General features: G+C 38.0%; 110 protein-coding genes (2 of these 110 running past the window's edge). 95 read left to right on the top strand and 15 right to left on the bottom strand.

Annotated elements, in window-relative coordinates; all coding sequences use genetic code 11:
- Together rpoB and rpoC are read left to right on the top strand one after the other, a co-directional pair.
- Positions 1-559: the 3' portion of a DNA-directed RNA polymerase subunit beta gene (gene rpoB / locus KJS36_RS01595; RefSeq protein WP_213533646.1), read on the top strand. 3,026 nt of this gene lie to the left of the window's left edge; the window shows 559 of its 3,585 coding nt (coding positions 3,027-3,585); its start codon lies beyond the left edge, outside the window; the stop codon is at positions 557-559.
- A 127-nt stretch (positions 560-686) separates the two neighbouring features.
- The gene (gene rpoC, locus KJS36_RS01590; protein ID WP_213533644.1) at positions 687-4,328 is read left to right on the top strand and encodes a DNA-directed RNA polymerase subunit beta'; all 3,642 of its coding nucleotides are present in this window, start codon (positions 687-689) and stop codon (positions 4,326-4,328) included.
- A 123-nt stretch (positions 4,329-4,451) separates the two neighbouring features.
- Here the strand turns inward: rpoC and KJS36_RS01585 are convergent, their stop codons facing one another.
- Complete coding sequence (locus KJS36_RS01585; RefSeq protein ID WP_213533642.1) at positions 4,452-5,372, bottom strand: diacylglycerol/lipid kinase family protein; 921 nt, start codon at positions 5,370-5,372, stop codon at positions 4,452-4,454.
- A 260-nt stretch (positions 5,373-5,632) separates the two neighbouring features.
- Here KJS36_RS01585 and KJS36_RS01580 point away from each other — a divergent pair, with 260 nt between their 5' ends.
- From KJS36_RS01580 to KJS36_RS01420, 33 genes are all read left to right on the top strand, one after another.
- Positions 5,633-6,319 carry an amino acid ABC transporter permease gene (locus KJS36_RS01580; RefSeq protein WP_213533640.1) on the top strand — a complete coding sequence of 229 codons (687 nt, stop codon included), beginning with the start codon at positions 5,633-5,635 and terminating at the stop codon, positions 6,317-6,319.
- Positions 6,316-7,050 carry an amino acid ABC transporter ATP-binding protein gene (locus KJS36_RS01575; RefSeq protein ID WP_213533638.1) on the top strand — a complete coding sequence of 245 codons (735 nt, stop codon included), beginning with the start codon at positions 6,316-6,318 and terminating at the stop codon, positions 7,048-7,050. The genes KJS36_RS01580 and KJS36_RS01575 overlap by 4 nt, the downstream gene beginning before the upstream one ends.
- Before the next feature lie 94 nt (positions 7,051-7,144).
- Positions 7,145-7,855, top strand: a complete 711-nt coding sequence (locus tag KJS36_RS01570) for an adaptor protein MecA (protein ID WP_213533636.1) — start codon at positions 7,145-7,147, stop codon at positions 7,853-7,855.
- A gap of 2 nt (positions 7,856-7,857) precedes the next feature.
- Positions 7,858-9,237 carry a glycosyltransferase family 4 protein gene (locus KJS36_RS01565; RefSeq protein WP_213533634.1) on the top strand — a complete coding sequence of 460 codons (1,380 nt, stop codon included), beginning with the start codon at positions 7,858-7,860 and terminating at the stop codon, positions 9,235-9,237.
- 200 nt (positions 9,238-9,437) lie between these two features.
- Complete coding sequence (gene sufC, locus KJS36_RS01560) at positions 9,438-10,220, top strand: Fe-S cluster assembly ATPase SufC (RefSeq protein WP_213533632.1); 783 nt, start codon at positions 9,438-9,440, stop codon at positions 10,218-10,220.
- A 4-nt stretch (positions 10,221-10,224) separates the two neighbouring features.
- Positions 10,225-11,484: a Fe-S cluster assembly protein SufD gene (sufD, locus tag KJS36_RS01555; RefSeq protein WP_213533630.1), complete on the top strand. Its 1,260-nt coding sequence runs from the start codon at positions 10,225-10,227 to the stop codon at positions 11,482-11,484.
- Positions 11,485-12,714, top strand: coding sequence for a cysteine desulfurase (locus tag KJS36_RS01550; protein WP_280520326.1), 1,230 nt, complete (start codon positions 11,485-11,487; stop codon positions 12,712-12,714).
- Between the two features lie 53 nt (positions 12,715-12,767).
- Positions 12,768-13,496, top strand: coding sequence for an SDR family oxidoreductase (locus KJS36_RS01545; protein ID WP_213533628.1), 729 nt, complete (start codon positions 12,768-12,770; stop codon positions 13,494-13,496).
- A 12-nt stretch (positions 13,497-13,508) separates the two neighbouring features.
- Positions 13,509-13,886 carry an FMN-binding protein gene (locus tag KJS36_RS01540; protein ID WP_213533626.1) on the top strand — a complete coding sequence of 126 codons (378 nt, stop codon included), beginning with the start codon at positions 13,509-13,511 and terminating at the stop codon, positions 13,884-13,886.
- Entirely contained in the window at positions 13,886-14,347 is a 462-nt protein-coding gene (sufU, locus tag KJS36_RS01535) for a Fe-S cluster assembly sulfur transfer protein SufU (RefSeq protein WP_213533624.1), read from the top strand. Before KJS36_RS01540 ends, sufU begins: the two co-directional genes overlap by 1 nt.
- The gene (locus tag KJS36_RS01530) at positions 14,344-14,952 is read left to right on the top strand and encodes a cadmium resistance transporter (protein WP_213533622.1); all 609 of its coding nucleotides are present in this window, start codon (positions 14,344-14,346) and stop codon (positions 14,950-14,952) included. The genes sufU and KJS36_RS01530 overlap by 4 nt, the downstream gene beginning before the upstream one ends.
- A 23-nt stretch (positions 14,953-14,975) precedes the next feature.
- Entirely contained in the window at positions 14,976-16,391 is a 1,416-nt protein-coding gene (gene sufB / locus KJS36_RS01525; RefSeq protein ID WP_213533620.1) for a Fe-S cluster assembly protein SufB, read from the top strand.
- A 356-nt stretch (positions 16,392-16,747) separates the two neighbouring features.
- Positions 16,748-17,911 carry an SLC13 family permease gene (locus KJS36_RS01520; RefSeq protein WP_213533618.1) on the top strand — a complete coding sequence of 388 codons (1,164 nt, stop codon included), beginning with the start codon at positions 16,748-16,750 and terminating at the stop codon, positions 17,909-17,911.
- Positions 17,912-17,926: 15 nt separating this feature from the next.
- Positions 17,927-18,487: a GNAT family N-acetyltransferase gene (locus tag KJS36_RS01515; RefSeq protein ID WP_213533616.1), complete on the top strand. Its 561-nt coding sequence runs from the start codon at positions 17,927-17,929 to the stop codon at positions 18,485-18,487.
- Between the two features lie 144 nt (positions 18,488-18,631).
- Positions 18,632-18,829, top strand: a complete 198-nt coding sequence (locus KJS36_RS01510; RefSeq protein ID WP_213533614.1) for a helix-turn-helix transcriptional regulator — start codon at positions 18,632-18,634, stop codon at positions 18,827-18,829.
- Positions 18,830-18,832: 3 nt separating this feature from the next.
- Complete coding sequence (locus tag KJS36_RS01505; protein WP_213533612.1) at positions 18,833-19,372, top strand: hypothetical protein; 540 nt, start codon at positions 18,833-18,835, stop codon at positions 19,370-19,372.
- A gap of 58 nt (positions 19,373-19,430) precedes the next feature.
- The gene (locus KJS36_RS01500; RefSeq protein ID WP_213533610.1) at positions 19,431-20,351 is read left to right on the top strand and encodes an ABC transporter ATP-binding protein; all 921 of its coding nucleotides are present in this window, start codon (positions 19,431-19,433) and stop codon (positions 20,349-20,351) included.
- Positions 20,344-21,678, top strand: a complete 1,335-nt coding sequence (locus tag KJS36_RS01495) for an ABC transporter permease (RefSeq protein WP_213533608.1) — start codon at positions 20,344-20,346, stop codon at positions 21,676-21,678. Before KJS36_RS01500 ends, KJS36_RS01495 begins: the two co-directional genes overlap by 8 nt.
- 45 nt (positions 21,679-21,723) lie before the next feature.
- Entirely contained in the window at positions 21,724-22,398 is a 675-nt protein-coding gene (locus KJS36_RS01490; protein ID WP_213533605.1) for a ComEA family DNA-binding protein, read from the top strand.
- Positions 22,325-24,601: a DNA internalization-related competence protein ComEC/Rec2 gene (locus KJS36_RS01485; protein WP_373306156.1), complete on the top strand. Its 2,277-nt coding sequence runs from the start codon at positions 22,325-22,327 to the stop codon at positions 24,599-24,601. The genes KJS36_RS01490 and KJS36_RS01485 overlap by 74 nt, the downstream gene beginning before the upstream one ends.
- Before the next feature lie 39 nt (positions 24,602-24,640).
- Entirely contained in the window at positions 24,641-25,417 is a 777-nt protein-coding gene (locus KJS36_RS01480; RefSeq protein WP_213533603.1) for an alpha/beta hydrolase, read from the top strand.
- Positions 25,418-25,629: 212 nt separating this feature from the next.
- Complete coding sequence (locus KJS36_RS01475; RefSeq protein ID WP_213533601.1) at positions 25,630-25,845, top strand: F0F1 ATP synthase subunit C; 216 nt, start codon at positions 25,630-25,632, stop codon at positions 25,843-25,845.
- Between the two features lie 49 nt (positions 25,846-25,894).
- The gene (atpB, locus tag KJS36_RS01470) at positions 25,895-26,608 is read left to right on the top strand and encodes a F0F1 ATP synthase subunit A (RefSeq protein ID WP_213533598.1); all 714 of its coding nucleotides are present in this window, start codon (positions 25,895-25,897) and stop codon (positions 26,606-26,608) included.
- A gap of 11 nt (positions 26,609-26,619) precedes the next feature.
- The gene (atpF, locus tag KJS36_RS01465; protein ID WP_213533596.1) at positions 26,620-27,126 is read left to right on the top strand and encodes a F0F1 ATP synthase subunit B; all 507 of its coding nucleotides are present in this window, start codon (positions 26,620-26,622) and stop codon (positions 27,124-27,126) included.
- A 1-nt stretch (position 27,127) separates the two neighbouring features.
- Entirely contained in the window at positions 27,128-27,655 is a 528-nt protein-coding gene (locus KJS36_RS01460; RefSeq protein WP_213533594.1) for a F0F1 ATP synthase subunit delta, read from the top strand.
- A 56-nt stretch (positions 27,656-27,711) separates the two neighbouring features.
- Positions 27,712-29,220, top strand: coding sequence for a F0F1 ATP synthase subunit alpha (gene atpA, locus KJS36_RS01455; protein WP_213533592.1), 1,509 nt, complete (start codon positions 27,712-27,714; stop codon positions 29,218-29,220).
- Positions 29,221-29,234: 14 nt separating this feature from the next.
- Positions 29,235-30,104 (top strand): F0F1 ATP synthase subunit gamma, encoded by an 870-nt coding sequence (locus KJS36_RS01450; protein ID WP_213533590.1) that lies wholly within the window; start codon positions 29,235-29,237, stop codon positions 30,102-30,104.
- 51 nt (positions 30,105-30,155) lie between these two features.
- Entirely contained in the window at positions 30,156-31,562 is a 1,407-nt protein-coding gene (gene atpD / locus KJS36_RS01445; protein WP_213533588.1) for a F0F1 ATP synthase subunit beta, read from the top strand.
- 15 nt (positions 31,563-31,577) lie between these two features.
- Positions 31,578-32,012 (top strand): F0F1 ATP synthase subunit epsilon, encoded by a 435-nt coding sequence (locus KJS36_RS01440; RefSeq protein WP_213533586.1) that lies wholly within the window; start codon positions 31,578-31,580, stop codon positions 32,010-32,012.
- A gap of 169 nt (positions 32,013-32,181) precedes the next feature.
- On the top strand, positions 32,182-32,871 hold the full coding sequence (locus tag KJS36_RS01435) for a hypothetical protein (RefSeq protein ID WP_213533581.1): 690 nt from the start codon (positions 32,182-32,184) through the stop codon (positions 32,869-32,871).
- A gap of 24 nt (positions 32,872-32,895) precedes the next feature.
- Positions 32,896-33,819, top strand: coding sequence for a glycosyltransferase family 2 protein (locus tag KJS36_RS01430; protein ID WP_213533579.1), 924 nt, complete (start codon positions 32,896-32,898; stop codon positions 33,817-33,819).
- A gap of 236 nt (positions 33,820-34,055) precedes the next feature.
- Positions 34,056-36,392, top strand: coding sequence for an L-type lectin family protein (locus KJS36_RS01425; RefSeq protein ID WP_213533577.1), 2,337 nt, complete (start codon positions 34,056-34,058; stop codon positions 36,390-36,392).
- A 140-nt stretch (positions 36,393-36,532) separates the two neighbouring features.
- Positions 36,533-37,447: a lactate/malate family dehydrogenase gene (locus KJS36_RS01420; protein ID WP_213533576.1), complete on the top strand. Its 915-nt coding sequence runs from the start codon at positions 36,533-36,535 to the stop codon at positions 37,445-37,447.
- Between the two features lie 30 nt (positions 37,448-37,477).
- Here KJS36_RS01420 and KJS36_RS01415 read toward each other — a convergent pair whose 3' ends face one another.
- The gene (locus tag KJS36_RS01415) at positions 37,478-38,215 is read right to left on the bottom strand and encodes an amino acid ABC transporter ATP-binding protein (RefSeq protein WP_213533575.1); all 738 of its coding nucleotides are present in this window, start codon (positions 38,213-38,215) and stop codon (positions 37,478-37,480) included.
- A 1-nt stretch (position 38,216) separates the two neighbouring features.
- Entirely contained in the window at positions 38,217-40,391 is a 2,175-nt protein-coding gene (locus KJS36_RS01410; protein WP_213533574.1) for an ABC transporter substrate-binding protein/permease, read from the bottom strand.
- Between the two features lie 260 nt (positions 40,392-40,651).
- On the opposite strand from KJS36_RS01410, the gene KJS36_RS01405 reads away from it, so the two are divergent.
- The 25 genes from KJS36_RS01405 (at position 40,652) to KJS36_RS01290 (ending at position 62,369) form a co-directional block, all read left to right on the top strand.
- Positions 40,652-41,308, top strand: coding sequence for a VTT domain-containing protein (locus tag KJS36_RS01405; RefSeq protein WP_213533573.1), 657 nt, complete (start codon positions 40,652-40,654; stop codon positions 41,306-41,308).
- 97 nt (positions 41,309-41,405) lie between these two features.
- Positions 41,406-42,266: a shikimate dehydrogenase gene (locus KJS36_RS01400; RefSeq protein ID WP_213533572.1), complete on the top strand. Its 861-nt coding sequence runs from the start codon at positions 41,406-41,408 to the stop codon at positions 42,264-42,266.
- A gap of 29 nt (positions 42,267-42,295) precedes the next feature.
- Positions 42,296-43,363, top strand: coding sequence for a 3-dehydroquinate synthase (aroB, locus tag KJS36_RS01395; protein ID WP_213533571.1), 1,068 nt, complete (start codon positions 42,296-42,298; stop codon positions 43,361-43,363).
- Positions 43,360-43,644 (top strand): hypothetical protein, encoded by a 285-nt coding sequence (locus KJS36_RS01390; RefSeq protein ID WP_213533569.1) that lies wholly within the window; start codon positions 43,360-43,362, stop codon positions 43,642-43,644. Before aroB ends, KJS36_RS01390 begins: the two co-directional genes overlap by 4 nt.
- Positions 43,644-44,030, top strand: coding sequence for a DUF1697 domain-containing protein (locus KJS36_RS01385; RefSeq protein WP_244842526.1), 387 nt, complete (start codon positions 43,644-43,646; stop codon positions 44,028-44,030). Before KJS36_RS01390 ends, KJS36_RS01385 begins: the two co-directional genes overlap by 1 nt.
- 239 nt (positions 44,031-44,269) lie before the next feature.
- Positions 44,270-45,205: a DMT family transporter gene (locus KJS36_RS01380; RefSeq protein WP_213533567.1), complete on the top strand. Its 936-nt coding sequence runs from the start codon at positions 44,270-44,272 to the stop codon at positions 45,203-45,205.
- 11 nt (positions 45,206-45,216) lie between these two features.
- Positions 45,217-45,387 (top strand): hypothetical protein, encoded by a 171-nt coding sequence (locus KJS36_RS01375; RefSeq protein ID WP_213533565.1) that lies wholly within the window; start codon positions 45,217-45,219, stop codon positions 45,385-45,387.
- A 7-nt stretch (positions 45,388-45,394) separates the two neighbouring features.
- Positions 45,395-45,991 (top strand): DUF1054 family protein, encoded by a 597-nt coding sequence (locus tag KJS36_RS01370; RefSeq protein ID WP_213533563.1) that lies wholly within the window; start codon positions 45,395-45,397, stop codon positions 45,989-45,991.
- A gap of 8 nt (positions 45,992-45,999) precedes the next feature.
- Entirely contained in the window at positions 46,000-47,166 is a 1,167-nt protein-coding gene (aroC, locus tag KJS36_RS01365; protein ID WP_213533561.1) for a chorismate synthase, read from the top strand.
- Between the two features lies 1 nt (position 47,167).
- Positions 47,168-47,419, top strand: a complete 252-nt coding sequence (locus KJS36_RS01360) for a hypothetical protein (RefSeq protein ID WP_213533559.1) — start codon at positions 47,168-47,170, stop codon at positions 47,417-47,419.
- Positions 47,416-47,820 carry a NusG domain II-containing protein gene (locus KJS36_RS01355; protein ID WP_213533557.1) on the top strand — a complete coding sequence of 135 codons (405 nt, stop codon included), beginning with the start codon at positions 47,416-47,418 and terminating at the stop codon, positions 47,818-47,820. Before KJS36_RS01360 ends, KJS36_RS01355 begins: the two co-directional genes overlap by 4 nt.
- Positions 47,821-47,948: 128 nt before the next feature.
- Entirely contained in the window at positions 47,949-48,296 is a 348-nt protein-coding gene (locus KJS36_RS01350) for a YxeA family protein (RefSeq protein ID WP_213533555.1), read from the top strand.
- A 12-nt stretch (positions 48,297-48,308) separates the two neighbouring features.
- Positions 48,309-48,437, top strand: coding sequence for a hypothetical protein (locus KJS36_RS10870; protein WP_280520325.1), 129 nt, complete (start codon positions 48,309-48,311; stop codon positions 48,435-48,437).
- A 1-nt stretch (position 48,438) separates the two neighbouring features.
- On the top strand, positions 48,439-49,206 hold the full coding sequence (locus KJS36_RS01345) for an ABC transporter ATP-binding protein (protein WP_213533553.1): 768 nt from the start codon (positions 48,439-48,441) through the stop codon (positions 49,204-49,206).
- Entirely contained in the window at positions 49,199-51,172 is a 1,974-nt protein-coding gene (locus KJS36_RS01340) for an FtsX-like permease family protein (protein WP_213533550.1), read from the top strand. Before KJS36_RS01345 ends, KJS36_RS01340 begins: the two co-directional genes overlap by 8 nt.
- A gap of 87 nt (positions 51,173-51,259) precedes the next feature.
- On the top strand, positions 51,260-51,919 hold the full coding sequence (locus KJS36_RS01335; RefSeq protein ID WP_213533548.1) for a response regulator transcription factor: 660 nt from the start codon (positions 51,260-51,262) through the stop codon (positions 51,917-51,919).
- Entirely contained in the window at positions 51,906-52,793 is an 888-nt protein-coding gene (locus KJS36_RS01330; protein WP_213533546.1) for a sensor histidine kinase, read from the top strand. Before KJS36_RS01335 ends, KJS36_RS01330 begins: the two co-directional genes overlap by 14 nt.
- A 16-nt stretch (positions 52,794-52,809) precedes the next feature.
- Positions 52,810-53,916: a prephenate dehydrogenase gene (locus tag KJS36_RS01325; protein WP_213533544.1), complete on the top strand. Its 1,107-nt coding sequence runs from the start codon at positions 52,810-52,812 to the stop codon at positions 53,914-53,916.
- Entirely contained in the window at positions 53,909-54,469 is a 561-nt protein-coding gene (locus KJS36_RS01320) for a GNAT family N-acetyltransferase (protein ID WP_213533542.1), read from the top strand. The genes KJS36_RS01325 and KJS36_RS01320 overlap by 8 nt, the downstream gene beginning before the upstream one ends.
- Position 54,470: 1 nt before the next feature.
- The gene (aroA, locus tag KJS36_RS01315) at positions 54,471-55,754 is read left to right on the top strand and encodes a 3-phosphoshikimate 1-carboxyvinyltransferase (protein WP_213533540.1); all 1,284 of its coding nucleotides are present in this window, start codon (positions 54,471-54,473) and stop codon (positions 55,752-55,754) included.
- Positions 55,751-56,248, top strand: a complete 498-nt coding sequence (locus KJS36_RS01310; protein WP_213533538.1) for a shikimate kinase — start codon at positions 55,751-55,753, stop codon at positions 56,246-56,248. Before aroA ends, KJS36_RS01310 begins: the two co-directional genes overlap by 4 nt.
- Positions 56,245-57,066: a prephenate dehydratase gene (pheA, locus tag KJS36_RS01305; protein WP_213533536.1), complete on the top strand. Its 822-nt coding sequence runs from the start codon at positions 56,245-56,247 to the stop codon at positions 57,064-57,066. The genes KJS36_RS01310 and pheA overlap by 4 nt, the downstream gene beginning before the upstream one ends.
- Positions 57,067-57,071: 5 nt before the next feature.
- Entirely contained in the window at positions 57,072-57,677 is a 606-nt protein-coding gene (locus KJS36_RS01300; RefSeq protein WP_213533533.1) for a histidine phosphatase family protein, read from the top strand.
- A complete protein-coding gene (gene recD2, locus KJS36_RS01295; protein ID WP_213534025.1) occupies positions 57,670-60,114 on the top strand; it encodes an SF1B family DNA helicase RecD2 in 2,445 nt (814 codons plus the stop codon). The genes KJS36_RS01300 and recD2 overlap by 8 nt, the downstream gene beginning before the upstream one ends.
- A gap of 158 nt (positions 60,115-60,272) precedes the next feature.
- Positions 60,273-62,369 (top strand): glucosaminidase domain-containing protein, encoded by a 2,097-nt coding sequence (locus KJS36_RS01290; protein WP_213533532.1) that lies wholly within the window; start codon positions 60,273-60,275, stop codon positions 62,367-62,369.
- A 158-nt stretch (positions 62,370-62,527) separates the two neighbouring features.
- Here KJS36_RS01290 and rpsT read toward each other — a convergent pair whose 3' ends face one another.
- On the bottom strand, positions 62,528-62,761 hold the full coding sequence (gene rpsT, locus KJS36_RS01285) for a 30S ribosomal protein S20 (protein WP_213533530.1): 234 nt from the start codon (positions 62,759-62,761) through the stop codon (positions 62,528-62,530).
- Between the two features lie 145 nt (positions 62,762-62,906).
- Between rpsT and KJS36_RS01280 the strand changes: the two genes are divergently transcribed.
- Together KJS36_RS01280 and KJS36_RS01275 are read left to right on the top strand one after the other, a co-directional pair.
- A complete protein-coding gene (locus KJS36_RS01280; protein WP_213533528.1) occupies positions 62,907-63,416 on the top strand; it encodes an HD domain-containing protein in 510 nt (169 codons plus the stop codon).
- A 190-nt stretch (positions 63,417-63,606) separates the two neighbouring features.
- Complete coding sequence (locus tag KJS36_RS01275) at positions 63,607-64,317, top strand: Bax inhibitor-1/YccA family protein (protein ID WP_213533526.1); 711 nt, start codon at positions 63,607-63,609, stop codon at positions 64,315-64,317.
- 205 nt (positions 64,318-64,522) lie between these two features.
- Here the strand turns inward: KJS36_RS01275 and KJS36_RS01270 are convergent, their stop codons facing one another.
- A complete protein-coding gene (locus tag KJS36_RS01270; RefSeq protein WP_213533524.1) occupies positions 64,523-65,338 on the bottom strand; it encodes an HAD family hydrolase in 816 nt (271 codons plus the stop codon).
- A gap of 289 nt (positions 65,339-65,627) precedes the next feature.
- Between KJS36_RS01270 and KJS36_RS01265 the strand changes: the two genes are divergently transcribed.
- From KJS36_RS01265 to phoU, 17 genes are all read left to right on the top strand, one after another.
- Complete coding sequence (locus tag KJS36_RS01265) at positions 65,628-67,112, top strand: NCS2 family permease (protein ID WP_213533522.1); 1,485 nt, start codon at positions 65,628-65,630, stop codon at positions 67,110-67,112.
- Positions 67,113-67,194: 82 nt separating this feature from the next.
- On the top strand, positions 67,195-68,223 hold the full coding sequence (locus tag KJS36_RS01260; RefSeq protein WP_213533520.1) for a hypothetical protein: 1,029 nt from the start codon (positions 67,195-67,197) through the stop codon (positions 68,221-68,223).
- Between the two features lie 71 nt (positions 68,224-68,294).
- Positions 68,295-69,401 (top strand): YdcF family protein, encoded by a 1,107-nt coding sequence (locus KJS36_RS01255; protein ID WP_213533518.1) that lies wholly within the window; start codon positions 68,295-68,297, stop codon positions 69,399-69,401.
- A gap of 56 nt (positions 69,402-69,457) precedes the next feature.
- Positions 69,458-70,435, top strand: a complete 978-nt coding sequence (locus tag KJS36_RS01250; protein WP_213533516.1) for a competence protein CoiA — start codon at positions 69,458-69,460, stop codon at positions 70,433-70,435.
- Between the two features lie 16 nt (positions 70,436-70,451).
- Positions 70,452-72,290 (top strand): oligoendopeptidase F, encoded by a 1,839-nt coding sequence (pepF, locus tag KJS36_RS01245; protein ID WP_213533513.1) that lies wholly within the window; start codon positions 70,452-70,454, stop codon positions 72,288-72,290.
- Positions 72,291-72,327: 37 nt separating this feature from the next.
- Entirely contained in the window at positions 72,328-73,002 is a 675-nt protein-coding gene (locus KJS36_RS01240) for an O-methyltransferase (RefSeq protein WP_244842569.1), read from the top strand.
- A gap of 170 nt (positions 73,003-73,172) precedes the next feature.
- A complete protein-coding gene (locus KJS36_RS01235; RefSeq protein WP_213533509.1) occupies positions 73,173-74,081 on the top strand; it encodes a peptidylprolyl isomerase PrsA in 909 nt (302 codons plus the stop codon).
- Between the two features lie 231 nt (positions 74,082-74,312).
- Positions 74,313-76,934: an alanine--tRNA ligase gene (gene alaS, locus KJS36_RS01230; protein WP_213533507.1), complete on the top strand. Its 2,622-nt coding sequence runs from the start codon at positions 74,313-74,315 to the stop codon at positions 76,932-76,934.
- Positions 76,935-77,089: 155 nt separating this feature from the next.
- Positions 77,090-77,743, top strand: a complete 654-nt coding sequence (locus KJS36_RS01225) for a hypothetical protein (RefSeq protein ID WP_213533505.1) — start codon at positions 77,090-77,092, stop codon at positions 77,741-77,743.
- A gap of 35 nt (positions 77,744-77,778) precedes the next feature.
- Positions 77,779-78,246 (top strand): SsrA-binding protein SmpB, encoded by a 468-nt coding sequence (smpB, locus tag KJS36_RS01220; protein ID WP_213533503.1) that lies wholly within the window; start codon positions 77,779-77,781, stop codon positions 78,244-78,246.
- A gap of 232 nt (positions 78,247-78,478) precedes the next feature.
- Positions 78,479-79,372 (top strand): phosphate ABC transporter substrate-binding protein, encoded by an 894-nt coding sequence (locus KJS36_RS01215; protein ID WP_213533501.1) that lies wholly within the window; start codon positions 78,479-78,481, stop codon positions 79,370-79,372.
- Between the two features lie 354 nt (positions 79,373-79,726).
- A complete protein-coding gene (locus KJS36_RS01210) occupies positions 79,727-80,578 on the top strand; it encodes a phosphate ABC transporter substrate-binding protein PstS family protein (protein ID WP_213533499.1) in 852 nt (283 codons plus the stop codon).
- Between the two features lie 176 nt (positions 80,579-80,754).
- Positions 80,755-81,678, top strand: a complete 924-nt coding sequence (pstC, locus tag KJS36_RS01205; RefSeq protein ID WP_213533497.1) for a phosphate ABC transporter permease subunit PstC — start codon at positions 80,755-80,757, stop codon at positions 81,676-81,678.
- A complete protein-coding gene (gene pstA, locus KJS36_RS01200; RefSeq protein WP_213533495.1) occupies positions 81,678-82,577 on the top strand; it encodes a phosphate ABC transporter permease PstA in 900 nt (299 codons plus the stop codon). The genes pstC and pstA overlap by 1 nt, the downstream gene beginning before the upstream one ends.
- A gap of 23 nt (positions 82,578-82,600) precedes the next feature.
- The gene (gene pstB, locus KJS36_RS01195) at positions 82,601-83,407 is read left to right on the top strand and encodes a phosphate ABC transporter ATP-binding protein PstB (protein WP_213533493.1); all 807 of its coding nucleotides are present in this window, start codon (positions 82,601-82,603) and stop codon (positions 83,405-83,407) included.
- 18 nt (positions 83,408-83,425) lie between these two features.
- Positions 83,426-84,187 carry a phosphate ABC transporter ATP-binding protein PstB gene (pstB, locus tag KJS36_RS01190; RefSeq protein ID WP_213533491.1) on the top strand — a complete coding sequence of 254 codons (762 nt, stop codon included), beginning with the start codon at positions 83,426-83,428 and terminating at the stop codon, positions 84,185-84,187.
- A 59-nt stretch (positions 84,188-84,246) separates the two neighbouring features.
- On the top strand, positions 84,247-84,900 hold the full coding sequence (gene phoU, locus KJS36_RS01185; protein WP_213533489.1) for a phosphate signaling complex protein PhoU: 654 nt from the start codon (positions 84,247-84,249) through the stop codon (positions 84,898-84,900).
- Positions 84,901-84,952: 52 nt separating this feature from the next.
- On the opposite strand, the gene serS is transcribed toward phoU, so the two are convergent.
- Positions 84,953-86,224 (bottom strand): serine--tRNA ligase, encoded by a 1,272-nt coding sequence (serS, locus tag KJS36_RS01180; protein WP_213533486.1) that lies wholly within the window; start codon positions 86,222-86,224, stop codon positions 84,953-84,955.
- Positions 86,225-86,602: 378 nt separating this feature from the next.
- Here serS and KJS36_RS01175 point away from each other — a divergent pair, with 378 nt between their 5' ends.
- A complete protein-coding gene (locus tag KJS36_RS01175) occupies positions 86,603-87,259 on the top strand; it encodes a YitT family protein (RefSeq protein WP_213533484.1) in 657 nt (218 codons plus the stop codon).
- A 115-nt stretch (positions 87,260-87,374) separates the two neighbouring features.
- Here KJS36_RS01175 and KJS36_RS01170 read toward each other — a convergent pair whose 3' ends face one another.
- Entirely contained in the window at positions 87,375-87,734 is a 360-nt protein-coding gene (locus KJS36_RS01170; protein WP_213533482.1) for a DUF956 family protein, read from the bottom strand.
- A 111-nt stretch (positions 87,735-87,845) separates the two neighbouring features.
- On the opposite strand from KJS36_RS01170, the gene KJS36_RS01165 reads away from it, so the two are divergent.
- A complete protein-coding gene (locus KJS36_RS01165) occupies positions 87,846-88,502 on the top strand; it encodes a YitT family protein (RefSeq protein ID WP_213533480.1) in 657 nt (218 codons plus the stop codon).
- Between the two features lie 54 nt (positions 88,503-88,556).
- On the opposite strand, the gene KJS36_RS01160 is transcribed toward KJS36_RS01165, so the two are convergent.
- The 5 genes from KJS36_RS01160 to KJS36_RS01140 form a co-directional block, all read right to left on the bottom strand.
- Positions 88,557-88,934 carry a DUF956 family protein gene (locus tag KJS36_RS01160; protein ID WP_213533478.1) on the bottom strand — a complete coding sequence of 126 codons (378 nt, stop codon included), beginning with the start codon at positions 88,932-88,934 and terminating at the stop codon, positions 88,557-88,559.
- A gap of 103 nt (positions 88,935-89,037) precedes the next feature.
- Positions 89,038-90,099 carry a PTS system mannose/fructose/sorbose family transporter subunit IID gene (locus tag KJS36_RS01155; RefSeq protein ID WP_213533476.1) on the bottom strand — a complete coding sequence of 354 codons (1,062 nt, stop codon included), beginning with the start codon at positions 90,097-90,099 and terminating at the stop codon, positions 89,038-89,040.
- Positions 90,100-90,118: 19 nt separating this feature from the next.
- Complete coding sequence (locus KJS36_RS01150) at positions 90,119-90,937, bottom strand: mannose/fructose/sorbose family PTS transporter subunit IIC (protein WP_213533474.1); 819 nt, start codon at positions 90,935-90,937, stop codon at positions 90,119-90,121.
- Positions 90,938-90,954: 17 nt separating this feature from the next.
- Entirely contained in the window at positions 90,955-91,944 is a 990-nt protein-coding gene (locus tag KJS36_RS01145) for a PTS sugar transporter subunit IIB (protein ID WP_213533472.1), read from the bottom strand.
- 366 nt (positions 91,945-92,310) lie between these two features.
- Complete coding sequence (locus tag KJS36_RS01140; RefSeq protein WP_213533469.1) at positions 92,311-92,532, bottom strand: ferredoxin; 222 nt, start codon at positions 92,530-92,532, stop codon at positions 92,311-92,313.
- 46 nt (positions 92,533-92,578) lie between these two features.
- On the opposite strand from KJS36_RS01140, the gene KJS36_RS01135 reads away from it, so the two are divergent.
- The 3 genes from KJS36_RS01135 to KJS36_RS01125 all read left to right on the top strand — a co-directional run bounded on the left by KJS36_RS01135 (position 92,579) and on the right by KJS36_RS01125 (position 95,333).
- Positions 92,579-93,076: an SAG1386/EF1546 family surface-associated protein gene (locus KJS36_RS01135; protein ID WP_213533467.1), complete on the top strand. Its 498-nt coding sequence runs from the start codon at positions 92,579-92,581 to the stop codon at positions 93,074-93,076.
- Positions 93,077-93,208: 132 nt separating this feature from the next.
- Complete coding sequence (gene cmk / locus KJS36_RS01130) at positions 93,209-93,883, top strand: (d)CMP kinase (RefSeq protein ID WP_213533465.1); 675 nt, start codon at positions 93,209-93,211, stop codon at positions 93,881-93,883.
- Positions 93,884-93,959: 76 nt separating this feature from the next.
- A complete protein-coding gene (locus KJS36_RS01125) occupies positions 93,960-95,333 on the top strand; it encodes an LCP family protein (RefSeq protein ID WP_213533463.1) in 1,374 nt (457 codons plus the stop codon).
- 76 nt (positions 95,334-95,409) lie between these two features.
- On the opposite strand, the gene KJS36_RS01120 is transcribed toward KJS36_RS01125, so the two are convergent.
- The 3 genes from KJS36_RS01120 to KJS36_RS01110 form a co-directional block, all read right to left on the bottom strand.
- The gene (locus tag KJS36_RS01120) at positions 95,410-96,276 is read right to left on the bottom strand and encodes a sugar ABC transporter permease (protein WP_213533460.1); all 867 of its coding nucleotides are present in this window, start codon (positions 96,274-96,276) and stop codon (positions 95,410-95,412) included.
- A gap of 5 nt (positions 96,277-96,281) precedes the next feature.
- Positions 96,282-97,685, bottom strand: a complete 1,404-nt coding sequence (locus tag KJS36_RS01115) for a carbohydrate ABC transporter permease (RefSeq protein WP_213533458.1) — start codon at positions 97,683-97,685, stop codon at positions 96,282-96,284.
- Between the two features lie 70 nt (positions 97,686-97,755).
- On the bottom strand, positions 97,756-98,970 hold the full coding sequence (locus tag KJS36_RS01110; protein WP_213533457.1) for an extracellular solute-binding protein: 1,215 nt from the start codon (positions 98,968-98,970) through the stop codon (positions 97,756-97,758).
- Positions 98,971-99,338: 368 nt separating this feature from the next.
- Between KJS36_RS01110 and KJS36_RS01105 the strand changes: the two genes are divergently transcribed.
- The 11 genes from KJS36_RS01105 to KJS36_RS01055 all read left to right on the top strand — a co-directional run.
- Entirely contained in the window at positions 99,339-101,093 is a 1,755-nt protein-coding gene (locus KJS36_RS01105; protein WP_213533455.1) for a glycoside hydrolase family 13 protein, read from the top strand.
- A 28-nt stretch (positions 101,094-101,121) separates the two neighbouring features.
- On the top strand, positions 101,122-102,717 hold the full coding sequence (locus KJS36_RS01100) for a glycoside hydrolase family 13 protein (protein ID WP_213533453.1): 1,596 nt from the start codon (positions 101,122-101,124) through the stop codon (positions 102,715-102,717).
- Complete coding sequence (locus tag KJS36_RS01095; protein ID WP_213533451.1) at positions 102,717-102,986, top strand: DUF1294 domain-containing protein; 270 nt, start codon at positions 102,717-102,719, stop codon at positions 102,984-102,986. Before KJS36_RS01100 ends, KJS36_RS01095 begins: the two co-directional genes overlap by 1 nt.
- Before the next feature lie 66 nt (positions 102,987-103,052).
- On the top strand, positions 103,053-104,402 hold the full coding sequence (locus KJS36_RS01090; RefSeq protein WP_213533449.1) for an MATE family efflux transporter: 1,350 nt from the start codon (positions 103,053-103,055) through the stop codon (positions 104,400-104,402).
- A gap of 53 nt (positions 104,403-104,455) precedes the next feature.
- A complete protein-coding gene (locus tag KJS36_RS01085; protein WP_213533447.1) occupies positions 104,456-106,042 on the top strand; it encodes an alpha-amylase family glycosyl hydrolase in 1,587 nt (528 codons plus the stop codon).
- Between the two features lie 7 nt (positions 106,043-106,049).
- Positions 106,050-107,666, top strand: coding sequence for an alpha-glucosidase (locus KJS36_RS01080; protein ID WP_213533444.1), 1,617 nt, complete (start codon positions 106,050-106,052; stop codon positions 107,664-107,666).
- Between the two features lie 126 nt (positions 107,667-107,792).
- The gene (locus KJS36_RS01075; protein WP_280520324.1) at positions 107,793-110,054 is read left to right on the top strand and encodes a glycoside hydrolase family 65 protein; all 2,262 of its coding nucleotides are present in this window, start codon (positions 107,793-107,795) and stop codon (positions 110,052-110,054) included.
- 169 nt (positions 110,055-110,223) lie between these two features.
- Positions 110,224-111,198: a LacI family DNA-binding transcriptional regulator gene (locus KJS36_RS01070; RefSeq protein ID WP_213533442.1), complete on the top strand. Its 975-nt coding sequence runs from the start codon at positions 110,224-110,226 to the stop codon at positions 111,196-111,198.
- A gap of 221 nt (positions 111,199-111,419) precedes the next feature.
- On the top strand, positions 111,420-112,088 hold the full coding sequence (locus tag KJS36_RS01065; RefSeq protein ID WP_213533440.1) for a response regulator transcription factor: 669 nt from the start codon (positions 111,420-111,422) through the stop codon (positions 112,086-112,088).
- Between the two features lie 62 nt (positions 112,089-112,150).
- A complete protein-coding gene (locus tag KJS36_RS01060; RefSeq protein WP_213533438.1) occupies positions 112,151-113,521 on the top strand; it encodes a sensor histidine kinase in 1,371 nt (456 codons plus the stop codon).
- Positions 113,522-113,667: 146 nt separating this feature from the next.
- Positions 113,668-115,343, top strand: the 5' portion of a protein-coding gene (locus KJS36_RS01055; protein ID WP_213533436.1) for a 1-deoxy-D-xylulose-5-phosphate synthase. 70 nt of this gene lie beyond the right edge of the window; 1,676 of the gene's 1,746 nt are visible here — the first part of the coding sequence; its start codon is at positions 113,668-113,670; its stop codon lies beyond the right edge, outside the window.

Here is a 115,343-nt window from a genome sequence, read left to right as displayed (position 1 = left end):
GAAAACAGTTCTTTATGACGGACGTACTGGAGAACCATTTGATAATCGTATTTCAGTCGGTGTCATGTACATGATTAAACTTCACCACATGGTTGATGATAAACTTCATGCCCGTTCAGTTGGTCCTTACTCACTTGTTACGCAACAGCCTCTTGGTGGTAAAGCACAGTTCGGTGGACAACGTTTTGGAGAAATGGAAGTTTGGGCACTTGAAGCCTATGGCGCCTCAAATGTCCTTCAAGAAATCTTGACTTACAAATCAGATGATGTTATTGGACGTACACGTGCTTATGAAGCTATCGTTAAGGGCGAACGCATTCCACGTCCAGGTCTTCCTGAATCATTCCGAGTTTTGGTTAAAGAATTGCAATCTCTCGGACTTGATATGAAAGTTCTTGATGGTGATAGCAATGTTCTTGACCTACGTGAACTTGACGATGATATTGAAGTGCGTCAACAAGAACCAGAAATTACCCCAGAAATCCTTGAAGCACAAGAAGCTGTAGTTGCCGAAGCTGAAACTGAAGAAGAAACTTTGATTGAAGTGGAAAAAGATTAAAAAATAATCGTCACGCAACTCAATAAAATTAGAATTTCGTAAAAGTATTATTTGTATCTGCAAAGTAGTGCAGACATTGAAAATATTATATATCAAAAATAATACTCTATAAGAAGTGGAGAAAAAATTGGTCGATGTAAATAAATTTGAGAGTATGCGAATTGGTATCGCATCTCCACAAAAAATTCGTTACTGGTCATTTGGTGAAGTCAAAAAACCAGAAACAATCAACTACCGTACACAAAAACCAGAGCGTGAAGGACTTTTTGATGAGCGTATTTTTGGTCCACAAAAAGACTGGGAATGTGCCTGTGGTAAATTAAAAGGTGTTTTCTACAAAAATCAAGTGTGTGAACTTTGTGGAGTTCAAGTAACAACCGCAAAATCACGTCGTGAACGCATGGGACATATCGAACTTGCTGCACCAACATCACATATCTGGTATTTCAAAGGCATTCCTTCTCGTATGGGACTTGCGCTTGATATGAGCCCACGTTCTCTTGAAGAAATCATTTACTTTGCAAGTTATGTCGTCATTGACCCTAAAGAAACGTCTCTTGAAAAGAAACAACTCTTGACTGAACGTGAATATCGTGAACAACTTTTGAAAAATGGTTTTGGTTCATTTGTAGCAAAAATGGGAGCAGAAGCCATCCAAGATTTGCTTAAAAATGTTGATATTCCTAAAGAGCTTGCTGAACTTAAAGAAGAATTGAAAAATGTTTCAGGTCAACGCCGTGTAAAAATCATTCGTCGTTTGGACGTTTTGTCAGCTTTCCAAAAATCTGGCAATAAGTTGGAATGGATGGTATTAAATGTTTTGCCAGTTATTCCACCAGATTTACGTCCAATGGTACAGCTTGATGGAGGACGTTTTGCAACATCTGACTTGAATGATTTGTATCGCCGTGTTATCAACCGTAACAACCGTTTGAAACGTTTGATGGAGCTCAATGCTCCAAATATCATTGTACAAAATGAAAAACGTATGCTTCAAGAAGCTGTTGATACGTTGATTGATAATGGTCGTCGTGGTCGTCCAATCACTGGTGCTGGTAACCGCCCATTGAAATCTCTTTCACATATGTTGAAAGGGAAACAAGGACGTTTCCGTCAAAACTTACTCGGAAAACGTGTTGACTATTCTGGACGTTCCGTTATCGCTGTTGGTCCAACGCTTAAGATGTATCAATGTGGTATTCCACGTGAGATGGCAATCGAATTGTTCAAACCATTTGTAATGGCACAACTTGTCAAAAAAGATTTGGCTGCCAATGTACGTGCTGCAAAACGTAAAGTAGAACGTCAGGATTCTGATGTTTGGGACGTTCTTGAAGAAGTGGTGAAAGAACATCCAGTACTTCTTAATCGCGCACCTACGCTTCACCGTTTGGGAATCCAAGCTTTTGAACCTGTTTTGATTGACGGGAAAGCAATGCGTTTGCATCCACTTGCTTGTGAAGCCTATAATGCTGACTTTGATGGTGACCAAATGGCTATTCACTTGCCATTGTCTGAAGAAGCACAAGCTGAAGCACGTTTATTGATGCTTGCTGCTGAACACATCTTGAATCCTAAAGATGGTAAACCAGTCGTTACTCCATCACAAGATATGGTCTTGGGTAACTACTACATCACAATGGAACAAGAAGGGCGTGAAGGCGAAGGAATGATTTTCTCAAGTCCTGAGGAAGTTGAAATCGCACGAACAAATGGTATTGTACATTTGCACACACGTATCGGTATCATCGCAAGTTCATTGGATCGTCCTTGGACAGATTTCCAAAAAGATAAGATTTTGATTACGACTGTTGGTAAAGTGAAGTTCAATGAAATCATTCCTAATGGTATGCCTTTCATCAATGAACCTACGGAAGCCAACTTGACAACACAAACAGATGACCGGTTCTTTATGGCACAGGGACTTGATATTCAAGATTTCTTGAAAGAATTGCCTACAGTATTGCCATTCAAGAAGAAATATCTTGGAAATATCATCGCTGAAGTCTTCAAACGTTATCGCACGACTGCTACATCTGTTTTCCTTGATGAATTGAAAGATTTGGGTTATCATCAATCAACACTTGCTGGTTTGACAGTTGGTATTGCTGATATTCCTGTCGTAGATAAGAAACCTGAAATCATCGCTGCTGCACATGATAAAGTGGCACAAATCACAAAACAATTCCGTCGTGGATTGATTACTGATGATGAACGTTACAATCACGTCTGTGATGTTTGGCGTGATGCTAAGGAACAGTTGGAACATCATTTGATTGACGAACAAGATATTTCAAATCCTATTGTCATGATGATGGACTCTGGTGCCCGTGGTAATATCTCAAACTTCTCACAACTTTCTGGTATGCGTGGATTGATGGCTGCTCCTAATGGTAAAACAATGGAACTTCCCGTTATTTCAAACTTCCGTGAAGGTCTGACTGTTTTGGAAATGTTCTTCTCAACTCACGGTGCGCGTAAAGGTATGACGGATACGGCGCTTAAGACTGCCGAGTCTGGTTACTTGACACGTCGTTTGGTTGATGTGGCGCAAGATGTGATTATCCGTGAAGAAGACTGTGGGACTGACCGTGGTTTACTTGTGCGTGAAATTGCTGATGGACGTGAAATGATTGAACCATTGTATGAACGTTTGGTTGGTCGTTACACGAAGAAATCTGTTGTAAATCCTGAGACTGGTGAAGTGATTATTGGTAGCAATGAATTGATTTCAGAAGATATTGCACGTCAAATCGTTAATGCTGATGTTAAAGAAGTAACAATCCGTTCTATCTTTACTTGTAAAACTCCTCATGGTGTATGTAAACATTGTTATGGTATGGATATGGCAACTGGTGGTACAGTTGAAGTCGGTGAAGCTGTTGGTATTATTGCCGCACAAGCCATTGGTGAACCTGGTACTCAGTTGACAATGCGTAACTTCCACACGGGTGGTGTGGCTACAAGTACAGATATCACACAAGGTCTTCCTCGTGTTCAGGAAATCTTTGAAGCCCGTAATCCTAAAGGGGAAGCGGTCATTACAGAGGTGACTGGTACAGTTGATTCTATTGTTGAAGATGCTGCCACTCGTACAAAAGAAGTAACAATCAAAGGTAAAACAGATACACGCAGTTATGTTGTGCCTATGTCTGGACAAATGCTGGTTGAACAAGGCGAATTTATTCACCGAGGAACACCGTTGATTAGCGGTTCTATTGAACCTAAACACTTGCTTCAAGTACGTGATGCTTTGTCTGTTGAAACTTACTTGCTTGCGGAAGTTCAAAAAACTTACCGTGGTCAAGGTGTGGAAATCGGTGACAAGCACATCGAGGTTATGGTACGTCAAATGCTTCGGAAAGTGCGTGTGATGGACAATGGCGATGCGGATGTTTTGCCAGGTACATTGATGGATATTGCTGACTTTGAAGAATTGAATTTGGAACTTTTGCTTACTGGTAAAAATCCTGCAACGGCACGTCCAGTGCTTATGGGAATTACCAAGGCATCACTTGAAACGAATTCATTCTTGTCCGCGGCTTCTTTCCAAGAAACAACACGTGTTCTTACGGATGCTGCTATTCGCGGTAAAGAAGACCACTTGCTTGGTTTGAAGGAAAATGTCATTATCGGTAAGATTATTCCTGCTGGTACTGGTATGTTCCGTTATCGTAATCTTGAACCTTTGTCAGACTTGACAAATGCTCCAGAGCTTCCTAAACCAACACCAGCTGCTGAGACAGTTGCTGTTACAGATAAAAAATAACAATATAAAAAATCCTGTCAGTTTTGACAGGATTTTTTTGATAAAAATAATTTTGACAGTTTTGTAAAAATTATTTTGTGTTCAATTTTTTTGACAGAACTGTCAAAAAGTTTATTTGTGAAATTAGTAGATAATTGTCCGTTTTTCTGTGCTGAGATTAAGAGTTTCTGTTGCGCGGATTTCGTGAGTTTCTCCGTCAATTTGAATAGGTTGATTATCGCTTGTTGTAATACTAAAATTTTCTGAAATATGATGAATAAAATTGGGGTTATCCAGATGTGTTGCGTTCAGTACTTTTGGAATGAGCGGGAAAATCTTAGCCAATGGAATTCGGTCAAACTCAACTAAATGAATGTTAGCATCAAGATTTGACGCATCAGGTGCAATTCTGATACCTCCACCAAAGTAAGGATGTTTGGTAAATGTCATCAAAAATGCCCTGTCAAATAAATCATTATTTTTGACAGAACTGTCAAAAAAATTAACATCAGCGCGGAAGGATTTTTTCGTGAATAAAACGTGCAAAGCAGTCAAAAGATAAGATAAACTACCAAGTTTGAGCCTGTTGAGGAACTTTTTCATTCCTCCTTCATTGGTTGCCTTGACAATCGCCGCGTCCAATCCAATTCCAATATTGTTGAGCGCATAACCGTTGAGATGTTGAGATTGATATTTGATAATGAAAATATCATGAGAGTTTCCTTTTTGCAAAGCAACAAAAGCCTGAATAGGGTCTGTGCTGAGCGACAAGCTCCTTGCAAAATCATTCCCAGAACCAGCAGGAATATAAGAAAATGGCATCTCCGCAGGCAAAGCATCAATAGAAAGTGACAAAGTTCCATCACCACCAATGATGATTAAATGGTCTATTTCCTCTTTTTGCTCACATATTTTTTTAATGAGTTCAGCTTCCTGCCCGATTTTTTCAGTGGCAAAAAGGCGATAGTCAACGCGCTCTGTTTCAAGATAAGGAAGCAGTTTTTCAAGAACACGTGCACCTTTATGCGCTCCTGAGTTTGGATTGGCAAGAATGAAATAAGTCATGACTCCATTTTATCAAAAAAATGACAAAGAAGAGCAATCAAGACATCAAAAGATGTCATAAAGAAGCACATCTTGAATTTTTATGCGAAATAGGTTATAATTATTCTGTTATAAACTGAGTAAGACTGTTTAATTTTAAATATTTTTTTGCGCAAGCAAGAACATATATTTGCAGAACATCTCCTAATTTGAAAGAAATTAGAGTTGAATGAATAGAATTTATAGATTATAATAGTTAAAAACAAAGAAAAGAGAAAAAGATGAGTTGGGATTTTTTACCTAAATATTTGGCTTACTTCAATGATGGAATGATTATCACGCTGATTATATCTGTGTTTGTTGTATTACTTGGAACTGTTCTAGGGATTTTGATTGCACTGGGCAAAATGTCAAAAATTGCGCCATTGCGTTGGTTGTTGAATGCTTATATCGAAATTTTCCGTGATACACCTATGTTGATTCAAATCACGATTGGTTATCTCCTTCTTGGCGGGAGTAACTGGCCGATTTTGCACATTGGAATTTTATCTGAAGATTTGGGACGTTTAATTCCCGGAATTATTGTGATTTCACTCAATTCTGGTGCGTATATGGCAGAAATCGTACGTGCAGGTATTGAAGCAGTACCAGCTGGACAACGTGAAGCCTCTTATTCACTAGGAATTCGCCCAGGACAAACAATGATGAACGTTATTTTACCACAAGCAATTCGCAATATCTTACCTGCCGTTGGTAATGAATTTATCACGATTGTCAAAGATAGTTCACTCCTTTATACGATTGGGATTATGGAACTTTTCAATGGCGCACAGACGGTTTCAACAATGACTTATCAGACTTTGTCACCATTCCTCTTTGCTGCTGTTTATTATTTCGTTGTCTGCTTCATTCTCAGCCGACTTCTGGCATTTTATGAAAAGAAACTTGGAAAGGGATATGCAAAATGAGCGATTATTTGATTGAAACAAAAAATTTACATAAATATTTTGGAAAAAATGAAGTCCTAAAAGGTTTGGATATTCAAGTCAAAAAAGGTGAAGTTGTCGTCATGATTGGCCCATCAGGCTCAGGAAAATCAACCTTCTTGCGCACGATGAATTTACTCGAAAAACCAACAAAAGGTGAAGTTTATTTTGAAGGAACGAATATCGCAGATAAATCTGTTGATGTGTTCAAACACCGTGAAAAAATGGGCATGGTTTTCCAACAGTTCAATCTTTTCCCGAACATGACTGTTCTTGATAATCTGACATTGGCACCTGTAAAAACAGGAAAAATGAATAAAGAAGAAGCGACAGTTAAAGCAAAAGAACTGCTTGAACGTGTCGGAATGGCTGAAAAAGCGGATGCTTATCCTCAAAGCCTTTCAGGTGGACAGCAACAACGTGTTGCAATCGCGCGTGCTTTGACGATGACACCAGATGTGATGCTCTTTGATGAACCAACATCAGCACTTGACCCTGAAATGGTTGGTGAAGTTCTCGCAGTTATGCAAGAGTTGGCAAAAGAAGGCATGACGATGGTCGTTGTCACACACGAAATGGGCTTTGCTAAAGAAGTTGCAGATAAAGTTCTCTTCATGGCAGATGGTGTCATTGTAGAAGAAGGTACGCCAACAGAAGTCTTTGATTCTCCAAAAGAGAAGCGTACACAGGACTTTTTAGCGAAAGTATTGTAAAAGCAAAAAACAGCATTCGTGCTGTTTTTCTTATGGACTGTGGTATAATATGAGTAAGGAAAAAAATACTTACATGGCATAGAAAAGAGAAATCATGAAATTAGAAGATGTGAATGACAATACAATAAAAATCAGTTTGACTTTTGAAGATTTGACAGAACATGATGTCAAAATTTCAGATTTTTTTAGCAATCAAGAAGTGATTGAACAACTTTTTTATGAGTTGGTGGATGAGTTGGGACTTGAAGAACGTTTTAATAATACGGGATTATTGACTTTTCAGGTACAACCATTTTCAAAAGGAATTCATTTGATTGTGAGTGAAGAAACGGCTGAAGGTTTGGATTTCGATGAAAATGGTATTCCAGAAGATCCTGAGGAATTTGAAAAGTTGATGACAGGTTTTTATGATAAACTCAATGAAATTGGGGAAAATATGGCAGCTGAGCGTGGAATGAAAGATTTCAAACCGGGACTTGGATTGCCAGGGAAAAAGTCAAGAAAGAAAGAGCCAGAACCTGATTATGTAAATTATTCTATACATTATGATGATATTTCTTTGGCACTGCTGGCAGTTAAAAATATCCAGTTTGACGATGAAGCTTCTGAATTTTATCGTTATGAGGGAGAGTTCTATATTGTTGTATTGGATAATCAGAAAAAACGTGGGAAAATGCACGTTGAAAGTACGCGCGCACGTATGATGGAATACGGCGAAGAAACAAAATTGAGTCGTGAGTTTTTGCAAGAACATGGAGAATGTTTGATTGCAACGAGAGCTTTAGACGTTCTTAGAAAAATTTAATTATGGTTGATACAATAAAAGAAATTCCTTTTGCCTTAAAGTTTTTGATTGTTATTATCATTACTTTTGGCATTTCTTTGGTTTTTACGCCGATTATGACTTTTGTATCACGTCTTATTGGGGCAGTAGATAAGCCAAATGAGCGACGGATAAACACAAAACCTATGCCTTCAGCAGGAGGATTTGCTATTTTCTTATCTTTTGCTATAGCAAGTTTGTTTATTTTGCCTAAAATCGTTCATCCTGCCTTGCCTTATCTTGGTCAGGAAAATCCAGTAGCACCGCATTTACAAGTGCATCCAGGACAAGCTCCAAAATTGCAAAGCTATTTTAGTTATGCCCTTCCTTTTGTCATTGCTGGCGGAATTGTTGTTCTGACTGGGCTGATTGATGATATCAAGGAAATTTCTCCGAAGATGAAAATGCTTGGCTTGACGATTGCAGCAAGTTTTGTTTGGTTTTTTACTCATGCACGATTTGATAATTTAAAAGTGCCATTTGGTGGACCTTTGCTGACTTTTCCTGCTTGGCTTTCCTTTATTTTTACCGTTTTTTGGATTTTGGCGATTACGAATGCTATCAATCTGATTGATGGATTAGATGGCTTGGCGAGTGGAGTTTCGGTAATTTCGCTGTTGACAATGGGCGTTGTTTCTTATTTCTTTTTACCAAGTCCAAACGTTTTTTTGCCGATTATGATTTTTACGATTGTTGCGGCGATTATGGGATTTTTCCCTTACAATTATCATCCAGCGATTATTTATTTGGGTGATACTGGCGCATTATTTTTAGGCTTTATGATTTCAGTTTCGTCACTTCAAGGCTTGAAAAATGCTACAGCAGTCGCAGTTTTGACGCCATTGTTGATACTTGGTGTTCCTTTGACTGATACGATTATGGCAATGGTGAGGCGCAAGCTCAATCGTCAGAAAATTTCAGTGGCAGATAAGCGACATTTACATCATCGTTTGATGGCGCTAGGATTTACGCATCGTGGTGCGGTGCTTGTGATTTACGGAATTGCGGGGATTTTTGCCTTTATTTCACTGATTTTACAAGTTTCTTCACGGCTTGGTGGTATTTTGCTGATAATTGCTTGTTTATTTGGCTTGGAGATTTTCATTGAGTTGGTCGGAATTTTGGGAGAAAATCGTCAGCCAATGCTGAATGCTCTGCGCTTTATTGGAAATTCTTCTTATCGTTCAAAAGTGGTAAATAAAAGAAATCAAGAAGAAAATGAACAAGAAAATTTTGATGAAACAAAAAATTTCACTGATTTTGACGAATTAGAAGACACATTAAAATTTGACAAAACTGTCAAAAATGTTGAAGAAGAACCAAAAGTAAAATTAAGTCGGCGCGAGCGAGACAATAAATCATGAAAACAGACTTGAAATTGACCATTTCGTCTGTTTTTTGTTAAAATAGAGATAATAGAAAAATGTCAAAAGTAATTGACACTTTTTATAAATTTAACTGGACATTTTCAAGCTTTGATAAGCTAAACTTTTTTGACAGTTCTGTCAAAAAAGTTTTTACAGAAAATGGATTGAAAAATAACCAGTAATCAAAAGGAGCAGCAATGTCAACATTAGAAATCAAAGATTTGCACGTCGGCGTGGACGAAAATGGTGTTCACACAGAAATTCTCAAAGGTGTCAATTTGACACTCAATACAAATGAAATTCATGCCATCATGGGACCAAATGGAAATGGGAAATCAACTTTATCAGCTGCTATCATGGGAAATCCACATTATCATGTGACAAGTGGGACGATCACATTTGACGGCGAAAATGTCGTGGAAATGGGAGTTGACGAACGTGCGCGTCTTGGACTTTTCCTTGCAATGCAATATCCAAGCGAAATCCCAGGAATTACAAACGCAGAATTTATGCGCGCAGCCATCAACGCAAAACGCGATGAAGACCATAAAATTTCAGTCATGGATTTCTTGAAAAAACTCGACAAAAACATGGAACTTCTCAACATGAAAGAAGAAATGGCAGAACGTTATCTCAACGAAGGCTTTTCTGGTGGCGAGAAGAAACGTAATGAAATCCTGCAACTGCTCATGCTTGAACCAACTTTTGCCATTCTTGACGAAATTGACTCAGGACTTGATATTGATGCCCTCAAAGTTGTCGCAAAAGGTGTGAATTCAATGCGTGGAGATAAATTTGGCGCACTAATTATCACGCACTATCAACGTCTTCTTGACTATATCACGCCAGATGTCGTCCATATTATGATGGACGGGCGTGTTGTCATGACTGGTGGCGCTGAGCTTGCTCAACGTCTGGAAAATGAAGGTTATGTGAAGATTGCCAACGAACTTGGCATAGATTATCACGAAGAGGCGTAAATTTATGAAAAAAGAAGAAATTATCGCATTTTCGCAAGGGCATGCAGAACCTGCTTGGCTGACAGAACTCCGTGCCAAAGCTTTTGAAGTTTTGACAGAACTGTCATTGCCACATATTGAGCGGGTCAATTTTGAGCGCTGGCATTTGGACGAAGTGAAAGTGGCAGAAAGTTCAGCCGAGGGAAATGTTCCTACATTTACAGAATTGCCAAATTATCCCCTGCTCGTACAAGTTGGTTCAAACACAGTTTTGGAGCAAATCTCACCAGAACTTGCTGACAAAGGTGTCATTTTTACAGATTTTGCCACAGCACTGACAGAAATTCCAGAAATTATTGAAAAAAATTTTGACAGACTTGTCAAATTTGATGAAAACAGTTTGACAGCCGCAAATGTTGCGACATTCAACTCTGGCGCTGTTTTATATGTTCCTGACAATGTTGAAATCAATGAACCCGTCGAATCTATTTTTTATCAAGACTCAGAAAGTTCCGTTCCATTCAACAAACATCTCCTGATTATCGTCGGGAAAAATGCCAAGCTCAATTACCTCGAACGTCTCCAAACAACAGGTGCAGGCAAAGAAAAAATCAAAGCAAATTATATTGTTGAAGTCATCGCAGATAGCGGCGCACAAGTTAAATTCTCAGCTCTTGATGAACTTGGTGTCAATGTGACAGGCTTCATCAGCCGTCGCAGCCTGATTGGCGATAATGCAACGGTGGATTGGTCAATCGGTGTCATGAATGACGGTGATATCATTGCTGATTTTGACAGCGAGTTGCGTGGACAAGCTAGTCATTCCAACATCAAAGCCGTCGGTATTTCTACTGGCAAGCAAACACAAGGTGTCAATACACGTGTCACAAACTACGGCAAAAATTCCATCGGACACATTTTGCAAAATGGTGTCATTCTTGATAGTGGAACACTAACTTTAAACGGTATCGGACACATTATTCATGGGGCAAGCGGCGCAGATGCACAACAATCTTCACGCGTTCTCATGCTTTCAGATAGCGCACGTGGCGATGCCAACCCAATTCTCCTGATTGATGAAAATGACGTCACAGCAGGACACGCAGCATCTATCGGACAGATTGACCCAGAAGATTTGTATTATTTGCAAAGTCGTGGACTTGACGAAGACACAGCAAAACGCTTAGTTATTCGCGGTTTCCTCGGAGCAGTTGTCACCGAAATCCCTGTAAAATCTGTTCGTGATGAATTTATTACAACGATTGAAAGAAAGCTGGGAATGTAAATGATTGATGCCGAAAAAATCCGTCAAGATTTCCCAGTTTTAGAGCAAATCGTCAATGATGAACCACTCGTTTATCTGGATAATGCAGCTACGACACAAAAACCCAAAGCAGTACTTGAAGCTCTGCAGCATTATTATGAAACAGACAATGCCAACGTTCATCGAGGTGTACACACACTTGCAGAACGCGCCACAGCAGATTTTGAAGCCGCTCGTGAAAAAGTTCGCGCCTTTATCAATGCTAAATCAACAAAAGAAATCCTTTTTACACGAGGAACAACAACAAGTCTCAACTGGGTCGCACAGTTTGCCCGTCAAATCTTACAACCAAATGATGAAATCGTGATTTCCATTATGGAACACCACAGCAACCTCGTTCCTTGGCAACAAGCAGCACAAGCAACAGGAGCTACACTAAAATTCGTTTATCTTACAGAAAATGGCGAACTTGACATGAATGACCTCCGAGCAAAAATTACCGACAAAACAAAGTTTGTCAGTATCACACAAGTTTCAAATGTCTTAGGTACAATCAATCCCGTCAAAGAAATCGGACAAATTGCCCATGAACATGGCGCTTACATGGTCGTTGATGGAGCACAATCCACACCACATATGGCGATTGACGTCGAAGATATGAATGCAGACTTTTTCGCTTTTTCGGGACATAAAATGCTTGGCCCAACAGGAATTGGTGTGCTTTACGGTAAAGAAGAACTTCTCAACACATTTGAACCTATTGAGTTTGGTGGTGAGATGATTGACTTTGTTTACGAAGACCATAGCACTTGGACTGAACTTCCTTGGAAATTTGAAGCAGGTACACCAAATATAGCAGGTGCGATTGCTCTTGGTGCTGCGATTGATTATATCAATACGATTGGCATTTCAGAAATCCATGCACACGAACAAGAACTACTTAACTATGTCGTTCCTAAACTTCGTGCGATTGATGGCTTGACTATCTATGGTCCTACAGATAATAGTAAACGTGGTGGTGTGATTTCTTTCAATCTTGCAGGACTTCATCCACATGATGTAGCAACAGCCCTTGATATGGAAGGTGTAGCTGTGCGGGCAGGACATCATTGCGCACAACCACTCATCAATAAATTAAATACAGAAGTCGGAGCAACAGCGCGTGCAAGTTTTTATATTTATAATACAAAAGCCGATTGCGACAAACTTGTTGATGCACTTCTTAAAACAAAAGAATTTTTCAATGTATAAACAAGAAAAAACCATCCTGTTTGGCAGATAAAAATAGAAAAAAGGGACTAAAATTGGTAGTAAAAAATAAAGTTGTTATTATCACAGGTGCATCATCTGGTATTGGAGAAGCAACAGCACGGATACTAGCTGAAAAAGGAGCAAAAGTCGTTCTTGCAGCACGTAGAGAAGAAAAACTCCAAGCATTATCAAAAGAACTCGGCGATAATGTCATTTATAAAGTAACAGATGTCACAAAAATGGAAGATTTAGAAGCTTTAGCTAATTTTACGTTAGCACAATTTGGTAAGATTGACGTTCTTGTCAATTCCGCAGGTTTATCCCCTTTTTCTAATCTAATAGATAAACACGTTTCCGAATGGGATGCAATGATTGATATCAATCTCAAAGGAACACTTTATGGGATTGGCGCCGTTTTACCTCATCTTGTTGCACAACAGTCAGGACAAATTATCAATTTATCATCTATTGCAGGACACGTAGCTCATTCAGGAAGTGCAGTTTATTCAGCGACTAAGTTTGCTGTTCGCGCACTTTCAGATAGTCTGCGTGAGGAGATGGACAAGGCACATACAAAAGTGCGTGTCACCGTGATTTCACCAGGTTGGACAGACACACCAATCACCCAGTCAATTACTGATGAAAAATACAAAGCAAGTACACAAAAAGCAATGGTAAATAGTGGAATGCCAGTTGAACGCGTTGCAAACACGATTGTAGAGGCAATCAATCTCCCAGAAGACAGTGAATGGAATGAGGTTATTCTTAAGTCAAAAAACTAAGGAGGAGAAAAGATGTTATCCCATAAATTTTTAGAAGCCTTAGAATACGAAGGAGCAGTTTCTTTGACATCGTGGGGAGAAATGACAGATCCTCATGTCACAGGAACATGGATTTCTCGCTTGTACGTTACGGAAGACGAACGGGTACTTGCACCAGCTATAGGAATGTACATGCTGGAAAATGACATCGCTTTGAATGATAAAGTTCTGATGCTCATTGGTGTCCGTGAAGTTGAAGGACATAATGGTTATCATGGCATCGGTTTTAAACTCACCTCAAAAGCAACATTGATTAGCACAGGAAAGGAATTTGATATGATGAAAGAAAAATATCCTACCTTACGTAAAGTTTTAGTGCTAACCCCAATAGATTTGGAGCAATTATTATAATGGCACTTTCAAAACTTGATAATCTTTACCGTGCAGTCATTCTCGACCATTCGGCAAGTCCGCGTCACGCAGGCGAATTAACAGCTGGTTGTGTGATTGATATGAACAATCCAACTTGTGGTGATGTGATTCGCTTAACGATTGATTTTAAGGACGATATTATATCTGATATCGCCTTTGGCGGACATGGTTGCACGATTTCTACGGCATCCGCCTCAATGATGACTGAAATTGTTTTAGGAAAAACAAAAGAAGAAGCACTCGCTCTTGCAGAGATTTTTTCCGAGATGGTCACAGGAGAAGAAAATCCAAAACAAGAAGAACTTGGCGATGCTCAATTTCTAGCGGGCGTTTCCAAATTTCCACAGCGCGTGAAATGTTCAACTTTGGCATGGAATGCACTTAAAAAAGCAATTCAGACAGGTGGAAATGCAGAAGTTCAAGAAAGACATGACGCGTGATTTCGATTATTATTCAATCTAGCGCCCTATACTGGGCAATGTCACTGGACTTGCTCTTATTGCTTGTTGTACTTTACGGACGTTATGAAAAACAAAATCTAGCGGTTCAATTTGGACAAATAATGGGTTCTGCGCTTTTATTAGTTGTCAGTTTGCTTCTTGCTTTTGTGTTTCGCTTCATTCCAGCTGAGTGGTTGCTTGGTTTTCTTGGATTTATCCCACTTGCTCTAGGTATAAAACTTTTATTTGTGGGCGAAGATGATGATGAAGCAGAACTTGAGAAACGTCTTGAGAAACGAAAAAATAAAAGTATTTTTATGACAGCACTTTTTGTCGCATTTTCTAGTTGTGGTGCAGATAATATCGCTCTTTATACAAGCTACTTTGCACCAATGAAGCTGGGACATACTGTGATTGCAACACTAACATTTCTCGTCAATATAGTTGTTTTGGGAGAAATTAGTCGCTATATTGTGCGATTACCTCATCTTTCTGATAAACTTGAAAAATATAATCGTTGGCTTGTTCCCGTGATTTATATCGGAATCGGAATTATGATTTTGATTGAATCAGGAACATTGTCGCATTTAACAACGTTCATTTGATAATAACGAAAGGATTTATAAAAATGACAGAAAATAACAGTACACAAGAGGTTGTTGCAGACCTCGAAGAATATAAATTTGGTTTTCATGATAATGCAGAACTTGCTTACAGCACAGGTTTAGGATTGACAGAAGAAGTTGTACGTCAGATTTCTGCAGAAAAAAATGAACCAGAATGGATGCTTGATTTCCGCTTGAAATCCTATGAAGCGTTCAAAAAACTTGATTTACCAAAATGGGGACCAGATTTGTCTGGGATTGATTTTAATGATATCGTTTATTATCAAAAACCATCTGCGAAAGCCGCACGTTCTTGGGATGATGTCCCCGATGAAATCAAAGAAACTTTTGAAAAAATCGGAATTCCTGAAGCAGAACGCTCATATCTGGCTGGCGCTTCAGCACAATATGAATCAGAAGTTGTCTATCACAACATGAAAGATGAATTTGAAAAACTGGGAATTGTCTTCACAGATACAGACACAGCACTGCGTGAATATCCAGAACTTTTCAAGAAATATTTTGCAAAATTAGTTCCACCAACAGATAATAAGTTGGCAGCACTAAATTCTGCCGTTTGGTCAGGTGGTTCATTTGTCTATGTACCAAAAGGTGTCAAAGTTGATATTCCTGTGCAGGCTTATTTCCGGATTAACAATGAAAAATCTGGGCAGTTTGAGCGGACATTGATTATTGTGGAAGAAGGAGCCAGTGTTCAGTATGTCGAAGGCTGTACAGCACCAACTTATAGTGCCAGCTCACTCCATGCTGCCGTTGTTGAGATTTTCGTTGAAGAAGGTGGTTATATGCGTTATTCAACAATCCAAAACTGGTCAGACAATGTCTATAATCTTGTCACAAAACGTGCCAAAGCAGAAGCTAACGCAACTGTCGAATGGGTCGATGGCAATCTTGGCTCAGCCGTTTCGATGAAATATCCAGCTGTTTATCTGGACGGTCCAGGTGCGCGTGGTACGATGCTGTCGATTGCCTTTGCTGGTAAGGGACAAATCCAAGATACAGGTGCAAAAATGATTCACAATGCGCCAAATACTTCAAGCTCAATCATCTCGAAGTCAATCTCTAAAGGTGGTGGCGCGGTCAATTATCGTGGACAAGTGCGTTTCAATCCAAAATCGAAAAAATCCGCCAGCCATATCGAGTGTGATACAATTATCATGGATAATATTTCTAAGTCAGATACCGTACCATTCAATGAAATTCATAATTCACAAGTCGCTCTGGAACATGAAGCAAAAGTTTCCAAGATTTCTGAAGAACAACTTTACTATCTAATGAGCCGTGGATTGACTGAAAAAGAAGCAACAGACATGATTGTTATGGGCTTCATTGAACCATTTACTAAAGAACTACCAATGGAATATGCCGTTGAGCTAAATCGTTTGATTTCTTACTCAATGGAAGGTTCTATCGGGTAAATAAAAAGAATGTTGCTATAATTAGATTTATAGTGCATTTTTTTATTTTTGGAATAAAAAGGGGCATGAAAGAGGCATAAGTTGAAAACGATTTTTATTCATGGATAAAAAATCCTACTATTTGGTGGGATTTTTAATATTTTTTGACAAATAATAAGTGCTAAAAGGTAGCTCTAGTAAAGTTTTTAGGAGAAAGAAAACAAAAAAATCTATTTTTATTTTCTTGTTCTTTCATAATTTCGCAAAGGGTGTTATAATAGTCAGAGTGACATTTATAAGTTTTTATAGCGGTTATGAGAAAGTTTAATTGTTGTGTTGTTCACTTCACAACTTTTCATAATCTTCAAGGAGAATTCATGGAACAGCCATTACCAGAGCAACCAAAACAAGGGATGCTTGGCACTATTTGGAACTGGTTTAAAGAAGATAAAGTATTTCTTGTTTCTTTTATTTTAGCTGTTATTTTCATTATTTTTGGAAATGCACATTTTACAACAAAGTTCTTTGATTATAAGGTGATTGTTACAGTTTTTGCGCTGATGCTTGTGGTTGCAGGCTTCCGTGATACTGGACTTTTGCGACATTTTGGTCAGACATTGGTCAATCGTTCTAAAAATACGCGTCAACTTGTTCGTTTTACGACGATGTTGAGCTTCATTTCGTCCATATTTTTTACAAATGATGTTGCGATTTTGACGATGTTGCCTCTTTATCTGATTTTGACGAAAAATATAAAAAATAGACGAAGTGTTTATTTAGGTGCTTCATTTATATTGCCTGCGGTACATTTAGGTTCGGGACTTTTGCCTTCTGGTAATCCTCACAACCTTTATCTTTACTCTTTCTTCAAAATTCCGACATTTGATTTTTTGAAGGGAACAGGATTGATGTTTATCGCCGGTTTTATTATGCTTAATTTGGCTTGTTTCTTTATCGCGAAAGACCCGATTGAGATTGATACACATGTCAATCATTTCCGTCATCGTCATACTTTTGTCTATGTTATTTTGATGATTTTAATGATTGCGGCTGTGTTGCACGGGGATAAAATTTTGCTTTACATTGCGGCGGCTATCGTTGCTGTGACAGTGTTCTTTTATCAGCGGAAGTTGTTTAAACAGGTAGATTATCATTTGCTGCTGACTTTTGTTTGCTTTTTCATTATCGTCGGAAATATTTCTACAATTACGGTGCTTACGAACTTCCTGCGTCCATTTTTCCAGTCTGTTTCTGGATCTTTTTTGGGGACAATCATTGTCAGTCAGGGAATTTCTAACATTCCTGCATCTGTGTTGATTGCACCATTTACAACGCACGGTTTGGCTGTTGTTTTGGGAGCGGACGTTGGTGGTATTGGGACGATTATGGCTTCTATGGCAACGTTGATTTTCTATAAAGTAATGACTTTGCAGGCATTTGCTGAGCGTAAGGGATTTGTGAGATATTTCATGATTACAAATACGATTTTTGTGATTGCTCTGGCGGTTATTGGATTGCTTGTCTTGCATTTTATTTCTTGATAGGAGAGATTTCTGATGGAATTTAGACTTGCCAATGTGGGGGACGCAGCAGCTGTACTTGCGATTTATCGTCCTTATGTTGAAAAAACGGCGATTACTTTTGAGTATGATGTGCCAACAGTTGCAGATTTTGCTGAACGCATTGAAAAGATTAGCGCTGATTTTCCATATATTGTTGCACTTGAAAATGGAAAAATCTTGGCTTATGCTTATGCCAGTCGCTATCGAGAACGTAAAGCTTACGATTGGGTTGTTGAGCTGTCAATCTACGTAGATGAGACTTGTCAGCATAAGGGAATTGGTCGTATTCTTTATCAAAAACTTTTGACAGCTTTGTCAAAATTAAATTATCAGAGAGCTTATGCCTGCATTACCTATCCAAATGAGCAAAGTGTCAAATTTCATACAGCTTTGGGATTTCACTGGATTGGTGTATTTGAAAAATCTGGTTACAAGTTTGACAACTGGTACGGGATTAGCTGGATGGATATTGCCTTGCAAAAAACAGATGAAGTCCAAGCTATTCGCTCTGTCAAAGAGCTGACAGCAGACGAAATTTCACAACTATTAAACTAAAAAATTTTTGACAGTTCTGTCAAAAATTTTTTTATCCCAAAAATAAAAATTGACAAAACTGTCAAAAAATAAGTATATTATATTTGACATAAAGAATAGAATATCATATAATATGACTATAAAATTTGTCATGAAGGAGAAGAATTGAACAAAAACTTAAAACTCAAATCTGCTCGTGTGGCAAAAGGCATGACACAAAATGATTTAGCCAAAGCAGTTGGTGTGACCAGACAAACGATTGTCGCAGTTGAGTCAGGCAGTTACAATCCGACCATCAATTTGTGCATTGACATTTGCAAAATCTTGGGTACGACATTAAATGATTTGTTTTGGGAGGAATAAAAAATGAAAAATTTATCAGATTTTGATGTAGGAATTCTTATCGGCGTTTTCGCTGCTGTCCTACTGTTGCTTGTGATGTTGCTCGTCGGTTGGCGGAAAAATCGGGAGAAAACGAAATACGATGAGCGTCAGAAAATTATTCGCGGCTCAGTTGCACAGCACACACTGATTTTTGGCGCGGCGTTGATGGCTGTGGCTGGCGCTTTGAGCGAGATTTTTGACTATCATTGGACAAGTGTCGCCACGCAAAATATTTTGATTTTGTTGCTCACCTTTACTTATTGGATTATTGAGTTGAGCATTCGTGGCGCTTATTTTGAGCAAAATTTCAGCAAAAAAAGGCTGCGCACTTTACGCATTCTTGCGCTCGTTTATGGGATTTTTACACTTGGAAATCTCGTAAAAATGCTCAGAGGAAATTTCCCATTACTAACGAATGGACAGCTCACATCGAACGGCATGATATTCATTATCTATCTCTGGTTTGCCATCGTTTTCCTCTTCGTTCTCTGGAAATGGCACACAGAACAAAAAAATCAATAGGTTATACTATTGAGAGAAGACTTGCAAGTCTTCTCACTCTTAAAGGCAAGGAGACAAAATGACCCTAAAAATAGAAAATGTCACCAAAAATTTTGGTGAAAAAATTGCCGTTGAAAATCTTTCAATGCAAGTGTCAGCTGGCGAAGTGATGGGATTGATTGGGCAAAATGGTGCAGGAAAAACTACAACATTTCGGATGATTTTAGATTTTATCGCACCAGATAGTGGAAATATCACTTGGGATGATGCAGCGATTGGCCAAAAAATGAAGCAAAAAATCGGCTTTCTTCCTGAAGAACGCGGTCTCTACCAAAAAATGACAGTAGAAGACCAAATTCTCTATTTCGCAGAACTTCATGGTATGAAAAGAAATGATGCCCGTGTCAAACTCATCAACTGGATGAAACGTCTTGAAGTCGTTGGGAAAATGACAGATAAAGTTCAATCACTTTCCAAAGGAAATGCTCAAAAAGTGCAGTTTATCGCAACTCTTATTCACGAACCCAGCTTTCTAATCTTAGACGAGCCATTTACAGGACTTGACCCAGTCAATACTGAACTCTTGCGTGATGAGATTAAACATTTCCGTGATAATGGCGCTGCTATCGTCTTTTCCAATCACAATATGAGTGATGTCGAACTTCTTTCTGACCATCTCACGATGTTAAAAAATGGAAAAACGATTCTCCAAGGAAAAACGCAAGCAATTCGCGAAAGCTTTGGCCGAACGCGCGTATATTTAGAGTCGGAACTCGCAGATGAAGAACTTTCGATGATAGATGGTGTGATTTCCGTTGCTCAACAAGGCTCGGGACGCATTTTACAACTCAAAGATGCCGAAGTAGGACGTCAAATTTTCCAAAAAGTAAGTCAAGATGGCTATGTACAAGCTTTTGTACAATCTCCTCCGACCTTAGATGAAATTTTTAGAAATGAAGTTCGAGACAATACGTCAAGTCAGGAGAAGCCACATGAGTAATTTCAATCAACTTTGGCTCGTTGCCAAAAATGCCTACCGCAATCGTCTTAAATCCTTTAGTTTTTGGGCGCTGGTTATTGGACCACTAATGATTCCAATCATTGGAATTGCCGTGACATTTCTGACTGGAGTCAATCAAACACCAAAACTCGCTGTCGTTAACCAATCTACGATTGTCCAAGTCCTCAAAACAAATAAAAGTCTTAATGCGACTGTGACAAGTGTTGATACACATTCAAAAGCTGAAACAAAGTTAAAAAATGGAGATATTGATGGTTTTCTAACAGTGAATAAAACAGGACATTATACTCTGACGACCTCTAGCAAGTCCTCAAATGCTCTCACAGCCAGCAGTCTTGTTTCTGCTTTGACCACATATCAGATTGCTATAAAGTCTCGTGAGATGAACCTGAATAGCGCTCAAGTCACAGCACTTTTGACACCAGCACAAGTAAGCTCAGTCACAAAAAATGCTCAGGGCCAAACACAAGATGAACGCTCAACGGGTGCAAACACTGCAATAACGATGTTCTCCGTGATTTTCATTTTCCTATTTTTAACACTTTATGTAGGTGTGATTAGCCAGGAAATTGCCAATGAAAAATCCAATCGTATCATGGAAATTTTGCTTTCGACAACAAATAGTCGAGTGCAATATTATGGGAAAATTGTCGGTGTACTTTTACTCGCACTCACACAACTGGCGATTTATATTGTCGGCGGCGTTGGACTTTATCTTGCTTTCAAGGATAATAGTGCCGTCAAGTCCGTCCTAGGAATGGTACATGGTGTAAATGCAGCCTTTCTTGTCTATGTTGCTGTGACAGCTCTGGTAGCAATATTCAGCTATTTGATTCTTGCCTCGATTGTAGCAAGTTTGGTAAATGAACAAGCGCAGGCACAACAGGCAACTCTGCCAGTGACCTATCTCGCTTTAATTGGTTATATTGGCGGAATTGCTCTTGGAATCAATCCAGCTAATCTCTTTTTACAAGGTCTGTCTTTTGTCCCTTTCATCTCACCGACAATGATGACAGGACGTTTAGCTTCTCAAACTGTTGGTTGGGGAGAAGCACTTTTGGCGCTTGGCTTGCAGCTTGTTGCAATGGGACTTGTGGCACATTTTGGCGAACGCATTTACGAGCGAAATGTCCTTTCTTATAGCTCAGAGAAAATTATTAGACAGCTTTTCAACAATATTCGAGGAAAAGATACAGTAGTAAAACAAAAAAATATCAATCAACGATTAGGCAAGAAAAACCGCTTGATTATCATAGTTGTGATTATTGTGTTAGTTTTACTTTATCACTTATTCTTCAAAAAATAAGAAAAATTCCAGTGACAAACTGGGATTTTTTTCGTACATAAAAGTATGGAAGAAATTATTGAATTTATCAAAAATAATATTAAAATTATCATCTTGTCAGCAGTTGCTTTAGTTGCTGGTGCCGTTTTTTATTTTGTCAGTCATGGACAACAGCCCGTAAATACTGTTGATAGTAGCGCATTAATTTCTGACAGTTCTGTCAAAACTGAAAAAACATCTGTCAAAATTGATGAGAGTCAAAATTCACAAGAAATGGAAGTTGACCTGAAAGGAGCAGTCAAAAATCCCGCTGTTTATAAAGTTTCCAGTGATATGCGCGTAGATGACCTTATAAAAATGGCAGGGGGAATGTTGCCCTCAGCAGACCCCAAAACAGTCAATCTCGCAGCAAAATTGACAGACCAAGAAGTGGTCTATGTGGCAACAACAGGGGAAAATGCACCAAGTGTTACCGCATCTACAACAAGTACAGCAAGTCCAACAGATGCTAATTCAGCAAATGATTTGACAACCTCGTCAGAAAGTCCCAAAGTCAATATCAATACAGCGGATTTGACAGAACTTCAAACATTAAGTGGTATTGGAGCAAAAAAAGCACAAGATATCATTGATTATCGCACACAAAATGGACCATTTGCATCTGTAGATGATTTACAAAATGTTGGTGGATTTGGCGACAAAACGATTGCAAAGATTAAGGATAGCATCACACTTGATTAAAAAACTATCATTTTCTCCTATTTTTCTAGTTTATTTATCAACTTTACTTTATTTCTGTATTTTTCACTTTTCATGGTTGTTACTCATTCTTTTTATATTTTCCTTTGTCCTGACAGTCCATAGAAAATATTATCTGATAATTCCTCTTTTAGCTATTTTAGCAGGTATTTTTTTCAGCATTCAAAATTCAGAAAAGAATACTGCGATGAATCAACCAGAGAGTGTTACACAGCTTACGATTATCCCTGATACAATTTCTGTCAATGGAGATTTACTCAGTTTCCAAGGAACATTTTCAGGAAAAAAATTTCAAACCTACTATACTATAAAAACTCAACAGGAACAAAGCTACTTTCAACATCTTACAAAAAAATGCCAGATATCATTTACAGGAAAAGTAACATTACCAGAAAATCAACGTAATTTTAATGGTTTTAATGACCAAAAATACCTAGCCACACAAAATATCTATCGGCAAATCACTATTGAGAGCATTCAGAAAATCCAAACAAACAATACGGTTACACCACAGTCACTTCGTCGTCAAGCGATTGTTTTCTCTCAACAACATTTTCCTCATCCTATGTCAAATTATATGACAGGACTTCTTTTTGGCTATCTTGATAAAAATTTTGAGCAAATGGGAGATATTTACAGCTCACTTGGAATTATTCACCTTTTTGCTCTTTCAGGTGCACAAGTAAATTTTTTTATAGATTGGTTCAGAAAAATATTATTAAGATTAGGTTTACGTCAAGATTATGTAAAACTCCTACAACTACCATTTTCTATTTTTTATGCTTTTATGACTGGAATGTCCATTTCAGTTATTCGAGCGCTTCTGCAAAAAAATCTTCCAGCTCGAGGACTTACTAACTTTTCTCTAACATTTTTCTTATTATTCATCGTTAATTCTAATTTTCTTCTAACTATTGGTGGACAACTTACAATGCTCTATGCTTTTATCATTAGCATGATTTCAGGAAAATTAAAAAAACTTCCTAAGTTAAAAATGCTTTTAGCCGAATCCACGATTATCTCACTTGGGGTTCTCCCGCTTCTCATTTTTGATTTCCATATCTTTCAACCACTTTCAATTCTTCTAACATTTGCCTTTAGTTTTCTATTTGACACCATTTTACTTCCGCTCCTTTTGCTCAGTTTCATTCTTGCGCATCTAAATATTATTATCCCTGCCAATACTCTATTTCATTTACTAGAAAATCTCGTCAAGTCTGTAGATTCCCTTGTACATTATCCTCCTGTTTTTGGAACTCCAAATCAAATAGAATTCATACTACTATTTGTTCTCATTGGATTGTTTATTGATTATATCTATCATAAAAAAATACGTATTTTCCTATTTTTAAGCCTTATCATTTTATTCATAGTGTGTAAAAATCCACTGCAAGCAAGTATCACCGCAGTAGATGTCGGACAAGGAGATAGTATTTTCCTTCAAGACAGCTTTAATAAACAAACAATCTTGATTGATACAGGCGGACGAGTGAGTTTTGGAAGTAATCAACCTTGGCAGCAGTCTCAAACATCTGCAAATGCTGATAAAACTCTCATTCCTTATCTCAAATCCGAAGGTGTTAGCACGATTAACCATCTTATTCTCACTCATACAGATGATGACCACGTTGGTGATTTTGTTGAACTTGCTAGTAAAATTAAAATTCAAGAAGTAGATGTCAGTTCAGGAGAGCTTACTTGTCCTGATTTTATAGATAAGCTTCAGAAAGCTAAAGTTCCTTATCACATTATTAAAGTTGGCGATAAATTTCCAATCTTTCATAGTCAACTACAGATTTTGTCTAGTGGCTATACAAAAAAAGGCGATAATAATGATAGCATAGTAACTTATGGTAATTTCTACGGTCAAAGGTTTCTTTTTACAGGCGATTTAGAGCAAGACGGAGAAAAAGAACTTTTAAAAAATTATCCAACTCTCAAAGTAGATGTTTTAAAAGCAGGACATCATGGAAGTAAAACAAGTTCAAATCCTACATTTATCAAGAAAATACAGCCAAAACTTACTTTGATATCTGTTGGGAAAAATAACCGTTATGGTCATCCAAATCAGGAAACACTTAATACCTTTAAAAAGTATCACGTAGCTTCTCTGAGAACTGACCAGCATGGTGCTATCAAACTCACAATGAAAAACAAGCAATGGCATATCTCCACCGTAAAATGATATAATAAAAACGTCAAAAACATATCAAAAGGAGATAAGATGGCGGTTATAAACTTAGAATATTATAGCGAAGTTCTCGCTATGAATCGAAATGTAAAAATTATTTATCCAGAAGCATCAAAAGTTGAGAATTTCACAGAAAAAGAAATTCCTGTCCTTTATTTATTGCACGGAATGACTGGCAATGAAAATTCATGGCTTCAACGCTCAGGAATTGAACGTCTTATTCGTCACACTAATCTTGCTATTGTCATGCCTTCAACAGATTTAGGGTTTTATGTCAATACAACTTACGGTATGAACTATTTTGATGCAATCGCTCTTGAACTTCCTAAAGTCATCCATAATTTTTTCCCAAATCTTTCAACAAAACGCGAAAAAAACTTTATCGCAGGACTTTCAATGGGCGGTTATGGAGCTTTTCGTCTTGCCCTTGGCACAGACAAATTTAGCTATGCAGCCAGTTTATCAGGTGTTTTAACATTCAATGGCTTAGAAAGCCGTTTTGATGAAAATGCAGCGTATTGGCAAGGAATTTTTGGCAGCATTGAGCAATTCAAAAACTCAGACAATGAAATTTTAGCATTAGCAGAAAGAAAAACAGAATATTGTCCAAAACTCTACGCATGGTGCGGGAAACAAGATGCTCTTTTTGCGGGCAATGAATTTGCAGCAGCAGAATTAAAAAAATTAAACTATGATTTGACTTACGAAACTTCAGATGGTATTCATGAATGGTACTACTGGACAAAAAAGATTGAACAAGTTTTGGAATGGTTACCAATTAATTATGTAAAAGAAGAACGCAAAATTTAACGTTCTTTTTTACTAAACAACATCAAAAAAATACAGAAAAAAAGTGGAAACTTAATCAAAACATAATGGCTTCGCTTACATCTCGAAATATAAAAATTTTTATGAAAATTAATGAAAATACACCTTAAAATTTTGACAAAGTTAATTGATAAGGCTATAATTTTAGAGTAATAATAAATTGTGGCAATCCACATATAGAAAGAGGTCTTTACATGACAATTACACTTCATGCCTTACAAGCACTTGCAATCGGTTTTGCAGCTGCTGGTGCCGCTATTGGTGATGGTCTCGTCGTTTCAAGCTTTATCCAATCTGTAGCCCGTCAACCAGAAATGGAAAGCAAACTTAGAACAAATATGTTCCTTGGTATTGCCTTTGCCGAAGGTACATTCTTCATCGCTCTCGCTATGACTTTCCTTTTTAGCTAATCTAAAGGGAAATCACATTTTAAATTAGAGATAGAAAGGAAGAAGAAATATGGAATCATCATGGACCTTTAATATTGGACCAATTGCCTTTGATGGGACTGTCACTACAATGACACTTCTTACCATGGTAATCGTATTCGGTCTTGTATTTTGGGCGAGTCGCAAAATGCAACTCAAACCTACTGGCAAACAAAATGTTCTGGAGTGGGTCGTTGATTTCGTCAATGGTATCGGTAAAGACAATCTCGGTGCTCATGATGCACCGCGCTTCACCCTTATGAACTTCACCCTATTTTCTTTCCTTCTAATTGCAAATATCTTAGGTTTAGTGACCGACTGGCACAACACTTCAGATATTAGCTTCTGGAAATCTCCTACAGCGAATCCAACGATTGACTTGACACTTTCTCTTTTGATTATCCTTCTCGCAAATGTTTTGGGTGTTCAAAAATTTGGTTTCAAAAAATATCTGACCGTCGCTTTCTGGAAAGCTCCAAAAGCAATGCTTCCAATGAATATTCTTGATGAATTCATCAATACTTTGTCTCTTGGTCTTCGTCTTTACGGTAATATTTTTGCCGGTGAAGTAATGTTAAATCTCATTGCTTCAATGTCGCAGTCTAACGCATTGTTTTATCCCGTATCCATTATTCTTGGTGTCGCGTGGATTGGATTTTCAATATTCATTTCATCACTTCAGGCTTATGTATTTGTTCTTTTAACAAACTTGTATATTAGTCATAAAATATTAGAAGAAGAATAGGAGTAGAAATTATGTTGACATTATTAGATGCTACTCCCAAGAACACCGTTCTCGGAAACGTTATTGTTGCGAGTCTCGCATTTATCATTCTGCTCATTTTAATCCGCGTTTTCTTGTGGAAATCAATTACTGGCATTTTTGAAGCACGTGCTAAAAAGATTTCAGATGATATTGATGCAGCAGAGGAATCAAATAAGCAAGCTGCTGAACTTGTTAAGCAAAGAGAAACAGAACTTGCAGGTTCAAAAAGTGAAGCAGCAGGTATCATTCAAACAGCAAACGATACAGCCAATCAGAATCGGGCTAAAATTGTCTCTACTGCCAATGAAGAAGTTGCTAACGTGAAAAAACGTGCTAAAGAAGAAATTGAACAAGAACGCAAAGAAGCGCTCAATTCAGTTAAAGGTGAAGTTGCAGATATTTCTGTTAAAATCGCCGAAAAATTGATTGGTCAGTCTCTTGATGCTAATGCACAATCAGAACTAATTGACTCTTATCTCGCTAAGTTAGGAGAATAAGATGGCAAAAGTAAATTCACAAAAATACAGCAAAGCTTTACTAGAAGTTGCACAAGAACAATCAAAACTTGAAGAAATTCTTGCAGAAGTCGCACAAGTTGCAGAGTTATTTGAAAGTCAAAACCTTACAAAATTTTTCTCAGATGATGTTTATTCAGCTGATATAAAATCTCAAGTTGTTGATACTTTAAATAATTCAGCTTCAGATTTGATGCGCAATTTCTTAAATACAGTACGTCTTAATGGAAGATTAGCTGATTTATATGAAATTTTGCAAGAAGTAAAAAATACAGCAGATGATATGTTCAAAATTGCTGATGTTGAAGTTATTTCAAGTGTTGCTCTTACGGAAAATCAAATCCAAAAATTTGAGCAACTTACTAAAGCAAAATTTGATTTAAACGAAGTAAAAGTGATAAATACTGTTGATGAAAAAATTCTTGGAGGCTTTATTATTAGCTCTCGCGGAAAAATTATTGACAGTTCAATCAAAACACAATTAGCGAAAATCGCAAATGAAATTCTCTAAAAAAGAGAAATGCAAAAGAATAATTTTGCAAACTAATCTAAGAAAGGAGCAAATTTTTGGCAATCAATGCAAATGAAATCAGCTCACTGATTAAACAACAAATTGAAAATTTTACACCAGATTTTGAAGTTGCAGAAACTGGTGTTGTCACTTATGTCGGTGACGGTATCGCACGTGCCTATGGCCTTGAAAATGCGATGAGCGGCGAGCTTGTTGAATTCTCAAACGGCGTACTTGGTATGGCGCAAAACTTGGATGCAACAGACGTTGGTATCATCGTACTTGGTGATTTTCTTTCTATCCGTGAAGGAGATACGGTAAAACGTACTGGAAAGATTATGGAAATCCAAGTTGGTGAAGAACTTATCGGACGTGTCGTTAATCCACTTGGACAACCTGTTGATGGACTCGGAGAAATCAATACAGGAAAAACACGTCCAGTCGAAGCAAAAGCTCCCGGTGTTATGCAACGTAAATCTGTCTTTGAACCCCTCCAAACAGGTCTCAAAGCCATTGACGCCCTTGTTCCAATTGGACGTGGACAACGTGAATTAATTATTGGAGACCGTCAAACAGGTAAAACATCTGTTGCTATTGACGCTATTTTGAACCAAAAAGGACAGGATATGATTTGTATCTATGTTGCTATTGGTCAAAAAGAATCTACTGTACGTACACAAGTTGAAACACTTCGTCAATATGGCGCTTTGGATTATACTATTGTCGTTACAGCATCTGCTTCACAACCTTCACCACTTCTTTATATCGCTCCTTATGCTGGTGCAGCAATGGGTGAAGAATTTATGTACAATGGAAAACACGTTCTCGTTGTTTACGATGACTTGTCAAAACAAGCCGTTGCTTACCGTGAACTTTCCCTTTTGCTCCGTCGTCCACCAGGTCGTGAAGCATATCCAGGTGACGTTTTCTACCTTCATTCACGTCTTTTGGAACGTGCTGCGAAACTTTCTGATGAACTTGGTGGTGGTTCAATGACTGCCCTTCCATTTATCGAAACACAAGCAGGAGACATCTCAGCGTATATCGCAACAAACGTTATCTCAATCACTGATGGACAAATTTTCCTTGAAAATGATTTATTCTATTCAGGTGTTCGCCCTGCCATTGATGCTGGTTCATCAGTATCGCGTGTTGGTGGTGCTGCTCAAATCAAAGCCATGAAGAAAGTTGCTGGGACTTTGCGTCTTGACCTTGCGTCATTCCGTGAACTTGAAGCCTTTACTCAATTTGGTTCAGATTTGGATGCTGCAACTCAAGCGAAATTAAATCGTGGACGTCGTACAGTTGAAGTATTGAAACAACCGCTACACAAACCATTAGCTGTTGAAAAACAAGTTTTGATTCTTTATGCTTTGACACATGGTTTCCTTGATGATGTGCCAGTTGATGATATCCTTGACTTTGAAGGTAAAATGTTTGACTTCTTTGATGCAAATAACGCAGATTTACTTAACGTTATTACTGAAACAAAAGATTTGCCTGATACAGACAAGCTTGACGAAGCAATCAAAGCATTTAAAAATACAACGAATTATACGAAATAAGGGAGGCTTGAACTATGCCAGCTTCACTTAATGAAATTAAAACTAAAATTGCTTCAACAGCTAAAACTAGCCAAATTACAGGCGCGATGCAAATGGTTTCTGCAGCAAAACTGCAAAAATCAGAAAATCATGCTAAGAAATTTCAAATATACGCATCTAAGGTGCGTCAAGTAACATTTGACCTTGTTTCGCATGATAACGGACCATCAAAAAATCCGATGATGTTGAAACGCCCAGTAAAAAAAGTTGGTTATTTGGTAATTACATCAGACCGTGGACTTGTAGGTGGATATAATTCTAATATCTTGAAGTCTGTTATGGCTGAATTGATGAAACAAAAAAATGATGAAGCTTTTTCTGTCATGGCTTTAGGTGGTATGGGAGCAGATTTCTTTAAATCACGAAATATTAAAGTTTCTTATGAACTTCGAGGACTTTCTGATACACCGTCATTTGAAGAAGTACGCACAATTGTTTCTGAGGCTGTTAAACTGTACCAAGATGAAGAATTTGATGAATTGTACGTTTGCTACAATCACCATGTCAATTCATTGACTAGTCAGGTTCGGATGGAAAAAATGCTTCCAATCTCTTTTGATGAAAATCAAACAACAGAACATTCTTTGGAAACATTTGAACTTGAACCAGACCGTGATACAATTTTGGATCAATTATTACCACAATATGCTGAAAGCATGATTTATGGCTCCATTGTTGATGCAAAAACGGCAGAACACGCTGCTGGTATGGCAGCAATGCGTACAGCTACTGACAATGCGAAGACAGTTATTAGCGATTTAACAATTCAGTATAACCGCGCACGTCAGGCTGCAATTACACAAGAAATTACCGAAATTGTTGCTGGTGCATCAGCATTAGAATAATTAAAAAAATTCGATTATTAATGTAAAAAAATAAACAAAGGAGGAAAAACATTGAGTTCTGGTAAAATTACTCAGGTTATCGGTCCAGTCGTTGATGTGGAATTTGGTACAGATGCTAAATTACCTGAGATTAACAACGCGCTTGTCGTTTACAAAGACGTTGACGGCGTAAAAACAAAAATTGTTTTGGAAGTTGCTCTCGAACTTGGAGATGGTGCAGTACGTACAATCGCCATGGAGTCAACCGACGGACTTACTCGTGGACTCGAAGTCCTCGATACTGGAAAAGCTATTAGTGTTCCAGTTGGTAAAGAAACACTTGGACGAGTGTTTAATGTACTTGGGGATCCAATCGAAGGAGAAGATTTCCCAGAAGATTTCCCACGTTCACCTATTCATAAGCAAGCTCCAACTTTTGATGAATTGTCAACAGCAAATGAGATTCTTGTTACAGGTATTAAAGTCATTGACTTGCTTGCGCCTTATCTTAAAGGTGGGAAAGTTGGACTTTTCGGTGGTGCCGGAGTTGGTAAAACTGTCCTGATTCAAGAATTGATTCACAATATTGCTCAAGAACATGGTGGTATTTCTGTATTTACCGGTGTTGGAGAACGTACTCGTGAAGGAAATGACCTTTACTTTGAAATGAAAGAGTCAGGCGTTATCGAAAAGACTGCTATGGTCTTTGGTCAAATGAACGAACCACCTGGAGCACGGATGCGTGTGGCTCTTACTGGTTTGACCATCGCCGAATATTTCCGTGATGTTCAAGGTCAAGACGTATTGCTTTTCATCGATAACATCTTCCGTTTCACACAAGCCGGTTCAGAAGTTTCTGCCCTTTTGGGACGGATGCCTTCTGCCGTTGGTTACCAACCAACACTTGCGACTGAAATGGGGCAATTACAAGAACGGATTACTTCTACTAAGAAGGGTTCTGTTACCTCTATTCAAGCGATTTATGTCCCTGCCGATGACTATACTGACCCAGCGCCAGCCACAGCCTTCGCTCACTTGGACGCAACAACTAACTTGGAACGTCGTTTGACACAAATGGGTATCTATCCAGCCGTTGACCCACTTGCTTCATCATCACGTGCCCTTACACCTGAAATTGTTGGGGAAGAACACTATGAGGTCGCAATGGAAGTTCAACGTGTCCTTCAACGTTATAAAGAATTGCAAGATATCATTGCCATTCTTGGTATGGATGAATTGTCAGATGATGAAAAGGTTCTTGTTGGACGTGCTCGTCGTATTCAGTTCTTCCTTTCACAGAATTTCAATGTCGCAGAAACATTTACAGGAGTTCCAGGTTCATACGTACCAGTTGATAAGACTGTTGCAGACTTCAAGGCAATCCTTGATGGTAAATATGATTCACTTCCAGAAGATGCTTTCCGTGGCGTTGGTCCTATTGAAGACGTTATCGAAAAAGCCAAAACAATGGGCTACTAATCGGAGGTCAAATGAATGGCTGAAGAATTAACAGAAATGACAGTTCAAGTCATCACTCCAAATGGTGTGGTTTATGACCATCATGGAACGTTTGTTCTTGCACATACAACAGGTGGAGATATGGGGATTTTGCCCCATATGATTTCAACTATTGCTGGTCTTGAGATTGATGAACTTAAAGTTCGACGTCCCGAAGATAAAAATGAGCAAGTGGACTATATCGCTGTAAATGGTGGTATTGTTGAAGTCAATCGTAATCTAGTAACGATTGTTGCGGATTCGGCTGAACGAGAACGTGATATTGATGTTTCACGAGCTGAACGTGCGAAGATGCGGGCAGAACGTGAAATTGAAGAAGCAAAAGTAGCACATAAAACAGATGATGTACGGCGTGCAGAAATTTCCCTACACCGTGCATTAAACCGTTTGAATGTCTCAAAACATCAATAGAAATACCTTTTAAGGTATTTTTTTATGTAAAAAATACATAGATGAAAAAGGGAATATGATTTAAAAAAGTAAAGAGTAAGAATGTGGAAAGAATTGATAAAAAGCTCAAAATGTGTTAAACTGAACAAATATAGTGTATTTGTATAAAAACTTTAGGAAAGGAGAAAAAATGGTCGTTGATTACTGTATTGAGCTATTCAGTGTTTTAAAAAAACTTGAACAATCAATTTTACAAATTGACAATTTGAAAAAAACTTTTGAACATAAAATTGAACGTCGAATATATTATCAATCTGTTCTTGTAGCGACGGTCATTTCTCTCTGTGCTATGTTTTGGGGATTGAGCAAATATTCTAAAATTTTGGGGAATAGTGTGGTACAAGTAAGTGAACTTGAATCTTTTATGCGGATGTTTGCTATTACTTTTGTGACCTGGTGTTTAGGTGCTCTTTTAACAACGGGCTTAAATTCTCTTTGGAAAAAGGATTATTTACCTGGTGGTAAAAGAATGATTTCAAAATTTCTTATGCCTAAATTTAAAAAAGAGCAAAAAAATATTGCTCAAAAAGCAGAAGAATATTTGCAAAATGAAATGTTTATAAATTCAAAAATTCCTGCAAAATATTTGAATACAGAAACTCTTTCCTACATTATTAAGGTATTGCAAAATCATGAAGTGGATTCAATAGAAGCAGCAATAAATTTGATTGAGCTTGAGGCACGAGATGATAAGGTTCGAGAGTTACTTATTCCAAAAGAAAATTTAATTGTCCGTGTGAAAAAAGCTATGTGTGAAGATTTGCAGATTCCTAAAATAAAAAAACAAATAATTGGCACGAATAGAAAAGGTTTTCTGTGAATATTGATTTAGAAGGTTGGATAGATGAGCAGTCTTTCAGTAATTGTTCCCTGTTATAATGAGGAAGTAGCACTTCCTATATTTTTTGAAAGAATTGAGAAAATTCGTTTGGAATTTCCTCTTGAATTTGAGTATATTTTTGTTAATGATGGTTCAACAGATGGAACCTTGGACACTTTACGTTCTTTATGTGATGAAAATACTTTCGTTCATTATCTTTCTTTTTCACGTAACTTTGGTAAGGAAGCAGCAATATTAGCAGGTTTGCAAACGGCAAGTGGAGATTACGTGACTTTGATGGATGCAGATTTACAAGACCCACCTGAGTTATTACTGGAAATGTACGAGAAAATTCAGGAAAAGGATATAGATTGTGTAGCAGCGCAACGTGTGAGTCGTTCGGGGGAAGCTCTACTGATTTCTGTCGGCTCACGTCTTTTTTATAAATTGATAAATAAGATGAGTAAAACGGAAATAATTGATGGTGTTCGGGATTTTCGTTTAATGACACGGCAGGTAGTAGATGCCATTTTACAGCTTTCAGAATATAATCGCTTTTCAAAGGGATTATTTAGTTGGGTAGGTTTTAATACGCAATATATAAGCTATGAAAATCAACAGCGAGTGGCTGGGAAGACAAAATGGAATTTTTGGGAGAAAGTAGCTTATGCTTTTGATGGTTTTGTTAATTTTTCAGAAGCTCCTCTTGAGATTGCAACTTACACAGGTTTAACAACTGTTTTTCTTACAATCATTGGGATAATTGCTTTGATTATTCGTCAGCTGTTTTTCCATCATTCAGTAAGTGGTTGGACATCTATGATTGTTGTTCTTCTTTTTTGTTTTGGCTTTACACTTTTGATGTTGGGAATTATTGGAAAATATATCAGTAATATCTTCTTAGAAAGTAAGAAGCGTCCAGTATATATCGTTAAAGAACAAAAGTAAGCTTTTTATAACAGAAGCATAAAAAAATTTGCTATTATAATATTTATACTATCAATAAAAAAACTAAAAAATGATAATGAGTGTTGATGAGATATAAAGGATATGCTGTAACAAAATCTTTTCTCTTGTAATGTATAAGTAATGATGTTAGAATAGTACTAGGGAATTTTAAAGCTAGAAAGTGTGAATAAATGAACTCGAGAGATACTCGAAAAAGATATAGAAAATACGAAAGAATGATAGCTGGGTTGCTTTTTGCAACAGCTCTTTTCGGTGTTTCTACATCTTCTAGTATCTCTCTTTTGCAAAGTTCTGACAGTAACTATCTTGCTTTTGCAGATACAGCAAATAATTTACAGAATCAACAGCTTTCTTTTGGACAAACAATAAATATCGGTGGTCATTTATACCCTGCTCAGTTTTATCAAGATAATACGATGTGGACGAATGTTGGAGCGACGGTAACATCTAGTTCATCAGCTTTTGCTATAAATTTGGTGACTAATCAACCCAATAGTGCTGGATATTCTTTCTTCCGTGAACCTGTTGATATGACACAAGCTGTCCATCTTTCAGGGGAGTTTTCTCTTAAATCTTACAGAGAAACTAATCCTTTGGCAGCAGGAGATGCACTTGGATTTATTTTTACCCCAGCATCTATGAATGAAGTTTCAACTAATTTAGTTAATGCAGTTAGTAATCAATTAGGAATTGGTGGTTTATCTGATTCAATTTTTGCAGGACGAGATTTATATAATAATCCTGGCTGTGACAGTGATAATATTGGTTTGCCTACTACAGTTTCAAATAATGTTGTTATTAGACAAACAAATTCAACGGGTGCATTGATTAATAGTGGTTATGCTGTTGCTGAAGCTGCAGATAGTCCGGATAATTCAAATGTAATAACTGATCAAATGGGAGTTGATTGGCAACCTCAGGAGATAAATTCTGATGAAAATACTGTTACAGGACAACTTAACTATACAATAACTACTGTAAACGGCAAAACAACAAATATATCCCAAAATGTTACAGTTCCTTGCTCAATGTTGCTTGGTATTGTTGGAGCAACAGGAAATTATTATGGAACGCTTAGTTATGCAAGTCAGGGTGGTTCGTTTTCTGCAAGTAAAATAACAAAAAATGTTCAAGTAAATTATATCAATCAGCAGACGCAACAAGAAATTGGAGAGACATCAACAATTTTAGCAAATGTTGGAGATCAAATTTCGATAAATGATTCTCAAAGTTCAAGTAGTGATAACAGCTCTTCTTATGATTTTATTGCTCCTAGTGTTGCTGGCTACAATGTCCAAGCAGTAAAATCAGTTATTGTCAGTGATGATAATGCCTCAAATGTTATTGATGTGTACTATAATCCAATTCCAAAGGGGACAGCTGTCTTTCATTTTGCTTGGCTCAATACTAATACCAATGCTGAGCTTCCAAAAACAATCATTGAAAGTGGACTGCAAGGAAGTTTGATTGCAAAACCAAACTTTGATTTATTAGCAGGTTATGATATTGCAAAGGTTGTAAATGCAAATGGTGCTGAGTTTAATAATCTTGATGATGCTCTAGCAAGTTCTCCAAATTTCAGTGATGGGCAGCAGAATTTTACAATTTACTTAGCGGCTTTACCAGCAAAAGTAAAGTTTGATTATCAATATGCTGCGGGGACACATAATACTTCAACTCAACTTCCAAATATTGCTGAAGTAAAGGGATTAGTAGGAGATAAGATTTCTCTGCCATATTTACCCAAATTGCCAGTAGGATATTCGGTATCTGGAGTTGTTGGACCAGACGGTAAGGATTATCCAGATTTGAAGTCTGCTTTGCTTGCCTATCCTAATTTTTCAGTGGCTCCTCTTGATTTTCATTTACTTGTTTCAGCGCTTCCTACGCAGCTTTCACTTAATATAACTAATGTTGACGGAAGTGTGATAACAAAAACGGATAAAGGTTTGTACGATGATGATTATAGTGCAACTGTTCTGCCAACTGAGACAGATAAGGAACACAATATTTATAATGCAGTTGTCACGATGACCTATACGGATTTTGATGGGAAAACACAAGTTGTAACGTCAGGTAGTGATAAACAGTTGGCGGCAAATATAAAAAAGAATACTATAGCAGGAATTTATAAGTCTGAAAAAATAAATATAAGTGTTCATTATGAAAAAGTAGTTGCTTCTCATTTGAGTAAACAGGAAAAAGTTTCAGTAGATGGTGCTAAAGTAAAGCAAAGTGCGGTGGTAACTGAAGCACAAAAAGTTCCAGATAAAGTTAATAAAGCAGAAACTGATAAAAAGCCAGTAGAAAAGTCAGTAAAAGAAGTAGCGACTGATAATAAAAGTCCCCAAGTGAGTAAAGAACAAGTAGGGATGAATAAAGTAGCAGGACATCAAAGTAGAAACTTGTCTAAGACTTTGAAGCAGTTTTCAGAGCGGGCGCATACTTTGCGTGTACGTCTGGCGGGTGCTGGAGGAGTAGTTATTGGAACGGCTTCGTCGCTTGCGATTGTTGAATTTATAAAAAGAATGCTCATGTTTCTAAAAAAATAAAGAATTTTTATCACAAAAAGCTCAGTAATTTGGGCTTTTTTGTGATAAAATCAAATAAGAGATTAGTATGGGAAAATTTAGAGTGATTGATAATAAATTTCTTTAAATAGTCTATACAAAAAATAAATGGAGGATGTGTAATGAGGAAAATTGCTATTATTGGTGTAGGACACGTGGGAGCTACAGTAGCTCTTGATATTGTACAGGGGGGATATGCAGATGAACTTGTATTGATTGATAAAAATCCTGCTGTTGCTAAGGCTGAGATGTGGGATTTACAAGATTCTTTGAGCTTGCAAGCTTTTCATACAAAAATTATTGCAGGAGATTATTCAGATCTGGAGGACGCAGATGTTGTTCTTTCTACATTGGGGCATATTGAGCTTATTAAGCCTGCTGGGGACCGTTTTACTGAGTTACGGGCAAATATTCCTGAAATCCAAGAAGTGGCTGAGAAGCTTAATCTGTCCAAATTTAATGGTATTCTAATTGCGACGACAAATCCTAATGATGTTATTGTGGATATGTATGCTCGCTTGCTTCATTTGCCTAAAAAACATATTATTGGGACAGGAACTTATCTGGATACGGCACGTTTGAAGAGACAAGTAGCAGATTGTTTGGGGCTTGATCCCAGGACTGTCGAGGGGTATGTTCTAGGTGAACATGGTAATTCTCAATTTGCTGCTTGGTCAACGGTACGAATAGCTGGACGTCCATTTACTGAAATTGCAAAGGAACGAGGAATTGAGCTAGAAGTAATTGAAGAAAATGCGCGCCAAGGTGGTTTTGCTGTTTTTGATACGAAACGTTATACGAATGTCGCTATTGCTGCAGCGACAGTTGGATTGATGAACCTTGTTTTATCTGATGCTAAGAATATCGCTATCTGCTCGCATTATGATGAAAAGTTTGATTCTTATATTTCTACACCTGCTTTAATCGGGAAAGATGGTGTAGAGGAAATAATTGATTTGCCTTTGACTGAAATAGAAAAAGAGAAATTGCAAGCGTCAGCAGATGAGATACAAGATAAAATCAAAAAATTTGGGTAAATAAAAAAACACCAGGTGGTGTTTTTTTATTTATGCGTTAAGAACTTTAGAAAGAAAATCTTGTAAACGTGGATGTTTTGGATGGTCAAATAATTCTTCTGGTGTTCCATCTTCGAGAATAACACCACCATCGGTAAAGATGACACGGTTCGCTACTTTACGAGCAAATCCCATCTCGTGAGTGACAATCAACATTGTCATTCCTTCTTCGGCAAGTTTTTGCATAACTTCCAGTACATCTCCCACCATTTCGGGGTCAAGTGCAGAAGTGGGTTCGTCAAAGAGCATAACGTCTGGGCGCATAGCTAATGCACGAGCGATGGCAACACGTTGTTTTTGACCTCCAGATAAGGTTTCAGGCATTGCATCTTTAAAATCTGTTAAACCAACTTGAGAGAGTAAATCAAGGGCGCGTTCTTTTGCCTCAGCTTTAGTCATTACTTTCAGTTCAGTTGGTGCATACATAATGTTATCAATGACACTCATGTTTGGAAATAGGTTAAACTGCTGAAAAACCATTCCAACATTTTGACGAACAATATTGATATTTGTATTTTTATCAGTGAGATTATAACCGTCAACAATAATGTCGCCTTCGGTTGCTTCTTCAAGACCGTTTAAGGTTCTGAGGAAGGTTGATTTTCCAGAACCTGAAGGTCCGATAATACAGACACAATCTCCCTTTTCAAACTTGACAGAAATCCCTTTAAGAACTTCATTTTTTCCGTAATATTTGTGCAAATCTTGCACTTCGATTTGTGTTGCCATATTATTTTAACTTCCTTTCCACATAACGTCCTAGCCACATTAGACTAAGGAGAATAATGATATAAATCAAACCAATCAATCCATAAACTGTGAAACCTTGGAAATTTCTTGCTACGATAATTTGGCCGACTTGGAACATTTCAACGAGCCCAATAGTCGCAACTAATGTTGTATCTTTTACCGTGATGACAAATTGGTTAATCAAACTTGGGATTGTTATTTTAATGACTTGAGGGATGATAACCTTTCTCATTGTTTTTGTATAAGGAACTCCAAGTGAACGAGAGGCTTCCATTTGCCCGATTGGAACAGCTTGTACACCGCCACGAATAGTTTCAGAAATATAAGCTGATTCATTGAGCGTTAAGGCAATGACACCTGCTAGGAACTCGTTTAATGGATGTTGCTGACCAGTAATTATCTGTAAAAGATTAGGGATACCATAAAAGAGGAAGAAGATGAGGACAAGAAGTGGAATTGAACGATTTAGATCAATATAAACACGAGCGATACCACGGAAAATTTTGTTTGGTGATACGGACATAAGACCAAAAAGTATGCCGACGACTAAAGCTAGAACAAATCCAACAAGTGCTAGAAGGAGTGTAATTTTTAAACCACTAAGAATTTGTTGCCAATTATTGACGATAATTCCCAAAAATGAATTTTCATTGATTGTTTTCTTTGAAGTTTTTTCTTCTGAAGTTGCAAGATATTTTCCAATGATTTTATCATATTGTCCGTCAGATTTGAGTTTCGCTAATCCGTAGTTAAACATTTGAATCAGCTCAGGATTACTTCCTTTTTTAACGGCAAATCCATAACTTCCTTCGGGAATTGATTTCAGAGGAATTTTAAATTTTTGTCCTTGTTTGATGGCATACTGGATGACAGGTTCGTCGTCCATCACCGCATTGATAGAACCTGTTTTTAAAGCTGAATACATTGATGTAGCATCGGAGAATGTTTTGACAGAATAGCCATATTTGCTCTTGTTTTGGATAAGATAGTCATAGCTTGCTGTTCCATTTTTTGCACCGACGACTTTACCAGATAAATCAGACCATTTGCTGATATCGGAGGTAGCTTTGTTTACAGCAACGGTGATGTTTGAATTGTAGTAAGAGTTTGAGAAAGTAAATGTTTTTTTACGTTCATCGGTAATAGACATTCCAGACATCATACCATCTGCTTGTCCAGAAGATAAACCATTTAGAGCAGCTGCAAATCCAACGAAATTAAAGTGAATTTTAAATCCTTGTTCTTTGGCAATAGCGTTGAGCAAATCGACGTCAATCCCTGTAAATTGCTTGTTGCTATTTTGAAATTCAAATGGTGCAAAAGAATTATCGGAATAAATCTGATAAACAGCTTTTTTAGGTTTCGCTTTGGCATTGAGATTGGTAGATGTAGCTGTATTTGAAGAAGAAGTGTATTTATCAATTATTTTTTGATAATCACCGTTTTCTTTCATTTTAGTATATGTTTTGTTGAATTCGTTGATTAATTTTGAATGAGTACCTTTAACAACGGCAAATCCATATCCTCCAGGTTCAACAATCTTAGGGAGGTTCGTGGCAAGGTCTTGACCTTGGGCGATAGCATAGGCAATAACAGGTACATCATCCATAGCTCCAGCAATATTACCTGCAGAGAGTGCAGAATACATGTGAGTACCGTCAGCATATGTTTTGATTGTATAACCATATTTTGATTGGTTAGCTTGTAACCATGCTTGTGCTGCGGTACCATTTTTTGCACCTACAGTTTTACCTTTGAGTTTTGCATAGGAGGTAATTTTGTGTTCTTTGGTTGTTGCAATCGTCAAGGCTGAAGTGTAGTAAGGATCTGAAAAATCAAATACTTTTTTACGTTCGTCTGTGATAGACATACCTGCGATGACACCATCTACTTGTCCAGCTTTGAGCTGATTGACAGCTGTGTCAAATCCAGGGAAAGTTAAGTCAAGTTTCCAGTGATTTTCTTTGGCAACTTCTTTTATGATGTCAACATCAATCCCTACCCATTTTTTATTGGAATCTTGAAATTCAAACGGTGCATATGCGTTATCACTAGCAATTTTTACAGTAGTAGTTGCGCTTGCATGTGTTGTTATAAAGAAAAGCCCAATGAAAAGGGTTAAAAGTGTGGTTAGTGTTAGAAAAAACTTTTTCATTTCTTCCTCCTCGTAGTAAAAGTGTATTGAAAATATTATATCATAAAGATAAAATTTGTTCAATAACTCGTGTGATAAAATCTTACATCACTAATTGTGACAAAATTTTATATATTTCTATTAAATTATACCATATTTTTTCTTTTTTGGGGAGAGGGATAAATGATGTTGATTAGAGAATTTTATATATGGTTGTCAAATGATGAGATTTGTTGTAGAATATTAGGAGCTACAATCGTGGCAATGTAAAGGAATTATTTATGTTTATTAGTCTTTCTATTTTTGGTTTTTTTAATGATTGGATTTCGCATTTTTTGAGTGTTCCAGGCGCGCATATCTGGGTTTATGTGTTGCTTGGTGCGGTTATTTTCATTGAGACAGGTTTGGTTATTTTTCCGTTTTTACCTGGGGATTCGATTTTATTTTTTGTGGGTTCGATGGCGGCTCTTTATCCTGGGAAACTGTCTTTGTGGTTGCTGATTGTTGTGATGGGTGCGATTGCTTTCTTTGCTAATCTAGTGAATTATGAAATTGGACGGAAGTTTGGTGATGTTATTCCAAAGCATCGACTGTTATCGCGGTTTTTAAAACAGGAATATTTGGATGAGGCGCATCAATTTTTCAAAAAATGGGGTTCGTGGGCGATTTTCCTTGGACGTTTTATGCCGATTATCCGTACGATTGTGCCATTTACAGCTGGTGCTGGAAAAATGCCACATAAGAAATTTGTGTTTTTCAATTTATTGGGCGGTTTTTCTTGGGTAACATTGGCGCTTGGCGCTGGTTATCTATTTGGGCAGGTTCCATTTATTAAGAAAAATTTTGAGTTGGTAATGATTGCGATTGTTATTGTGTCTCTTTTACCTGCGGTTATTGGTTTTGTACGGCGCTACTTTAAGGGGCGCAAAACTGTTTAAAATAAGTTATAATAGTATTTACAATAGTGAATACTATTTTTATATGAAAGAATTTTTTTGAAATGTAGTGCTAGGATTTAGTTATGAGGTTGAAAATATGAAAATTGATGGTTATACACGAATGGCGGCTGTTGTGGCAAAACCTATTAAACATAGTTTGTCACCTTTTATTCATAATCGTGCTTTTGAGCTGACGGGGATAAATGGTGTGTATTTGGCTTGGGAAATTGATGAGGAAGATTTTGGACAGATAATTTCCAATGTTAGAAAACTTAACATGTATGGTTTGAATATTTCGATGCCTTATAAACGTTTGGCTTTAGATTATGTGGATTATTTGACGGATGAAGCGCGGTTAATCGGGGCTGTAAATACGGTGGTTAATTTTGATGGAAAATTGATTGGACATAATACAGACGGAATTGGTTTGTTTAAGAGTTTGGAGCGTTTTGGATTTTCTGCGAAAAATAAGGAAATAACAGTACTTGGTGGAGGTGGAGCTGCGATTGCGGTGCTTGCACAGGCTTGTTTGCTCGGTGTTGAGAAAGTGAATGTGTTTGCGCGTCATTCGGCTTCATTTGAACCTTTGAAACAGCGTTTAGCAGAGTTAGCAGAGGCAACGGGAGTTAAAATTGAACTTTGTGATTTGGGAGATTTTGCTGATTTGCAAGAGAAAGTTAATCGCTCAAACTTGCTGGTAAATGGGACTCCTGTGGGAATGGAAGAGGCAAATTTGCCACTTTCTTCTGAAATAAAATTACCTGAGAAGATTTTGGTGGTGGATTTGATTTATAAAGTGCTTGAAACGTCATTTTTGAAATGGGCTAAGGCGCAGGGAGCTGTGACGGCGAATGGTGTTGGAATGCTGTTGTATCAAGCTGCTGAGAGTTTTGAAATGTGGACGGGACAAAAAATGCCAGTTGATGTGCTTGAGAAAGAATTGGCTGAGAAGTTATAAGTTAGAATTTTTTAGAAAGTGAGAATAAAATGAAATTAAATGTAAATTTGCCAGAACATCCTTATGATATTGTCATTGAACGTGGGGCGCTTGCAAAGATTGGAAGCTGGACAGCTAGTTTGTGGAAAACGCAGAAGATTGTTGTGATTTCGGACAATCACGTCAATGATTTATATGGAAAAAAAGTTTTGACAGAACTGTCAAAAGCTGGTTTTGAAGTGTTTATCTTTGAATTTCCTGAAGGTGAAGCATCAAAAGTTCTGGCAACAGCTGAAAAAGCTTGGAATTTCTGTGCGGAAGTTGGATTGACACGTTCTGATGGCATTGTGGCGCTCGGTGGTGGAGTAACTGGTGATTTGGCTGGTTTTGTGGCGAGTACTTATATGCGTGGGATTCATTTTTTGCAAATTCCAACGAGTCTGACGGCGCAGGTGGATAGTTCGGTTGGCGGTAAGACAGGAATTAATAGTATTGTTGCTAAAAATATGATTGGAACATTTACGCAGCCTGATGGAGTGCTGATTGACCCTGATGTGCTGGATACGCTGGATACACGTTGTTTGCGTGAGGGAATTGGCGAGGTCATCAAATGTGGATTGATCGCTGATAAAAAGCTCTGGGACACGCTTGGTGAGATGAAAGATGAACAGGATTTGCTGGAAAATTATGCAGAATATGTGATTCATGCGTCTTGTGATGTGAAGCGTAAAGTGGTTGTTGATGATGAATTAGATAATGGTGTGCGTTTATATTTGAATTTTGGTCATACGATTGGTCACGCGGTTGAGACGACGGCGGGCTATGGGAAAGTGATGCACGGTGAGGCTGTGGCGATTGGAATGGTGCAAATTTCCAAGGGTGCTGAGGCGCGAGGATTGATGCCAGCAGGAATTACGAAGCAAATTCGGGAAATGGTGCTTAAATTTGGGCTGCCGGATAGCTATGAACCTTGGGATGAAGATGTGCTGTTTCAAGCGTTGACACATGATAAAAAGGCGCGTGGTAGCTTGATTAAAACGGTACTTGTTCCTGAAATTGGTCAGGCGATGATTAATCCAATTAGTTTTGATGAAATGAGAGAATATCTTAAAAAATGAGAGAATTATTAGCATGGTATAAATATCCAGAGGCTGAAGGAAAGAGTTACTGTCAGCAAGAACTGCTAGATGAGCAACTTTTAATTGAATTGTTTGGTTATTGTAAAGATGCTCAAGCTTATATTTCAGCGGAAGGTTGGGTGTTCTTAATTGAACATTATGGCTATGAAAAATTGTTTGAGTTGAATAAAATGAGTGCTTGGATTGCTTCGGAAACATTGGATGATTATAAAAATAATGTGAATTATTATTCATTTTTAGGGAAAGAAAATATCAGATAATGAGAGTTTGTACGTTTTTACGTGGTGTCAATGTTGGCGGAATTAAGCTGAAAATGGCTGATTTGAAGGCTGATTTTGAAAGTGCTGGATTTACAGATATTGTTACAGTGCTTGCTACGGGGAATATTATTTTTTCATCGGATTTGGATAAAATGGAGATTTTTCAGAGATTGAGCGAGATTTTGCCTGTGGCGTTTTTTCTAAAAACAGATGTGGAAATTCGGCAGATGATGCTGGCTAATCCTTTTGATAATGAACGTGATAAGCACAATTATGTTTTTATTTCTGATGAAAATTTTGCTGAATTTATTTTTGACAGCTTTGTCAAAATAAAACATGATTTGACAGAACGTGCTGCACTTGTACAAGGGAATTTTTATTGGTAGGTGGCGATTGGCTCTACTGTGAAAACGGAATTTGGCAAGGTGCTTGGTCAGGCGAGATATAGAGAAAAATTTACCAGTCGAAATTTGAATACGATTGAGAAAATTATTAAAAAATTATGAGTTTTATTGTTAAAAAATTTTTGACAGTTTTAGGTGGACATGTTAGCCTATCCGTAAGCGAGAAAACTCGCAACGGCTTGGCCATGTCAAAAAAATTGAAATGAGAAAGGAAAGGAAAAATGCTGATTTATCTTGTTTTTGCAGTGGTGGCAGGCTTTTTACTTGCCAATCAAAATCCAATCAATGCAGATTTGCGTAAAATTGTTGGCTCTCCTTTTCTTGCTTCCGCTCTTTCTAATTTTGTTGGTTCGATTTTCCTTGGAATTATCACGATTATCGTCTCGCATACGCTTTTTCCGAGTTGGACTTTTATCACGGGAGAACCAGTTTGGGTATGGCTTGGTGGCTTACTGGGCGGGATTTATCTGACGAGTAATGTGTTGCTTTTTCCGCGACTGGGCGCTGTACAGACAGTTATTTTGCCAATTTTAGGGCAAATTCTCATGGGAATTGTCATTGACAGTTTTGGCTGGTTTGGTGCTTTGCAAATTTCGCTGAGTACGTTCCGTTTTATCGGTATTTTGATTACGCTTGTTGGTGTGCTTATCGCTGTCGTCTTGCCCAGTTTGTCAGGAAAATCTCAGGCGAAAAGCTCTTCAAACGAGACGAAAAATTTGCTTGTTTGGCGAGTGTGGGCGGTCATAGTTGGCGGACTTTCGGCAATTCAGCAGGCAATTAATGGACATTTAGGAACATTGCTTCACAATCCATCACAAGCATCATTTGTCTCATTTTTCCTCGGATTTTTGGCAATTTTCTTGGTTGCTTTGATTGTTGACAGACGTTTGCCAAAATTTTCAGAGTTGAAAAAGGCGAAAGTTTGGAATGGGTTTGGTGGTATTTTAGGCGCTTTGTTTGTGCTTACAACCGTTCTTGCAGTGCCACAGATTGGTGCTGGATTGACGATTATGATGGCGCTGATTGGGCAAATTGTCGGTTCAATGTTGGTACAACAATTTGGTTGGTGGCGCTCTCTACGCTATAATATTCAGCGTTTCCAAGTGATTGGTGTTTTGGTAATGTTGCTCGGTATTGTTTTTATTAAATTTTTATGAGAGGAAAATAAATGAGAGAAGAAAAATTAGAAAATCAAGCATTGCAAATTGCGATTGCGCAACTGAAAATTATTCAAGAAGAGGCAAAAGGCGAAAAGGCTGGAACACTTGCAATGACAGCCTTGGACAAGATTTACACTCTGTTTGAAAATGCAGATGATATGAGTTATGATTGTGAGTGAGCAAAAAATGTTTGATAAAAAATCATTTGAAATCTTTGATATTGAGGGCTTAGAACCAAGAATGATAGCCATTCGCTCAGAAATTCAGCCGATTTTTCAGGAAATTGGTGAGAAATTTTTGACAGAACTGTCAAAAATATTTCCGTCAGAAAATTTTTATTTACATATTGCCCAGCACCGCAGAAGGACAGCTTATGCGCCAGACAGCACCTGGTGCGCGATTTCCACACAAAAGCGCGGTTACAAAATGGAAGCTTGCTTCACACTCGGCATCTGGAAAAATCACGTTTTTCTGTATCTGTCCATCATTGACCAGCCAAAAAGACAGCAAAACTATGCGGAAATCTTGTCAGAAAATTTGACAGACTTGTCAAAAAAATTTGTCCTCTCAAAAGACCACACAAAGCCTGATTTTACTGATTTGACAGAACTGTCAAAAAATATTCAACGTCTGAAAACTGTCAAAAAATCAGAATTTCAAATTGGAAAAGTTTGGACAGCTGAACAATTCAACAGAAGACAAGATGAGAAAATTCTATCAGAAATGTTAGAAACGATTCAGCAACTCAGCCCAATTTATGATAAACTAATGAAAGAAGAATGAGGAAAATTATGAGATATTTTACAGCAGGAGAATCACACGGACCACGCTTAACAGCAATTATAGAAGGCTTGCCAGCGGGCTTGCCATTGACAGCAGAAGATATCAATATCGAACTCAAACGTCGCCAAGGAGGTTACGGTCGTGGCGGACGCATGAAAATTGAATCTGACCAAGTCGAAATTACAAGTGGGGTGCGTCACGGCAAAACGATTGGCAGCCCAGTCACGCTCAACGTTGAAAATCGCGATTTCAAAAATTGGACACAAATCATGGCAGCAGCAGATGTTGAGGATAAGATAAAAATGCAACGCAAACTCACAAAACCGCGTCCAGGACACGCTGATTTGGTCGGCGGACAGAAATACGAATTTGAAGATTTGCGCAATGTCCTCGAACGTTCATCCGCTCGTGAAACGACGATGCGCGTAGCTGTCGGCGCAGTCGCAAAGAAATTATTACACGAATTAGACATCGAAATTGCCAACCACATCGTCAATTTTGGTGGAAAATCTTTGACAGTTCTGTCAAATTTATCTGTCGCCCAAATCAAAGCCACAGCAGGAAAAAATGACCTGTCAGTCGTTGATGAAAGCAATGCAGATGAGATTCGCAGCTACATTGACGAGATAAAAAAAGCAGGCGACACAATCGGCGGTATCGTTGAAGTCCGTGCAGAAAATATTCCCGCAGGATTGGGGAGTTACGTCCAATACGACCGCAAATTAGATGCAAAAATCGCAGCTAGCGTCGTTTCTATCAATGCGTTCAAAGGTGTAGAATTCGGAATTGGTTTTGAAGCCGGTAAGCAAAAAGGCTCAGAAGTCATGGACGGCATCGTTTGGAGCGAAGAAGCAGGCTACACGCGGACTTCCGATAATCTTGGTGGCTTTGAGGGAGGAATGACAAATGGTGAACAGGTCATTGTCCGTGGCGTAATGAAGCCAATTCCAACCCTTTACAAACCGCTCATGTCCGTAGATACTGAAACGCACGAGCCTTACAAAGCCAGTGTTGAACGCTCAGATCCGACCGCCCTTCCCGCGGCGGGTGTTGTTATGGAAAATGTTGTAGCAACCGTCCTCGCCCAAGAAATATGTGAAAAATTCTCTAGCGACAGCTTCCAAGAACTTCAAAAATCCGTCGCTGATTATCGTAAACGCCTAAAGGAATATTAAAATGCCAGAACTCACAAAAAATCAAGTCAAAGTAACCGTCCAAAAGCGTGATATATTCATCTTTGATGATATTAATCAAGCCAATCAATTTATCGACAGTCAAACAGAGCTGTTCCACGACAATATCATCATCGCAGCACCAAAAGAAACGCACGAAGACTACATCGAAATGTCCGCTATTTTCTATAATCCGCGTGAACCCAAGCCACAAGGACAAGAAGTTTTACTTTTAGACGTCCAAATGCCAAAATGAAAATTGTCACATTACTCAAAAAGTTAAAAATTAAACCACTTGACATCATTGTTTTGCTCGCACTTTGTCTCCTATCTTTTACCCCGATTTTTTTCCTAGCAAAACCAGCTCAAGCAGGCACACAAGCTGTTTTAAAGCATGATGGAAAAGTTGTCAAAACCTTTAATCTCTCAAAAAATACAGTTTATACCTACGACAATAAGGGAAAAATCTGCAGAATCCAAGTTGCCCACAAAAAAATAAGAATTATTTACGCCAACTGTTTCGACAATATTTGTCGCAAAACAAGTTGGACAAATTCGCCCAACAAAATCATCGTCTGCCTACCACATAAAAATGTGATTAGCGTTTTACCCACAGCAAAACACCGCAAAGACAACACTGTTGATTATACAGCCTAAATTAAAAAGACTCAACCGAGTCTTTTTTTGTAGAAAAAAATGAAACCTTACAAAAATGTAAGGTTGGACAAGCGAATTTCCTGTTAAAATAGAACCATAAAGAAAAAACAACAAAAAAGGAGAACAAAATGAAAAAATTAGCAACAATTATCGTTGTTTTAGCTCTCATCGTAGGAGCAGGATTTGCCTGGTATAAAGTCAGTTATGGCGGCGAAACTTACTACGTAAAAATCACGGAAAATGGCAAAAAAGTAATGAAAAAAGACGACACAGGAAAAAGTTGGGTATTTTACGATTATAGCCAAAAAGCTTTTAATAAAAATGGCAAAGAAAAAGCACTTGATTTCAGTGCAGACCATAACTTGCGCCAACAAGCCTATCTAAAAGTTACCGACAACAAAACTAAAGGCGTGACAAACTGGGAAGAAGTCAAACAAAATCAAGTACCAACTAAAGCTCTCACAAAACTTAATTAAGGAGATTCAAAAATGACACTATTACAACTCAACATTGCCCTTGCAAGCATCACAGTAGTCCTTGTTTCACTTCTTGGCGCTTGCCTTCTTTATAGCTTTCGTACTGTAAAATCAAAAATCAAACAAAATAAGGAGCAATAATATGTTACTCGAAGTGAAACATCTCAAAAAAATATTTAAAACACGCTTTTCAAAAGAAAAAACAACAGCACTTGTTGACATAGATTTCTCAGTAGAAAATGGAGAATATATCGCAATTATGGGCGAATCAGGCTCAGGAAAAACTACCTTACTCAATATTCTCTCAACATTAGAAAAACCAACAAGCGGACAAGTTTTACTCAATAATCAAGATATCACCGCAATCAAAGACAAAGAAATATCAACCTTTCGTCGTGAACATCTCGGATTTGTTTTCCAAGATTTCAATCTCCTAGATACACTTTCTGTCCGCGATAATATTTATCTACCTCTCGTTCTTTCAAAAGAAAATATCAAAATCATGAAAGAAAGATTAGAAGTTTTAGCTCCCAAACTTAGAATAGAAGAATTACTAGATAAACAACCCTTTGAACTTTCTGGAGGACAAAAACAGCGTGTTGCCGTAGCTCGTGCCTTGATTAGTCAACCCGACTTAGTTCTCGCCGATGAACCAACAGCAGCCCTAGATTTCAAAAATTCTGAAAATCTCTTAACACTTTTTGAAGAAATCAATCAAACAGGACAAACAATTATCATGGTGACTCACTCAAGCTTAGCGGCCAGTCACGCAAAACGTGTATTATTCATCAAAGATGGTGTTCTTTACCATCAACTATACCGAGGAGAAAAATCATCAACTGATTTTGCCAAAGAAATTACACTTTCTATGACATCCTTTCTTTCCTCAACGGAGGTAGTAAATGCTTAGTTTCAAGTTAGCCGTCCGCAATCTAAAAAAAGGTGCAAAAAGTTTCTTTCCCTTTTTTCTAGCCAGTGTGACAATGTTTGTTCTCACTTTTGTGACAGCTTCTATTGGCTTCTCACCTTCTATTCATAAGCTTCGTGGTGGTGATGCAGTTGCACAATTGATGGGATTTGCTCTCGTTATCATGATTATCTTTTCGACGTTGATTTTAGTTTATTCTTACCGTTTTCTTCAATTACAACGTTCGCGTGAGTTTGGACTTTATGACATTCTAGGATTTGGTAAAGGAAGTATCATGCTCGTTGCATTTTTCGAGTTAGTATTAAGCTATATTATTACTGTTCTAGCAGGAACAATCATTGGTATTGCCTTTTCAAAATTTATGTTCCTGATTTATGTCAATCTCATCAACGGCAATTATTTCAATCTACAAATTAATCCAACAGCGATAGCTTTACTGGCATTTATTTTCTTGATTTTCTTTATTCTCTTATTGATTATTGGAAGTTTTATCATCTGGAAATCTTCCAGCCTTGACCTCTTGAAAGAAGCAAGTAAAGGAGAAAAAGAACCAAAAAGTAACATCATCCTTGCCCTCATTGCAGTTATCTTACTTGTTGCAGGTTACTACATTGCGCTCTCAGTTACCAATCCTATCAGCGCTGTTTCCAAGTTTTTTATCGCTGTTCTTCTCGTTATAGTAGGTACTTACCTTTTTTATATCAGTTTCACAGTTTGGTATCTCAGATGGAAAAAGAAACGTCCGAGTTATTATAAGCCAAACAATTTTATCACGACAAGTTCAATGCTCTACCGTATGAAAGCAAATGCAGTAGGACTTGGAAATATCACCATTCTTTTATCAATGGCGGTTGTCACAATCGTTGTGACCTTAGGCATTTTCTTTGGTATCCATCAAGTTGTTTCTGAACAATTTCCAAGAGAAGCACTTGTTAATTCACAAGTAACAACAAAACAAATGAGCCGTGAAGCTGTGAGCGAGAGTATCAATAAAACAGCACAGAAAACAAATACAAAAATTTCTGATTTAACCACGATAAGCATGGTTTCAAATATCATGGATAACCAAAAATTAGAAAATCATCAGCTCAAAATATATCGAGAAGAAAATTCAAGAAATCTCATCTCAGTTGCGATGACCACAGCAGCTGATTTAAAAAATCTGGGAAATCATGATAAAGCACTCAGTCGCTTAACAGATAATCAAATACTCATCAAAGATTATCAAGGCAATACTGAAAAAGCACAAAGTTTAGATTGGTATGGAGAAAAATTTGATGTTCTAGGACATTTACAACAGATTACAGGACTGCCAAAAGTTTCCAGCTTCACATCAACTTCCCTCCTTATTTTTGCCAATGATAAAGCAATGCAAGAAGCGATAGATAGCTACAATAATTATTATCATCATGTTGAACCTACAGTAACGACAAATGCTTATGCTCTCGCTTTATTTGATATCGCACCACAACAAGCAAATAAATTTGGCAAAACATTAACTGCACAGAATAAAAATCTCAGTATGGAAAATCGAACAGCCAGTCAAGAAGATGCGCGTGCAGGAGTAGGAGGATTTGTCTTTATTGGATTTGTTCTTGGTATGAGTTTCATACTTGGAGCAGCTCTGATTATTTACTACAAACAGCTATCAGAAGGTGCGCAAGACAAACGTTCCTTCAAAATCTTGCAAGAAGTTGGATTATCCAAAGAAGAAGTAGCAAAGACAATCAAATCGCAAGTACGTATGATTTTCTTCTTACCAATTACCGTCACAATCATTCACTTTGGCTTTGCTTATATCATGGTGAGTAAAATTATCGAAGTTTTCGAGATTAGCGATAGTACTATCGCGCAAGTCAGTATTCTCACGATTATCCTCATTGCGGTTATTTACTACCTTATTTATAAGTTGACCAGTCGTGTCTATTATAAAATCGTTGAACGTTAAAAAGAATTCAGAGCTGAATTCTTTTTTTATTGCTCTAAATCTAGTTGGCAGTTGAACCTGACGAAATGGAAATGATATAATGAAATTATGAACAAAATTTTTATTGTTGAAGATGATGAAACGATTGTTAAAGCATTAAAATTATCATTGGAAAATGACTTTTTAGTGAGAAGCCCTATGAATTTTCGGGCGATTAAACAAGAAATCCTAGAGTTTGGAGCTGATTTAGTTTTGATGGATATTGGCTTACCTTTTTACAGTGGATTTTACTGGACAAGTGAATTGAGAAAAATGTCGCAAATTCCTATTATTTTCATATCCTCATCAAGTGATGATATGAATCAAGTGACTGCGATGAATCAAGGCGCAGATGATTTTGTAACGAAACCTTTTTCTTTAGAAATCTTAAATGCCAAAATTAAGGCGCTTTTACGACGTTCTTATACTTTTTCAGGTGCAGAAAAGTTAGAATTTGCAGGATTTTCGTTGACTGAAAATATATTACGTAAATCAGGAGACCAAATTGAACTAACAATTTCTGAAACAAAAATATTGACATTACTGTTCCGTGAAAATGGTGCAACTGTCAGTAAAGAAAAGATTTTGCAAGAACTTTGGCAAACTGAAGAATTTATTGATATCAATACTTTGAATGTCAAAATTGCACGTCTTAGAAAAAAGTTAGCAATGATTGAGTTTGATGTGCATATCGTAACAAAAAGAGGAACTGGCTATGCTTTGGTTTAAGTTTTTACGAGCAAAATTACCTCAAATCATTGTTTTTCTCTTTATTTTGGGAATTTATATTGTGAGCTTTTTGCTCTGGCATTTGCCAATCTGGACGCTGCTTAATAGCAGTTTATTTGCGTTGATTATTTATATCATCTATATCATTTCTTCCTATTTTCATTGGAAATCATTGCAAGAAAAAATGGAAAATTTGATTGAAAAAAATAAAGAATTGCATGAGCAAATTGAAAAGAAAGAACTTGCTGATAAGGAGTTTACAGATATTATTCGCGTGTGGTCACATCAAATGAAAGTTCCATTATCAGCGATTGATTTGATGGTTCAAACACAAGTTAATACAGAAGAACTGCAAGCCCAAGTTTTTTCATTAGAAAACTATTTAAAAATCCTACTAGAATATCAACGAATCACAAACTTATCAACGGATTTCCGCTTTGAAAAATTCTCTGTAATGGCACTTTCTAAAGAACTGATAAAAAAATATAGTACATTTTTTATTCAAAAACAATTATCTGTAAATTTTGATATGACAGAAGATTGGATGGTTACAAGTGACAAACGCTGGTTTAGCTTGGGGCTTGAGCAACTTATCAATAATGCTGTGAAATATACTAAAACTGGAAGTGTGACTTTGCATATTTCTCCAGAAGAAATCATTATTCAAGATACAGGAATTGGGATTTTAGCTGAGGATTTACCTAGACTTTTTGAACATGGTTTCACGGGTTATAACGGACGCATCCAGCAAAAATCAACAGGATTAGGGCTTTATCTTACTAAAATGATATTTGACAAATTAGAGTTTAGCATAGATATTGATTCGCAAGTCGGTAGTGGAACAAGCGTGACAGTAAAGAAAATGATAGAATAAAGAACAAGAGATTTTAATGAGCTTCAAGGAGAAAAAATTGGAAAAAATAATGATTATTGGCTTGGGGCTTATTGGAAGTTCTGTAGCTCTTGGTATTAAGAGAGAACATCCAGATGTTCATATCTTAGGTTTAGATAGGGCAGAAACACTGGATATCGCTTTAGAAGCTGGGATTATTGATGAAAAAGTTAACGAATTAAATGTAGCTGAACAGGCAGGTATTATCTTGCTTGCTGTTCCAATCCAAGCAACTTTAGATTATATGGAAGCTCTTAGTCAGCTTGATTTGAAAAAAAATGTGTTGATAACAGATACCAGCTCAACAAAAACTGAAATTATGCTAAAAGCAAAAGAAGTTTTTAAAGGGAAAAATGTGACTTTTGTCGGCGGACATCCAATGGCAGGTTCGCACAAATCAGGTGTTTTAGCAGCAGATGTTAATCTTTTTGAAAATGCTTATTATGTATTGACGGAAAAAAACGAAGATTTACAGGAATTATTATCAGGATTGCACGCAAAGTTTATCATTGTTGAACCAAAAGAGCATGATCAGGTAACGAGTCAAGTCTCACATTTTCCTCATATCTTGGCTTCAAGTCTTGTTCAGCAGTCTGATGATTATGCGAAAAATCATCCTTTGGTGAAGCATTTGGCAGCGGGCGGTTTTCGAGATATGACACGAATTGCTGAGGCAGACAGTATCATGTGGACAAGTGTGTTGTTGTCAAATCCTGAAGAAATTTTGGGTAGGATAGAAGATTTTAAACAGCAACTTGACACTATTTCTCAAAAAATATCAGAAAAAGATGAGCAAGCAATCAAAGAGTTTTTTGAAAATGGAAAAATCATCCGACAGCATATGGAAATTCTCAAAGGAAAAGGTGCAATTCCTAGTTTTTATGATTTATATGTCTCAATTCCTGATGAAAAAGGTGTAATTTTGCGGATTTTGGCGCTTTTGCAAGATATTTCGATTGTCAATATCAAAATCAATGAGGAAAATCGAGAAGACATTCATGGACAGTTGCAGATTTCATTTAAGACTGAAAAAGATTTGTCGCGTGCGCGTGAAATGATTGAGTTTGCTACGGACTTTGAGGTTGAAGGAGAACAAGATGACTGAGGCAGAACAACAGCTTATTTTGGCTAAAAATGAAATCTTACAGACGGAAAGGTTCATTTTAAGAAAAATCATTCTAGCAGATAGTCAAGATATTTTTGATTATTGGGGAGATGAGGAAGTTGTTCAAAATACTGGAACAACAAAGAAAAACAGTATAGAAGAAGTTGAGCAGATGATTGCTAAATGGATGATTCCTAATCAGTTAATTATTTGGGGAATAGAGGATAGAGTCAGTCAAAAAATCATAGGACATATCGAAATTCACATCAATGGTGACCAGGGCGAATTGGGCTGGATGCTTAATCATAAGTTTTGGGGAAAAGGCGTGATGCCAGAAGTAGCTACTTGTTTGCGAAATTTTGCATTTGAAAAGTTAAAACTTTTGGTTCTCACTGCAAGCACTTTTGTAGAAAATAGAAAATCAAAACGTGTGATGGAAAAAATTGGGATGACATATTTGGGAAAATTTTATGTGTCAATCAGAGAAGTATCTTTCTTGTCGGATTATTATGCGATAACAAGAAAAGATTTTGAAAAAATAAAGGAGAAATAGAATGAAATTAAAAATAAATGTACAAGCTTTACGTGGGGAAGTGAAAATAGCTGGAGATAAATCTATTTCTCATCGGAGTATTATGTTTGGTGCGATTGCGCACGGAACGACAACGGTACACGATATTTTACGTGGCGAGGATGTACTCTCAACAATGGCAGCTTTTCGGGCGATGGGTGTTGAGATTGAGGATAATGGCGATATTGTCAAGATTGAAGGTCATGGATTTGAGGGATTGAAAGAACCTAAAACAGCGCTTGATATGGGAAATTCTGGCACTTCTACACGTTTGATTTCTGGTATTTTGGCTGGATTACCTTTTGAAACGAAGATGTTTGGTGATGATTCACTTTCTAAACGTCCAATGGACCGTATTACAAAACCTTTGCGGATGATGGGAGCGGATATTTCTGGTCAAACAGAGCGGGATTTATTACCTCTTGACATAAAAGGGACGAAAGGTTTAACGGAAATTGATTATAAATTGCCTGTGGCTTCTGCTCAAGTCAAGTCAGCATTGATTTTTGCGGCCTTACAGACAGATAAATCTGCCGTTTCGCGAATTGTTGAAAAAGAGCAAACGCGCAATCATACAGAAGATATGTTGCTACAATTTGGAGGAGAAATCTCAGTTTCTGGGAAAACAATTCTTGTCCCTGGTGGGCAAAAACTGGTTGGACAAGAAGTGACAGTGCCGGGAGATATTTCTTCGGCAGCTTTCTGGTTAGTTGCTGGTTTAATTGTTCCAAATAGTGAAGTCCTTTTGAAAAATGTTGGTATCAATGAGACAAGAACGGGAATTTTGGATGTTATTTCGGCAATGGGAGGCGCGCTGGCATTGACAGACCGTGATGATGTGGCGAAATCGGCAACGATGATTGTGCGGACTTCTGAACTTCATGGAACAGAAATTTCTGGAGATTTGATTCCTCGCTTGATTGATGAATTGCCAATCATTGCTTTGTTGGCAACGCAGGCTGAGGGAGATACGATTATTCGCGATGCACAAGAGTTAAAAGTGAAAGAAACAGATAGAATTGCTGTTGTTGCGGATGCTTTGAATGCAATGGGAGCAGATATTACACCAACGGATGATGGAATGATTATTCATGGGAAAACAGCTCTACACGGAGCAAAGCTCAACACACTTGGGGACCATCGGATTGGAATGATGGTAGCTATTGCAGCGCTTTTGAGTGATGAAGAGGTTGAACTTGAACGTAGTGAAGCGATTAACACGAGTTATCCTAGTTTCTTTAAAGATTTGGATGAGTTAGCAAAATGACACTTATTTTGATTGGATTTATGGGGTCTGGAAAATCAACTGTGGCAGGTGTTTTGTCGGAAAATTATGTTGATTTGGACTTGGAAATTGTGCGAAAAATTGGGATGCCGATTGCACAATTTTTTGAAAAGTTTGGTGAAGCTGAATTTCGTGTTGTTGAACATCAGGTGTTTAGTGAACTTATTGACTCAGGGGGTGTGATTGCGACAGGTGGTGGAATAGTTGAAAGTCCAGAAAATCGAGAACTTTTAGCTTTGCAATCAGAAGTTGTTTATCTGAAGGCGAATTTTTCAAGTTTGTGGCAACGTATCAATGCAGATAAGAAAAATGTACGTCCTTTGGCGCAAAATGGGGCAGAAATAGTTGAAAAGCTTTATGAAAAAAGGAAAAAAAGTTATCAAGGATTGGCTGATTTGACGGTGGAAGTGGCGGATAAAAGTCCAGAAGAAATTGCTCAGATAATCTTTGACTGGCAGAAAGGACAAAAAGAATGAACATTGCTTATCTTGGACCTGTAGGTTCATTTTCTCATATGGCGGCTAAGGCAGCTTTTCCTGCTGAAAATTTATTGGCTTTGGGGACTATTTCTGAGGTTATTACGGCTTATGATAAGAAATTATGTGATTTTGCTTTGATTCCGATTGAAAACAGTATTGAGGGGACAGTAAATCTGGCGATTGATACACTTTTTCATAAAAGTCGGGCGAAAGTGGTGGCGGAAGTTGTTTTGTCTATTTCGCAGAATGTGCTGGTGACATCAAAAACACGGGAAATTGAAAAAATTTATTCGCATCCACAAGCTTTGGCGCAAACTCGGAATTTTCTGATGAAAAACTATCCGCAAGCAAAACTGGAAATTACAGATAGTACGGCGAGCGCTGCTGAATTTGTTAAAAATCATGCGGATGAAGCTTTTGCGGCGGTTGCGAACTATGAGGCGGCTGAAATCTATGGTTTGGAAGTTTTGGCAGAAAATGTGCAGGATGTTAAGGACAATAATACTCGTTTTTGGATTTTAGGTGAAGTTGCACCGAAAGTGGACAATTTGTTAGAGCTGGAAAAGAAAGTGAGTTTAGCGTTGACTTTGCCAGAAAATCTGCCTGGAGCGTTGCATAAGGCTATTTCTGTTTTTGCTTGGCGCGGAATTGATATGACTAAAATTGAGTCACGTCCGTTGAAAACGATATTGGGTGAGTATTTTTTTATCATTGACTTAGTAGCTGATGAGAAGATTGTTTATGCGTTAGAGGAACTGCAAAGTTTGGGTGTTACGGTACGTTTATTGGGAAATTATAATGTTTATGAGGCTTAAATAAGATGAGAATTTATTTTGTGCGACATGGAAAAACAGAGTGGAATTTGGAAAGACGCTTGCAAGGTCAAAAAGGAGACTCACCTTTACTTTCTGAGTCGGTTGCTTCAGTCAAGCGAGTGCGTAAGGTTTTAGAAGATGTTTCTTTTGATGAAGTGCTGTCAAGTCCACAAAAACGGGCGATGACAACGGCGCATTTGCTGACGGATTTGCCTGTGAAACCTGACAAACGACTTGCTGAATGGAATTTTGGTGAGTTGGAGGGAAATTTGATTACAGAAGCGATTGCAAAAGAGCCAGAACAAATGCACTATTCGCGTTTTGAATTGGAAAAGTTTGATGGCTCAAGTTTTGGTGCTGAGTCTGTGGAAAGTGTATTGAAACGTTGGGAAAGTTTGGCGCGTGAGTTATTGCATAGTCCTTTTCATAATGTACTTTTAATTGGTCATGGAGCAAGTGGTACAGCTGGCGTGCGTCATTTGGTGGGAATTCCAGTTGAGAAAATCCGTGAAGAGGGTGGGTTGGAAAATAATACAGTGACCGTACTGGAAGCAGATGAGGAAAGAGAACATTTTCGGATGCTGACTTGGAATAAATCTTATGATGAATGAAAAACTTTATTTTACTGGTGAAATTGCTGCGATTTTTTTTAGTAATGCGAGTAATTTTTACAAGGTTTTATTGCTTGAAATCACGGATAGTAATGCGGACTACGAGGACAGTGAGATTGTCGTGACTGGGACGATTGGCGATGTTGTTGAAGGGGATAATTATACTTTCTATGGCAAGTTGACGACACACCCGAAATATGGCGAACAGTTGCTGGTTGAGAGTTATGAAAAGTCTGTACCAACGAGTAAAGCGGGGCTTATCAAGTATTTTTCGAGTGATAAATTTCCTGGTGTTGGGAAAAAAACAGCGGAGAAGATTGTTGAGCGATTTCCTGATAATACGGTGGATAGTATTTTGGAGCATCCAGATGAACTTTCTGGTTTGTTGACTGGTGCGGCAAAAAATAGTTTTGTGAAACACTTACAAGAAAATCATGGGATGGAAAAAATTCTGGCGAAATTGGCGGAATATGGTTTATCTAGTAAATTGACTTTTCAGATTTACGAGCTTTATAAAGAGCAAACTTTGGAGCGCGTGAATGACAATCCTTATCAGCTGGTGGAGGATGTCAAAGGTGTTGGGTTTAAAACGGCAGATAAAATTGCGCAGGAACTGGGGATTGCGGCGGATAGTCGTGAACGTTATCGGGCTGGGCTGATGCACGTAGTCAATACACAGCCCCAAGAAACTGGCGATACTTATCTGGAGGCAAAAGAGTTGTTGGAGCGGACGATTGAGTTGTTGGAGAGTTCGCGAAATGTTGAAGTGCAGTCAACAGATGTGGCTGAGGAAATCAATGCTTTGCTGCTGGATGGGAAAATTCAGCAGGAAGAAACGAAAATTTTTGAAAATTCTCTGTATTTTGCTGAGGAGGGGATTAAAAAAAGTTTGACAGCTTTGTCAAAACGTGTTGGACGTGATTTTGATGATGAAAAAGTTTTGACAGTTCTGTCAGAAGTGGAAAAAGAGCTTGATATTCACTATGATGATTTGCAAAAAGAGGCAATTCTTGGGGCGATGAATCATCAATTCTTTATTTTGACTGGTGGACCTGGAACTGGGAAAACGACGATTATCAATGGTTTTATTGAGACTTATGCACGTTTGAATCAAATTGATTTGGATGTGACACATTATAATGATGACCTCTTTCCGATATTACTTGCGGCACCAACGGGGCGGGCGGCTCGGAGAATGAATGAGCTGACGGGACTTCCTGCGGCTACTTTGCATCGGCATCTGGGATTGAATACAGATGATGATGGAATGGACGATTTTAGTAATGAATTGTCAGGTTCTTTGTTGATAGTTGATGAGTTTTCAATGGTTGATACTTGGCTTGCCAATAAGCTTTTTCAGGCAATTCCAGGGTCAATGAAAGTCTTGCTGGTTGGCGATGCGGACCAGTTGCCTTCGGTTGGACCGGGTCAAGTTTTTGCTGATTTACTGCGGATTGAGAGTATTTCATCGGTCAAATTGGATAAGATTTTTCGGCAAAATTCGGGTTCTACGATTACAGAATTGGCTCATGCGATAAAAGATGGGCAACTTCCGAATGATTTTACAGCACGGCAAGCAGACCGTTCTTATTTTGAAGCGCGGTCTGGTGATGTGGCACGTTTGGTGGGGCAAATTGCTGGAGCATGGAAAAAACGTGGGAATAATCCTTTTGAATTGCAAATTTTGGCGCCAATGTATAAAGGTGTTGCTGGGATAGATGCGATGAATATCTTGTTGCAAGATTTATTTAATCCGCTGGAAAAACGTTCGGAATTTGCTTTCAAGGAGATGAAGTTTCGCGAGGGTGATAAGGTTTTGCATTTGGTAAATAATGCGGAGGCGAATATTTTTAATGGTGATTTGGGAACAATCACTGAGCTTGTGGCTGGGAAATATACGGATAGCAAGCAAGATGAGATTTTCATGGATTTTGATGGGCAGGAACTGAGCTATCCACGTGCTGAATGGTACAAGATTACGCTGGCTTATGCGATGTCTATTCACAAGGCGCAAGGTTCGGAATTTTCGACTGTGGTAGTGCCAATGGTAACAAGTTATTCGCGGATGTTGGAGCGCAATCTTCTCTACACAGCTGTGACACGGGCGAAACAGAGTTTGATTTTGCTTGGGGAACAGCGTGCATTTTCAATGGCGGTCGCACGTGAAGGTTCCAATCGGAAGACTTATCTGATAGAGCGCTTTGGCGATGATTTTTCTGAAAAAACAGAGCCAGTAGTTTTTGACAGTTCTGTCAAAAATAAAATAAGCCATCAAAAAGCAGATAATCACTCAAAAAATGACGTAAAAGAAGAAATTTCATTATTTGATGATGAAATGGTGGAAGAAAATGTGCTGACAGCTCGTTTGATAGCTTCAGGGGGAATCGACCCTTTAATAGGATTGGTAGATAAAAATTTTTCAATTTTTACAAGATAAGAAAAATGAAAGCGAAAGCATTACGAAGAGGAGAGAATTGAAATCTCAGTGATGAAAATGAGTAATAAATGGGTTGAAAAATTAACAAAAAAAGAATATAATAAAATATGAACAGCTCTAAATGGGTGGTTCAAAAACACAGCAAAGGAAAATAATTCATGAGCCGTTATATCTCTAAACATGAAATAAAGTATTATGAAAATCAAATGAACGCTTCAATGAAAAACAAAAAATTATATTCTAGTATCGCCTTAGTGTTGTTACTTGCTCAAACAGGCTTACCTGCTTTTGCTGATGTGACAACCGCAACAACTGCACCAGCAGATACAGTAACTTCTGATGCAATAGCCGAAAGTTCTCAAGCAGCTACGGATAATAGTAGTGCTGCATCATCAAATGCAACGTCGTCATCGACAGAGACTTCAAGTAGTGCTTCCTCACAAAGTTCTGAGGCTTCAAGTGCTTCATCTGCGGGAAATTCAAGTTCATCTGCTATGGAATCAAGCTCTAGCGCACCAAGTTCAAGTTCGGCAGCCCCAAGCTCTAGTGCGACAAATTCAAATTCTAGCGCAAGTTCATCCTCTGCCTCAAGTGCTGTATCCTCTGTAACATCAAGTGTGGCAAGTTCTGGGGCTTCTTCACAAGCTAAGTCTGCCAGTGTTGCACCTAAACAGAGTGTCAGCACTTTAGCTCCAAGTACAGCACGAGCTATTGAAGGAGCAGCATCACAATATTCGTCAAGTACATCATTGATTCCTGAAAATGGAACGGCAGTTAATGCTGTGACGGTCAATTCTTCTACGGAAGCATTTATTGCGCAAATCGGAGAACAATCTCGGATTATCGCACGTAACAAAGGAATTTATGCTTCAGTCATGATTGCACAAGCGATTTTGGAATCTGGTAGTGGAAATTCTCAGTTGGCAGCGCAAGATAACAATTTATTTGGTGTCAAAGGTTCTTATCACGGTAAGAGTGCGACATTTAATACAGAAGAGCAGACTTCAACTGGTAGAAGTTATACGATTTCTGCAGATTTTGCAGCTTACCCTTCGACAACTGAAGCACTTATTCAATATGCAGATTTGATTTCTTCACATTATCAAGATGCCACAAAGGCAAAAGCTGGCAACTATGAAGATGCGCTGAAGGCGATTAAAGCTGGTGGTTATGCGACAGATACGGATTATGTTTCTAAAGTTCAGAATATTATTCAAGCTTACGGTTTGACAGATTATGATTATGATACAAACTATGCGCAAGCACAGTATCAGGCAGTTACGCCTCAATCAACTTCTGAAACAACTTATGCGACAAATGCCAATGTAAAAGCAACTGGAGCAGGAATTTCTGGTGTGCAGTACAATTTTGTTGATGATCCTACAACGAAAGTGACGATTAAAACTTTCAAGTCAGTGAATCCAGCTTTGGACACAACTGTTAGACTTTTGGGTTATGCAACTGGTAAACTTAATGTAGCAACTACTTATCAAGATACAGCAGCATTGATTAGTGATAGCTATGTACAAGCCTTGAATATCAAGTTGGGTGCTAATGTAGCAGATGCTAATGGCGCAGTCACAAATACTAAACTTGTTTCTAAAGATGCGAGCTTAATTCCTGGGGATATTGTTTACTATACAACAGCTGACAATCAAGTCGCTTATGGTTTATATGTCGGAAATGGTTACGTTGAACAAGTAACAAGTGTAAATAGCGGCACAAAAGCGGTATTGACAGCTTTATCTGGTGCGACAGTCACGGCGGTTCGTCGTGTGGCACCTGTTGTGACAAAAACAAAAGGTGCTATTCAATGGGAATCAACGATTTTCAAGGGAAATCTAGTAGAGCCACAGAATACAGTTTTATTAAGTAAAAATCTTGATGGTGCTTATATGAGCAACAATCCTTATCCTGATGGTCAATGTACGGCTTATGCTTGGCAATATGTTTATGACAACTCAAATCACAGACTTGCTTTGCCAAATAACTTGGGCAACGGTCAAGATTGGGTAGCGAGCATGATTGGTTATGGTTATAAAGCAGACGGTAAACCACACGCTGGAGATATTGTATCCTTTGCTGGTGGTTCATTTGGTTCATCACCAGCTTACGGTCACGTTGCAGTTGTCACTGCGGTCAATCCAGATGGTACATTCAATATTGCTGAAGGTAATTATCTTGGAATTTGGGGACACGTGAGAACAAATCTTACTGCAAATTCAGACACAACATTTGTCACTTTGACAAAATAAATCTTATCAAAAAAATCTTGCCAGTTTTGACAAGATTTTTTGTTTGTAAAAATTTTTGACAGTTTTGTCAAAAAAATAATAAGAAAAAACACAGATTTTTGCATCCATGTTTTTTTAACAGAACTATCAAAAAAATCTTGTCAGTTTTGACAAGATTTTTAAGCAAGTTTAGCTGATAAACGAGATTTATCACGAGCAGCTTTGTTTGCTTTGATGAGACCTTTTGTTTTTGCTTTATCAATAGCAGATGAAGCAGCTTTGAAAGTTTCTTCAGTTGGAGCAGCTTCAAATTTTTTAATAGCAGTACGCATTGCAGATTTTTGTTCTGAGTTGCGTTTGTTAGCGATTGTATTTAATTCAGCGCGTTTGATTGCAGATTTAATGTTAGCCATATTGTCCTCCTAATTTTTTTATTACCTATCAATTATACAGGAAAAATCTCGTTTTGTAAACTGTTGATAGTATTTTTTGACAGCTTTGTCAAAAAAATTTGCGTATCGTATTTACAAATAAAAAATAAGTGCTATAATCATACTTATGAACTTAGATAATGAACCTTGGTTTCGCGATGCCGAATATATGAGCTACGTGGGCCATTTTCTCGAAATGCCAGAGTTGAAAAAACTCGACAGTATTGTACATCACTATACATCAACGCGTTTGCAACATTGTCTCAAAGTAAGTTACATGAGCTATGTGATTGCGAAAAAACATGGTTTAAATGCCAAAGCAACAGCACGTGCAGGACTTTTCCATGATTTGTTTTACTACGATTGGCGCGATACAAAATTCACCAAAAGTCATGCTTATGTCCATCCAAGAATTGCTTATCGTAATGCCTGCAAATTGACGACAATTTCGCCACTTGAAAAAGACATTATCATCAAGCATATGTGGGGCGCAACGCTTGCTCCGCCACGCTACAAAGAAAGTTTTATCGTTACTTTTGTGGACGATTATGTCGCCATGCAAGAAGGTAAAACAACGGCAAAATTCAAATGGAATCGCCGGAAACATTTAAAAAGGCTCCCATATTTTACTTCATAATTTTTATTTTGTAAAACTTCTCTCGCCATCATTGGACTTGAGCCTTATGCTCAAGTGGGAAGGAAAGCTTGCCGTTCTCATATAATGGCGAGCTTTTTCATTAGAAATAAAAAAATCAGACCTAAGATGTATCGCATTTTTGATATTTTTTGGTAAAATAGAAGTAAGAAAACAATAAAGGAGATTTGGCATGAATAATTTTGACCAAAACGACGTCATTTTTGACCAACGACAAGATGGCTTAAATGCTTTCTTCAATAAAATTTACGGCTTGATGGGCGCAGGTGTGCTGGTTTCGGCGCTTGTTAGTTTCATCATGATTCGTTTCTTCTCAGGAAATATGGTAACTATTTTGCAAAGTTCGGGAAACTTTGGTTTCCTGCTCTTGTGGCTCATTCCGCTCTTCATGGTGGTGCCAATGCAACGTTCAGCAATGAAAAACTCATCTGCTGCTCTGCCAATGTTCATTCTCTATTCAGCGTTTATGGGCTTTTTGATTAGCTTTACGTTGATTATGTACACGGCGACAGATATTACACTTGCTTTCGTCACAGCTGGTGCAATGTTCTTTGGACTTTCTGTTTATGGTCGGACGACAAAACGCAATCTCACAGGTATGGGAAAAGCAATGATAGCAGGTGTTTGGGGATTGATTATCGCAGGTCTGTTGAACTTTTTCTTCCAAAGTCCAGCGATTATGTACTTCTCATCATTCATCGGCGTTATCGTCTTCTCAGGCTTGATTGCTTATGACAATCAAAAAATTGAGCAAGTTTATAATCAAGTCGGCAACACAGATGGCTGGGCAATTTCAATGGCTCTGTCACTCTATCTTGACTTCCTCAACTTGTTCCTCTTCCTACTTCGTATCTTCGGATTTGGCGGAAACAGTCGTAATTAGTAAAAAAATCATGAGATTCTCATGATTTTTTATTTTAAATTTTTTGACAGAGATACAAACTTACAACTTCGTCGTTATAAGTTCACTCTGTCCGAGAAGGCTGAGAATAAATTCTCTAGCCCCTACGGCAGTTCTGTCAAAAAAATCAGAGTGATAAATTTTCATCAAAATATTTTTGACAAAACTGTCAAAAATATTTTTTACATTATTTTAAGAAAAGTTCTTCAAGTTGATGTGCAACACCATCTTCATCATTTGTCCAAGGAAGAATTTTGCTCGCATAAGGTATCAAAAGTTTTGAAGCATTTTTCATCGCATAACCTGTGTGTGCCAGCTCAAACATCTCGATATCATTGTGTTCATCACCAAAAGCAATCAAATCTTCAACAGGAATATCAAGTGCTTTGAGTAAATGTTTCAGTCCAGAAGCTTTGCTAATTCCCTTCGGAACGACTTCCAAAATCCCATTTGGACCGCCCCAACCACTCACATGAATTTTCCCATTATAATGTTCTTGCATTTCCTTTGCCAAACGAAACTTATCCTTTACTCGCGTTGAAAGAAGCACAGCATGGGGATTTTCAGTCACGCGGTCAACACGCAAACGATTGTAAGGTTGAAAACTTTCCACTCCAAAAACATCTGTTGGCACATTGCGAAAAGTATTCAAGAAAAATTTTCGCCGATATTCCACAGCAAAATATTCCAAATCAAAATTTTGCTGATGCCGCAACAAATCAAATATAAAAGAGCGGTCAATATAATAAGCTTTCGTATGTTCCCAAGTGCGATTATGCGGCATGGAAATGAGAGCGCCATTAAAGTTAATCATCGGACTTTTCAGCTCAAGCTCTCGATAAATCGGCAAAGCCATGCGAAAAGGACGACCAGTTGTGATAGAAATCACGTGTCCGAGCGCCTCAACTTGTTTAAAAACATACTTTGTGTAACGACTGACCGAACGTCCATCACTCTGCAAAGTCGTTCCATCCAAATCAATCGCAATCAGTTTCTTATTCATAAAATCCCTTTATCAAATTTTTTCATTCATCAAAATTGAATATCTTTTCCTATTATAACATAAGTCACATTCTGCGAACATTTCATGCGCTTTCAGAATATTTATCTGCCATTTCCGAACAATAAACAGCATTTTAATCCAAACTCTTCAAAAATTCTTGTGAACTTAACTGAAACTGTTTAAAATTAGAAATAGATAGGGTATTTTTGCTCAAAAATACTTTATATTTTATGACGTGTGCTGTAAAAACGCACAGCATACAACTTTTTATTAAAAGGAGAACTTTTTCGTGAACAAGTTATTCAAACTTGAAGAAAACGGCACAACTGTGAGCCGTGAAATCATGGCTGGTTTGACGACATTCTTTGCAATGTCTTACATTTTATTCGTTAATCCTGCTGTTTTAGGCTCGACAGGAATGCCACAACAGGCAGTCTTTCTAGCCACTATTATTGCTTCTATCGTTGGTACTCTGGCGATTGGGCTGATTGCAAATGTTCCTTACGCACTTGCGCCAGGAATGGGACTTAACGCATTCTTTGCTTATACAGTCGTCCTCAGTCTCGGTTACAAATGGCAAGAAGCGCTCGCTATGGTTTTCATTTGCGGTATTGTCAATATCGTGATTACCTTCACATCACTTCGTAAGAAAATTATTCTTGGTATCCCACAAAGTTTGCAACACGCTATTGGTGGTGGTATCGGTGTATTTATTGCTTATATTGGGATTAAAAACTCTGGACTGCTCCAATTTATCGCAGACCCTGGCACATATCATAATGATTTTGGCACGATTACGACAGATTCATCTATCGTTCCCGGACTTTCTGCTTTCAACCAACCAGGAGTTATTGTTGCAATTATTGGTTTAATTATCACAATGTTCTTCGTTTTGAAGAAGTTTAAAGGTGGTGTTATTCTTTCAATCATCGCAACCACTGTGATTTATTTGCTGGCTATTAGTTTCGTACCTCACGCAGCTTCTGCTCATCCAAATGCTTTCCAACTTCAATCTATTGACTGGGACCACTTATTTGCAAATAATAATCCAGCGATTGCTTTCAAACAAATGTTTGTCGGCACAGATAAACAACCTGCTCTTTTCCTTGCAGCCTTTGGAAAACCAGGAATGCTTTCACTTTTCTCTAGCTCAAATAAAATTTTTGAAGTCTTGATGACAATTCTTGCCTTTTCATTGACGTCAATCTTTGACCCAATCGGTACATTTATCGGTACTGGTCGTCGCACAGGAATTTTCACAGATAAAGATTTCGCTGAAATGGAAACATCTCACGGTTTCTCATCTAAGATGGATAAAGCCTTGTTTGCTGATATGATTGCCACCCCAATCGGTGCAATGTTTGGAACATCAAATACAACTGTTTATGTTGAATCTGCTGCCGGTATCGGTGCTGGTGGACGAACTGGTTTGACTTCCGTTGTGATTGCGATTTTGTTTGCGATTTCGACATTGTTCTTGCCACTTGTTGGAATTGTACCAACACAAGCAACAGCACCTATCTTGATTATCGTTGGTATGATGATGCTCGGTTCGTTTAAAGAACTCAATTGGACAGACCTTGGCGAAGCCATTCCAGCCTTCTTTGCATCTGTCTTTATGGGACTTGCTTATTCGATTTCTTACGGTATTGCCTTTGGTTTCATCTCTTATATCTTTGTCAAACTCTTTACAGGTAAAGCAAAGGAAATCAAAGCTGTCGTTTGGATTGTTGCTATTCTCTTTGCCATCAACTTTGCGATTTTACATATGTAAATTTATAAAAATGAGATTTGACAGTTTTGTCAAATCTTTTTTTGTGTTTGACAAACATTTTTCATTAGTTTAAACTAATAAAATGAAAAAATTTATAGTTGGAATAATAATTATTAGTAGTTTTCTATCATTATCAGCCTGTCAAAAAAAGCAATCTGAGGCAAAATTGCTCACTGGAACATGGTTAATGGAGCAAAAACCTACTTTGAGTTATGCACAAATAGATGGAAGTTCTAAAAAAATAGTTGAAGTACTTGGAGCAAAAAAATCAACTGCAGATAAAACCTTGATTTTTACGAAAACACAGCGAATTTATCCAAAAACAGCAACACAACAAGCGAATAAAGTGAGCTATCATTATGATGCAAAAAAGCATGAAATAAAGTATTCAGGTGAAATGATGGGAACTGAAAAAGTCAGTTTTGATAGTTCTGGAAATGAACTCTCTTTTGAATATTCGGTAATCAAAAGCAAAGTAACTTTTTATCGAAAAAATTCCCCACAAGCGAAGTTCATCGAAAAGAAAAATGCAGCAGAAGTTAAAAAATTAGAAACTCAGATAAAGCCAATCAATAAAATCTGGCAAACAAAGCGAGCAACTTTTAGACAAGATTTTGAAGAAGCAATCGCGGGAAATTGGTCAAATGTGGCAGATAATGCGCAAGTGGATTTAACACGCGATTCTCCACAAACACCTGCAACTGTGGAGATTGGCAAGCCAAAATCAGCTGTTTTCGCACTTTCTTTTCATCAGGAAAATAAAAAAAGCAAAAAAGATATTTATTTTTCAAATGTAAAAGTAAAAAATGCTTATATTAGTTATGGACTAGATGATTTTGCAAAGCTTTTTGCAGTAAAAAAATTAGATGCAGGACATCTGAAAATCCTTAAAAGTAGATTAGAAACACTTACTTTCCGCGATATATTCATGAAACTTGGCACAGTAAATCTAAAATATGAATTGCCAGAACAAGCGCTAACGCAAACAATCAGCGTTTCAGCTTACGAGACAACCGTAACATCAAATGTTACTAAATTTGAAAAATTGATGTTCACAAGCAGTTCATTAGGAGAGCCAACGCTCATTACTTATCTTTCGCCTGCTGTTTAATTTTTAAAAGTTCCAATAAAAAATTGTAATAATTCGCTTACAAATAGAGATTTTTATGGTAAAATTGGCTTATGGACAATTTAGAAATACTTTATGCTTTTCTTATTTTTACATTATTTTTTGCAGGAATAAGTACATTTTTTGGACTTTGGAGCAGACATTTATCTGATTTGAGAACCTTGAAATTAGGACGATTGACAGCACTGTTTTTGTTCGGAATTTTAATAACGCTGAATGGCTTTATTGCCTTAGCACTCATTTTACGTGTGTCGGATATTGCCGTTTCTTTCAGCGAAATCGGAGTCATTGCTTTAATTGTAGAAGTTATCGTATTGTTGATTTTTCCAATATTATTTGGCATTTTTCTACCGATTGCGATTATTGTTTTAAGTGTGAGAATGTGGCGTCGTGAGTCAAAATCAGTGGCTAATCTTCTGCTCCCAATCATTATGCTGATTTTTCTCATTGTAGATGCTATCTATCTCAGAATTGGACATTTACCTGATAGTTGGCTTTGGCTAAGGGTGTTATCTTGGGCGTATCCAATCCTTGCGGTCTATCTTTCCTGGCAATTTCTCATATTTTTCTTATCAAGCTGGGTTTATGGACGTCGAATGCGCAAACAATCAGCAGCTTATCATGTCGTTCTTGGTGCAGGCTTGATTGGAGGAGATAAAGTCGGAAAACTCCTTGCCAATCGTATTCATGCGGCGGTCAATGCAGCAAATGAACAGACAATTTTGATATTTTCTGGTGGTCAAGGAGCCGATGAAAAAATTTCAGAAGCTTTTGCAATGCAACGTTACGCAGTTGAAGAACTTCATTTTCCGATTGAACGGACAATTCTTGAAGAAAAATCACGTACCACTTATGAAAATCTCATGTTTTCAGCACAGAAGATAAATGAGCAGAACACAGAAACTGCAAAATTCTTGTTCTTTAGTTCAGATTATCATGTTTTCCGTGCGGCCCTTTTTGCTCGTCAGCTCAATCTGGATGCGCAAGGAGGACGAGGTGGAAAAACAGCGATGTATTACCGTGTGCCAGCTTTCTTACGTGAATTTATTGCGATAATGAACAATGAACGCAAAAAGCACATGATTTGGGTTGGCTTGATTGTTGCAATCCTTGTGATTGTTGCGCTTATTGTTGGCATCATGTATCAACTGAATAAATAATTAAAAAAAATCAAAAGTTTCGGTTACTTTTGATTTTTATTTACGTATATAAGAGTATGCTGATTGTTCATGATGAAAATAAAAATTTAATAAATTTATTAGAAATAGAAATTTCTCAACTTAAAGGAAAGTTTTTTTGCCCTGCTTGTCATTCCGAAGTGCGTTTAAAAAATGGTAACATCAAAATTCCACATTTTTCTCATATTTCTCTTAAAGAATGTCATTCATGGTCAGAAAATGAATCTGCGCAACATTTGGGACTGAAATTAGCGCTTTACAAATGGTTTGCTAGGACGGAAAAAGTGAAGATTGAGCATTATTTACCAGAGCTAGAGCAAACACCAGATTTACTGGTAAATGAGAAAATTGCTATCGAAGTGCAATGCTCGCATTTATCAATCAAGAGACTTTGGGAGCGCACAGAGAACTATCGTAAGCACGGTTATCAAGTAATTTGGCTCATGGGACATGATTTGTGGATTAAAAAATCATTAACGCAACTTCAGAAAAATCTCATGTATTTCTCAAAAAATAGAGGATTTTATTTTTGGGAATGTGATTTAGCTCAGGAAAAGATAAGATTAAAATCTCTTCTACATGAAAATCTCCGAGGACATGTGATTTTTCACTTAGAAGAATTTAATTTTTTTCAAGGAAATTTACTAGAAATTTTGCGTTTACCATTTTTAAGTCAGAAACTCTTGTCAATTCCTGTCACAAGGGATAAAAATTTATCCCATTACATTCGTCAGCAACTTTTTCATCGCAATCCAAAATGGTTAAAATTGCAAGAAAAATATTATCAAAATGGTCAAAATTTATTGTCTGTAAGTTTTGAAAGACCTACTTATGCTCCTGTTGGACTTCATTTACTTGAAAATATTTTTGACAGTTCTGTCAAAAAAAATTTTTGTCAAATTTCACAAGATTTGACAAATTATTATCAAAATTACTGGGAAAATTGGCAGAAAAAAAGCGCTCAGAAAGTTTATCCACCAGCATTTTATGATAAAATAATAAACAGATTAAAATAAAGAAGTGGAGTAAAAAATGGCAAAAGAACGGCAAGAAAATGATAAAAAACTACAATGGGATTTGACAACGATTTTTTCAACAGATGAAGCTTGGGAAGAAGAACTTGCTTGTATCACAGCAAATTTGTCTGGAGAGGCAAATTGGCAGGAAAATGGAAGTCATTCAGCTGTGGATTTCGTAGGGCATCTTTTGGATTCTGCTGCAGTTCTTTACGAAGCTACGGCAACAATGCTGTTAATTTCACAAGATGTTGAGCGCCTTTATGTTTATGCATCAATGAAAAATGACCAGGATACACGTGTTGCAAAATATCAAGAATATCAAGCAAAAGCAACAGCACTTTATGCCAAATTTGGTGAAGTTTTTGCTTTCTACGAACCAGAATTTATGGCACTGACTGAGGAAAAATACGCTCAGTTTGTAAAAGAAGAAGCAAAATTAAGTAATTTTTCTCATTATTTTGAGCGATTATTTTCTCAAAAAGCACATATTTTAAGTCAAAAAGAAGAAAAATTACTAGCCCAAGCTAGTGAAATCTTTGGCTCTGCTGCTGAAACTTTTGAAGTTTTTGATAATGCAGATATCAAATTTCCACTTGTGAAAAATGAACAAAATGAAGACGAACAACTTTCACATGGTAATTACATTTCATTCATGGAAAGTAAAAATCGAGATGTCCGTAAATCCGTTTATCAAGCACTTTACAGCAATTACGAGCAATATCAGCATACATATGCAAAAACGCTTCAAAGCAATGTGAAAGTTCACAATTTTAATGCTCAAGTTCATGGTTATAATTCTGCGCGAGAAGCTGCATTATCTGCAAATTTTGTACCAGAAAAAGTTTATGATTTGCTCATCGAAAGTGTCAACAAACATTTGCCACTTTTACAGCGCTATATCGCATTGCGTAAGGATATTCTCGGACTCGAAGATCTCAAAATGTACGATATTTATACACCATTATCAAGTCTGGATTACAAATTTAATTATGAAAATGGTGTGAAAAAAGCACAAGAAGTACTCTCAATCTACGGCGAAGCGTATTCTGAACGTGTGAAGCGTACCTTTGATGAGCAGTGGATAGATGTGCAAGAAAATATCGGGAAGCGCTCTGGTGCTTATTCTGGTGGCTCCTACAATACAAATGCTTTTATGCTCTTAAATTGGCAAGAAACATTAGATGATTTGTTTACCCTCGTTCATGAGATGGGACATTCCATGCACAGCACCTTTACAAGGGAAAATCAACCCTATGTTTACGGCGATTATCCGATTTTTCTGGCAGAAATTGCCTCAACAACTAACGAGAATATTTTGACAGATACTTTGCTTGACGATGCACAAAATGACCAAGAAAAATTTGCGATTTTGAATCATTGGTTGGACGGTTTCCGTGGCACAGTCTATCGTCAGACACAGTTTGCAGAGTTTGAGCAAGGCATTCATGAAGCGGACGCAAAAGGCGAAGTTCTTACCAGCGAATTTATGAACCATTTATATGCTGAAATCAATGAAAAATATTATGGACTTTCAGCCGAGGAAAATCCTGAAATCCAATATGAATGGGCGAGAATTCCGCATTTTTACTATAATTTCTATGTTTTCCAGTATGCAACAGGATTTGCCGCAGCCAGCTATCTAGCTGAAAAAATCGTTCATGGAACAGATGATGACCGAGAAAAATATCTGACATATCTCAAAGCAGGCTCATCTGATTATCCGCTCAATGTGATTGCAAAAGCCGGTGTCGATATGGCACAGAGCAATTATTTAGATGCAGCATTTGACCTGTTTGAAAATAGACTCAATGAACTTGAAGCTCTTGTTGCAAAAGGAGTTCATCGTGCCTAAAGAAAAACAGACAACCTATACAAAAACGAGCAATCCGATGATGAACCGTCCCGTTGTGAAAGCAGAGCTTGTCGAATTCATGCGAACGCGACAAACACAACTGACGGGAAATCTAAAAATCGTAGAAGACTTTGCTCACGAACATAATATTCCTGTCATTCCCCACGAGACAGTTGTTTACTTCCAGTTTTTATTGGGACTAATCCAGCCTAAAAAAATCTTGGAAATAGGAACAGCAATAGGTTTTTCAGCCCTCGTCATGGCAGAAGCAGCTCCAAATTCTAAAGTCACAACGATTGAACGCAATCCAGAGATGGCAGAACTTGCCAAAGAAAATTTTGCCAAATTTGATAAAAAAAATCAGATAAAATTACTTGAAGGAGATGCTTCAGAATTTTTGACAGAACTGTCAGAAACTTACGATGTTGTTTTTATGGACTCCGCGAAGTCAAAATATGTTGAATTTCTCCCTCAAGTCCTGACAAATCTGTCAGAAAATGGTATCATCGTTATGGACGATATTTTTCAGTCAGGCGAAATTCTTTTACCGATTGAGCAAATCAAGCGCAATCAGCGTGCATTAGAACGAGGATTGCGCAAACTTTTTGACGAAGTTCTGGCTAATCCTGCCTATCTCTCAACGATTTTACCACTTGGAGATGGACTACTGATGATTAAAAAAAGTTCTGTTATGAAAAACAATGAATATTAACAGGATATGAAAGAAAAATTACTGAAAGAAAATATCGGCTTTAATGTTTTGCATAAATTAAGTTTTATTCAAATTTTTATGATATAATTACAACAAGTTAAAAGACAATAGTAAATATCAAATTTGTTTTTACTCAATAACTGCAATTCATACATAGACAGGAGATTATTTTGAAATTTAAAAAACTTAGCTTAGTTCTTACCACAGCTCTCGCGGGTGCTGCACTTGTTACACTCTCTGGTTGTTCAAGCAGCGGTACAAATGCAACAGTTGTTTCTATGAAAGGTGACACTATCCAAGTAAGTGACCTCTACAAAGAAGCCAAAACATTTCCAAGCTTCCCTACGACAACTTTGCTCCAAAATATGACATTTGATAAAATCTTCAGCAAAGAATTTTCTAAAGATGCCTCAGATGCAAAAGTCAATAAACAATTCAATAGTTTGAAGAGCCAATATGGTTCACAATTTGATTCAGCATTGCAACAACAAGGCTTGACAGAATCAAACTTCAAACCATATCTGAAAACACAACTTTTGGAACAAGCAGCGATTGTCAAAGATATTAAAGATACACAATACACGAAAGCAAACTTGAAAACAGCTTGGTCATCTTACCATCCATCAGTTACAGCGATTGTTTTAGCAGAAACATCAAAAGACGCAGCGAACAAAGCGATTGCCTCAAACAAGAGCAATGCAGCAACTTTTGATAAAGACAATTCAGCAAGCAAAACAACTTTTGATTCAACAAGTACAACAGTGCCAGCGGATGTTCAAACAGCAGCATTCAAGTTGAAAAATGGTGAAATCTCAAGTGTTATCACATCAACAGATTCATCTACAGGCTCAACAAGTTACTATGTTGTAAAAATGGTTAAAGCATCAGACAAAGGAACGGATATGAACAAATACAAATCCCAACTTGAAGGTGTTATTAAAACGCAAAAAGAAGCTGATACAACTTACGTTAGCGGAGTTATTGCTAAATACTTGAAGAAAAACAATGTTACTGTGAAAGAAACAGCATTCTCAAGCACATTCTCACAATTTACAAGTTCATCTTCATCATCTAAATAATTAAAATACAAAGACTTCACAGAGAGGTGAGACAAGCTGAAACTCACTAAGTCTAGAGTGCTAAGCAATACGAGTTTTAAAGCAGAGAAAACTGCGATACTAAACAAAAGAAGACGATAACTCTATCGTAAATAAGGGTGGTACCGCGACAGCTCGCCCCTTTGTTTATGGTAGAGTTTTATCATTTTCTAGTGAAAATAATCACAAAAAAACAAAAGGAAGAAAATAAAAATGAAAAAAATGACTTCAGCAGAAGTTCGCGCAACATTCCTCAATTATTTCAAAGAACATGGTCATTCGATTGAACCCTCACAAAGTCTCGTTCCTGTCAACGACCCAACTTTGCTTTGGATTAACTCTGGTGTTGCCACGATGAAAAAATATTTTGATGGCTCAGTTGTTCCTGAAAATCCACGAATGACGAGTTCGCAAAAATCAATCCGTACCAATGATATTGAAAATGTCGGAAAAACAGCGCGTCATCATACCATGTTTGAAATGATGGGAAATTTTTCAATTGGTGATTATTTCCGTAAAGAAGCGATTGCTTTTGCCTTTGAGATGCTCACCAATGAAAAATATTTTGATTTTCCTAAAGAAAAACTCTATGTGACGTATTATCCAGATGATAAAGACACTTACAATCGCTGGATTGAAGTTGGACTTGAAGAAAATCATCTCGTGCCTATCGAGGATAATTTCTGGGAAATTGGCGCTGGGCCTTCCGGACCTGACACAGAAATTTTCTTTGACCGTGGCGAAAAATATGACCCAGAAAATATTGGTTTGCGTTTACTTGCAGAAGACATCGAAAACGACCGTTATATTGAGATTTACAACATCGTTTTAAGTCAATTTAACGCCGACCCAAGCGTTCCCCGCTCAGAATACAAAGAGTTGCCACAGAAAAATATTGATACTGGAATGGGCTTGGAACGTATGGTTTGTATTATTCAAGGTGGTAGAACTAACTTTGACACCGACCTTTTCTTGCCAATTATTCATGAAATCGAAAAATTATCTGGTAAAACGTATAATCCAGATGGCGAAAATATGAGTTTCAAAGTCATTGCAGACCATATTCGCTCACTCAGTTTTGCGATTGGCGATGGTGCTTTGCCTGGAAATGAAGGACGTGGCTACGTTTTGCGCCGCTTGTTGCGTCGTGCCGTCATGCATGGTAAAAAGTTAGGCATTCAAGGAAAATTCTTGGCACAGCTTGTCCCAGTTGTAGGAAAAATCATGCAGGATTATTATCCCGAAGTCCTTGAAAAAGCAGATTATATTGAAAAAATCATTGACCGTGAAGAAGAAACCTTCAATCGCACGATTGATGCAGGTTCAAAATTGTTAGATGAATTGCTTGCCGATTTAAAAAATCAAGCTCAAACAATCGTTCCTGGAGCAGATATTTTCCGACTTTATGATACTTATGGCTTCCCAGTTGAATTAACAGAAGAACTTGCTGAAGATGAAGGATTTGCGATTGACCATGTAGGCTTTGAAGCAGAGATGAAAGCTCAACAAGAACGTGCGCGTGCTGCTGTCGTCAAAGGTGGCTCAATGGGCGCACAAAATGAAACGTTGCAAGCTATCGAAGTGGCTTCTACTTTCCTTTATACAGAGAAAAAGTCAAAAGCCAAGCTTCTTGTTGCCATCAAAGATGATGAAAGTCAAGATAAAGTGACTGGAGAAGCACAGCTTGTTTTTGATGTGACACCATTTTACGCTGAAATGGGTGGACAAGTCGCCGACCATGGTGTCATCAAAAATCAAGCAGGTGAGATTGTTGCCAAAGTGACAGATGTTCAACACGCACCACACGGACAAAATCTGCACCATGTTGAAATTGTTAAGGAAATGCAGGTTGGCGAGACATATCTACTTGAAATTGATGAAGATCGTCGAAGTGCAGTCGTCAAAAATCATACGGCAACACACTTGCTTCATGCAGCATTGCACAATATCGTTGGTACACACGCATTACAAGCTGGCTCACTCAATGAAGTTGATTTCTTACGTTTTGACTTTACACACTTTGCACAAGTGACAAAAGAAGAATTGGCTGCGATTGAGCGTGAAGTGAATGAAAAGATTTGGGAAAATATTTCTGTTGAGACACGGACTGATTTAACCGTAGAACAAGCCAAAGAAATGGGAGCTGCGGCACTCTTTGGTGAGAAATATGGAAAAGATGTGCGTGTTGTCATTATTGGCGATTATTCTGTTGAACTCTGTGGTGGAACACATACGGCGACAACGAGCGAAATTGGTCTTTTCAAGATTGTGAAAGAAGAGGGAATTGGCTCTGGCGTACGTCGGATTATTGCACTTACTGGTAAAAAAGCTTACGAAGCCTTTAAAAATGATGAAGCGATACTTTCTGATGTAGCTGCAGCAGTAAAAGCACCACAATTTTCACAAGTTGTGACAAAAATTACCAATTTACAAGATGAACTTAAAAATTTGCAAAAAGAAAATGAGATTTTTGCTGAGAAACTTGCAGCTAGTCAGTCAGATGAAGTGTTCAAAAATGTTCAAACAGTTGATACTACAAGCTTTATTGCAAGTCAAGTCAATGTTTCTGATGTAAATGGTTTGCGTAATCTTGCGGATATTTGGAAACAAAAAGAATTGTCTGATGTGCTTGTTTTAGTAGCGAAGATTGACGAAAAAGTAAATCTTTTGGTAGCAAGTAAAGTTGCTGCTGTTAAAGCTGGCGCACTTGTGAAAGAATTGGCACCGTTTATTGATGGTCGTGGTGGTGGAAAACCTGACTTAGCAATGGCTGGTGGTTCAAATGCAGCAGGAATATCAGAACTTTTGGCAAATGTAGCTGAAAAATTGAGCTAAAAAGTTTGATTTTTAGTTGAAATTACATAAAAATAATAGCTAGTCGCAGAGAAATCTGTGACTTTTTATGTTACAATTAAGAAGAGAGAGAAAGTTAAAAGTGCTGAATTTTTAGACACAACTTTCAAATAGAAAATAGCAAAGGAGAAGTTGAGATGAAAAAAATAATAACAATGAGTATGGGAGCAGTGATGTTGTTTAGTTTAGCTGCTTGTTCTTCTCACAACGCAACAAGTTCCTCTAAAGTACAGAAAAGTCACTCAAGTGCTCAAGTAAAAAGTAAAACTAAGAAAGCATCGCCATCAACATCATCTTCAAAAGAGAGTAAAAGCTCTCAATCAAGCAGTTCGTCTGCGACAACAGCATCAAGTTCGTCTTCGACAAAAAGTTCAACGACAGCGACTGCTGTGACTTTTGATAGTTTGACTGTGGCAAGTAAAAATCAAATTTATGCTACTTGGTTACAAAATGCGCAGGGAGAATTTATTGTTTATAATACAGATGCGGCAACGACTTATTTTGTAAATGCCGGTTCTAATGGGACAAAGCAATATGAAAATGGTGTGAATAATGGTGGCTATGCGGGAATTTCATTAGCTGATGAGATGAATTCGGCAAAATTTGTTATTAGTGGGGATTCTGTGAGCTTATATGTTCTGGTAGCTGGAAATAGTTTTGATGGAAACTGGGATAATTTGAAGTGGATGGTACAAACAACGTTAACAAAAGAAGCTTTGATGCAAGAATATTATCAAACAAGTCTGACGAATAAGCAAATTGTGTTGACAAAAACGGGTCTTCCTAATTAATAAGAAAAAGCTAAGAACTATGGTAAAATGATTTTATGGTAAAAAATACAGAAGATAAGCCTTTGGCGCAAAATAAAAAGGCGCGCCATGATTATGAGATTTTTGAGACTTTTGAGGCTGGTATTGTGCTGACTGGTACGGAGATAAAGTCGGTGCGTGCGAGTAAAATTCAGCTTCGTGATGGATTTGCGCGGGTACGAAATGGGGAAGTTTGGTTGTCCAATGTTCATATTGCACCTTTTGAGCAGGGAAATATTTTTAATGTAGATGAACTGCGCACTCGGAAATTACTCTTGAAGAAAAAAGAAATTGCAAAGATTGAAAAAGAGTTAACAGGCACAGGAATTACATTTGTGCCCTTAAAAGTATATTTGAAAAATGGTTTTGCAAAAGTTTTGATGGGCTTGGCTCGTGGAAAACATGATTATGATAAACGCGAAACGATTAAACGGCGGGAGCAAAATAAAGATATTGCACGTCAGTTGAAAGCTTACAATCGCTAAAAATCCTGTCAAATTGGCAGGATTTTTTTGACAGTTTTGCCGTAGGGGCTAGAGAATTTATTCTCACTCTGTCAAAAAAATTTTATCATTTTTTTATCAGTAAAAACTTATTTACATACCATTTACCTTATATTTTCAAAGTATTTACATTTGGAGCTTCGTGTGCGTGCTAGAATAGATATGTAAGCAAAAGTGCTTATCGAAAAAATTTATTAAATGGAGAATACATCTCATGAAAAAACAACTCTTTGTTGGCCTTGTTGCAGCTACAGCACTTATCACTCTCGCGGCTTGCGGAAATAGCAGCTCATCTAGCAAGACATCATCATCAAGCACAAAAGCATTGTCTGGACAGATTATTGCTGGTGGGTCAACTGCTTTGCAACCAATGGTACAACAAGCTTCGACAGAATTTATGGCAAAAAATCCAAATGTGCAAATCACAGTACAAGGTGGTGGTTCTGGTGTTGGTTTGACGCAAGTTGCAGCCGGTTCATTCCAAATCGGAAATTCAGATATTTTTGCAGAAGAAAAATCTGGGATAGACGCGTCAGCGATTACGGACAATAAAGTGGCAGTTGTTGGTTTTGCACCGATTGTCAATTCAAAAATTTCCGTTGATAATCTGACAACACAACAGTTGACAGATATCTTCACAGGAAAAGTAACAAACTGGAAACAAGTTGGTGGACAGGACCAGAAAATCACAGTTATCGGTCGGACAGAAGGTTCTGGAACGCGCGTCAACTTTGACCATTTCGCTCTTGGAAATGCGACAGAAGTCAACGGGCCAACACAAGATGCTTCAGGTTCAGTTGTAACAATGGTTGGACAAACACCGGGTGCGATTAGTTATGTAGCGTTTTCATATTTAGAGACAAGCAAAGCGGTGAAAGCACTGGATATTGACGGCGTAAAACCAACAAATGCTAATGTTGCGGACAATGATTGGAAAGTTTGGTCCTATGAACATATGTACACAAACAATTCTAAAGCAACAGCAGCTGAAAAATCTTTCATCAAATACGTTTCTTCTGATAAATCTGACCTCAAGAAACTTGGTTACATTCCAGTAAGCCAGATGAAAGTTGACCGCGATTCTGACGGAAATGTCACAAAGAAATAAATCATACAAGAGACACTGATAAGTTTTGACAGACTTGTCAAATCTCTTATCTGTTGATATTCTCCACTTTGCACATCACAAAATTTTTGACAGAGTTGCCGTAGGGGCTAGAGAATTTATTCTCAGCCTTCTCGGACAGGGTGAACTTATAACGAAGTTGTAAGTTTGTACTCTGTCAAAAATAAATTATCAGCAGATATAAGATTTGACAAAATCAAATCTACTATAAATTTTTTTTCATGGGAATGGCGCATCGCAAGATGTGCTATTTCCGCAACTCCATTTACAAAATATTTACATTGTGAACGTTTCCAGTTATGCAAGAATAATCACGTATTATGGTATAATTAAGCTATGAAAAAGAAAATTTTAATAGCTCTCATGGCGGCTTCTAGCTTGTTTGCATTGACTGCGTGTGGTACAGGCGGAAAACAAGTCACAGCAGGAGGTTCGACAGCTTTGCAACCTTTAGTTGAGCAATCTTCCATGGACTACATGAAACAGCATTCAAAAGAAATTATCATGGTACAAGGTGGCGGTTCTGGTGTCGGTTTGGCGCAAGTCGCAGCTGGCTCTTTTCAGATTGGTAATTCGGACATTTTTGCAGAAGAAAAACCAGGAATTAACAGCAAGAAAATCACAGACCACAAAGTTGCTGTCATTGGTTTCGCACCGATTATCAACAAAAAACTTAAAGTTTCCAATTTGACAAATCAGCAGTTGGTTGATATTTTCACAGGAAAAATTACAAATTGGAGTCAAGTAGATGGTCCGAACCAAAAAATTACCGTGATTGGCAGAACAGCAGGCTCAGGAACACGTGTCAATTTTGACAAATACGCTTTGAATAATGCGACAGAAGTCAATGGACCAACGCAAGATGCTTCAGGTTCAGTTGTTCAGCTTGTTGGACAAACACCGGGTGCGATTAGTTATGTTGCTTTCAGCTATATTCACAAACCAGGAGTTAAACCACTGGAAGTCAATAGTGTCGCACCAACAGATGAAAATGTTGTTATCAACAAATGGAAAATTTGGTCATACGAGCATATGTACACCAACAACGCTCAGGTCAATAAAACCGAAACATCATTTATCAATTATGTGAAAAATGACAAAGCCACTCTCAAAAAGCTCGGCTACATTCCAGTTTCTGCAATGAAAGTGGATCGTGATGCCAAAGGAAATGTATCAAAAATCAAATAAAATTTTTTGACAGAACTGTCAAAAACAAAATGAAGTAAAAATATTTTTTGACAGAGATACAAACTTACAACTCCGTTATAAGTTCACTCTGTCCGAGAAGGCTGAGAATAAATTCTCTAGCCCCTACGGCAGAGTTGTCAAAAACATTTTCATCAAAAAAACAAAAAAAGGCAAGTATGGAAAATCAAAAAATCAAAGAAAAATTGCTTTCCAGCAATAAAAATTCACGCTTAGAAAAATTCGGAAAAACCTTAACTTTCTTGTGCATCGCACTGATTGTCTTTGTTGTCGGCTTAATTCTCGTCTTCGTAGCTGAAAAAGGTCTCTCAACATTTTTTGAAAATGGCGTCAATCCTTTCCGTTTCCTCTTTGGTACAAATTGGTCACCAGGAAATATAGGAGCAGATGGCAAGCCAGCAGTCGGAGCATTACCAATGTTTACAGGCTCACTGATTGTCACCGTTCTCTCAGCACTTGTAGCAACACCATTTGCCATCGGAGCAGGAATTTACATGACCGAGATTTCACCAAAATATGGAGCAAAAATTTTGCAACCAGTTATTGAGCTTCTTGTCGGCATTCCTTCAGTTGTTTATGGTTTTATCGGTTTAACCGTTGTTGTACCAATCATCCGCCAAACTTTTGGTGGAACAGGACTTGGACTTCTTTCTGGTGTTTTTGTGCTGTTCGTTATGATTTTGCCAACTGTTACTTCAATGACCGTTGATGCACTCAAAGCCGTTCCAGGACATTACCGTGAAGCATCACTCGGACTTGGTGCGACACGCTGGCAAACAATTTGGCGCGTTCTTTTAAGAGCAGCAACACCAGGTATCCTAACCGCTGTTATCTTCGGTATGGCGCGCGCATTTGGTGAAGCTCTCGCCATTCAGATGGTTGTCGGAAATGCTGTAACCATGCCACAAAATCTGATTTCACCAGCCTCTACACTGACCTCGATTTTGACCTCTGGCATTCCAAATGCGACACCAGGAATTCAGCTCAATGCGCTCTGGTCACTCGCCTTGCTCCTGCTCATCATGTCACTCATTTTCAACCTCGCCATGCGTGCGATTGCTAAGAAAGGAAGTCTGAAATAATGAACGCGAAACGCTCAAATAAAATTGCCACAGGCGTTCTTTACGTCCTTTCAGGCATTATTGTTGCTATTCTTGCCTTTTTATTACTTTATATCCTCATCCAAGGAATTCCCGCGATTTTTGCAATGGGAGGCTTGAAATTCATCACAACAGCATCCAATCCTCTAACAGGAGGAGGAATTGCTGTTCAGCTTTTTAATTCCATTTACTTGCTGATTGTCACTTTGATTATCTCAGTTCCACTTTCACTTGGCGCAGGGATTTACCTTAGCGAATATGCCAACCAGAAATCATGGATTACAGGCACCGTTCGCTCAGCTATTGAAGTCCTTTCTTCTCTCCCCTCAATCGTTGTCGGACTTTTTGGAATGCTCATCTTTGTCCTACAATTCAAACTTGGCTTCTCAGTTTTATCAGGAGCGCTTGCCCTAACAGTCTTTAACCTCCCTCTGATGACAAGAAATGTCGAAGAAAGTTTGCGTGCAATTCCAACCATGCAACGTGAAGGTGGCTTAGCTCTCGGTTTATCAAAATGGGAAACAGCAATACATATCATTCTTCCAGCAGCAGTTCCAGGTATCATCACAGGAGTTATCCTTTCTAGTGGACGTGTATTTGGTGAAGCCGCAGCCTTGATTTATACAGCAGGTCAGACAAATCTTCCTATCAACTGGACAAACTGGAACCCAATGAGCCTCACAAGTCCCTTATCTCTCTTTAGACCAGCAGAAACACTCGCTGTTCACATTTGGGCGCTCAATACAGAAGGTACGATTTCAACAGCTCAACAGATTTCAGCAGGCGCCTCAGCCGTCCTGATTATCTTTGTACTCCTCTTTAACCTTGGCGCACGTTTCTTTGGAAATCGTATCCACAAACGTCTCACTTCTGGAAATTAAAACTGACAAAAAGGAAAAAATAAATGGCATCAACTTATGATTGGAACGAGCGACATATCATGACTTTTGAAGATAAAATCGCCCTTTCCACAACAGATTTACGTGTTTTTTACAATAATACAAAAGAAGCAATTCATGGTGTAACCATGCAGTTTCCCAAAAATAAAATATCCGCATTGATTGGCCCATCAGGTTCAGGAAAATCGACCTACCTCCGCGCACTCAATCGCATGAACGATACGATTGACGGCGCACGTGTCACAGGCGAGATAAGCTATGCTGATGTCAATATCAATGACCCAAAAGTCAATGTTTATGAAGTTCGCAAACAAATTGGCATGGTTTTCCAAAGACCCAATCCATTTCCAAAATCAATCTATGAAAACATAGCTTTTATTCATCGCAGAGAAGGTGTACACGACAAGAAAAAGTTAGACGAAATTGTCGAAACATCACTCAAACAAGCAGCGCTTTGGGATCAAGTGAAAGATAATCTCAAAAGTTCTGCTCTCGCGATGTCTGGTGGACAAGCACAGCGCCTTTGTATTGCACGAGCCCTATCAGTCAAGCCAGATATCATTCTCATGGATGAACCAGCCTCAGCTCTTGACCCGATATCTACTATGCAGATTGAGGAAACGATGAATGACCTGAAAAAAGACTATACGATTATTATCGTTACACACAATATGGCACAAGCATCACGTGCGAGTGACTATACAGCGTTTTTCTACTCAGGCGATTTGATTGAATACGATGAAACAAGCAAAATCTTCACACAACCAACCTTGAAAGCAACAGAAGATTATGTTTCAGGACACTTTGGATAAGCAGGTAAAAAGAAAAATATGACAAAAGAAGCAATTTTAACAGTCAGTGACTTATCTTTATATTATAGTAAGAAAAAAGCGCTGAACAATATCAATATGAAGTTTTATCCCAAAGAAATCACAGCACTCATTGGTCCATCAGGTTGTGGAAAATCAACGCTCTTACGCTCAATTAACCGAATGAATGACTTGATACCAACTGTCACGATTACAGGCGCGATTATGTATAAAGAGCAAAATATATACAGTCCTCGCGTGGATACCGTTGATTTACGAAAAGAAATTGGTATGGTTTTTCAACAACCCAATCCTTTCCCATTTTCAATTTATGAAAACGTCGTTTATGGTTTGCGTTTGAAAGGTGTCAAAGATAAGGCAGTACTTGATGAAGTGGTTGAAAATTCACTCAAAGCAGCTAACATTTGGGATGAAGTCAAAGATATCCTACATAGTTCAGCCCTCGGACTTTCAGGAGGTCAGCAACAACGTGTGTGTATCGCGCGCGTTTTAGCAGTCAATCCTGATATTATCTTACTTGACGAAGCCACGTCAGCCCTCGATCCAATTTCCGCAGGACGTATTGAAGAAACTTTGCTAGAGTTGAGAAATGATTATACCTTAATCATGGTAACACACAGTATGCAACAAGCCAGTCGTATCTCAGACCGTACAGCTTTTATGCTCAATGGCGATTTGATTGAAATGGACGACACGAAAAAAATGTTTCTCAATCCTGAAAAACAGGAAACAGAGGATTACATTGCAGGGAAATTTGGCTAAAAACGAAAGAATTTCTTAAAATATTATATTAACAATAAAAAAATTAAAAAGGAGTAACTATGCTTCGTACACAATTTGAAGACGATTTAAATAAACTACACAATCAATTTTATTCGATGGGAACACAAGTTTCCGCTCAACTCAATAAAGCCGTTCGCGCTTTTGTTAGCCACGACCGTGATTTGGCAGAAGATGTCATCGAAAAAGACCTAGAAATCAACGAGCAAGAAAAAAATCTTGAAATCCAATCATTAGAAATGATTGCACTACAACAACCAGTATCTGGAGACTTGAGAACAATTATTACTGTCTTAAAAGCAAGTTCAGACTTGGAACGCATGGGTGACCATGTTGCTTCCATTGCCAAAGCAACTATTCAGCTTAAAGGAGAAGAACGTATTCGTGAAGTCGAAGACGACATTTCCCTCCTTGGAGAAAAAGTAAAAGCCATCGTAGATGCGTCACTCAATGCCTATATTCAAGGTAATGACAAACGTGCGCGTGAGATAGCCGAACAACAAACAACAGCAAAAGCCATGAGTCACGAGATCGAAGAAAAAATTCTCGATGCGATGAAAGAAAATACTGAAACCATCACAACAGGAAAAGAATATCTCCTAACCCTCGTTTACCTAGAACGTATCACAGGCTATGCTGTCAATCTCTGTGAATGGATTGTCTATCTTAATTCTGGAACAATCGTAGAATTATAAAAATACCAACAAAAAAATCTTGATACAAGTCAAGATTTTTTATTATCTCTCATTATTTAATAATTTCAAGACCGCCAAGATAAGGACGAAGAGCTTCAGGAACAGTGACAGAACCGTCTTCATTTTGATAATTTTCCAAAATTGCTGCAACAGTTCGACCAACAGCAAGTCCAGAACCATTCAAAGTATGCAAAAGTTGTACTTTTCCATCTTCATCACGATAACGGATTTGTGAACGACGCGCTTGGAAATCTTCACAATTTGAACAAGAAGAAATTTCACGATAAGTATTTTGCGCAGGAATCCAAACTTCCAAATCATAAGTTTTAGCAGCAGAGAAGCCCATATCACCAGTAGATAAAGCAACCACACGATAAGCAAGACCAAGTTTTTGCAAAATATTTTCTGCATTTGCAGTCATTTTTTCCAATTCATCATAAGAAGTTTCAGGTTTTACAAACTTCACCATTTCAACCTTATGAAATTGATGTAAACGAATTAAACCACGTGTATCACGTCCCGCAGAACCAGCCTCAGAACGGAAAGAAGGAGACATAGCTGTAAAGTAAATAGGAAGCTCAGCACCGTCTAAAATCTCACCACGATAATAATTTGTCAAAGGAACTTCAGCAGTAGGAATCAATACAAACCCACGTTCATCAGTCAATTCAAAAGTATCTTCCTTAAATTTAGGGTATTGACCTGTTCCAAACATTGAATCTTGATTGACCATATAAGGCGGGATAATCTCTGTATAGCCTTCTTTTGCGTGTTCATCCAGCATAAAGTTATAGAGCGCCCGTTCAAGTTTTGCTCCAGCTCCTTTATAAAATAAGAAGCGAGAACCAGTCACTTTCGCACCACGTTCCCAATCTAAAATTCCAAGATTTTCGCCCAAATCCCAGTGTGCTTGAGGTTCAAAGTTAAACTCAGGAGTTTTTCCCCAACGACGAACTTCAACATTTTCATCCTCATCCTTACCGACAGGTACATCGTCATGGGGAATATTAGGTAAAGTCGTTGTATAAGTCGTTATTTTAGCCTCAATTTCAATAAGTTCAGCATCAATAACTTTGATTTCAGCAGAAACTTTTTGCATTGCAGAAATCTTATCAGAAGCATCACCTTTTTCACGCTTTACAGTGGCAATTTCATCAGAAACGTTATTGCGTTCCTTTTTAAGTTCTTCAGACTTAACAATCAATTCACGTCTTTGAATATCAAGTGCGTGAAGTTCTTCAAGTTTTTCTGGTGCGACACCACGAGTAGCTAATTTAGCAGCTACAGTATCGAAGTCAGAACGAATTTTTTTAATATCTAACATAATTTTTTTCCTCCAAAAAATATAAAAAACGCCAAAATCCAATTAAGAATTAGGGCGCAGTAAGCACGGTTCCACCTAAATTTTCCACTCTCAAGTTTTTTAAACAAGAAGCAGAACTCAGAAAGCTCTTATCGCGAGCGTACGTCTCTGCTTTAACAGAGAATTCATACAAAAGAAGTAGAAAATTATTTACTCATTTACTTGCTTTCACCAAACGCAAGTTCTCTAAATAAATTAAGTAGTAATTATCTTCTTTATATTATTTTATCAAAATAAATGAGCATTTGTCAAATTTTTTTGTGCCAGTTAAGTTATAAGTGTTAAAATAAAATTAGAATATAATAAGAATAATCTAATATATGAAAAAAGAAAGAGAAAATGACACTATACAAAGTAAAAATAGACCGTAGATTTTTAATAGACCTCTGCTTACTACTTATCGGAGTAGGACTTTATGCCTTATCTGTTCACATTTTTGTAATTCCAAACACCCTTGCAAGTAATGGGATTGCGGGATTATCCATCTTTATGAATTTTGTTTTCAATATCAATCCATTTGTCACGGTTCTCCTTGTTAATATTCCACTATTTATTTTTGGAGGAAAACTCCTAGGAAAAAGAGAACTCTTACTCAGTATTGCCGGAGCTTCAGCAATGAGTCTTTGGTTAATCTTTTTTGAAACTTTAAATATTTCAGGAGTTCAATACAATCATCTCATTTTTGCAGGGATTTCAGATGGTATTCTTTCAGGAATAGGAGTCGGAATTGCTGTTTTATCTCGTGGAACTTTAGGAGGTTCGCTCATGCTGAGTCTTATTATGGAAAAACATCTTAAAATCCCCATTGATAGAGTGCTATTAGGAGTAGATATCATTGTCCTATTACTTTCATTTATGACTTTCCTAGCCCTTCCAAACTTTGCTGTCACACTCTTATCTTGCCTCATTTTTAGCAAAGTTACTCGTTTTGTAGGCAGAAAAAACTATCGACAGCAAGTCATTAACAAATTAAAATATAATATTTTAAGAAAATAAAAAAGAAAAATCTTCCTTTTATTATTTTGCATAAGGATACCGTTTCTGATTTATTTATCAAAATGGTATGATAAATATATAAGAAAATTTTAATAAAGACAAATAAAATTTATTCCTAGTTTCGTAGTCCTCTTGTAAGAGCATCAAGCAAACTAGGAGTACGTGAAATATTTTTAGTACCAATCTCTTTTCCCATACGTTTTAAGATTGCCCCAGAATTTTTAGAAAAAAAGCGGATTCTGCTTTGTCCATTGAGAATAATAGCAAATTGTGGACGAACTTTACCACGTAAAGAAATATCAATTTCTGCCTTTGAGATTGTTTCCCATTTAAAAAATAAATTTTTCCCCATATGAGAATTTTTATATTTGAATTCAAAACCATTATTATCAAGACGAATTTTTCCTGGTTCAACAGTACTCAAATACACTTGTCCATCTGTTTCATACACCATTTGCGTGCGTTGTGTTTCCAATATCTTCAGATCCTTATTCTATTGTCATTTGATACTCTTATTATACCATATAAAAAGCTATAGATTGACTAATGATATATAAAAACTAAACTAAGAAAAAAGGAGTTTAAAGTGAAAATTTTAGAAACAAAAATTGATAAAAAGTTTGTTAAAGACCTGACCATATTACTTATTGGAGTTGGATTGTATATTTTATCCGTCCGTCTTTTTGTTCTTCCTAACCTTCTAGCAAGTAATGGTATTGCAGGATTTTCTGTTTTCTTTAACTTTGTCTTTCAGATTAACCCTGCTCTTACATTTTTCGTTATCAATATTCCACTTTTCTTCTTCGGTTGGCGTCTGCTGAGTCAACGTGAACTTTTGTTAAGTTTACCCGGAGCAGCAGCGATGAGTATATGGATGCTTATTTTTGAAGCGATGGGTATTAGTGGTTTTCAATTTGACCATCTGATTTATGCGGGGATATGTGACGGTATTCTATCAGGTATTGGTGCAGGACTTGTCGTAATTTCAGAAGGAACCTTTGGCGGTTCGCTTCTTTTAAGTCGTATTCTCGAAGACCAATGGAATTTTACTATTGACCGCGTGTTGTTTGCAATTGATATTGTCGTTATGGTTCTCTCACTTTTGACTTATTTGGCACTTCCCCATTTTGCTGTTACTCTTTTATCTTGTTTCATTTTTAGTAAAGTCACTCGTTTTGTAGGACGAGCAGATTATCGTCAAAAGACTCTCGACAAATTGAAATTAAACTTTTTAAGAAATTAAAAAAACTAAAGCCACAGAGACTTTAGCCTAACTAATAGTAGTGATAAAACACTACTATTTTTTCTTTTTTCCGATTCTCTTAAAAGCTTTCGCAAAAGTACCGACAAATGTGGAAGACTTTACTACATTGTCATTGCCGATATTATCACGAACAAGTTTTAAGATATGACCAGCTTGACGAGAAGAAAAACGAATTTTATGTTTATTATTCAGGATAAGATAAAAGTTTTTTCCGATTTTTTTATCATGTGTCACACGACCTTCAACGGCACGAATGGATGCCCATGGGAAAGCCATATTATCTGCAACATTTCGATCGCTGAAAAATTCCATTCCTTTATCACCAATCATAATTTTACCATACTTGGGGAAGCCAAGATAGGCAATGGCTTCAGTAGCCAAATCTGCACGTGTATTTATTGATTCTACCATATACTTATTGTACCACGAAAAGGCTTTATTTACAATGTATATCCTGATTTTTAACAAAGAAAAAAGCCTCCCAAGAGAAGCTTTTTCTATATAATGTCTAAGATTAAGCAAGACCTGCAACGTGCAAGAGAATACCTAATACAAAGAGTCCAATGATAATAACCAACGGTGCGTTACGGTTTTTCCATTTACGCAAAATCCAGATGACAAGGAAAGTCAAGAGAAGAGCGATAAAACCAGGAATTAATGAATTGAACACGTCAGATAATGATTGTTGTTTAAATGGATTAAGACCAAGACCACTACCTACTTGACCAAGCATATTGCCAAGTGAAGAACCACTGATATTGATATTTCCAAGATTACCTACGGCTACATAGTGAGCACCAGAAGTTCCAGCATCAACAATGTGAGAAGAACCAGTAGCTGCCCAAATTGGACTTGCAGCTGTACCAATATTGTGTGCATGAGAAATCCATTCACCAGTATAAGCACCATCAGCAAGAGGTTGTTTAGGAAGCATTGCGTTAGTACCAGTAAAGCTAATACTTACCCAACGTTGAATCAATACACCAAGGATAAACATACCAAGGATAGAAGCACCTTTAGTAACTTTTTGAAGCAAACCACCACCGAGATCAGAAGTGATTGCAGTACCTTGTTTGTAACCAAATTCTTGTGTGTACCATAAGAAAGCGATACGGATAGCATTCCACAAAACGAAGAAGAGGATAGGGCCAACGATAGAGCCAGTCAAAGCCAGAGAAGCACCAAGCGCACCAATAATAGGACGAAGTGTAAACCAGAAGACAGGATCACCAACACCGGCGAGAGGCCCCATCATACCAACTTTAACACCTTGGATAGCGGCATCATCAACTTCAACACCATTTGCTTTTTCTTCTTCAAGGGCAAGAGTAACACCGATGATAGGAGCAGCAGGATATGGGTGAGTATTAAAGAATTCCATGTGGCGTTTCAAAGCAGCTTTTGCTTCGTCAGAACCAGCAGGGTAGAATTTCTTCAATGCAGGAATTAATGCATAGAGGAAACCAAGGTTTTGCATACGTTCATAGTTCCAAGAACCTTGCAAGAACATTGAGCGAAGCATAACGCTGAAACGTTCGTTTTTAGAAAGGTGGAACTTTTTATTTGAATTTTCCATTTTTTATAAGTCTCCTTTCTTAATAATCGTTCAGAATATCGCCGATTGGGTCGCCACTACCAGCAGCACCGCCGTTACCAGAACCTTTGTTTTCAGAAAGAGTCAAGTAAACCAAAGCAAGAACGACACCCAAGATACCCATACCAATCAAAGTGATTTGAGTGATAGGAGCAAGGACGAAACCAAGGAAGAAGAATGGCCAGATTTCAGCAGTTGCCATGATGTTGATAACCATTGCATAACCAACGACAACGACCATACCACCACCAACAGCAAGACCACCTTTGAGCCAATCAGGAATAGCGTTCAAGGCATCAGCAACAACGTGTGCAGGAACGGCTGTGATGATAGCTGCAGGAATGGCAATACGCAAACCTTGGAGAAGGAGAGCAAACATATGCCAACCTTGAACACCAGAGTAAGAACCACGTTCAGCAGCGGCATCAGCCAAGTGAACAGTACCAACGTTGATAAAACGTACAAGAGTTGTAAGAACAAGACCGGCTGTTGCAAGAACGATAGCAGACGCAATAAATGTTTGCAAATCTTGAACAGTAGGTGTGCCTTGACTCCAGTCCCAACCTTTGACCATCAAAAGTGCAGAAGCGACAGAAGCAAGAGCAGCATCAGGTGCAACAGCGGCACCGATATTTGCCCAACCAAGGGCAATCATTTGAAGAGCACCACCAAGCAAGATACCCGCTGCCAGATGACCTGTTACAAGGCCAATCAATGTACAAGCGAGAATAGGTTGGTGAAATTGCCATTGGTCGAGAATTCCTTCGAGTCCAGCAAGGAACGCGACAAGGACGACCAAAATTACAGATATAACACTCATTTTAGTTATTTCTCCTTTTATTTAATGTTTGCTTTTTGAATCAAAGCGAACAAGTCAGATTTAGAGTCATTCGGCACTTTACGGACATCAAATGTCACACCAAGATCGCGCATTTTTTCAAATGCAGCAACGTCTGTTTGGTCTGCTGAAAGGACACTATTAAGCATTGTTTTTCCGGTTGAATGAGCCATAGAACCAACATTGATTGTAGAAATCAAATCGGGAACCGCTTCCACGATAGCTAAAGCGTCTTCAGGATTTTCAAAGAGCAGGAAGGCATGAGTTCCACCAAAACGTGGATCCTTAGCAACTTCAATCATCTTTTGAATTGGAATGACATTTGCATGAACTCCAGAAGGAGCAGCTTGCTCAATCAATGTTCTACGCATTTCATCTTTCGCAACATTGTCAGATACAACGATGATACGGTCTGCTTTTGACTCTGGAGTCCAAGCAGTAGCGACTTGTCCATGAAGTAAACGCGTATCAATACGGACAAGATTAATTTTAATCTTTCCATCACCGATAACAGTTCCTTCAGGAATTGCGCCTTGTGCTTCGCCAGCGGCGGCAACAGAGGCAGTTTCTTTAGGTTGAAGCTCTTCTGGAAGAACACGTATGCCTTCTTTGGCTTCTTTCATGATGTTAGCCACGACTTTTTCAACCCCTGCAGACGCATCCATCATGCGCTCTGTATAGGCTTGAATCAGCATTGGTAAGTTGAGACCTGTGATGATAGCAATCTTGCGTTCAGGGTGTTCATTAAGAACAGCGCTTGATTGATTGAATGGAGAACCGCTCCACAAATCAGCAAGAATGAGAACTTCATCATCGGCATCAAATGTTGCGATAGCTGATTCGATTTGGGCGTGTAAATCTGCTGGACCTTGGTTAGGCATGAAAGTGACGACTTGCGTCTTTTCTTGCTCACCAAAAATCATTGTTGCAGATTGCTTGATACCTGCGGCGAATTCGCCATGGCTCGCAATAACAATTCCGATACTCAATTTGAGTAACCTCCTAATATAAGATTATAATAATAAAATCATTACTTAACCATTATACTACACTCATAAAACTTAATCAAATATTAAGAAAACGTTTGCGAGTTTTTTTATTATTTTTTTCTTGTAAGTTATAAATTTTTAATAGAGGAAATTTTGCTATTTTAATTAAATAAAAAAAATAAAATTATTAAAAAATAACAGTAAATATTCATAATATGGAATAAATAACGGCTTTTTGCTATAAAAAAGCAATGAAAACTCGTTTATTTTATCGAAGTTTAATACAAAATATTTATGAAATTGAAAACTTATGGTAAAATAAAAGATAGGAATTATTTTTTGACGAAATGCTACTTTGGAGTAGAATTAACGAGAATTGAAATTTTTATCATCTACAATTTGAAGTGCGGAGCTAGGACACTTTTTGACTGCGGAAATAAGAGAAGAGGTTTCGGGGAAAGATTTCTCAAGCTGATTACTATTATAGAATTTAACAATGCCGTCGTCTGAATAATCAAAAACATCAGCTGCCTCTAAATGGCACAGTCCACAAGCGATACATTTTTCAGGAATAATTTTTATCTTCATAAGTAAAATAATAATAAAAAAATCTCAAAAAAGAAAGGAAAAAGTTGTGGCAACGAAAGGACCATGGGATAATGAAATTTATAAAGCAATGCGTGAAGAACCAAATGATTTGAAACGAGAAAGTCGCAAAAAATCACAAAATAAAAAACCATTATCAACGCGTTTTTTAACTTTTCTTGTTATAGTGCTGTTTCTCTTTGTTTTTGTAGCTCTAGGCTTTGTTCTCTGGAATAGTCAGGCACAGAATAATGCGAGTATTGTCCATAGTTTTCATAGTGAGACGAGTGTGTCAAGTTCTGCAAAGAGTACGATTTCAACAGCCCAAAGCTCAAGTAGCAGTGTGAGTCAAAGTTCGACAAGTACGAGCAGTAGTGCAGCAACAGGAGCGACTTATACAATCGTTGCAGGTGATACACCTTCTGCGATTGCATCAAAGACAGGCGTTCCTTGGGAACAAATTGCAAGTTTGAATAATATTTCAGCAGAAGGTTATAATGCTGATGGCTCAGCAATTTCTCCTGGCCAAGTTCTTAAGCTGAAATAAACTTTTCTTCATTTATTAACTAAAAATTTCTGTCAATCTGGCAGAAATTTTCAATAATTAGAATTAATTGCTATAATAGATAAAGTCAGAAAATATTTTTTGACAAGATATTATAAATAATTAGGAAAAAAGATGAAAAAATTACGAATTGCAGTAGATGGACCAGCATCTAGTGGAAAATCAACAGTTGCTAAGCTTGTAGCTAAAGACCTTGATTTAATTTATCTGGATACAGGAGCAATGTATCGTGTAGCGACACTGGTTGCTTTGCAGAATAAAACAGGTGATGTGCAGAAAATTATTTCTATCATTAGTCAAAACCCTATTTCTTTTAAAAATTCTCAAAACGGACAACAGGTATTTCTTGGGGAAGAAGAAGTTACAGATGTTATTCGGACAAATGAAGTAACAAATGCTGTATCTAAAATCTCTGCTTTTCCAGAAATTCGAGAATTTTTAGTCGCAGAGCAACAAAGGATTGCGAGCAATGGTAGGATTATTATGGATGGCCGTGATATTGGAACAGTCGTTTTACCAGATGCGGAATTAAAGATTTTTTTGATTGCTTCTGTTGATGAGCGCGCTGAACGTCGCTACAAAGAAAATCTAGCAAAAGGTATTCCAACAAATCTTGAACAGTTAAAAGTGGAAATATCTGAACGAGATAGAAAAGACAGTACACGCGAGATTTCTCCTCTTAAACAAGCTGCAGATGCTATTTTATGTGATAGTACGGGAAAAACAATTAAAGATGTTGTTACTTTTATCGAAGAAAAGGTAAAAGAACTTAGCGAACATAGAAAATAAGGACCTGTCTAGGACTTTATTTTTTTATGTAGTAATATATGATTTTGCAAGGAATACTAAATTTTGGTATAATATCATGATAATGGATGAAAAAAAATATAAGCGTCTTGAATATTTGAAACATAATATTGACTTTCTCAGTATTCGGGAAAGACAAGAATATTACGCATTGCGCAGTGAATTGGAAGGAAATCAATCTTATTCTCAGAATAATATTGATTATACCGAAGATTTTACTAATAGTTATGATGAAAATGAAGTAAATGATAGTAGTGAAAATTTTTCAGATGTACAGGAACAAAGTCATGATTTCAGAGAAGCTGATACTGATAGAAATAGCCAGAAAGTAACTGGAAACTCTGGACAGAAGAATAAAAAACCTAGAAAAAAGAAAAAACGACATTGGATTAGAAATATTCTTGTTCTGATTCTTCTTATTATAGTAGTGATGGTTGGTTTCTTTATTCATGGTTACCAACGTGGTGTAAAACATGAAGGCGGAGTTGTTAAGAGTGAGAAGTTTGATGCTTTAAAAAATACAGATGGGACAACAAACATTCTTTTACTTGGAGCAGACCAGCGCCCAGGACAAAAATCTACTGTGGCGCATTCGGACTCAATCATGGTTTTACATTTGGATACTAAAAAGCATCAGGCAAAAATTGTGAGTTTTATGCGAGATACGTTAGTTAATATCAAAGACGTTAGTAGCTCTGACCAACCCGATGTTAAAATAAATGCAGCATTTACGATTGGCGAACAGGAAGACCCTATGCAAGGGGCAAATTTATTGAGCGAAACCTTATATCGTAACTTTGGCGTGAAATGTCAATATTACGCAATAGTTGATTTCTCTAGTTTTGCTACGATTATTGATTCACTTTTCCCAAATGGAATTAAAATTGATGCAAAATTTTCAACGATTAATGGTCAAAAAATGAGTGAAGTTCCAGTTCCTGATGATTTGGCAACAACGGAAGGGAAAGTTTCGTCTGATGAAACTTTAACTTCTGAGCAAGCATATGAACTTGGTTATCCTGATGGGGGTGGAATCTTTATGATGATAAAGCAAGGTGAACAAAAGATGAATGGACGAACACTTTTGAATTATGCACGTTTCCGTCATGATGATGAGGGAGATTATGGTCGTGTGAAACGTCAACAGCAAGTGATGGCAACTATCACATCTAAAGTGAAAAATCCACTGACACTCTTTACAGCTTCTAGTGCTTTAGGAACTGCGCGTGCGATTACGATGACAAATATTCCTAATTCATTCTTTATAGGACATGGTGTGGGAACACTTATGGATTTGAAAAACGGTATTAAATCAACGACTATTCCAGCTGATGGAGATTGGCAAAATAGTTATGATATTTATGGAGGAATGGGACTTCTTCTTGATATGCCTAAATATAAAGCAGAAGCTGAGCGACTTCTTGGACAATAATAAAAAAGTTTTTGACAAAACTGTCAAAAACTTTTTTCTATAAAAACTCTGTCAATTTGTTGACAGAGTTTTCTTATTATCCTTTGTCTGCGCCAGCAGTAATACCGTTGACGTAGAATTTTTGCATGATGATGAATAGTATTGTGATAGGAACTGCTATGGTCACACAACCAGCGATGAATTGTGTGAAGTAAGTCGTTGCAGCACCTTTTTGTCCAGTAACCATCATATATAGTCCATAAGCGATTGTGAAGTTTTCAGGATGAGCTTGGTCATTTCCGAGGATAATACCTGAGAAGATGAAATCAAGCCAAGGTCCCATGAAAGCCATAAGAGCTGTGTAAACAATGATAGGACGTGAGAGTGGCAAAGTAATATGAGTAAAAATCTGCCATTTATTTGCACCGTCAATCATAGCTGCTTCATCAATTGAATGTGGAATAGTATCAAAGAAACCTTTGGCGATGTAAAATGCTAATCCAGCACCACCGACATAAACAAGTACCAAACCACCAAGATTTAACATATTTAAACCTTTTAAGATATAATACAATGCAATCATTGACATGAAACCTGGGAACATTCCGAGTACAAGAGCAATCTGTAAGAAAGGTTTGCGGAAAGAGAAACGTAAACGAGATAAAGTGTAAGCCATGATGATAGTAATGAAAGTTGCAATCGCTGCAGATATAATAGCGACAGCAAAAGTATTTATCAACCAATTTAAGTAGGGAAATGAACCACTTTTATTTTGGAAAAGTCCAACATAGTTTGAAAGTGTCCACACTTTTGGGAAGAATGTTGAGACGAAACCAACATGGTTTTCAGCAAAACTTGCAAAAATAATCCAAACAATAGGAACTATCCAGATGATAGCAAGTAGTGCCAATAAGATATAGCGAAAAATTAAAGAAACTAAACGCTGTGTATGATATGATTTCATGTTTTTTAGCCCTCCTTAAATGCGTTTGTGCGTCGATATGCGATGAGGGATACTGTCGCATTGACGATGAAAATCAAAATACCAAGAACTGCAGCAGCATTATAACGCTGTGTTTGCCCAAAGACCAATTTGTAAAGCCAAGTGACAAGTAAGTCGGTTGAACCGGCTCCATTGTAGTTTGGATTGAGCGGATTTCCGTTAGTCAAAAGGTAGATGACATTGAAATTATTGACATTACCGATAAACTGCTGAATAAGCGCTGGTGTCATAACAAAAAGAATTTGTGGGAAAGTAATAGAACGAAAGACTTGGAAAACATTTGCACCATCAATACGTGCAGCTTCTATCTGGTCTTGCGGTAAGTTTTGGATAATCGCTGTTGAAACCAACATAGAAACTGGGATACCAATCCACATATTTACAACAATAACGGTAATTCTTGCAATCATTGGACTAGAACTTGCACCGATAAAGTTAATCGGACTGGAAATCAAGTGAATGCTCATTAAAATATTATTGAAAACACCTTGATAATCCAAAAATTGTGCCATCATTAAGAGAGTGACAAATTGAGGAACAGCAAATACAATAACGAAAATTGTCCGCCAGAAGCCTTTGAATTTGATACCAGTTGATTCAATCAACATAGCAAGTAATACACCGCCTAAGAAAGTTGTAGCAGTAGCGACAACTGCCCAAACGAGTGTCCAAGCAAGAACAGGGAAGAAAGTTCCAGCTAGATTACCAGTCAGGACAGTTCCAAATGCTTGAAAACCTGTCCAAGAAAAGGCTGTTGCGTGTTGTTGGTCAAAGTTAGTAAATGCCATAGAAATCATATAAATCGTAGGCAATACTGTAAAGGCTAAAATACCAAGTAATGGGAGAGCCATCAAAGTTGTATGAAGACGACTGTCAAGAAGGGAAGCGAGTTCTTCTTTATTGGTAGGAATTTTTTTATCATTAAGCTGTAACCAATAAAGATGTTTATTTGAACGATAGTTTACAAAGTAAAGTAAGACAAAGAGAATAACAATAACGCAAGCCATAATTCCCCAGAGTAATATCAGAACAGAATTACTAGGATGAACTGTCACATAAATTTGCTGTGCATTGTTAAAGACTTGTTTGGTAACTTTATATGGTCCTAACGTACTTAATAAAGAAAATGCGCTAATTCCTGAAAAAATTAACCAAACGATGAAGGCAATTTCTAAAATTAAGAAAGAAAAACCTTTCACCCATTGTTTATTTTTAATTTGATTTAAACCCATAAACAAGAAAGTTAGTTTAGTGGATGTATCACCTTTAGACCAAACTTCTCCAAGTTTTATTGATTTTTCTTCTCGTATCAAATGTTTATTTGGTGGAACGGTGTTCCCTGCGAGATTTATATTATTATTTTCAGACATAAGAGGTTCCTTCCTGAAAAAATTAAAAGGTTAGGCTGAATGAGCCCAACCTCTTATTCACATACTAGAATTAGTTTTTAACAGAGATAGCTTTTTGGAATGTGTCCAATTTAGCTTGATATTGGCTTGCTGGGATAGTGCCAGAATATGCTCCGTTAATAAGTGGTGCTGCATCGTTCCAGAATGTAGCCATTTCAGGAAGTTTAGGCATCAATGTAGAGTAACCAGGTTTAGACATAGTGATAACTGCTTTAACTTCAGCATCAGCTTTAACAGAAGATTTCTTTTGGTCTGCTTTGCTTGTTGGAACAAGTCCAACTGTCTTGAACAATGTCATTTGAGCAGAAGCACTTGTGATGTATTTAGCCAAAGCTTGTGACGCTGCTTGGTTTTTAGCATAAGAGTTGACTGCGAAACCGTGAATACCTAAGAAGGCTTGCATTTGTTTTTGAGCGCCATTCAAAGTGATTGTTGGGTAAGGAGCAACGGCATAATTGCTACCAAGGATTTTCTTGATGTTTGCAGTATCCCAAGGACCATCTAGGATAGCTTGTGCTTTGCCAGATTGAAGTTGGTTCAAAGCATTAGAAGTTTGCATGACACCTTTGTTTGCTTTTTGAGCGGCGAACCATTTCATTGCAGTAACACCGTTGTCAGAAGAAACAGTAGTACCTTTTAATTTTTCACCAGTTGAACCATAAAGTTTAGTACCTGCTGAGAAGAAGACAGGATAGAAGTTGAATGCGTTTGTGAAGTCAGTTGCTACAACACCTTTAGAAGTCAATGTATCCCATGATTTAACATCAGATGCAGAGAGTTTTGACTTGTTGTAGAACAATGTTTGAGCTTGGATTTCTGAAGGATAAGCATAAAGTTTGCCTTTGTATTCCATACCTTTAAATGATACAGAAGTGACAGCTTTCTTAACTGCTTTTGTGTTTTTTGGAGAGATTGGATTGATATAGCCTTTAGTTGCCATATCACCAAGTTGGTCGTTTGGTACTGCGAAGACATCAGCATATTTAGATGGGTCTTTTGCGATATCAGTTTTTGCATTTGCAGAACCTGATGAGTTGGCGATGACACTTACTTTAACTTTTGGATACTTCTTTTCAAATTTCTTTACAACTTGAGAGAAAGCATCTTTTTGTTGGGTATCAACATAAAGTTTGACAGTGCCTTTTACTGTTGCTGCAGAAGCACTGTGTGTGCCAGCTACAGCTGCAAGAGTAGCAACTGAAAGAATTGCAGCTCCGCCTAAAGCGATTTTCTTAAATGAATTCATTTTGTTTCCTCCTAATGAAAACGGTTAATTTATTTACAAGTTCTATTTTACGCAAACGGTTTCGATTTGTCAAGAGAAAAAGTGTTACATTTTAATTACATAGCCTAAAAGCCGTATTATAACTATATTTGGCAAGTTAAAATAACAGATAAAATTATTTGTAAATAATTTCTGCGTTAAATAGTGCAAACGATTGCGTTATTGAAAGCGTTATGATAAAATAGAATTAATGTGAGATTTCAATTTCTCCAGATGTGGTGGAAATGACACTAAAAGAAAACTTATATTAGAGTAGTTTTCTGCTATTCCTAAGGTATAATTATCTAAGGGAAAGGTACAGCCCATCAAAAAATTTTGGAGGTTCTATTATGAACAAAGCTGCTATTTATCATCGTCCTGAGTCCGAATTTGCTTACTTATATAGTAAAGAAAACATGCACATTCGCATTCAGGTAGCTCATGAAGATATTGCGAGTGTTTCGTTAGTTTATGGCGACCCATATCGTTGGGAAAACACTCAAAATCCAGAGTTACAGTCATGGAAGAGTATGGTTGTAGAAATGACGAAAGGTCTTTCAACGTCGGTTAATGATTATTTTGAAGCAGAAGTCTCTGTTCCTACTAAACGAATGGATTATCTTTTTGTTTTGACGGCAATTGACGGAGAAAAGAGCATTTATACTGACCAAGGTGTGATGCCATTTAGTGAAGAATTATTGACTAAAAAATATGCTGCTTTTCGTTTTCCGTATTTCCACGAAACAGATAGGGCGAAAGCGCCTGAATGGGTAAAGAAGACGGTTTGGTATCAGATTTTTCCTGAACGTTTTGCTAATGGCGACAAGTCAAATGACCCAGAAGGTGTCAAAGAATGGAATTCAGTTGAAAATCCTGATAGACAAGATTTTTATGGTGGAGATTTGCAGGGTGTCATTGAGCATTTGGACCATCTGACCGAATTGGGAGTGAATGGGATTTACTTTACGCCGATTTTCCAAGCACATTCTAATCATAAGTATGATACGGAAGATTATCTTGAAATTGATAAAAATTTTGGGGATAAAAAAGTCTTTAAAACTCTAATTGAAGAGGCACACGCACGCGGTATCAAAGTTATGCTGGATGCCGTTTTTAATCATATTGGCGATACTTCTGTGCAGTGGCAGGATGTCTTGAAAAATCAAGAAAAATCAAAATATGCCGATTGGTTCCATGTGAACAGCTGGCCAGCGGCTTATACACCAATGGATGATTTTGAAAATTCGGAAGATGCGACTTACGATACTTTTGCATTTACACCACATATGCCAAAGCTTAACACGGCAAATGCTGAAGTTCAGGATTATTTGTTGCATATTGCAGATTATTGGATTCGTGAGTTTGATATTGATGCTTGGCGACTTGATGTGGCTGATGAAGTGGACCATGCTTTCTGGAAGAAGTTTCGTCAGACCTGTGATAGTGCAAAAGAGGATTTTTATATCTTGGGTGAAGTTTGGCATTCTGCTCAACCTTGGCTTGGTGGAGATGAATTTTCAGCAGTTATGAATTATGCTTATACGAACGCTATCACAGATGCTTTAGTTAAAAAGACTTTGACATTGGAGCAGATGGTCTCAGCAATCAATACACAACTGATGCTTTATCGTAAACAAACCAATCAAGTGATGTTTAATGTTTTAGATTCACATGATACACCTCGGATTTTGACGGTGGCTAAGGGAAACAAAAACTTGATGAAACAAGTGGAGATGTTTACTTATCTGCAACCGGGTGTTCCTTGTATTTACTATGGCGATGAATATGCGCTAACTGGTGATATGGACCCAGATTGTCGAAAATGTATGCCTTGGGAAAAAGAAGAACAAGACGAAGATATGTTTGCTTTCTTCAAAAAAATAGTTGCTTTCCGACATGAATATGCTGAAACGTTGAGCGGTGCTGCGTTGACTTGGAAAATCATTGATGGCAAAAATGGAATTGTTAAGTTTGAACGTGGTGATTTAAAAGCAATATTTAATATTGGCGAGCGCCCTGCTTACTTTGTGGGAGATAATATTATCTTGTCTCATCTTGTCGAAGGTAAAAATGTAGGACAGTTTGGTTTTGTTGTCTATAAATAATAGTAAGAGTTAATAAATGGAGAAGTATATGGAACAGCAATGGTGGCAAAGTACGGTCGTTTATCAGATTTATCCGCGCTCATTTATGGATTCAAATGCAGATGGTATTGGCGATTTGCAGGGGATTATTTCTAAGTTGGATTATTTGCAGGAATTGGGAATTGGTGCGATTTGGTTGAGTCCTGTCTATCAATCACCAATGGATGATAATGGTTATGATATTTCGGATTATCGGGAGATTGCGGATATTTTTGGCACGATGGAGGATATGGACGAGCTTTTAGCGGAAGCGAAGAAGCGCAATATCAAGATTGTGATGGATTTAGTGGTTAATCATACGTCAGATGAACACGCTTGGTTTGTGGAAGCACGTCAATCTAAGAATAATCAATATCGTGATTATTATATTTGGCGCGATGAGCCGAATGACTTAGAATCTATTTTTAGTGGTTCTGCTTGGGAATTTGATGAGAAAACAGGTCAATATTTTTTGCATTTGTTTAGTAAACGTCAGCCTGATTTGAATTGGGAAAATCCACAGGTTCATGCGGAAGTTTATGATATGATGAATTTCTGGATTGATAAGGGAATTGGCGGTTTCCGGATGGATGTGATTGATATGATTGGTAAAGAAATTGACCGTGGTATCACAGGAAATGGGCCGAAACTTCATGATTACTTGCAGGAGATGAACCATGCGACGTTTGGCGAGAAGAATTTGCTGACAGTTGGCGAAACGTGGGGCGCAACACCTGAGATTGCGGAGTTGTATTCGGCGCCTGAGCGAGATGAGCTGTCAATGGTTTTTCAGTTTGAACATATCACATCGACTTATCCTGAAAATGGCGATAAATGGGAAGCAGGTGCGCTTTCTGTGCCGAAGTTGAAAGAAATATTTGCGAAATGGCAAGCTTTAGAAAATGGCTGGAATTCGTTGTTTTGGAATAATCATGATTTACCAAGAATTGTGTCTAACTGGGGCAATGATGGTAAGTATCGGGCAGAGTCGGCGAAAGCTTTTGCGATTTTACTGCATTTGATGAAAGGAACTCCTTATATTTATCAGGGGGAGGAAATCGGCATGGCGAATTTTCCTTTTGAGTCGATTGAGCAAATCAATGATGTGGAAGCGAGAAATATGCGTTTGGAACGTTTGGCGCAGGGTCAGTCGGAGGCTGAAATCATGAGCGCTATTCGTCATGTAGGACGTGATAATGCGCGTACACCAATGCAATGGGATGATACAGAGAATGCTGGATTTACAAACGGGACACCGTGGTTGGCTGTCAATCCGAATTATCACGATGTCAATGTTTTATCATCTTTGTCGGATGAAGAGTCCATTTTTAAACTTTATCAAAAACTCATTCGTTTGCGGAAAAAGAATGACTGGGTAGTTGAGGGGGATTTTGAACTTTTGAAGACGGCGGATAATGTTTTTGCTTATTTACGAAAATATGCAGGAAAAAAATATCTAGTTGTTGTGAATTTGTCGGATGAAGTCAATGTTTTTGGACCGGGATTTGTTGCGAAAAATTGGTTGGTTCAGAATTATCCAGATGTACCAGAGTTGTCAGATGTGACTTTACGCCCTTGGGAAGCTTTTGCTTGCGAGGTTGACTGATGATTTTTGAAATAGTAATTGGGCTTTTGTTTGTGTGGAATGTGGTAGTTTTTGCATTTTACGCGGTGGATAAATATAAAGCGGTTCATCATCTTTGGCGGATACCTGAGCGAGTATTATTGACAATGGCGCTACTTGCTGGCGGTTTAGGAGCTTTGCTTGCGGGGCACATTTGTCATCATAAAACGCGGAAATGGTATTTTCAGGTCTGTTGGTATATTGGACTTGCGATAGATATTTTGCTGATTTTCCTCATTATCAAATCCTGATACAATGCTTGTATCAGCTCTGTCTTTACAGACAGAGCTCTCTAAATAGAAAGTAAACATACAAGTATGAAAAATCAACATTTCTGGAGACAAGTGCTTTCGCTTGCTTTGCCAGTAGCGGCTCAGGGACTGCTCTATGCAATCCTTGCGATTGTCAATCAACTCATGGTGGGAAGACTTGGCACAACGGCGGTGGTTGCGGTCAGTTTTGGTTCCAAAATTATGGGAATTATGGGATTTGTACAGGCAGGACTCACGGCAGGGCTTGGTATTTTAGCTGCTCAGCACGTGGGAAATGGTGATCGCTCAAAAATCGCACCTTTGCAGGGGATGATTTTGATGATTAGTTTGGCGGTTAGGTTGGTCTTTATGGTACTGTCGATTGGCTTTCCACATTTGGCGATGGCGCTGTTCACGGCAGACTCAAAAGTGATTGCGACGGGTGCGAGCTATCAGCGGTTGCTTGGACTATCTTATTTTCCAGCGATGCTGATTGGCGTTTATGCAACGGTGCTGCGCTCTGATGGGATTGTCAAGTTGCCATTCTATATGAGTCTTGCGACGGTACCACTTGAGGCAATTCTTGATTATGGTTTTATTTTTGGGAAGTTTGGGCTGCCTAAAATGGGTGCAGCAGGTGCAGGGCTTGCGACGACACTTGCGGTGCTGGTGGAAGTTGTAATTTTATTGGGTCTGGTTTATGGAAAACGGCTGACGGGAAGTTTTTCTTTGCGACAATTGACAACATTCAAATGGCACGATACAGAAATTCGTCAGCTTTGGCGATTGACTTTGCCACTTTTAGGCGATAATCTGAGTTTTATTCTTGCGGATAGTACAACATCAGCGATTTATGGATTTATGGGGACGGCGCAGACGGTCGCTGTGATGACAATGTATCCTGTGCAGCTGCTTCTGATTACTTTTTTCAATGGCTTTGCGACGGCAGCATCTGTTATGATTGGGCATAGGCTTGGCCGTGATGATATGGCTGATGCTTATAATTCGGGGAAAAAATTGCTCTGGCTGAGCCTTATTGCGCCACTCGTGATTGGCTTGTTCTTGATGCTCCCGATGCCTTGGTATCTTGGGTTCTATGAGCTTTCTAGCTACTCACGGAGCTTGACACAAGCGGTGATGCTCGTTATGGTACTTTTTGTCCCTGTCAAAGTCTGTAACATGGTCTTTGGTAGCATCTTAGGCGCTGGTGGTGAAACAAAATTTATCTTTTATTTGTCGATTTTAGGTGGCTGGGGCTTAGCGGTGCCGATTGGACTGTTGACTGCCTTTGTTCTTCATTGGAGCATTGTTGCGGTCTTTGCAGCTGTCACGGCAGAAGAAGCTGTGCGTGCGCTCCTCGCTCTACATAAGATGCGACAGAAAACTTGGTTGAATAATTTGGTGAAAGAGAATTAAAGAGTATGACATTATTTTTAGGAAACGTTTTCTTTTAAGAGAGAGGCTGACAGATGAAAATTAAAAAATTATTATTGGTTACAACCCTTACAGCAGCTAGTTTGCTTACTTTGTCGGCTTGCGGGCAGGCGAAAAAAGTTTCTTCGGCTAAGAAAACAACGGCAGCTATCGTTAAAAAGGTCAATCCTGAACTTTATCGCAATTTCTATGAGATATTTACAGGTTCATTTGCGGATAGTAATGGCGATGGTGAGGGAGATTTGAATGGTGTGACTGAACATTTGGATTATCTCAATACGGGAAATCCGAAGTCAACGACAGATTTGAAAGTTCAGGGACTTTGGATGACACCGATTTTTGCGAGTCCGACTTATCATGGTTATGATGTGACGAATTATGAGAAAATCAATCCTAAAATGGGAACGATGGCAGATTTTGAGAATTTGGTTGCGCAAACAAAAAAACGTGGGATTGCGGTGATTTTGGATATGCCTTTTAATCACACAGCGACAAATAATGCTTGGTTTTTGAAAGCTTTGGCTGGTGATAAGAAATATATGGCTTATTATAATTGGTCAGATAAGGCAAAACAAGGTTATAATTTGGCAAGTAATGGAAAATATTATGAGTCTGAATTTGATAAATCAATGCCGGACTTGAATTTGTCTAATCCTGATGTGAAAGCGGAGATTGCGAAGATTACGCAGTTTTGGCTGGATAAGGGTGTTGCTGGCTTTCGTTTAGATGGTATGGCTTATTATTATGGGACTTCGGTTGATAATAAGACGGTGAAATTTGCGAGTTGGTTGATGAAAACAATCAAATCACAAGATAAAAATGCTTATGTTGTCGGCGAAGATTATGCGAGTGATGTTGATATTAGTACACTTTATGGCTCGAAGATTGATTCTTTATTTGCTTTTCCAAATGCTTTGACAAATAATAATGCTCCTTTGGTGAATGCGTTGATGTATAGTGAGGGACGAGAATTTGCTGAGGGGCAGGCGGCATGGGACAAAGAAATTCATGGAGTTAATCCGACGGCGATTGATGCACCATTTTTGACCAATCATGATATGGATAGGGCGATTAACTTTACGAATACTTTGGCGGAGTCGAAAATGGCAGCATCAAGTTATCTACTGTTACCAGGGAATCCTTTTATTTACTATGGTGAAGAACTTGGAATGTCTGGTGGTGGAATTGACCAGAATAAACGTTTGCCAATGCAATGGACGGCAAATGGACAGGATTCTCCGAAAACAAGTATTTGTGTGCCGGGCGCGACAGAAACGGCAACAACGCTTGGTGGTTCGGTCGCTCAACAAGAAAGTGCGCCAAATTCTCTCTTGAATTGGTACAAAAAAGTGCTGCGCGTGAAAGCGAAATATCCTGAGATTGCCAGTAGTCGTGTGAAAGCTGTGGCAACCTCGAAAGATAATTTGTCCGTGATGAATTATGGAAAATCTTTGACGGTTGTGAATAATTTTTCTAGTACGGCGACAACAACGGTGAAATTGCCAAAAGCTGTGGTTGGTAAAGTGATGGCTGATGGTCTTTATATTGATGGTGGTCAGGCAACGGTGGTCGATGGAAAATTGAAAATGCCACCTTATAGTACGGTTATTTTGAAGAAATGAGAAGAAAATGAGTAAAGATGATAAAAATTGGTTTCATCATGCAGTAGGTTATCAGATTTATCCGAAATCTTTCCGCGATGCAAATGCTGATGGCATTGGGGATATTCAGGGAATGATTGAAAAACTATCTTACTTGAAAGAGTTGGGAGTGGATTTTCTTTGGATAAATCCTGTTTATAAGAGTCCACAGGTTGATGGTGGTTATGATATTAGCGATTATTATGCGATTGATGAGATGTTTGGGACACTTGATGATTTTAAGTTGTTGTTGAATGAGGCGCATAAGTTGGGCTTGAAAGTGATTATGGATTTGGTGGTGAATCATACGTCGAACTTGCATCCTTGGTTTATTGAAAGTCAGAAATCGCGTGAAAATCCTTATCGTGATTATTATCTTTGGGCGGATGCGACGGCTGAAAAGATGCCAAATGATTGGAAATCTTTCTTTGGTGGTTCGACTTGGACCTATGATGATGCAACACAACAGGCTTATTTTCATGTGTTTGCAGCAGAACAGCCCGATTTGAATTGGAAAAATCCAAAATTGCGCGAAGAAATCTATAAGATGGTGCGCTGGTGGTTAGAGTTGGGACTTGACGGTTTTCGGTTGGATGCGATTTCGCATATTCAAAAAGAACCTTGGGACTTTAAAATCAAGTCTTGGCGAGGCAATGGCCCTTGGCAGCCTTTTATGAATGTGGCTGGTATTGAGAATTATATGCACGAGTTGAAGGCGATTTTTGATGACTATGGTGCGCTGACTGTGGGCGAGGCAAGTGGTGTTTTGTCTAGTGAAGCGGCGAACTGGACGGATGAAAATGGTTATATCAATATGATTTTTGAATTGGAGCATAATGCACGGCGTGCGGACGGTTCTGGCGATATTTATGGTTTCAAAAAAGTATTGATGCGCTGGCAAAAGGACCAGTTGGCGCGTGGTTGGAATGCTCTTTATCTGGAAAATCATGACCAGCCACGTTCGATTGATGCCTTTGGTGATGGCAGTCTGGCTTCTGCAAAGGCGCTTGCCGTGGCTATCATGCTGCTACGCGGGACGCCCTTTATTTATCAGGGGCAGGAAATTGGTATGACGAATTTTCCATTTTCTGATATTTCACAACTTCGTTCGGCAGAGGTTATTCAGCACTATGATGAGCTGGTGGCACAGGGAGAAAGGGCAGAAGATGCGTTGGCAGAAATTGTGTTGAATACGCGGGACCATTCGCGGACACCGATGCAATGGGATACTTCAGCAGAGTCTGGATTTACTGCTGGTAAGCCTTGGATGGCTGTTAATCCAAATTATCAGACGGTCAATGTGGAAGCTTCTCAGGAATTACTGGGCTTGTACAAGGACTTGATAAAATTGCGTCATGATGAAAAAGCGATTTCTGACGGTTCTGTCAAATTTTATTTTGAACGTCATTTGAATGCTTTTGTTTATGAACGTGATGAATTTCTGATTATGGTCAATTTGGGACAGAAAAAAGCACATTTGGACTTGGGAAAAGTTTTTGACAGTTCTGTCAAAAATTATCAGCAGGTGCTGGGAAGTCAGGCACGCGAATTGACAGAAAAAATGACACTGTCAGCTTGGGAATATCAGGTTTTCAAGCGAAAATAATTTTTGACAGAGATACAAACTGACAACTCCGTTATCAGTTCACTCTGTCCGAGAAGGCTGAGAATAAATTCTCTAGTCCCTACGGCAACTTTGTCAAAAAAATGTTGAAAGAAAGAGAAGAAAAATTTGAAACAAATTAAACGATTGATGGGAATTGATCCTTGGAAAATTACAGCAAATGAGATTGAAAAAGATGATCGGCGATTGCAGGAGTCATTGACTTCGATTGGCAATGGTTATATGGGAATGCGCGGGAATTTCAGTGAAACTTATAGCGCAGACCATCATCAGGGAACTTATGTTGCTGGTGTTTGGTTTCCTGACAAAACACGTGTTGGTTGGTGGAAAAATGGTTATCCTGAGTATTTTGGCAAGGCTATCAATGCGCTGGATTTTGCAAAAGTTCGGATTTTTGTTGATAAAAAAGAAGTTGATTTGGCAACAGCGCCTGTTGAAAATTTTGATATGGCGCTGGATATGAAAAATGGTGTGCTGACTTATCGTTACACGATTTACGGTGTGCGCGTGACAGTGGAGCGCTTCTTTTCGGTAGCTACGCGTGAACTTGCGGTTTTCAAATTTAGTTTTGAAAATGTTGATGGCGAGTTGCATAGTGTACGTGTGCAGTCATTTATCAATGCAAATGTACGTAATGAAGACTCGAATTACGAAGAAAATTTCTGGGAAATCTATGAAAATGGTACAACAGAAAACGGGTCATATCTTATCAGCCAAACGGTGCCTAATCCTTTTGGAGTAGAGCAGTTTACGCTTCTTGCTCAGCAAAATTATCTGGGCGATTTTGATTTGACAGACCAAAAGTTCGTTGATGGTGCGGTTGTTGATACACTTGATGAAATCTTGCCATTTAGTGAAACATTGACGCTGGAAAAACGTGTGACAGTCTTGACAAGTCGTGATTATGAGGATTTGGCAGCCATGACGGATGCTTCTGTGGCACTGGCGGATTCGCTTTCTGATGTGAGTTATCAAGAGCTTTTTGATGCTCAAACTGAAAGCTGGACGCAACGTTGGGAAATCGCCGATGTGCAGATTGATGGTTCTGATGAAGCACAGCAAGGGATTCGTTTCAATTTGTTCCAACTTTTTAGTACTTACTATGGTGAAGATGAACGCTTGAACATTGGTCCGAAAGGATTTACGGGCGAAAAATACGGTGGTGCAACTTATTGGGATACGGAAGCTTATGCTGTCCCACTTTATCTGGCATTGGCGGATACGAACGTGACGAAAAATCTCTTGAAATATCGTCATAATCAGCTAGATGGCGCCATTCACAATGCACAACAACAAGGTCTCGCTGGGGCGCTTTATCCAATGGTGACTTTTACAGGTGTGGAATGTCATAATGAGTGGGAAATTACCTTTGAGGAAATCCACCGAAATGGTGCGATTCCTTATGCTATCTATAATTACACGAATTATACAGGCGATGAGACTTATCTGGCGCATGAAGGACTTGAAGTGCTGGTTGAAGTGGCGCGTTTCTGGGCAGACCGTGTGCATTACTCAAAACGTAATGATAAGTATATGATACATGGTGTGACAGGGCCGAATGAATATGAAAATAATATCAATAATAACTGGTACACGAATACACTCGCTGCTTGGGTGTTGCGCTATACGGCGGAGAGTTTGACAAAATTCCCACGTCCTGATTTGGCTGTAAATGATGCAGAACTTGCAAAATGGGCAGAGATTGTGGAAAAAATGTACTATCCGAAAGATGCTGAACTGGGGATTTTCGTGCAACATGACGGTTATCTGGACAAGGATTTGACACCTGTTGCTGAGCTTGATCCGTCAAATCTGCCACTCAATCAAAATTGGTCTTGGGATAAAATCTTGCGCTCGCCTTATATCAAGCAGGCGGATGTGTTGCAGGGCATTTATTTCTTTGGCGATAACTATACGCTCGAAGAAAAGAAGCGGAATTTTGATTTCTATGAGCCAATGACGGTGCATGAAAGTTCACTTTCACCAAGTATTCACTCGATTTTGGCGGCGGAGCTTGGTTATGATGAAAAAGCAGTTGAAATGTATGAGCGTACGGCACGTTTGGACTTGGATAATTACAATAACGATACGGCGGATGGGCTGCATATCACGTCAATGACAGGTTCTTGGCTTGCGATTGTCCAAGGTTTTGCACAGATGAAAACTTGGAATGGGAAATTGAGTTTTGCGCCATTTTTACCAAAAGCTTGGGACGGTTATGCTTTCCATATCAACTATCGTGGTCGTTTGTTGAAGGTTTCTGTTGCTGAAAAAGTGACGCTGGAATTGCTCAAGGGTCAGGCGATTGATTTGGAAGTTTATGGTGAGAAAGTGAATTTGCAAGATAAAGTGATTCTTGCGGTTCAGTAAAAACTATTTTCTTATATTTGACATAAAATCTAAATATTTTTCTATAAAATATACAAAAATATTAAAATGAGTATTGACATTTTCATAAATTCTTGGGACAATAGAAGTATTAAAAAAGAAGGAAAGGAGGACTGGTCCTATTCCATAAGGAAAGTGACTAGAAAATAAAATGGCTGTAACAATCAAAGATGTTGCCAAGAAAGCGGGCGTTAATGCTTCTACTGTAAGTCGTGTCATTAAAGATAGTTCGGAAATCAGTGAAAAGACAAAGACAAAAGTTCGCAAAGCAATGCAGGATTTGGGCTATTCGCGCAATGCGGCGGCTCAGATTTTAGCATCTGGTAAAACAAATACTATCGGAGTTATTTTTCCTCCGGTTGTTGATAAATCAAGCCAGCCTTTCTTCATGAAAATTTTGACTTCTATCAATGAAACGGCGCGGGAATCTCAGATTTCTGTGGCGATTGCGACGGGACATACGCAAGAAGAGTTAAAAAAACAAGTCAGTCTGCTTTATTCGGAAAAACGAGTGGACGGTTTTATTATTCTTTATGCGGGAAAAAGTGATAGTGTCAGAGAATATCTTTTGTCAAATGGTATTCCTTTTGTGCTGGTTGGTACACCGACGGACAGGCAAAATGAGATTACACATATTGACAATGATAATAAGCTCTTGGGACGTGAAGCAGTGCGTCATTTGGCGGAACTCAATCATAAAAATATTGCTTTTGTTACGGATACAACAGAGGGCGAAGTTTTTGAGGAGCGTTATCAGGGCTTCATGGAGGAAATGTCACGTCGTGGATTGACGCGGACTTTTGTTAAATTTGACAAAAATTTCAAGATTGTTCGTGAGACGGCGCTTGTTGTGATGGACGATATTTTGGCTTTGAAAGTGATGGAAAAGCTGACGGAACAAGGTTTTTCTGTGCCTGATGATATTAGTGTTGTGACTTATAATAATTCTGTTTTTGGAACAATTATCCATCCTTTTTTGACGACTTTTGATATCAATGTTGGGCGATTGGGTGCGACAGCGGTTGAGAAATTTTTGGCTTTGCTCGATGAAAAGACGGATTATCATGAAAAAACGGTCATTCCTTTTGAGTTTATTTTACGGGAATCTATGAAAGCTAGAGAATAATTCTCTAGTTTTTTGATAGAATGAAAAAGTAAGCGCTAAAATCACTTGGCTTTTTTGACAGTTCTGTCAAAAAATATTTTAGTTTTATTTTAGAAATAATTAAGGTTATAACAAGAAAAAAAGGCGATAATGGTGTAAAATATAGGAAAGGGATAGTTTGGACGTGGCGGATTTCGGTGACGTGTGAACTTGAAAAATGTAGGTAAAGGATGAATAATACAATGATTAAAATTTTGTTAGTTGAGGACGATTTGTCCTTGTCAAAATCTGTTTATGATTTCTTGAAATCATTTGCTGAAGTCAAACAATGTTATGATGGCGAAGAAGGGCTTTATGAAGGTGAAATGGGGATTTATGATTTGATTTTGCTGGATTTGATGTTGCCTGAGCGCAATGGTTTTGAAGTGCTGAAAGAATTACGCGCGCAAAATGTTGAAACGCCAGTTTTAATCATGACGGCGAAAGAATCGCTTGATGATAAGGTGCGTGGTTTTGATATTGGTGCGGATGATTATTTGACGAAACCATTTTATCTGGATGAGTTGAAAGCGCGTATTCAAGCACTTTTGAAACGGACAGGAAAACTTGAGGATTCAAATGGGCTATCTTATGGCAATGTGCGCTTGAATTTGTCAAATAAATCAGCATTTATTGGCGAAACGCCGGTTGAACTGATTGGGAAAGAATTTGATTTGGTGGTTTATTTGATGCAAAATCGCAATGTTATTTTGCCGAAAGAGCAGATTTTTGACCGGATTTGGGGCTATGACAGCGACACAACAGTCACGGTTGTCGAAGTTTACATGAGTAAAGTCCGTAAAAAATTGCGTGATACAGATTTTACAAATAATTTGTCAACTTTGCGCAACGTTGGCTATATTTTACGGTAAAAAATTTTTGACAGTTCTGTCAAAAAAAGTTGAAAGTCAATAAAGCAAGAAATGAGGCAAGTTTGAGAAAACTTATCAAAAAAATAAAAACCTCAGCGATTGTGAAAAATGATAGGAAAAATTTCCTTCATTTTTTTCTCGCATTTACAGTAATTTTCGTTGCCTTGACGCTGATTATTTTGCAGGTCATGCGCAGTGGAACTTATAAAGCAACTGACCAAAATCTGCGCGATTTATCACAGAATACGACATTTCTGACGAGCACGGCTCAGCATCAGCAAATCACAGGAAATGGAATGCCACAAACGCAAGGTGGAGATTTTGGTCCGACAAATACTTTACTCGTGTACAATTCGGAAGGGAAAAATCTCCTTCCTGTCACAAATAGTGAAAGTAGCAACATCGTCCTTGCTCAGCTTCAGAAAAAAATGAAACTCAACAAGGACAATATCGACAAGATTGAGTCGGTCATTATCCACAATCCTTACGGAGAAAACTGGCATTTCCGCTATTTGACAAGCGAAGTCAATATGGAAAATGAAGTAACAGGAGTTCACACGACAGCTTATGTGCAGATTTTTTCAAATGTTGATCAGCTACAAGATTCTCTAGCGAGCAATGTGCGGATTATCATTACAACGATGGCGATTTTCTGGCTCTTGTCAATTATTCTCAGTCTATATCTGGCAAACTGGACTTTGCGTCCGATTGTCGCGGCTTTTGAAAAACAAAAAGAATTTGTTGAAAATGCTTCACACGAGTTGCGCACGCCATTAGCGATTTTGCAAAATCGTCTGGAACTTCTTTTCCAAAATCCAACATCAACTATCATTGACGAATCTGAAAATATTTCCGAAAGTCTCTCGGAAGTCCGTAATATGCGACTTTTGACGACAAATTTACTCAATCTTGCCCGCCGTGATAATGGCATTAACATTGCACCAGTGGACACAGATGCGAGTTATTTTGAAGGAATTTTCAGTAACTACAAAATGCTTGCGGAAAATGCGGATAAAACATTTACTGGCACAGTTAAATTTGATGGCACAGCTCAGCTTGACCAGAGTTTGATTAAGCAACTGCTGACGATTTTGTTTGACAATGCGCTGAAATACACAGATGATGATGGTGCAGTGACGATTGACATTGTCAAAAATAATAAAGAACTCACGTTCACAGTCGCTGATAATGGTGATGGCATTTCTGACGAAGATAAAAAACGGATTTTTGACAGATTTTTCCGCGTAGATAAAGCACGTACACGACAAAAAGGTGGACTTGGTTTGGGTCTATCTCTGGCAAAACAAATCATCGATGCTTACAATGGCAAAATCAGCGTTGAGGACACACAGCCAAAAGGGACAACCTTTGTTATCAAGCTCCGTTTGGACAGCACAATCGTGAACCCTGCAAATATTTTCAAAAAGTTGTAAAATTACATCTGTAAATTTAAAAAAATATTTTTGACAGAACTATAAACTTACAATTCCGTTATAAGTTCAGTCTGTCAAAAATTTATAGTGTTTTGACAGACTGAACTTGCAAGTTTGCACACCTGTCAAAAATATAAAGGAGAAAAATGTCAGTATTAGACAAAGTGAATTCACCAGAAGACGTGAAAAAATTGACAAATGAAGAATTGGAAAACCTTGCTGGCGATGTGCGCGAAGCACTTCTATATAAAGTCAGCGAAGTTGGCGGTCACGTAGGGCCAAACCTTGGTGTGACTGAGATGACGATTGCTTTGCACTATGTTTTTAACTCACCGATTGACAAATTTATCTGGGACGTCAGCCACCAAACTTATCCGCACAAGATTTTGACAGGTCGCAAAATTGGCTTTACAAAAGGACATTTCCACGATATCACACCATATACGAGCCAACATGAAAGCAAACACGACTTTTTCACCGTTGGACACACATCAACATCTGTCGCCAACGCACTTGGTTATGCCAAAGCGCGTGATTTGACAAATGATAAAGGCAATATTATCGCTGTGCTTGGCGATGGTTCACTCTCTGGCGGATTGGCAATGGAAGCCCTCAACAACGCAGGTCAATTTGACGGTAACCTGATTGTCATCATGAACGATAACGAAATGTCTATCGCTGAAAATCATGGTGGACTTTATGCACATTTGGCAGCCTTGCGCGCATCAAATGGCACAGCTGAAAACAACATTTTCCGTGCTTTCGGACTTGACTACAAATATCTCGCTGACGGAAATGACATTCAAAGTTTAATTGCTCTCTTTGAAGAAGTCAAAGATATTGACCATCCGATTGTCCTCCACATTCACACAGAAAAAGGGCGCGGCTATGAACCAGCGCGTACAGATAAAGAAAACTGGCATTGGCACGTTCCATTTGACCTCGCAACAGGCGAAAGCAAGAACAGCGGAGCAGGAAAGAGCTACACAAGCATTGTACTTGACTATATGGACAAGAAAATGCAAGAAGGTTCGCCTATTTTGGCAATCAATGCAGCCATTCCAGGTATTTTCAATCTGAAATCATTTGCCGCAAAATATCCTAAAAACTATTGGGACGGCGGAATTGCTGAGCAATTCACGATTACTTTCGGAGGCGCAGCAGCACTTGCTGGCGCACGGAGCTTCATTTTCCACAACTCGACTTTTGTGCAACGTGCATTTGACCAGTTTGTTCATGATTTGGCGATTAACAATGAACCAGCGATTGTCTTTGTCAAAGGCGATGTGATTTCTGGTAGCGATGAAACGCACCAAGGCGATTTTGCCCGCGGTTGGATTTCAAATATTCCAAATCTCGTTTATCTCGCACCAACAAGTGAAGAAGAAATGCTTGCTGTTCTTGATTGGGCGACAACACAGCACGAACATCCAGTCATTATCAATGTGCCTGAACACGGTGTTGAAAGCCGTCCAACTGTTTTGACAGACTTCTCACACGCACAATATCAACTTGAAAAATCTGGCGAAGAAGTAGCCATTCTTGCTCTTGGCGGTTTGTACTCTCACAGCGAAAAAGTTGCCGCAGAACTTGAAAAATCAGGTATTCACGCAAGTTTGGTTAATCCACTTTTCATCAGCTCATTGGACAAAGAATTTTTAACAGCCTTGACTGAAAATCACAAAGTTATTGTGACAGTCGAAGACGGTGTGGTTGACGGCGGATTTGGACAAAAAGTTGCAAGTTATCTTGGAAAATATAATGTCAAAGTCTTGAACTTTGGTGCAGACAAAGAATTTAACGATATGGTACCAGTGACAGA

The sequence above is a fragment of the Lactococcus nasutitermitis genome, from assembly GCF_018403765.1.
Taxonomy (GTDB): domain Bacteria; phylum Bacillota; class Bacilli; order Lactobacillales; family Streptococcaceae; genus Lactococcus; species Lactococcus nasutitermitis.
The sequence above is the reverse complement of the archived record's forward strand: the minus strand, read 5'-3'. Positions and strand labels throughout refer to the sequence as shown.

Bases quoted from the DNA above. Each gene is read 5' to 3' on its own strand.
- KJS36_RS01585 (WP_213533642.1), bottom strand. From the start codon at position 5,372: ATGACTTATTTCATTCTTGCCAATCCAAACTCAGGAGCGCATAAAGGT.
- KJS36_RS01580 (WP_213533640.1), top strand. From the start codon at position 5,633: ATGAGTTGGGATTTTTTACCTAAATATTTGGCTTACTTCAATGATGGA.
- KJS36_RS01575 (WP_213533638.1), top strand. From the start codon at position 6,316: ATGAGCGATTATTTGATTGAAACAAAAAATTTACATAAATATTTTGGA.
- KJS36_RS01570 (WP_213533636.1), top strand. From the start codon at position 7,145: ATGAAATTAGAAGATGTGAATGACAATACAATAAAAATCAGTTTGACT.
- KJS36_RS01565 (WP_213533634.1), top strand. From the start codon at position 7,858: ATGGTTGATACAATAAAAGAAATTCCTTTTGCCTTAAAGTTTTTGATT.
- sufC (WP_213533632.1), top strand. From the start codon at position 9,438: ATGTCAACATTAGAAATCAAAGATTTGCACGTCGGCGTGGACGAAAAT.
- sufD (WP_213533630.1), top strand. From the start codon at position 10,225: ATGAAAAAAGAAGAAATTATCGCATTTTCGCAAGGGCATGCAGAACCT.
- KJS36_RS01550 (WP_280520326.1), top strand. From the start codon at position 11,485: ATGATTGATGCCGAAAAAATCCGTCAAGATTTCCCAGTTTTAGAGCAA.
- KJS36_RS01540 (WP_213533626.1), top strand. From the start codon at position 13,509: ATGTTATCCCATAAATTTTTAGAAGCCTTAGAATACGAAGGAGCAGTT.
- sufU (WP_213533624.1), top strand. From the start codon at position 13,886: ATGGCACTTTCAAAACTTGATAATCTTTACCGTGCAGTCATTCTCGAC.
- sufB (WP_213533620.1), top strand. From the start codon at position 14,976: ATGACAGAAAATAACAGTACACAAGAGGTTGTTGCAGACCTCGAAGAA.
- KJS36_RS01520 (WP_213533618.1), top strand. From the start codon at position 16,748: ATGGAACAGCCATTACCAGAGCAACCAAAACAAGGGATGCTTGGCACT.
- KJS36_RS01515 (WP_213533616.1), top strand. From the start codon at position 17,927: ATGGAATTTAGACTTGCCAATGTGGGGGACGCAGCAGCTGTACTTGCG.
- KJS36_RS01505 (WP_213533612.1), top strand. From the start codon at position 18,833: ATGAAAAATTTATCAGATTTTGATGTAGGAATTCTTATCGGCGTTTTC.
- KJS36_RS01500 (WP_213533610.1), top strand. From the start codon at position 19,431: ATGACCCTAAAAATAGAAAATGTCACCAAAAATTTTGGTGAAAAAATT.
- KJS36_RS01495 (WP_213533608.1), top strand. From the start codon at position 20,344: ATGAGTAATTTCAATCAACTTTGGCTCGTTGCCAAAAATGCCTACCGC.
- KJS36_RS01490 (WP_213533605.1), top strand. From the start codon at position 21,724: ATGGAAGAAATTATTGAATTTATCAAAAATAATATTAAAATTATCATC.
- KJS36_RS01485 (WP_373306156.1), top strand. From the start codon at position 22,325: ATGATTTACAAAATGTTGGTGGATTTGGCGACAAAACGATTGCAAAGA.
- KJS36_RS01480 (WP_213533603.1), top strand. From the start codon at position 24,641: ATGGCGGTTATAAACTTAGAATATTATAGCGAAGTTCTCGCTATGAAT.
- KJS36_RS01475 (WP_213533601.1), top strand. From the start codon at position 25,630: ATGACAATTACACTTCATGCCTTACAAGCACTTGCAATCGGTTTTGCA.
- atpB (WP_213533598.1), top strand. From the start codon at position 25,895: ATGGAATCATCATGGACCTTTAATATTGGACCAATTGCCTTTGATGGG.
- atpF (WP_213533596.1), top strand. From the start codon at position 26,620: ATGTTGACATTATTAGATGCTACTCCCAAGAACACCGTTCTCGGAAAC.
- KJS36_RS01460 (WP_213533594.1), top strand. From the start codon at position 27,128: ATGGCAAAAGTAAATTCACAAAAATACAGCAAAGCTTTACTAGAAGTT.
- KJS36_RS01450 (WP_213533590.1), top strand. From the start codon at position 29,235: ATGCCAGCTTCACTTAATGAAATTAAAACTAAAATTGCTTCAACAGCT.
- KJS36_RS01440 (WP_213533586.1), top strand. From the start codon at position 31,578: ATGGCTGAAGAATTAACAGAAATGACAGTTCAAGTCATCACTCCAAAT.
- KJS36_RS01435 (WP_213533581.1), top strand. From the start codon at position 32,182: ATGGTCGTTGATTACTGTATTGAGCTATTCAGTGTTTTAAAAAAACTT.
- KJS36_RS01430 (WP_213533579.1), top strand. From the start codon at position 32,896: ATGAGCAGTCTTTCAGTAATTGTTCCCTGTTATAATGAGGAAGTAGCA.
- KJS36_RS01425 (WP_213533577.1), top strand. From the start codon at position 34,056: ATGATAGCTGGGTTGCTTTTTGCAACAGCTCTTTTCGGTGTTTCTACA.
- KJS36_RS01420 (WP_213533576.1), top strand. From the start codon at position 36,533: ATGAGGAAAATTGCTATTATTGGTGTAGGACACGTGGGAGCTACAGTA.
- KJS36_RS01415 (WP_213533575.1), bottom strand. From the start codon at position 38,215: ATGGCAACACAAATCGAAGTGCAAGATTTGCACAAATATTACGGAAAA.
- KJS36_RS01410 (WP_213533574.1), bottom strand. From the start codon at position 40,391: ATGAAAAAGTTTTTTCTAACACTAACCACACTTTTAACCCTTTTCATT.
- KJS36_RS01405 (WP_213533573.1), top strand. From the start codon at position 40,652: ATGTTTATTAGTCTTTCTATTTTTGGTTTTTTTAATGATTGGATTTCG.
- KJS36_RS01400 (WP_213533572.1), top strand. From the start codon at position 41,406: ATGAAAATTGATGGTTATACACGAATGGCGGCTGTTGTGGCAAAACCT.
- aroB (WP_213533571.1), top strand. From the start codon at position 42,296: ATGAAATTAAATGTAAATTTGCCAGAACATCCTTATGATATTGTCATT.
- KJS36_RS01390 (WP_213533569.1), top strand. From the start codon at position 43,360: ATGAGAGAATTATTAGCATGGTATAAATATCCAGAGGCTGAAGGAAAG.
- KJS36_RS01385 (WP_244842526.1), top strand. From the start codon at position 43,644: ATGAGAGTTTGTACGTTTTTACGTGGTGTCAATGTTGGCGGAATTAAG.
- KJS36_RS01380 (WP_213533567.1), top strand. From the start codon at position 44,270: ATGCTGATTTATCTTGTTTTTGCAGTGGTGGCAGGCTTTTTACTTGCC.
- KJS36_RS01375 (WP_213533565.1), top strand. From the start codon at position 45,217: ATGAGAGAAGAAAAATTAGAAAATCAAGCATTGCAAATTGCGATTGCG.
- KJS36_RS01370 (WP_213533563.1), top strand. From the start codon at position 45,395: ATGTTTGATAAAAAATCATTTGAAATCTTTGATATTGAGGGCTTAGAA.
- aroC (WP_213533561.1), top strand. From the start codon at position 46,000: ATGAGATATTTTACAGCAGGAGAATCACACGGACCACGCTTAACAGCA.
- KJS36_RS01360 (WP_213533559.1), top strand. From the start codon at position 47,168: ATGCCAGAACTCACAAAAAATCAAGTCAAAGTAACCGTCCAAAAGCGT.
- KJS36_RS01355 (WP_213533557.1), top strand. From the start codon at position 47,416: ATGAAAATTGTCACATTACTCAAAAAGTTAAAAATTAAACCACTTGAC.
- KJS36_RS01350 (WP_213533555.1), top strand. From the start codon at position 47,949: ATGAAAAAATTAGCAACAATTATCGTTGTTTTAGCTCTCATCGTAGGA.
- KJS36_RS10870 (WP_280520325.1), top strand. From the start codon at position 48,309: ATGACACTATTACAACTCAACATTGCCCTTGCAAGCATCACAGTAGTC.
- KJS36_RS01345 (WP_213533553.1), top strand. From the start codon at position 48,439: ATGTTACTCGAAGTGAAACATCTCAAAAAAATATTTAAAACACGCTTT.
- KJS36_RS01340 (WP_213533550.1), top strand. From the start codon at position 49,199: ATGCTTAGTTTCAAGTTAGCCGTCCGCAATCTAAAAAAAGGTGCAAAA.
- KJS36_RS01335 (WP_213533548.1), top strand. From the start codon at position 51,260: ATGAACAAAATTTTTATTGTTGAAGATGATGAAACGATTGTTAAAGCA.
- KJS36_RS01330 (WP_213533546.1), top strand. From the start codon at position 51,906: ATGCTTTGGTTTAAGTTTTTACGAGCAAAATTACCTCAAATCATTGTT.
- KJS36_RS01325 (WP_213533544.1), top strand. From the start codon at position 52,810: ATGAGCTTCAAGGAGAAAAAATTGGAAAAAATAATGATTATTGGCTTG.
- KJS36_RS01320 (WP_213533542.1), top strand. From the start codon at position 53,909: ATGACTGAGGCAGAACAACAGCTTATTTTGGCTAAAAATGAAATCTTA.
- aroA (WP_213533540.1), top strand. From the start codon at position 54,471: ATGAAATTAAAAATAAATGTACAAGCTTTACGTGGGGAAGTGAAAATA.
- KJS36_RS01310 (WP_213533538.1), top strand. From the start codon at position 55,751: ATGACACTTATTTTGATTGGATTTATGGGGTCTGGAAAATCAACTGTG.
- pheA (WP_213533536.1), top strand. From the start codon at position 56,245: ATGAACATTGCTTATCTTGGACCTGTAGGTTCATTTTCTCATATGGCG.
- KJS36_RS01300 (WP_213533533.1), top strand. From the start codon at position 57,072: ATGAGAATTTATTTTGTGCGACATGGAAAAACAGAGTGGAATTTGGAA.
- recD2 (WP_213534025.1), top strand. From the start codon at position 57,670: ATGAATGAAAAACTTTATTTTACTGGTGAAATTGCTGCGATTTTTTTT.
- KJS36_RS01290 (WP_213533532.1), top strand. From the start codon at position 60,273: ATGAGCCGTTATATCTCTAAACATGAAATAAAGTATTATGAAAATCAA.
- rpsT (WP_213533530.1), bottom strand. From the start codon at position 62,761: ATGGCTAACATTAAATCTGCAATCAAACGCGCTGAATTAAATACAATC.
- KJS36_RS01280 (WP_213533528.1), top strand. From the start codon at position 62,907: ATGAACTTAGATAATGAACCTTGGTTTCGCGATGCCGAATATATGAGC.
- KJS36_RS01275 (WP_213533526.1), top strand. From the start codon at position 63,607: ATGAATAATTTTGACCAAAACGACGTCATTTTTGACCAACGACAAGAT.
- KJS36_RS01270 (WP_213533524.1), bottom strand. From the start codon at position 65,338: ATGAATAAGAAACTGATTGCGATTGATTTGGATGGAACGACTTTGCAG.
- KJS36_RS01260 (WP_213533520.1), top strand. From the start codon at position 67,195: ATGAAAAAATTTATAGTTGGAATAATAATTATTAGTAGTTTTCTATCA.
- KJS36_RS01255 (WP_213533518.1), top strand. From the start codon at position 68,295: ATGGACAATTTAGAAATACTTTATGCTTTTCTTATTTTTACATTATTT.
- KJS36_RS01250 (WP_213533516.1), top strand. From the start codon at position 69,458: ATGCTGATTGTTCATGATGAAAATAAAAATTTAATAAATTTATTAGAA.
- pepF (WP_213533513.1), top strand. From the start codon at position 70,452: ATGGCAAAAGAACGGCAAGAAAATGATAAAAAACTACAATGGGATTTG.
- KJS36_RS01240 (WP_244842569.1), top strand. From the start codon at position 72,328: ATGATGAACCGTCCCGTTGTGAAAGCAGAGCTTGTCGAATTCATGCGA.
- alaS (WP_213533507.1), top strand. From the start codon at position 74,313: ATGAAAAAAATGACTTCAGCAGAAGTTCGCGCAACATTCCTCAATTAT.
- KJS36_RS01225 (WP_213533505.1), top strand. From the start codon at position 77,090: ATGAAAAAAATAATAACAATGAGTATGGGAGCAGTGATGTTGTTTAGT.
- smpB (WP_213533503.1), top strand. From the start codon at position 77,779: ATGGTAAAAAATACAGAAGATAAGCCTTTGGCGCAAAATAAAAAGGCG.
- KJS36_RS01215 (WP_213533501.1), top strand. From the start codon at position 78,479: ATGAAAAAACAACTCTTTGTTGGCCTTGTTGCAGCTACAGCACTTATC.
- KJS36_RS01210 (WP_213533499.1), top strand. From the start codon at position 79,727: ATGAAAAAGAAAATTTTAATAGCTCTCATGGCGGCTTCTAGCTTGTTT.
- pstC (WP_213533497.1), top strand. From the start codon at position 80,755: ATGGAAAATCAAAAAATCAAAGAAAAATTGCTTTCCAGCAATAAAAAT.
- pstA (WP_213533495.1), top strand. From the start codon at position 81,678: ATGAACGCGAAACGCTCAAATAAAATTGCCACAGGCGTTCTTTACGTC.
- pstB (WP_213533493.1), top strand. From the start codon at position 82,601: ATGGCATCAACTTATGATTGGAACGAGCGACATATCATGACTTTTGAA.
- pstB (WP_213533491.1), top strand. From the start codon at position 83,426: ATGACAAAAGAAGCAATTTTAACAGTCAGTGACTTATCTTTATATTAT.
- phoU (WP_213533489.1), top strand. From the start codon at position 84,247: ATGCTTCGTACACAATTTGAAGACGATTTAAATAAACTACACAATCAA.
- serS (WP_213533486.1), bottom strand. From the start codon at position 86,224: ATGTTAGATATTAAAAAAATTCGTTCTGACTTCGATACTGTAGCTGCT.
- KJS36_RS01175 (WP_213533484.1), top strand. From the start codon at position 86,603: ATGACACTATACAAAGTAAAAATAGACCGTAGATTTTTAATAGACCTC.
- KJS36_RS01160 (WP_213533478.1), bottom strand. From the start codon at position 88,934: ATGGTAGAATCAATAAATACACGTGCAGATTTGGCTACTGAAGCCATT.
- KJS36_RS01155 (WP_213533476.1), bottom strand. From the start codon at position 90,099: ATGGAAAATTCAAATAAAAAGTTCCACCTTTCTAAAAACGAACGTTTC.
- KJS36_RS01150 (WP_213533474.1), bottom strand. From the start codon at position 90,937: ATGAGTGTTATATCTGTAATTTTGGTCGTCCTTGTCGCGTTCCTTGCT.
- KJS36_RS01140 (WP_213533469.1), bottom strand. From the start codon at position 92,532: ATGAAGATAAAAATTATTCCTGAAAAATGTATCGCTTGTGGACTGTGC.
- cmk (WP_213533465.1), top strand. From the start codon at position 93,209: ATGAAAAAATTACGAATTGCAGTAGATGGACCAGCATCTAGTGGAAAA.
- KJS36_RS01125 (WP_213533463.1), top strand. From the start codon at position 93,960: ATGATAATGGATGAAAAAAAATATAAGCGTCTTGAATATTTGAAACAT.
- KJS36_RS01120 (WP_213533460.1), bottom strand. From the start codon at position 96,276: ATGAAATCATATCATACACAGCGTTTAGTTTCTTTAATTTTTCGCTAT.
- KJS36_RS01115 (WP_213533458.1), bottom strand. From the start codon at position 97,685: ATGTCTGAAAATAATAATATAAATCTCGCAGGGAACACCGTTCCACCA.
- KJS36_RS01110 (WP_213533457.1), bottom strand. From the start codon at position 98,970: ATGAATTCATTTAAGAAAATCGCTTTAGGCGGAGCTGCAATTCTTTCA.
- KJS36_RS01105 (WP_213533455.1), top strand. From the start codon at position 99,339: ATGAACAAAGCTGCTATTTATCATCGTCCTGAGTCCGAATTTGCTTAC.
- KJS36_RS01100 (WP_213533453.1), top strand. From the start codon at position 101,122: ATGGAACAGCAATGGTGGCAAAGTACGGTCGTTTATCAGATTTATCCG.
- KJS36_RS01095 (WP_213533451.1), top strand. From the start codon at position 102,717: ATGATTTTTGAAATAGTAATTGGGCTTTTGTTTGTGTGGAATGTGGTA.
- KJS36_RS01090 (WP_213533449.1), top strand. From the start codon at position 103,053: ATGAAAAATCAACATTTCTGGAGACAAGTGCTTTCGCTTGCTTTGCCA.
- KJS36_RS01085 (WP_213533447.1), top strand. From the start codon at position 104,456: ATGAAAATTAAAAAATTATTATTGGTTACAACCCTTACAGCAGCTAGT.
- KJS36_RS01080 (WP_213533444.1), top strand. From the start codon at position 106,050: ATGAGTAAAGATGATAAAAATTGGTTTCATCATGCAGTAGGTTATCAG.
- KJS36_RS01070 (WP_213533442.1), top strand. From the start codon at position 110,224: ATGGCTGTAACAATCAAAGATGTTGCCAAGAAAGCGGGCGTTAATGCT.
- KJS36_RS01065 (WP_213533440.1), top strand. From the start codon at position 111,420: ATGATTAAAATTTTGTTAGTTGAGGACGATTTGTCCTTGTCAAAATCT.